This is a genomic window from Bryocella sp., assembly GCF_058498515.1.
Window position 1 is genome coordinate 1 of sequence record NZ_JBMHYI010000019.1, and the last position, 115,343, is coordinate 115,343.

Sequence of the window (115,343 nt, forward strand, 5' to 3'; positions counted from 1 at the left end):
CGACAACTCCCTCTCGAATATCCGGGCCGAAGGTGACAACGCCAAGATCGCGCAATAAAACAGGTGTCCCATTCTTGCTGCCAACGGCAACACTCTGGAGGTCTTTCAGCGAGTGAAGGTATCCAAGTCCCCGAATCATGTATTGCGCGCCGCTCAGATCCAGCACTCGGCCGCCAACCTCGTTGGTGCTTGCCTTTACCCTGTCAATCACCATGGAGAGCGGAATGTTGTAGGCCAGCAGCTTCGCCGGATCAAGCTGGATCTGGTACTGGCGAACGTAGCCGCCGATACTCGCAACCTCCGATACCCCGGGCACGGTCTCCAGCGCGTAGCGGAGGTGCCAGTCTTGCAAAGTCCGCAGATCCGCGAGGCTGTGCTTTCCGCTCTTATCGACGATGGCATACTCAAAGACCCAGCCCGCGCCGGTCGCATCGGGCCCAATGGCCGGATGTACGGCAGCGGGCAGCCGTCCGCTAATTTGCTGGAGATATTCAAGAACACGCGAGCGTGCCCAGTACATATCCGTTCCGTCTTCAAAGATGACGTAGACGTACGAATCCCCGAACATGGTTTGCGCCCGCACGGCTTTGACGTGAGGGGCAGCCAGAAGACTGGTGACAATCGGATAGCTGACCTGGTCTTCGATCACTTCCGGCGGCTCGCCCTCCCAGCTTGTATGGACAATCACCTGGACATCGGAGATGTCCGGTAACGCATCCAGCGGGACATGCTGGAGCGACCAGATACCCGCAAGGGTGAGGAGCAGAACGCCAGTGAAGACAAGGAACCGGTTGCGTGCGCAAAGGTCAATAATCTTGGAGAGCATTTACATCCCTCCTTGGGCAGTTACCCGCAAACGCTTTGTGGCTATCGACTGGCCGTGTTGCTTGGCAACAATCGTCACGTTATAGGTTCCGCCCGATTCGAGACTTCCCTGGCCCTCATACTGACCACCGCCCTTAGCCGCAAGAGGAAACGTCTTGTTGACGGCAGCCATACCCATTGCGGGCATGGCAGGCATGGAGAACGTCACACTCACGTCGGCCCCGTCTGTTGGATGGCCGCTTGTAGCGAGGGTGACATGCAAATCATTCGGCCCTCGGTGCGGAGGGTCAGGAGCAATCTTGAAGTCCAACCCGACATTTGAGTTGTTTGAGGGAGAAATCGACGTCATGACCGTGCCCGTGCTTGGTTGTGCGCTGGCCGGTCCCGCCGCTGCCTGCAACTGACTCTCCGAATCAAGAAGGAAGCTCGCCGAAGTGACAATCTGCTGATGGACTTCAAGCCCCTTCAGGACGACATAAGAATCGCCCTCCTGCGGTCCCAAGACAACATCTCTCGGCTCAAGACTTCCATTGCCGTGATCGAGAAAAACTACCTGCCGTATACCCGTTTGGAATACCGCAGAAACCGGAACTACGAGTTGTCGTCCGAGGCCTGATTTGAGGTCAACATTGACGAACATCCCCGGCTTTAGTTTGAGCCCGGCATTGCTCACAGCAAGACGCACCGCAACCGTGCGCGTCGTCATATCCACCTGCGGGAGTATCGCTTCAATCCTGGCGGAAAACGTATGGTCCGGATACGCATCGACGGTAATGGCCGCGCTGTCTCCCGGCTTTACTCGCCCAACATCATTCTGAAAAACCTGAGCGTTCACCCACACGCGCGATAGATCGGCAATCGTGTACAAGTGACTGCTCGAATCAACTGACATATTTGGAAGTGCGATGCGCTCGGTGATGTACCCCGAAACGGGTGAATTGATCGTGATATCCGAGATCGCCTTGCCCGTTTCCTTGAGCTTCGCCATCTCGCTGGCTGGCACCTCCCATTGTTGCAACCGCTGTTCCGCCGCTTCAGATAGCGAAGCCGCTCCGGTGGCAACACCATCCACCGGGCTGGAACTCATGGTCTTCTGATTCTGCCGAGCCAGCAGATATTCCCTCTGCGTGGCGACGAGATCCGGGCTATAAATCGTGAAGAGCGGCTCCCCCTTCCTCACGTATTGATACGTGGCATTCGCAAACACCTGCCGGATATAGCCCGGGAACCGTACCTGCACGTAGGAAACGAGACGCTCATCGGTGGTGACGGTGCCGGTTGCCCGTACGTCGTCAGCGAGTTGTTTATATTCCACGGTTCCCGACTTCACGCCGATCGTTTGCATCTGGTCGGCGGTCAACTGAACTGGCACGAGCGGCGCTTCTATCCCTGGCTGCGGCGCTGTCGGAGTTTCATCAGTCTTCGAAGAGGGTCCCGATGCAAGCGGCTCAACGACAGATTCGTGCGGCGCGGGCCGTTGCCGTACACGCAGCCGATAGAATGCTCCTCCTCCGACCGCAGCCATCACGAAAAGCCAAAAGAGCGAAGTGCGGACAATATATTTGTTCATCGGATTGATGCTCCCGTCAGTGTTTCCAGTCGTACAAGGGCCATTTCATGGTCCAGAAGGACTTGTTCGTAGTCACGTTGCACAGCGAGGGCGTCCATCAGGGATAACAGGATAGGCTCGAACTGTTGCTTGCTTGACTGGTAGGCCGTTTCTTGGGAATGGAATACAGCGTCGACCTGGGGAAGCAATCCCTGCTGAAACTCGGTGATCTGTTTCTCTGCACTGGTCGCCGCCACATACTGCTTCTGCACTTCGGCCAATTCCTGCTGTACCTGCGAGTCGAGTGTCTGCTTTGCCCCGTTCAGCATTTCGGTTGCTTCCGCAATCTGGCTCTCAACGCGCTTGCGCCGCGGGAGTCTCATGTTCAGCGTGAGCACGTAATAATCGCGGTAGCCTGCGCCGGTCTGCTGAAACATATATCCGACGTTGAAGTCCGGTTTCCCCTCTCTCTCTGCTGACTTCACTGCTGCAGCCTGCTTCTGAACTTCAGCCGTCTCCGTATGGACGGCCGGGTCATGGCTCTGGACAAGTTCCGCCAACTCGCTCGCGGTATAGCGCAACGGCATAGCCGTAAGCTTGTCCGGCATGATGTCCACAGATTGTTGGGGGCGATGCAGAAGCTGTTTAAGGACAGCCTGTAGCTGGCCCATGTCCTGGTGGTGCATGGTCTTTTCTCGCAGGAGTTTGGTCAGCTCCAGTTGAGCCTTGAGGACATCTGCCTGGCTTCCTTGTCCCACGCTGTAACGGGAAAGACCCGATTCAATCAGTGGCCTAAGGATGGCCTCGCTCTTGTTCAGGATCGCGAGCGTCGCCTCGTGATAGGCCAACTGCACATAAGCCAGTTTGACCTGCTCGGCTATGGATGCCCTCAACTGGTCGGCCTGAGCGAGACTCGTGTCGGCTTCCCGGTTGGCTACCTCTGATTTGAGCTTCAGCTTTCCGGGATAAGGGAGGTCTTGGGATGCACCGAATCCAATGTAGGCAAAATCGCTATTGCTGAACCCGGCAAAGGGCTTCGGGCTCCCAACGCTGAAGTCCTGCACCGTCAGTTGCGGATCGGGCAGAACCGCGAGCTGTTGGCCAACATGGGTTGCGGCTTTCCAGGCGTGGTCAGCCGCAGAGATCTGCGAATTGTTCGCCTCAGCTTCGGCGATCAGTGAAGCCAGGGTGCTCGGTTGCATCGGCATATCCTGCGCCGTGGCGAGGATGCCGGTTCCAAGCACCAATATGGCGGACCAATAAAAGGTCACCTTCATGGAGCGTTCTCCTGTCTCTACGACATTTCAGAAACGAGCACGCAAATGCGTCACTCGAACGAAGTGCGAGATAGGAGTGATTCAGATTCGGAGATTGGCAGTTCGGGCGATTTGAAGCCCCGGCGGATCATGCTCGGCTGGGATTCTCGGCAAGGCAATGGGAACGACCGGAAGTTCGGCGGGCACAATCGCGTCCCAAAAGACGGCGGTCCAAACCAAAACGAGAGACGGCCCCGAAGTTACGATCTGCGGCGGCTCATCCATCTTGCCGTCGTTTCGGCAGCAAGTCATGCTCTTCATACCGCCGCACTTCACGTGCATCGCCGCGCAGCAAGCCTTCGCCGCATGCGAATCCCCATTCCCTGCGACGCAGGCAAAGATCGGCGCTGCGGCAGACAGGAGGAGAATCAGGATGGCGAAGACCGAGAATCGGCGCATCTTCATTGAAGTATACGATTTGTTTGCTGACAGACGTTTTGCCTCACGCCTACCTAGCTTGTCCTGAAGGAGACATTGCTGGCCATGCGTGATCGCGAGGTTTGGTAGAACTCTCACATCGATACGCTACCCTGAGCGGGGCGGAGCCAACGTGATTGCAATCACGCATTGGCGAAAATCCCGCTCAAGCACTCCGCCTGGCCGAGTTCCCAAGATCACGGTCGGCTCCAATGGTTAGCAAGGCGTGGCGCATAACCCCACCTTGGAAAGTTGCTTTCCTCTCACTCGCAGTCTTGCTTTCGGAATTCAAGCCCCGGCCTCCGTGAGCCTCAGAGATCGAAGCGTGCGGCTGCTAGAGAACTTGTAGTCTGTCGAAAGGGTTCGTCACGGCACAGCTTATTACGAGCTTTGCCCCAGCACCGGGCGAATGGCCCGCCTGGTCGACAAATAGCGGAAGTTCAGCGATGCCTAGCGCCGTCACCTGGTGCTAAATCGCCGAGTCACTCATCGATGCAAGATCAGCACCCATTAATCTGCGCGCCGCGATCTTAGTTCATCTAGGGTAATGCTGGTGGCAGCTAAATCCCGAGACCGAGTCCCTGCTCAAGCTCGATTGCAGGCTCAGGCAGGTTCACAGACGGTCTTGACTTGATGCCGCTGTCGATGGCAGGTTCGGTCGATACACGTTGAAGCGAGACATGTTCGAGTTCGATTGCGGAGGGGCGCGCCATCGATATTCCCAGGGATTCCCCCAACCGACCTATGTCCGATGTGACGATGGCGATCCCCTCCCGACCGCGCGAAGCTGCAACATAAAAGAGTTCCTGCTGCATGGCGTCGGCGGAGATGATCACCTCATCAACCGTCTTACCCTGACTGCGATGCGCTGTGACGGCGTAGCCGTGCGTGAACTCTCGATAGTTTTCCGGGATGCTTCGACCGTCTTCCAGGTGAATGATTCCTTGCTCCACGCCTCGCACGGTCGCCAGTTCCCCATTCGTCGCGCGAAACTCGGGGTCTTTCCGATTGCCCCTCAGTAGCAACTTGTCTCCTGCCGCGACCTCGATCTCTCGGCGCTCATGGGCGGAGAATGATCGCGCTTGGGTCAGCCTGACAAGCCTCTCTTCACCATGGTCGTTCACCGCCCGGATCACGGAATCAGATACACCAGAGACGGTGAGCGCTTCATGCTTCTCGATACCACGCGATGCCCGATGGAAGACAAGCACCTGGCCAGGTTGGTAGTTGGAAAGGTCTTTCTTCTGCGCTTCAGTCCACTGCAGGGGGACATGCTGCACCAGTGTCTCACTGCGGCCCAGGATTGATCGCGTCTTCAGGTCCTCCCGGATTGCCGCGGTGACCCGTCCGATCTCTTCATGGGTAGGCGCGACGACAAGCACCGTGCGACCCGACCTCGCTGTCATCTCCCGATATACGTCTGCGACGGTCTGTGCACGCTCAAGGTATGGCACCTCGCGCACGGCCCCCATATCCTTAAGTCTCGCGAAGCCTTCCTCGGGAGAGCTTCTGAGAGATTCGATGGCGGCCCTATACTCGCGATTCGATTGGCGCTGGATGCCGGTCAAGGAGACGCTCGTCATCCTCGATTCGCGCTCCAGGATGCGCAAGGCGTCCGACGACTCCACACTCTGTATCTGCCGCGTGTCACCCGAGAACAGGATGCGCGCGTGTTCGCGGCGAGCCAGGTCGAGGAGCCCTTCCATCTGACGGCCTGAAACCATCCCCGCCGCATCAGCAATCAGCACGTTGCCCCGCAGAGTTCGCTGTGCAGTCTGGTCTTCCAGCAGGCGCGCGATCGTCATCGAACTCTTGAAGCCGACCTTTTGAAGCTCCCCGACGGCACTCCGCGTTGGCGCGACGGCCAGAACATTATGCCCGGCCTCACGCAGGCCGCGATCGATCTCCTGTAAGGTCGCAGTCTTCCCTGTTCCAGCGGCTCCGCGGACATTGATGGCGAAGTCCTGAGACGCAAGGATCGTCTCGACCGCATGGCGCTGTTCCGCCGGGAGAGTTGATTTCGGTTCAAACGGTTCGTTGCGACCAAGGGCAAAGTAGCGGCCCACCCCCTGGTCGATGGCAGCGACCATGCTTCGCTCGCGCTCCAAGCTCAGCTGCGTCGTAACGTTGCCGTTGACTTGAAGGAACTGGCCCTGTGATACGGCCAGTTCATAGCTTCCGCGCAGTTCTCCCAGGTCGATGCGACCTCGGCCATGGCGGAGGGCCTCAGCCAGCAACTCATGATCCTTCGCGACGGTCTTGCGCTCGAATAGATGTTCTTGTGCGTGGCTCAGGGATTCGGTGGCTGGAGCTTTCTGGATTCCCCGCTCTTGCGAGCGATCGCGTAGATCGACCAGGGTCGAGTGTTCTTGGGCGGAGATCCGTCCGAGTTGCAGATGGCGAACTTCGGCAGTGCTGATCGCGTGCAGCTTATCCGGCCGGGACTCGCGGACGAGAACGGCGACTTCGTTGTCGGTTGGAGATCGTCCATGCTCGGCTTTGAACTGGTTGATTGCCTGATCTCGCTGTTCGCTTCTCTGCGAGTAGCGCTCCATGAGATCTCGCGAAACCCCCTTGATCTCGAAACGGGCGTCGCCGCCCTTGGCGTTCCTCTGGTTCTCGATCTCGTAGCCTAGCCCTCGCACTTCCCTGGCGAGGGCATTGCGGTAGACCTCGGTGAGGTACGCCCGGCGCTCGTAGACGCCTGAGGCCTGGAGTGCCTTCCAGCGCCCTTCGACTCCGTCATAGGTGAGGTTCGCCGCAACCGCGTGCGTGTGAATCTGCGGATCGAGCTGCCGGCTACTGTCATGCGTGTATGCCGCAACGATGAGATTGCCGGTCTGACGGTCATGGTTGGCCCCATCCAACCGGACGCGGGCGCCCGCTTTGCGCTCTGTCTCTTGCATGGCTTCTCTGACCGCGGTGCGGTGTGCTTCGATCAATCGCTCATCGCCACCCACCAGCGCCTGCACAGAAACCGACTTGGGCGCGGAGAACGTGAAGTCGTAAAGGGACCTGGCCTTGGCCTCCGTCTCGCCGTTGCTTGCGGGACGGTCTGCGCTATGGCGTGGCCGAAGGAACTCTCCATTCGCAGGATGCAGACCTTCGCGGATCGCCTCAAACTGTTCTGGCGTCACCTCGCCTCGCAGCCCAAGCAGTTCCGCGCCGCGACCATGCCACTCGCCCCGGATCGTCCGGTTCTGGTCGTAGTAGTCGTTATGCTCCAGGTGCCGTTGCGCGTAGCCTTGGCCGCCCGTCATGGCCCGAATCGTCAGCATCTCCAAACGCTAGAGCTGTTCGAAATCGCAATGCAAATCCGGGGAATCGCAGCGGGCTAACTTCCGTCGTTTCCGCAGGTGCGCCACGAGTCATAACGTGCCGTCGGTGTCAAAGCAGGCACCGTTCCGAGTACCTGAGGCCTATTGTGAACCAGCTCAAGAGGCCAATCCATGACGGATCTGTCTTTATCCGGGAACACCCAGCCGAATACTCATAGCTTGCTCCGAAACATCGAAGCGTCGCGCCAAAATAGCTATGCTGTCTGCACCAGATTTGATCTCTCTTTCGATCAAATGCATGGGCATCAAAATGTCTGCAGCCTTCTTGTTAGCCTGGACTTCAGCCAGCGTGCTGAGACCACTCCTATACATCGAACTATCGACTAGCCCGTCCCCAATCCTGTCGCGATGAAGCAAGAAGTGGGCGATTTCGTGCGCCACAGTAAAACGCTTCCGTGTGCGGGAATCGCGGTTGTTGACGAGAATACTGTACCCAGACGGTCCGCCATGTCTTGCGTCTCGGCGAATCTCACCCGATATTCCCTCTGGGAGATCCTGCTCCCAAACATTCACCCCCAACCGTTCCGCATAGGCCACAACATCCACGGGGACGGTAGCCTCGGCCGTCACATTCGGGGACTGCACCGATTTCTTATTTGTCAGGGCTATCATTCATATCCTCCGGATATTCCAGAGCAATTTGGCTCTCGCCAGATTCTGATCCGCGGTTGTTTGACGCGGCAGAGACGGCGTTCGATTCCTGGGTTGGGACCCGTAGGACAATCACCCGTTCTGGGACAACACTCTCGAGAAGGACGGCAGCTGTCGCATCGGTAAGTTCGCCTCTCGTTTGCATCGCCCTTATCAACTTGACAAGATGATCCTCAGTTTTTCGCATCGTCGCAGTACGAAGCTCAGCATACCCAAACAGGGCCCCGACACCAACGCCAATCGCCGCCACGCCCACGATGCCACCTAAGATTGTGATGTTTGTCGAAAGGGCGGCAAGTACTTGATGTGTTGTTAAGTTGCTCTTGCTTCCAATTCGCGCAACCTTCGCATAGTGAAGGCTTCCGAAAAATGCTGCCACACTCAATGCTGACGCAGCCGTAATGACCGCGAGCATAATCTTCACGCCCTCCGGGTTCCGAACGATTCTGTAGACTCGCACTCCGAACCAAAGCGTCAACAGACAACCAAGTGCCGCGAGAAACCAATGCTGGATGATCTCGAAGAGAAGCTCGGAAAGCATGCGATCAAATTAGCACTTTTCGCAAATCGCAGTGGCCGGGAGGCCCAGAGTCCGACATGATGATATCCGAGAAATTCAGCGGGTTCACGAAGTTGCTGGACAACCTGCAACTTTGCTACTTCGAGGCCTTCTTGATGCTCTTCTTCTTCGCGGACTTCTTGGGCGGGCGACCGGTCCTGGGTAATGCCTCGAACGACTCGACTTCGGATCGGTGAACGAAGGTTCGCACTCCGTCTTCCGCTTCGCTGGTCGGCTTCGAATAGTCGCTTCCCTCCCTCCCCGGGGATGGTGCCCGTTCAACCCGCCTCACATACAGCAGCAAGAACGTCGTGGTAGACTCCGCAAAACGCACGCAAGTGTAGCAGGCCGCACGGTGAGTACAACCTCCGCCACGTCTCTGCGAAAACTCCTGGGATTGTTGTAGGCGGTTGCCCGAGGCGGCCGTCTGGGGTGGTGTTCGTCCATGAATTTGCGCCGCAGAGCACTTTGGGATGATTCTTCGCCCCGTCGTTCCATCGCCTCCACCGCCGCGCCGCGCCGCGCGGCGTTTTCGCTCCTGATCTTCGCTATCGGAGTCCTGTTTGGCCCTGCCGCGCGGGCGCAGCAACAACCCATGCGCGTGCCTTCTTCGCACGTGCGGCCTCAGGTGCTCGATCACACCGCGGCCTACGTAGCGCCGATGGCCGACGACGAGCAGCTGCATCTCTCCATCGTGCTCCCATTACGCAACCAGGCGGCGCTCAGCGCCCTGCTCCAGCGTTTGTACGATCCCACGAGCCCGGATTACCGGCACTTCCTCTCTGTTGCGCAGTTCACGCAACAGTTTGGCCCCTCTGAGGATGACTACAACGCCGTCGCAGCCTACGCTCAGACGCAAGGGCTCACGGTGGGTACAGCGCCCGGGAACCGGCTTGTAGTGCCCGTCAGCGGTTCCGTCGCAGCGGTGAACGCGGCTTTCAACGTGCAGATGACGGTGTACCAGCACCCGACGGAAAACCGCAGGTTCTTCTCTCCGGATCGTGAGCCTTCCCTTCGTCTCAGCGTGCCCGTCTCCCATATCTCGGGCATGGATAACTATTCGATCCCGAAGCCTTTCTCGCTCCGTGCGATGGCGGTCCAGCAGGCCGCCGTCGCCGTCAATGGCTCCGGCCCCGGAGGATCCTATCTCGGCAGCGACATGCGAGCCGCTTATTACGGCGGCACAGTTCTGGACGGCACCGGGCAGGCCGTCGGGTTGCTGGAGTTCGGTGGCTACGATCCCTCCGACGTCGCTCTCACATTCACCAACTCCGGACAGACCAACAACGTCCCCATCAATAACGTGGCCCTCGATGGCGCCAGTGTGGGGACAGACCAGTACGGAGACGGCGAGCAGGTCCTGGATATCGTCCAGGCCATCGGCATGGCGCCCAACCTCAGCCAGGTGCGGGTCTACATTGGGAACGCAACCTCCGGTCTGGACGACGCGAGCGTCCTCAACGCGATGGTCTCAGAGAACGTCGCGAAGCAGCTGAGCTGCTCCTGGGGATGGCGGCCGGCAGACCCCACCGCTGCCGATGTCTTCTTTCAGGAGATGGCGGCCCAGGGACAAAGCTTCTTCGCCTCCTCCGGCGACTCCGGCGCATTCGACGCCGCGATCAACCCATTCTTCTTCCCCGCGGAGGATGACTACGTCACGACCGTGGGCGGTACACACCTCGCGACTGCCGGCCCCGGCAGTTCGTGGGTCTCGGAGACGGTGTGGAACTCCGGCGGAGCAGGCAGCGGCGGCGGCATCAGCCCGGATAGCATTCCGTTGCCTTCTTGGCAGACAGGCCTCGCGAACTCTGCCAATGGCGGCTCCACCACCCTCCGCAACGAACCTGACGTCGCCATGGAAGGCGACTTCGATAACTATTCCTGTGAGGGTGGCGTATGTGCCGGGGATTGGGCGGGCACCAGCTTCGCTGCCCCGCGGTGGGCGGCCTTCATGGCGCTTGTCAATCAACAGGCCGTTGAAAATGGCTCCGCAACAACGGGTGGCATAGGCTTCCTCAACCTGCCGCTTTACCAGATCGCGCAGGGAGCGAACGCCGCGAACGATCTGCACGATATCACCAGCGGAAACAACCAGACGTCGAATCAACCCACCTGGTTCAGCGCCGTCGCCGGGTATGACCTCACCACGGGCTGGGGCAGCGCGAACGGACAGAGCCTCATCAACGATCTCGCAGGTCCGCAGGTCCCCGGGTTCTGGCTCGTGAGCTCCCAATCGGCCGCTGCCGCCAACCCCGGCGGAACCGGATCCACCACCATCAAGATCGTCGATGCCGGCGGTTTCAACGGCAACGTCAGCCTCGCCGTCACCTCCACACTTCCCACTGGCGTCACGGCGGCCTTCGCAACCAATCCGGCCACCGGCTCCGACGTTCTCACGTTTTCGGTCGGTAGCTCCGTCTCGCAGCAGACAGTCCCCGTCGTTGTGACAGGCACCTCCGGGGCTCTCACTCAGTCCGTCAACTTCACACTTGTCATCCACTCGGCGAGCTTTGGTCTGGGAGCTTCGCCTGCCACGGTGTCTCTGCAGCCCGGTCACTCAGGAACCACCACCGTCGCCGTGCAGCCGCTGTACGGCTTCACCGGAACCGTAGCGCTCTCCATCTCGGGTCTGCCCACGGGAGTGACCGCTTCGTTCTCCCCTTCGTCTACCAGCGGGACAAGCACGTTGACCTTGACGGCGGCCTCGAACGCCACGGGTGGCAACAGCGTTCTGACCATCACCGGTACCTCTGGATCGCTTTCCGCCACCACCACCATGGGAGTCATCGTTCAGGCGCCCAGCTTCAATATCGATCCCCTGGAAACCGCAGTCACCGCGGGACAGGGTAGCTCAGGCTCGGCGTACGTCGAGGTCCTTTCGCAGTACGGGTTCACCGGCAACGTCACGTTGTCCGCGTCGAACCTCCCGGCCGGTGTCACGGCTAACTTCTCTCCCAATCCCGCTCCGACCGGGTCCTTTGTCACCGCGACCTTCAACGTCAGCAGCACAGCCTTGGTCGGCGCCACCCCCATTACGATCACCGGGGTTTCGGGCACCCTCACGTCCTCTGCGAACATCACGCTCAACGTCGTTCAACCGACCTTTACTCTCTACACGTACTCCCCCCTCAATCTTGGTCAGGGCACTTCGGGCACGCTCTCTGTCACTGTGGAGGGGCAGTACGGCTTTCAAGGATCGGTTGCGTTTTCCGTCTCGGGGCTGCCCCGCGGAGTCACCGCCGTATGGGCACCCAATCCATCCACGTCCTCAACGACGCTCTACCTCAGCGCCAGCAAAACCGTAGCTGCAGGACAATATCCGCTGACCATCACCGGCACGTCGGGTGGTCAAACCGTCACCACCACGGCCACCCTCAATATCCTGGTGCCGACGTTCACCCTCAGCAACTACTACGTCTCTGCCATTCCGCCGGGCACCAGCGGCACAGCGTACATCTATGTGAACGACGAGTACGGCTTCAACGGGAATGTGAACTTCTCTGTCTCCGGACTGCCCAGCGGTGTCACCGGATCGTTCTCGCCGGCAACCTCAACTTCCTCCACGGCACTCAATCTCACGGTCGGCAGCACGACCACGCCCGGCCAATACAACCTCACGGTCACCGGAACCTCCGGCAGCCAGACGCAGACCGTCACCGTCCCCCTCACGGTGCCCGCGCCCACCTTCAGCATCTCCGATAACTACTCCTTGACCCTGAATCCCGGGACTTCGCAGACCACGCCGGTTGCGATCTATCCGCAGTACGGCTTCAGCGGCAGCGTCGCCCTTTCGGTCTCTGGCCTGCCGGCAGGCGTCACTGCGTCGTTCTCGCCAAATCCAACGACAGGCAGCACTGTCCTGACACTGACGGCGACCCCGACAGCCGTCAGCGGGTACTACGGGCTTACCATCACCGGCACCTCGGGCGCGCTATCGCAGACCGCAACGCTCCAGTTCACGGTTGCCCCGCCATCGTTCACTCTGAGCACTGGGTACCCCAGCCTCGGGCCCGGCACATCCACCTCGACGAATGTCTACGTTTACGGGCAGAACGGCTTCAGTGGTGTCGTAAATCTCTCGGTTTCGGGACTTCCCTCCGGTCTCACGGCTTCGTTTGTGCCCAACCCGACAACTTTCTCCAGCCAGCTGAACCTCACTGCCAGCAGCTCGCTTGCGCCCGGAGTCTATCCGGTCACGATCACCGGAACCTCTGGTTCGCTCAGCGCTAGCACCACGGCTTCTGTCACCGTAGGCGCTGCAGGCTTTACGCTCAATGGACCCTATTACCCCACCATTGGCCAGGGCTCCACGCTGACCTCGTCCGCTTACGTCAACGACTTATTTGGTTTCACCGGACCGGTAACGCTCTCCATGGCTGGCCTCCCGGCCGGAGTCACGGCAACATTCGGGACCAATCCCACTACCTATTACAGCCCGATTGTCTTCACCGTCGCGGCCGGGGTGGCGCCGGGGCCGTACGCCTTCACCTTGACCGGGACCTCAGGGTCCCTGACCGCGACCTACCCCATCACTCTCGATGTCGTCGCGCCTACGTTCAGCCTCTATGGGAGCTACAGCGCTTCCGTGAATCAAGGCAGCTCTGCGACCACGACTGTCTCCGTGTCCCCGCAGAACGGCTTCACCGGCAGCGTCGCGATGAGCGTCTCCGGACTTCCTTCGGGAGTGACCGGAACCTTCTCTCCTGCTTCGACGACCACGAGCAGCGTGCTCACCTTTGCCGCCAGCGCCTCTGCAGCTCCCGGCACGTACCCGCTGACGATCACGGGTACGTCAGGCAACATCACCCAGACATTGTCATTCCAGCTTGTGGTCAATGGAGGCAGCTTCACGCTCACAGCCGCGCCCGGAGAAGTGGAACTCCCTGCGGGCTCCTCCAGCAGGACGGCAGTTGTGGTCGCACCCATTAACGGCTTCTCCGGAAACGTCAGCCTCACCGCGACAGGTGTTCCCGCAGGCGTCACCGCTTCGTTCGCTCCTGCTACCGCAACCACGTCGAGCGTCCTGACCTTTACGGCCGGTAGCGCGGCAGCACCTGGATCCGCGACGGTCACCATCACGGGAACCTCCGGTACGCTTACCGCCAGCTCTACGGTGCAGGTCAATGTACTCTCAGCCCAGGCCGGCAGCGCCACCACACTGTCGCTCTCCTCAGCAGGCAATCCCGTCTCGACCGTAGCGGCAGGATCGAAAATCACCGCTGCTATCAACGTCTCGTCGGGCTCGAATGCGTTGTCCGCCGGCCAGGCGTACCTGTGTGACGCCGCCGCTTCCTTCTGCGATGCCGCCCACAATCGCGCCGTGGTGCAGATCGCCAGCAACGGCTCCGGAGCCATTGCCTTCGTACCGGGGATTGGCGTGCATTCTTATGTCGCCAGCTTTGCCGGCATCTCCGGCATCGCAGCCAGCACCTCTGCAGCTGCTCCACTTACCGTGTCAGCTACCCTGCCCAGCACCACGACCATCGCGCAGAGCGGCCCTGCCGGCAACTACACCCTGACCGCAACTGTCACCGGGCAGGGCGACGTCGCTCCCACGGGCAACATCTCCTTTGTGGACACAACGAACGCCAACGGCGTCCTCGCGGCGTCCCCGCTCAAGGCCGGCTCTTCCGCCTTGACGCAAACCGTGGGCCAGACTCCCTCCGGCGACAGCTATACCTATGGTGTCGTCGGAGCGGACCTGAACGGCGATGGCATTTCCGACCTCGTTGCGCTCGGTTCGCAAACCAACTCGTTGCTCATCCTCCTCGCCAGGGGAGACGGTACCTTTGCCGCACCGCAGACGATAGCGATTGGTACCACTCCCGGCAGCATCGCGCTGGGCGACTTCAATCGCGACGGCCACATCGACATTGCCGTGTCTGCTCCGAACCTGAACCAGGTGCTGATCTACCTCGGCAATGGCGACGGCACCTTCACGGCCTCCAGCAGCATCGCTCCTACGGCGGGAGGGCCAGGAGCGATGACCGTCGCGGATTTCAACGGGGATGGCCTGCTCGATATCGCTGTGCTGAATACAAACAGCGGGGTCATCACTCTTCTGCTCGGCAACGGAGACGGCACATTCACGCCGGGCCAATACAGCCCTTCGGTCTCGGGAGTGTCCTCCTTGATGCAGGCAGATTTCAACGGCGACGGCATTCCGGACCTGTTGACAGCCGGCACCAACTATTCCACCTCCCAGGCCACGGTCCTGCTCGGGAACGGAGATGGTTCCTTCACGGCAGTTCCCTCGCAGGCCTTGGGCACGGCCTATCCTACCTCGCTCGCGGTCGGCGACTTCAACCGCGATGGAAAGCCGGATGTCGTTGTGTTCCTCTCCTATGGGTCGCCGGCTGTGCTGCTTGGCAACGGAGATGGGACCTTCACCCTGGGCGCCGCGCCGTCGTTCACCGGCAGCCCCACGTCAGCGGTCGTCACCGACATCAACCTCGACGGCAAGCCGGACATCATCTCCAACACCAGCACCCTGCTGGGCAATGGCGATGGCACCTTCACGGCGTTTGGGCTTACGCTCGCAAACATCGGCGGAGGTCCCATCGCCATTGGCGATTGGAACGGGGACGGCATCCCGGATGTCGCCGCTTCCGTCAACTACTCCGCCTATCTCAATATCGGTATCTCGAAGTTGTCGCAGACCGCCACGGCGACCGCCTCCAACGTCTCCCCGGATGGCATGGGCCAGCACGCGGTGAAGGCCAGCTATCCAGGCGACACCAGCTTCGTGGCGAGTTCCTCCGCGACCACCAACCTCACGGCCGAGCCTGGTGCGCCAACGGTCACCGTCATGCCGGCCACCTCGAGCGTCAATGTCACCCAGTCCCTCTCGGTAACCATCGCCGTCAGCGCTGGACCCTACAATCCCACACCTACCGGAACCGTGACACTAACCGGCGGCTCCTTTACCTCGGCGACCGTCGCCCTCAGCGCCGGCGCCGCCACACTCACCATTCCGAAGGGATCGTTCTCCAGCGGCTCGGCCCCGCTCTCAGCCAGCTATCAGCCTGACGTTGCGAGCTCCCAGTTCTATACCGCAGCCACAGGCAGCGCCACCATCACCGTCACCCTCGTCACGCCGGTCGTCACTGTCGGGATCGCGGCCTCCTCCATCACTACCACTACGCCCGTGACCGCGAACATCTCCGTCACGGACCCCACCAGCGCCGGCGTGCCTACCGGAACCGTCACACTGACTGCAGGAAGCTTCACCTCCGCGTCTGTCGCCCTGAGCTCCGGAGCCGCCACCATCTCCATCCCGTCCGGCTCGCTGGCTTTGGGCTCTGACCCTCTCTCCGTCACGTACACTCCCGACACCACCGGGGCCTCCACGTACACCTCGGCCACGGGTACGGCGCAGGTCGGAGTCGTCAAGGCGACACCGGTGATCTCCTGGGCGAAGCCCGCTGGGATCACCTACGGCACCCCGCTCAGCTCAACGCAGCTCAACGCGACCTCGTCAGTCCCGGGCACCTTCACCTACACCCCGGCCGCCGGAACTATCCTTGGTGCTGGCCCGCAGACGCTGTCGGTCTCTTTCACGCCGACCGATGGCGTTAACTACGCGACCACCACGGCCACCGTTGCGCTCTCGATTGCGCAGGCCGCCAGCAGCACAGCGTTGGCACTCTCGAATCAGAACCTGACCTTCACCGCGACGGTCGCGTCCGCGACGAGTGGTACACCCAGCGGCACGGTCAGCTTCTACGCTGGCCAGACCCTGCTCGGTCCAGGAACTCTCAACAACGGTGTGGCCTCCTACACCGTCAGCTCGTTCCCGACCGGCAGCGTCAGCTTGAGCGCGCAGTACGGTGGGGACGGGAACTTTCTTCCGTCGTCCTCCACCGCCACGCCCGCGCTCGCGATGACGTCAGCAAGCAACGCGCTCGTCGTCTCTACTGCCGGTACCGTGACTGATAACCTCACGCTCGGTGTTCCGACCGGCTATACCGGAACCGTGCAACTCGCGTGCGCCGGGCTTCCGCAGCAGGCCACCTGCACCTTTCAACCAGCCTCGCTGTCCTTCTCCGGCACTTCCGGCAGCGGCGCCACCACGCTCACCATCGGTACAGGTGGCCTCGCGAGTCTTCGGATTCCTGGTCTGCCTGGCGCGCAGCCGAGCGCGATCAGATGGGCCGCAGTTCTCGGGCTGCCCGGATTCCTACTGCTTGGCCTCTCGGGTCGCAACCGGCGGCTGCGCGGCGCGCTGCGTTCGCTTTCCACGCTCCTGCTGATGTGCGGTGTAGCGTCCCTGTTCACCGGCTGTGCCGGTTCGGGCTCCGGGTCCTCGGGTTCAGGCTCGGCGAAATCGCCCGCCGGAACCTATGCAGTTCAAGTGACGGCGACCACACCCTCTGGCGCCAGCCAGTCCGTCAACATTGCACTTACCGTGCAGTAGCGGGATAGTCCTCTGCAAAGCAATACGCCAGCACGAGGACTGGCATTTGCTTTCAGAGAAACTGGGGAGATCAACCTCTTGAAGACGAACACGTCAGGTCGGGCTGATTCGCCAGGGCAGCACTTCGCCCACTGCAGACGTTGGTAGCATTCGGCGGCAAGTGCCGCCAAAAGTTCCGGTCCTGACCCTGCGGTCCTATCGAGGATGGGGCTGCGTTCCCAGTCCGTTGTCCGGGGAGCGTGTGCGTCCGCGATTGATCTGGAACGCTTGGTGGATCGTTTCAAACGAGGCCGCCGCGTCGGTGCGACTGTTGTGGAAACAAGATTCAATCCATAGCGGAGGTGGCCTGAACGACACCGTAAAACATAATCGGAAGCTGTCGATCCCGAGGGCCCTCGTATCACCGCAGCTATGATTTTCGCCCGCAAGCGCGGTTGACTTCCGGTGGACTACTTCGTACAGTCAAGCCTTCACGACAGCGCAGTCAATCCACCTCAACCAGCCCTAGGGGGTTAGACCATGAAGCAGATGAAGTCTTCGGCGGAGTGTACCCATTTGGCAGTAGCCGCTACCGGCACAAAACTCCATAAAGCATTTCTTTTTCTTATGCTCTCCCTCATCGCGATGATGAGCTCTTCATCGGCCTATGGCCAGGCTGCTGGAAGCTTCTCCGGGAATGTCCTCGACAAATCCGGATCGAGCCTCCCCGGGGCTGACGTCACCGTGGTCTCCGAGGCTACGGGCCTCACGCGCGCGACCAAGACGGACAGCGCAGGACATTACCTGATCCCACTTCTGCCGGCCGCGACCTATACCGTACGCGTGGATGCGCCGGGGTTCCGAAGCGCTGCCTCGAAGGACCTGGTGCTCCAGGTGCAGGAAGCTCGGGAGCTCGATTTTTCGCTCGTGCCCGCGACCGTTGACACGACAGTGATCGTCACCGGGGACGCAGTCGCCGTCGAGACGAGCACTTCTTCTCTTGGCCAGGTCGTCACGGCGCAGCAGGTATCGCAACTGCCGTTGAATGGCCGCGATTTTGTTCAGCTGGCGACGCTCACCGCAGGCGCTACGGCAGAGACGAACCCGAATAGCTTCTTCACCTCCGGCGCGGACAGCGAAGTGGCGGCACGTGGTTCTTTCTCGCTTTCTGTCGGCGGGTCACGCCCCAACAGCACGGACTGGCTGCTGGACGGCGTGGACAATAACGAACTCACCGGAGGCGGAATCGGCATCTTCTCCTCGATCGACGACATCCAGGAGTTCAAGGTTCTGACGTACACCTACTCGGCTGAGTACGGTACACGAGCGGGTCCGACCGTGCTGGTCACCACGAAATCCGGTACGAACGATTTTCATGGCTCGCTCTTCGAGTTTGTGCGCAACACCAAGCTGGATGCGCGGAATTACTTTTCCCAGACGCCGACTAAGTTCAACCTGAACCAGTTCGGCGGTGCGATCGGCGGCCCCATCGTCAAAGACAAGACCTTCTTTTTCGTCGACGCCGAACAGAAATATCAGCGCCAGGGCCAGACCTTTACAGGCCTGGTACCTTCGCTGGCGATGCGCAACGGCGATTTCACGGATGACCCATTCGGTACGCCCCTTCCCTCAGGCCGCGCCATCATTAACCCCAACACAGGTACTGCGTTCCAATGCAACGCCGCTGGGACCCCCCTCCCAGCAGGTCCTGGCGGTGTCCAGGGCGCCGGGATACCTTGCGATAAAATTCCATCCAACCTGTTCAACAGCATTGGGCAGGCAATGATCAACCTGTATCCGACGCCGAACGCGAACAATCCCGGCGGAAACTATAACTTCGTGAACTCGCCCGTGCGTAGCCTGAACGAAACCAAGTTCGACGCGCGCGTGGATCAGACGTTCTCCAGCAAAGACACAGCCTTCGCCCGCTTCAGCTACGATCAGGCGACTTCGTATGTCCCCGGTGGTGGTGGAATTGGATCGTTTGCGGAAGCCGGTGCGTTCGGCAGCAATCAGCGGATTGCGAACCATGCACGGAACGTCGCGCTAAGCGAAACGCATGTGTTCTCGCCGAAGATGCTGAACCAGGCCAGCTTTGGCTACAACCGCATCTTCGACTACATCCTGTCGCAGGGCACGGGAACTTGCGCCTCGGCGAAACTCGGCATTCCCGGCGCCAATCTTGGGTGCGGCGGCGGCGCCGGAACCACCTGCGCTACCGGCGCTTATAGCTGCGGCTTGGTCTCAACAGATTTCGAGAACGGGGGGTATTGGGCTCTGGGTGATCGCGGTTACTCACCCTTTCAAGGTGGAACCGATATCTTCTCCTTCAAGGACGTGTTCGATCTCATCCTGCGTAAGCATGAGTTGAGAATGGGCCTCGATCTTCGAGCCAATCAGATGAATGTGGGCTCGGAAGCCTTCGCGGACGGTTTCTGGCTTGAGGGCCTTTTCGGCAACTCTACTGCAGGCAGCGGCGCCTGTACTCCTCCGGCCCCCGGGAATTGTACGGCAGCTGGCAATGTGGAGGCCGACTTCCTGCTCGGCCTTACGAGCGGCGGAGCCATTCACGACCAGACGTATGACGGTGCTGTCACAGGCCGCCGTTGGAAGATTTGGCGTCCTTTTATCTCGGATGATTGGAGAGTCTCTCCCTCCCTCACGCTGAACCTAAGCCTCGCCTATGACATGACGACTCCGATCACAGAAGCGCATGGCAAGATGGCCGACTATGTTCCTTCGTCCACCGGTGGCTCGCTGCTCATCGCCAATCAAAATGGTGTAGGCGCGTCGGCCGGCATCAACATGGACTGGACAGCGCTCGAACCTCGCGTGGGCGCCGCCTGGAAGGTGTTTGGCAGCGACAAGACCGTGCTTCGCGGAGGCTACGCGCTGTATCACGATTCCGCATGGAGCCAAGGCGCCCAAGGCCTATGGCAGAACCCGCCGTTCCTGGGCGAGTCCGACAACTTCAGCGCTCCCAGCCTCTCCGCCGGCTTTGCGCTCCTTCCTACACCGTCCACGCTTGCGAACTACCAGGGCGCGTTTACCTATGAGCCCACGGATCTCAAGTTAGGCCGCGTCCAGCAGTACAGCGTAGACATCGAGCGCCAATTGTTCGGCAGCCTGGTGCTGACGGGAGGCTATGCCGGTGCCCATGGAACCCACATCCTGATGCTGGGTAATGACATCAACACCGCGGGTCCTTCGGGATGCGCCTCGGCCACCTCAAACCACATTGGCTGTGTCGGCGCTGCTCCGTATACGCCGAACTACGGGACCGGCAGCACGATTTTGGAGGCCGGCGATCTCGGCACGACCAGCTATAACTCGCTGCAGATCAAGGCGGAGACCAAGACGCCGAAGCATGGCCTGTACGCCCTGATCGCCTATACCTACTCGAAGACCTATGACGACGGTCTGAGCGACGGCCTAGGTTCCGAGCTTAGCGCGCCATACTTTCCTCTTCCGAACTGGCAGAGCCTGGACCGTTCGTTATCGCAGATCAATCTCGACAACAGCTTTGTCGCCAGTGTGATCTACGACCTTCCCTTTGGCCATGGCAAGCAGTTCGGCGCCGACTGGAATGGCGTCACCAATAGCCTAGTGGGCGGTTGGCAGGTGACGCTGATCGAAAGAGCCTCATCGGGATTCCCTGTTCCCCTGATCGATAGCAACAATCAATCCGGCGTCTCCTTCAATACCGGCGGTAACAGCTATAACTGGAACCGTCCAGACCAGGTCGCTGGTTGCAACGTGTACGCCGCAAACCACGGCGCTCACCAGTGGCTCAACCCAGCCTGCTTTGAGGCTCCCGCCGAGGGGCAGCTGGGGAACGCCTCACGCGTTCCGGTTGTCGGTCCGGACTTCTGGAACACCGACTTCTCGCTGATCAAACAGTTCACTCTTCCAAGGCACATCGGCCTGAATTTCCGCGCAGAGTTCTTCAACCTCTTCAATCACCCGCAGTATGGTATGCCAGTCAACGACATTAACGCAGGTGCTGGAGTCGCGGCTAGTAGCACAACGTCTGACGCTAAGATCCCTACGAACTCTCCCTTCGGCGCGGTCAACTCCACGGTGAACAACCCTCGCCTCGTGCAGCTTGCACTCAAGCTAACGTTCTAGGAAACAAAGCGTTTTGCGAGGGAGAGCATCAAACACGCCCCGTCTCCAGGACGGGGCGTGTCCGTACTACGCAATAGTGAGGTCACGTTCCTTCGTCACCGGGCGCGGTGTTCTGAGGCCGCGGGGCGATCCCTCTCGCGCAAATGCGAGAGCCCGAGTAGCTCCTCCGCCTGAAGCAGCGCCTGGCAATTTACCGCCGGTCCAAGTGATGACGGACGCGCGTCCTACGGGCGATGTATGATCACCGTGCGTTTCTCGACGTGACGCTTGCCTCCACTGCACCATCGCGATATACCGCCATGTTCGCGACCTTCGATAAGTCGCCTCCCTCGACGATGATCCCCGCATTTGCAGGCCCCTCCAGTGCAAGGAAAGCGTTTGCCGGCATGAGCACCCGGACCGCACTGAGCAGGATCTGGCGGGATGCAGTGCAGCGCACTACGGCTTCTGCCTGCGCATTGGCGTGCATGCTCAGTGCATTGGCAGCGACATCCTCCACGCCATCAAGAACAATGGCCGGTCGAAGATCAGTGTGCTCCACCTGGAAGCGAACGTTCTGCAGCGTGAGGCCGTGCACGTTTCGTGCATACAGCGCATAGGCAGGCAGTGTTCCGAGCTTGAAGTATTCGCCGGAGACGAGAGGAACGTTGCGGATCGCGGCATCCTCCGCCGTGCCTCCTCCGCTGAAAATAAGGTGCACGTTATCGAAGCAGATGTCCTCGATTACGGCCCCACGAACCGCATTCAGCACGATGCAGGAGTTACGCTCGCCAGCACGCGCGCCTACGCCAAGATCAGACTCGGGTAGTTTCTCTGGGGGGCGCGCGATGATCGTTCCCTGCAGATTGCTGAACGAGATCCTTCGAGCTACAGGAGGCTGCCCCTTCGCTGCGTCGTCATTCGCGCCGATACTGATGCTGATGGGTCCGGTGACACGGTCCAGCAGAAGGTCTGAGAAGGAGATGTTCTCGAAGTGGTCCCCGGGATTGCCCTGGAACTTGATGGGGCAACCATCGACCTCGTAAAGCAGGCAGTTGGAGATCGCAATGTTACGCACGTCGCCACCACCAAAGCGGAACACCGACCACCGCGTACTGAACGAGCAGTTGGTAATGGTGATGTACTGGCAGGAGCCAAACATCGCACAGGCATCGTCCTGTGATTTTACGGTGCAGTTGCTCAAAGCAACATGCTGAGCGCTGATGAAATGAAAGCCGTCGTTATTGCCGTTGACCCGGTTATGTATGTAGACGTGGTCGATCGAGATGCGGCTGCTCTGGATGATGCGAACGCTGTGATACGCCGAATCGAGCAGCGAGATATTGCGGAGAGAGACGCCTTCGCACTGATGGAGAAGGATGTGATACGGGCGGTTGTTGCCGTCGAGGCTGCTGGGCGCGGGTCTTCCGTGCTCGCTGCGAAACGATGCGCCCTGACCGTCGATCGTGCCGGGGCCCTCGATAGCAATGTTCTTCGCGCCGACAGCGAAGAGCAGCGCCCAGTTTCCGTCTTCGAGCGTGGTGTCGCCGTGCAGGGGAATCCGGTCGACCGCGCGATAGTGTTTCCCTTCCGCACTGCCAAGCAGCTCACCCGCAGCTGCGATGTGCAGAGTCACGTTGCTCTTCAGCTCTATCGTCCCGATGACAAACTTACCTGCGGGGATCAGCACTATGCCGCCGCCGTCCGCGTAGCAGGTATCGATCGCGCCTTGCACTGCGGCGGTATCCAGTGTTCTCCCGTCGCCCTTGGCTCCGTTCGCACGCACGTTGTAGATGCCCGCGCCGCTGCTACTCGCATCCGACGCCGGCGTCTGCGCAAGGAGACCCGGTGTAGTTGCGCCCGCAAGGACCGCACTGCTTACGGGAACCAGCAGCTTGCCGAAACTTCGTCTGGTCAGGTTGTCTTCCACTCTCGTTAGGCCCTTCCCGATGGTTAGTAGTTGATCCGAAGCGCAAGCTGAAGATAGCGCGGCTGCGCGGTACTATCCATCTGGCCAAAACCTGCGGAGGTCTCCGGCGTGGTGGAGGAGCTGGCGTTGGCGAAGACAGCCGCGCTATCCACGCCGTTGAACTCCGAATGATTGAACGTGTTATAGCTTTCCAGCCGGAACTGGATCATGGAACGTCCCTTGAGAGGAAAGTTCTTGAACAGCGCCGTATTGAAGTTGCCATAGCCGGGGTTATAGAAGTTCACCTTCGGAGCATTGCCGCGCTGCCCTTGCACCGCTGGAGTGGTGGCCGTGGCAGCCTGCCCAGCGAGCGGAACCTGGACGACACTGGTATTGAACCATTGGTCGAACTTGTGAGGTGCGTTCTGCATTGGGTTCCCAGTAACCATAACGCGAGCGCCATCGCCGCCGCCCGTGATATTTGCCCCGTTGCTAACCGAGAGGCTGAAGGAGCCGGGATTGCCGCTGATATAGGAATCGATTCCAGAGATCTGCCAGTTGTCCAGCACGCCGCGAGTTACCCTGTTACTCCATATGCGGCTGCCTTTCGGCAGGCTCCAGATGTAGTTCACCGTCAGGTTATTGCGGCGGTCCCAGCCGGCAGGGCCATAGTTCCACTGGCGGAGGTTCTGGTAGACCGCGACCGTCCCGTTCAATGCGTCGGAGTAATCCATGGCCTTGGACCATGTGTATGCGAGACCGAAGCCGAGGTTGTGGGAGAAGCGGCGTGTCACCTTCACCTGCATCGCGTTGTAGTTTGACGTGAGATCGAAGCTCTGCAGGTTGATGGTGGCGTAGCCAGGATAGGGGCGGAAGAAGTTATCGGGGAGCACGCCGCCCGCAGGGTTCTGGTTCTGCAGTGCGAACTCGGCGCCGTACGGAACCTCGTTGATGTTGCGGAAGTCCGAGACATGACGGCCCAGAGTGCCCACATACGCGGCGTCGAGCACGACACCATGCGCCATCATCTGCTGGAGGCCGACGCTCAGGTTCTCCGTCGAGACTTCGGCTGGATGCAGGGGCAGAGCCCAGCCGACACTCGAGGGGCCGAGTAGGCCAGTAGCGTCCTTGAAGGTATTCAGACTGCCATAGTATTGCTGCGGCTTGAACGTGGCGGGAGGGTTCGCATACATGCCGCCGGCCTGCGCCGTGCGCGGTCGCACGTTATAGAAGATGCCATAGCCTCCGCGAATCACGGTGCGCTGTTGGCCATAAGGGTCCCATGCGAAGCCCACGCGCGGTGCGAGCAGCAGGCCATTGCCGTAGTACGTTCCTTCCGGATAGCCCGGTGTGTTGACGCTGAGAGCACCATTGCTCAGGCTGCCGGTGTTGGGCACATAGAGTCCGGAGTAGGCTGCGGGGTATGTGGCGATGCCGGTGGTCGGATCGATGGCCGACTTGGCGGCTGTTGGGCGATATAGGATCGGCGCCTGACCAGGTTGATACAACGAGGGGATAAAGTTTGCGCCAAAGGCCAGATGCTGCGCCATGTCGTAGGAGTAGCGGATGCCATAGTCGAGCGTGAGGCGCTTGGTGATCTGCCACTGATCCTGCGTGTACCACTCGAGCGTGATGGTCCGCGGCTTGAAGTCATGCAGCACCATCACCTCGGCATAGCTATCGAAGTTGCCGAGCGCGGCGTTGGCATAGGCGTAGTTACTATCGTACGGATTACTGGTATCTCGCGAGAAGGCCAGTGCACCGATGCCGGTCTTCTCCTTCTGAAGATACGAATCGGTTTGTGCGTCGATGCCACCCTTGAGCAGATGCCTACCGACGGTCCAGGTGAGGTTGTCCGTCGCGCTATAGTCGCGTACCTGATCCTCAATGGGGAAGCGTGTGTTCCACGAGACGCTGGCGGCACCGGAGATGCCACCGAAGCTCATGCTGGGCACAAGGTTCAGCGGATTGTTGTTGGGATATAGCGAGCCGAGGTTGTAGCCGTTCTGGCTCTGCTGCAGCGGCGTCAAAGCGTTCTTGTCGTAGAGCTGCGCTTCGCCCCAACCCGACGTGCCGAGGTTAAGCTCATTGAGCAGCGATGGGCTGAAGGCGTAGGTAGTGTTGAAGACGAAGTTCGGATTCGATGTGCGGTAGTTGACACGCAGTCCCCAGGTCGCGGGGTCTGTCGGCGAGTTATAGCCGTTGTCGTTCACCTTCTCCAGATCGCCACGGAAGAACATATGCAGCTTCTGCGTGGGGAAGTAATCGATGCGGAAGATCTCCTGGTTCACCGGCGTGTCCGCGGTGGTGTTGGTCACGTAGTTATAGCGCCCTGCGGATACCGCGAGGTTGGTCATGTTGGGCAGAGGGAAGATGTTCAGCAGTGCGAGGCCGGCCTGGTTGATACTGCCCGTAGGAATCTGGTTGTTCGCAAAGCAGCCTGGCCCAGGCGTGGCGGAGTTGATGGCGCAGGCCTGCGAGGACGAAGGGTCCTTGATGCGGATCAGCGTGCTGATGCTGGGCGTTGCGGTCTGGTTGTAACTCTGCGAGAAGTCGCCCTTGCGCTCCAACGCCGTAGGAACGACATAGTACTTGATGCCTTCCGGTGTCTGGTTGGGGTCATACTCCGCGGAGACGAAGAAGAAAAGCTTGTCCTTGGCAGAGTTGAAGTGCTTCGGCCAGAAGACCGGGCCGCCAATCGTGACACCTGAGGTGTTGTAGCGATACCGTGCGCGTGGAAGTCCATTGCGATTATTGAAGTAGGTGTTCGCGTTGAAGGCTTCGTTGCGGTTGTAGTAATACAACGAGCCGTGGAACTGGCGCGTCCCGTTCTTTGTCACGAGGTTGATGCTGGAGCCGGCAGTCTTGCCATACTGTGCTTGGTAGTTAGCCGCCATCACGGTAACTTCCTTGATGGCGTCGAGATTCAGCGGGGTATCGAGCACCGCGTAGCCGCGGGTATTGCCGGAGACTCCGTCCACGGTGGCCATGTTGTATTCATTGTTCACGCCATTGATGTAGGGCGTCGTGCTCACGCTGAGGGTGTTGGCTTCGCCTGCACTCACTACGCCAGGCATGGTGGTCAGCAGAGCCATCACGTCACGCCCCTGGGTGAGCAGGTTGCCGATCTGCTCCTCGTCGAGCACGTCGGATCGCTCGGAGCTTCCGAGCTGGATGGGCGTGACTTCGGCGGAGACCGTGACCGCCTGGCTCTGCTCGCCAACATCCAGCGTGAGCATGCCGGCAGAGAGCACCTGGGTCGCGTCCAGCGTCAGGTTTACCTTGCGAAGCTGCTTGTAGCTCGGGGCATCGACGACCACCGTGAAGATTCCCGGCTGCAGGTCCGGGAAGACGAATTCGCCATGTTCGCGCGACTTGGTCTGCACGATGACGCCAGTCTGCTGGTTGATCAGCTGCACGGCCGCACCGGGGACCGCGCCGCCGCTGCGATCGACGACGGTTCCATTGATCGTGCCGCTCGTGGTTTGCGCCAGGTTGGCGTGGGGCAGCAGCATGAGAAAAAACATCCACACTGCGAGCTTGACGAGACGTCTCATTGCGAATCCTGTCGGGCCCGCATTGTCGAGAGCATGACGCCCTGCGCTGCGATGGCCTGGGTGGTTGAAGCATGGACAGAACTAACACCCGTACTGCTGGCCTCCAATGCAATTCGCGGCGACTTCTCCGATACACGCACTAAGCTATCCAAAATCAGGTAGATAACAGCACAGAGCAATGCCGATACAGTAAATAGAACGTTGCAGGATTGGACGGAGCTTGGCGCTGCTCCAACATGATTGAGAGCTTCGGGTGCGTTCCATTGCAATATCTGAAGGAAGGATGATCCACGCCTGTCGCCGCGTGGCGACTTGCCCCGTGCCGATGCAACTACGGCAGGGAGGCTTAAGGTGCGGGGGATCCTTCGAGGAAGATTCGGCTTGGAATTGCCTGGCACGTCTTCGACTTATTCCTGCATCTCGATGTGCGGAGGCTTCCGGCCTTTAGAGGAAAGGCCGCCTTCAGTCCATCACACGCCAGGCCAGGATCTGGCTGTGGACAGAGCTCCCGGTCACGCCCTGGGTCCCGAGCACCACCTGGAAGTGCGGCAGCCGCCCATCGGGACGTTGGATACGCTTGAGAAAGGTGAGGAGTTGGGTGTCGTCGGAGATGAAGTCTAGTGCGGACTCTGTACCTGTCATCGACGTACCGCCGATAAGCAGCGCATTGCCGTGGTCCGTGAGACCCGGCAGGAAGTCCACCAAAGCATAGGCGCGGCCATCGGAGAGATCCCAGCGAGAGGGCTCGCCGTTCCGGGGGGCGCGGTTTTCGATGGACGATCGATTGGTGGCGGGATTCTTGGAGAAGACGAACGTCATCTCCGGCTCGTAGAGCTCCACCCAGGGGTTGGCCTCGTTGGCCCCGATCAGGATCACATTGCCTTCCTTGAGGTCATTGGGCCGAAGGTCGCGGGCGTAGCGCAGCTGCAGCCTGCTGCGGTCGGACTTCGCGATGCGGGAGAGGAAATCGAGGACCTCGAGGTCTACGACGGTGGTGTAGCGGCGGTTGCTGAGGTCATCGGCGATGAGCTGCACCGACTGCGGGCCGGTGGCGGGCTCCTTGTGATAATCGCCCTTGAGGAACTCGTTGAGGCTGAGCCGACGGCCGGTGAGGCCCTCCCAGATCACCAGCCCGCTGTCGCCGGGAACGACCAAAGTGCGCTGGCCTTCGACGAACATCTGGCTCCAGAGCGGGCCCGCACTTGTGGCGGCCTGGGCGATATACCGGCGATGGCGCAGATACAGCACAAGCCCCAGCCCGAGAACAACGATAAGCAGTGCCCATAGGGCCAGGGGAGAATACGCGGAAGAGACAGGCAGAGCTGCAGCGGGGGCGACCGGGGCCTGCGCGGCGGCCTCGGGTTCGATGGGCGAGGGGGCCGCGACCGAGGGCTTTTCGGGAGCGAAGCGCGGCTCGAAGATCGGCACATAGCCACCGCGAGGAATCAGGATACGGATGGGCTCCGCGGCTCCCTCTTCGCTGAAGTAGCGATCGAGTCGCTGACGCAGGCGGCTGCCCTGCGTGCGCACAATGCCGTCGATGGAGGAGTTGTAGTCGCGCGTCCGCCCGAAGACTTCTTCGCCGATCCTCTGCTCATTCACCTCGTCGAGGCGACCGTTCAGGGTCTGCTCACAGATGTAATACAGGAAGCTCGAGAGCCGTTTGCTCTTGGCGAACGTGGCGGAAGAGACGACACGATGAACCAGCTCCCGATGCCGTCCGTTCGCGCTGGAACGAACTGTCTCGAGATCTTTACCTGTGAAATCCATGGGAAGCAACTCTGCCCAGTTAAGCATGAGTTTGTAAAGAGACCATGAACCGGGGCTTTGTATCGGTCCCGAATGGCGCTTGGAAGATCTTTGCTATCAGAGCGATGCGGGCTGTATCTGTGTCGTCGCCGTGAATTGCGTTGGAGCAGGCTTGCTGGCCCGGTAGGGTAGCTGGACTGGTCCGAAACCGGCCTGTGAGGAGGCATCGGCATGTTCAGGCTTGTGATCCACGCGAGGCCAGCTCTGTTGACCACGCTGCTGCTGGCTGCAGCAGGCACTGTCACAGATCCATCTTCAGCGCAGCAGGTGAGTGCGCCTGCCGCTCCACCGCAGGCCACGGATTCCCCTCGCTTCACCTTGAAGACGAGCGCCAGGTTGGTGCTGGTGGATGTGACGGTGGAGGACAGCCAGGGCAGACCGGTGCATGGGCTCAAGGCCAGCGACTTCCGGCTTGAGGAGAACCACCAGCCGGAGACACTCAAGAGCTTCGAGGAACACACGACGAATGCAGGGAGCGCTGCGGCGCCGCCCATGCCAGCGCTGCCACCGGGTTCGTTCACCAACTACACTCCTGTCGCCGAAGACGGCACACTGAACGTCGTGCTGCTGGATACGCTGAATACGCCCACGAATAACCAGGCCTCTGTGCGCCTGCAGTTGCAGGAGTATGTGAAGCACGCGAATCCACAAAACCGCATCGCGATCATCGGCCTGGCTACGCACCTCATCCTCCTACAGGGGTTCACGACTGATCCGGCCATTCTGAAGGATGCGATCGAGCACCGTCTCACGCCGCGCGGTTCCGCGCTACTGGACGATCCTGCGGGCTCGAATATGGACCAGGCCTCCGCAGCCGACACCCTCAGCGCGATGGGCACGATCGCCTCCAGCGTGACCGCCGTACAGCAATTCGAGTCCGAGCAGGCCAGCTTTCGGACGCAGATCCGCATCCAGTACACGCTGGACGCCTTCAGCCAGATCGCGCGTTACCTCGCGAACTTTCCTGGCCGCAAGAACCTCATCTGGTTTTCCGGCTCGTTCCCCATCACCCTCTTTGGGGACATGACCGGCGTGAACACCTTCGCCACGCAGGCGGACTTCAGTCAGCAGGTTCGCGAGACCACCAGCCTGCTGGATCGAGCGCGCGTGGCTGTCTACCCGATCGACGCGCGCGGCTTGCAGACCACGCCGCTCTTCGAGGCCTCGCGTGGCGGTGCGGGCTTTGCCACGAATCCCGGCCGGCCAGCGGCGGAGATCAGCCGCTTCAGCGAGAACAATGCTGCCGAGCACATGACGATGGACAAGCTCGCGGAGGATACCGGTGGCCGCGCCTTCTTCAACACCAACGGCCTGGCCGACGCCGTGGCCAAGGCTGTGGAGAGCGGAGCGAACTACTACACGCTCTCATATGCGCCAGCGAATGCCGTGCAGGATGGCCGCTACCGGAATATCGCAGTGGTCCTTACGGGAGCGCTCGCTGCGCGTGGCATGAAGCTGACCTATCGGCATGGCTACTTCGCCGATGACGCGGGCAGCCACCACAGCTCTGCCTCGCTGCTGGCGCTGCCCTCACCCACCACCACGGGCAGCCCGGGCTATGAACAACTGGCGATGGAGCACGGTGCTCCGGCTCCGATGGAGATCGTCTTCAAGGCCAGCGTGCTGCCGGCTGCTTCCGCAACAGAGGATGCCATCGCGCCGCGGAACACGCCCGACCCCGCGCATCCGATGAAGGGTCCGTTCCGGCGATACCGCATTGCGTGCACGGCTCTGAGCGGGGACTTCGCACTGCCTGTGGGTAGCGATGGCCTGCGCCACGGCGCCATCGAGTTCGTCACCTATGTATATGACGCGCAGGGCAGGCTGATCAACATCGCGGGGCAGAGTTTCCAGCTCGATCTGAGTTCAGCCACCTACGCGCGGTTGATGAAGACCGGCGTCTCCGCGGAGCTCGAGGTGAGTGCGCCGGCTGCAGGTGAGTCCTTCTTCCGCATCGCTGTACATGACCGGACTTCTGGCCGCTTCGGAGTGATCGAGGTGCCGGACACTGTGGTGCGCCGGCTGCAGCTCCGCACTGAGAAGTGAGAACACGCAACATCCATCCCGAAAAAATGCGGCGCTCGAAAGCGCCGCTAAGGGGGTGCACCGGGAATTGCTTACCGTGGAGTCTCTCCGTAGAAGAGCTTCAGGTCGATGGCCTCGCCCATCACCTTGTAGCCGCTATCGCTGGGATGGACGTGGTCGTCGGTGACGTAGGGCGTCAGCATCTGGATAGGGCTGGCCGGATCGCGCACGGCCTGGTCGAAGTCGATGACTCCGTCGACCACACCTGCGGTGCGGATCCACGAATTGAAGGCCTGGCGTACTGCTTCTCCCTGCGGTGTGTTGGAGTGTGCGCCGCCGGTGGGCGTAATCGTCGCGCCGAAGACCTTCAGTCCGTGCTGGTGCGCGCGGATCACAAGCTGCGCGTAGCCAAAGATCAGCTGCTGCGCGGTCAGGCGCTCCTCGGGCGAGTCCGGCCGGCTCATCTGGCCGATGTCGTTGATGCCTTCGAGCAGGATGACGTACTTCGCTCCCGGCTGCGCGAGCACATCGCGATCGAAGCGCGCCAGAGCGCTGGGCCCGGATCCGTCATAAAGGATGCGGTTGCCGCCGAAGCCCTGGTTGATCACGGCGAGATGCGCGGTTCGCTTGTCTGCCTGCAGCCGCGCGGCGAGGACGTCAGGCCAGCGGCGGTTGGCGTCCAGCGTGGAGCGCGCGCCGTCGGTAATGGAGTCGCCGAAGGCTACGATCGTCGCCGCATCGTCGGCTGCGACCACATCCACGCTCTTCACGAAACAGTTGGACGTATAGGTAAGCGCGCTGCTGAGTTCCGGCTGCGCCGTCACATCGCCAGTGGCGATGAAGTTGTTTGCAATCGCCATGGGATGGCAGGTCGGTACAGCGATGACCTGCTCCGGCAGATAGACGCTGATGGCAAGGTCAGCCATCGAAGCGACGGGCATAGCGATGGGATCGCTGAGGATGTACGAGCCGGAGGGGATCATCACGCCGGGCTGACCGGCAAAGGTCAACGCATGGTCTGAGCCTGGCTGCACCTTGCCCGTCCCCGCGCTCAGAGCTACATGGGCGGCTCCAACGACGAGTGGCGTGCGGCCCCACTCGTTGGTCAGCGCAATGCGAATTGTGCTGCCGCCAAGGCTGATGTGTACGATGTTGCGGAACGTGGAGTTGCCCGCCGGGCGGTCAAGCTTCGTCGTCCAGGGCGAGGATGCCCAACTAGCGACCCAACGGGAACCGCTCTTATCCGCGGCCTGCGCAAGCGCCGGGAGAAGCAGTGTGCCGGCGAGAACAGCCACACGGCCGAAGGTAGCTGCAAGACGCATCGTTCGTTCCTTATCCCTTTCCGTTTTCCCATGGCCTCCATGCAACGGGCCTGTTGCATGCTGATGTGAAGGCCACAGAGTGTGATCATGATTGCCCCGCTTCACTATTGGATCTTCATTGAATGGTCGTGGTGAGGGTAACCATGTTGGTGGTGGTAGCGGGGTTCGCCGTATCGATGCCGATGATATTGAAGGTATACGTTCCTGCAGTTACAGCTCCGCCGGATGGCAGATAGGGAGCATTGACGCCGCTCCCACAACCAACGGTTGCGGCCAGGCCGAGCGTCATCGTCAGCAGCAACATCAGCGTAGGAACGCGGCGGCGCTTGCCCGGCGCCAGCAGCAGAGTGAGTGCCGCGAGCATAGAGCCGTAAGCCAACGTCCAGCGACTTGGCGCGACCGCCTTCGCCTGCGAGACGAGAGATGGTACATTCGCGTTCACCGTGATCGTAACGCTTCCTGTGGACCCCGGCGTAAGCGGCACCGCGGCAGGGGTGACGGTGCAGGTGGGCACCACTGTCGCTGACTGCGGCGAGTGCGTAAGGACACAGGTGAGATCCATGGTGCCCTTGTAGGAGCTGCCCGCGATCAACGTAGCCGTCACTGATCCGCTACTGCCGTGAGTGATGGCAGCCATCTGCGGTACGTTGAGCACCACAGGATATTCGGTGATGGTCGTCTGGCTGCTGCCCGCGGCGTAGGTGGCATCGCCGGAGTAGTACACGGTCAGGGTGTTCAAGCCTGCGGTCAACATGCTTGAGGGCACTGTGAAGCTGGCCACACCACCTACGAGCGGCTGCTGCACAAAGGTCGATCCCGCAACGAGGGTGACGATGCCAGTGGGCGTGGCCCCGCTGCCGCTGACCGCGACGGCGAGTGTTGGTGCCTGCTGGTCCGTGATAGTTGCGGACGAAGGCGTCACTGTGATCTTCGCATTGGTATTGCCCGCCTGGATTACCGCCAAGGTGAAGCTTGCAGCAGCTGTCGCGCCGTTCTGGTCGGTGACAGTCACGGTATAGGCCGTGCTCACGCTGGCGGCTGAGGGCGTTCCACTGAGCACACCTGTGGCAGGCGAGAGGCTGAGTCCAGCGGGCAGAGCTGGCGCGACGCTGTACGTCAGTGTGCCGATCCCTCCTGAACCCGCGACCGGAGTGAAAGGTGGAAGGCTCTGGCCCTGTGTGAGCGAAACCGAGGCTAGAACCTGCGTCGCCACCAACGGCGCGACGATGGTCTCGGCCAGACTTCCTGTGCTTGGGCCGAAGCCCGAATCGCCCTCGTAGACGGCAGTAATCCCATGGCTGCCGGCGTTGGCGAAGCTGGTCTGCAGCTCCGCGATATCGCTGCCGGAGACCACGTTCAGTTTCCCCGTTCCCAGGAGCACAGGTGTGCCGGAGATGGCGTCGTAGAAAAACACCGTGCCGGCCGGCGTGCCAGTTCCCCGGGCTGGGGCTACCGTGGCAGTCAGCGTCACATTCAGGTTGACGTCCTGCGGGTTCGTATCCACCTTCAGAGAAGTAGTGGTATCGAGCCGCGACACCATATATGGGACCACCGTGATACCGCTTAGCTCCGGCGAGTTCCCGCTGCCGCTGGACATGCCGGAGGGAACGCCTTCGTTGCCGTAGGCCGCGTAGAGATACAACGAGTGCATCCCCGCGCTTTGAGCGGCAAGAGGCAAGGTAAATGCCGCCGGGCTGCTGCCAGCCGCCGGCGTGGCCTGACTCCATGCGCCGAGGCCATTGTCGATGCTGTAGTACAGCGCACTGATCGGAGGATTGGCAGGGCTCTGCGCGGTGTCGTTCGCGTAGGCAGCCGATGCCGGATAGGCGGGCGTCACCGTCGCGGTGAATGTGGGTGCGGTGTTCTCAGTAATGTACGGCGTGCCCTGCGTGGCGCTCGCAGCCGCAACAAGCAATGGATCGTTGGACGGACCGGTAGCGCTGATCGCGATAGGCACGACCTGCTGGCCCTTCGAGCCGGTGGGATCAATGACCGTGACCGTGTTGACGGCACTGTTGCCGACGTATACCAGATTGGTCACGGGGTCGACGACGACCGAGGCGGGCGAGGTCTTGGTGCCGGTCGAGAGTGTCGCCGTCACGGTGTTGCTGTTGCCGTCGATCACCGATACAGAGGCGCCGCCCTTGTTGGCCACGTAGATCTGGTTGGTGACCGGATTGATGGCCAGTGCCGCAGGCTCGCTGCCTACAGTGATGGTTGTGGTGACGGTGTTCGTAGCGCCGTTGATCACCGAAACACCTGCGCTGCCATAGTCGGCGACATAGATGGTGTTGGAGATGGGGCTAACCGCCAGTGCCCAGGGATCGGTGCCGACGGTGATCGTCGCGGTCACGGTCTCCGTGGCCTCGTTGATGACCGAGACGGACTTGCCTCCTTCATTGGCGACGTACACCGTTCCGGTCTGCTGGTTGATGGCGAACGCCCACGGCGAGGCGCCAACGGTGATCGTTCCTATCACTGCGTTGGTTGAGCCATCCACCACGGTTACGCTCGCGCTGCCGAAGTTCGCGACGTAGATCCGGTTCGTCAACGTGTCCACGGCGACAGCGGCCGGCTCCGTGCCTGCCTTGACGGTGGCTGCGACGGTATTCGTCGCGCCGTTAATCACCGTGAGGTTACTGCTGCCGTAGTTAGCGACGTAGACCATGTTGGTCGTCGGATTGACCACCATCCCATAGGGTGTGGTGCCTGCAGGAATGGTGGTCGTAACGGTGTTGGTGCTGCCGTCGATGACCGCGATACCGCCGCCCGAACCTTTATTGCCCACATAGATTGTGTTGGTCACGGGGTTCACCGTTGCCAGCCACGGCGCATTGCCGGTGTAGTTACCACTCCCAAGGCTCACCGTGCTCAACGCCTGCGTTGTCCCGTTGATAGCGCTTACCGTGTTCGCGCCCTCGTTGGCCACATAGATGGTGCCGGTCACTGGGTTCTGAGCTATGGCGGTCGGATCGGCAGTGGCGGTGGAAGGTACGGTAACGATCGTCGACAGCGCATTCACCGCAGGGTCGATCACCGAAACCGTGCCGCCAGTCTTATTGGTCACGTAGGCGAGATTCGTCACCGGGTTGACTGCAACGGCAGCAGGGGCACTGCCGACCGCAAGCGTCTTTGTGGTGTTTGCCCCTCCCGCGATCACCGTGACGGTGTTCCCCGTGGCATTCACCACGAAGATCTGGTTGGTTACCGAATTCACCGCAACTGCCGCGGGAGCGCTGCCTGCAGTGACGGTGGCCGTCACGGTGCGGCTCGCGCCATCCAGAACCGAGACGGAAGCGCCACCGCGATTCGCCACATAGACCTGATTCGTGACGGGGTTCACCGCAAGGGCATACGGAGAGGAGCCGACCGTCACTGTCGTAGCCTGGTGGGTCGCGCCATCGATGACCGCAACGGTGCTGTCGCCGTAATCGGCAACGTACATCTGGTTGGTGATGGAGTTCACTGCAAGCGCCCAGGGCGACTTGCCCACCGGAACCGTCGCCGTCACCGCGCCTGAGACGCCATCGATCACCGAGACGGTGTTGCCCGCGAAGTTTGCGACATAAATCTGGTCCGTCACCGGATTCACGGCGATGGCAGCGGGGGTGCTGCCGACGGTGATGCTCTTCGCCATGTTCGACGCACCGTCGATGACCGAGACCGAAGCGCTGCCGTAATTTGCGACGTATACCTTGTTGGTAAGGCTATCGACCGCGATGGCCGATGGCTCGGTGCCTACGGTAACCGTCGCGCTCACGGTATTGGTTGCGCTGTTGATCACCGAGACCGATCCGGCGCCGCGGTTGGCGACGTACACGCTGCCGGTGGTGGGGTTCACCGCGACGGCATAGGGAGTGCTGCCCACGGTGACCGTCGACAGCACGGTGCCGGTTGCGCCCCCAAGCACGGAGACCGATCCCGCTCCGCTGTTGGCGACATAGATCGCATTCGTCACCGGATTGACGGCCACCGCGTACGGACTGGCCCCGGTCGGAACCGTGCTGGCGACGACCTGGCAACGCGCGGACGATGCCAGCAGCCCATAGGCGAGCAGCATCACTGACGTGAGGCTGGCCTGAGACGCCACCCTCGCAGAGACGCGGAGTAGCGACCGATAGAAGCGGTATGGAGAACACATAGGCATCAACCCCTTTTGGCAACGGATCGTCTCAAAAAGCTCATCGTCAAAGCGCTGGTTCAACACAGCGCGCTCATACGCAAACTGATCCGATGGAACGGGCTCAGAAGTAACAGGCTGTTGGGACGTATTCAAAGCAATTCACGGCGACTTCTCCGATACATACCCTAATGTGCAGCAATTCAAAGACTTGCGGGCATATGGGAGGCTGACACAGGTGAATGGGAGGTTTCAGCTGAAGAGAGAGTTCGGCGTTGGTCTGTACCAGAACCTGCAAAAGCAGGGATGATTCCCCGCCGTCGCCACCGAGCGCGATTCACATCCTTATCCCACGTCGTCAGGCCGGGATCACCGGACGCCACTGGCGATCTCTCGACCTCCCGTCGCGGTTGTGTCCGATTCATTCCTTCCTGCCACGCCCAACATCATGAAAGGGATGCGGGGTGTATCGGTTGAGTTTCCGTGAATTACTTTGGAGGAGACGCCGGAAGCTGGTACTTCTCACGGGGTGTCCCCCGCCACGGGCTGGCGCCAGGAGAGACTACGTCATGCGCAAGTATTCCCGCCGTCGTTTCATCGCAACAGCCTCCGCAACCGTTGGAGCAGCATCGTTGGCCAGCGCCCGGGAGCCGTCGGAAGGCGTGGCGAGCGATCTCGTCCTCTGGTACGACAAGCCGGCGGAACGATGGATTGACGCGCTGCCCCTGGGCAACGGTGTACTGGGGGCCATGGTCTTTGGCGGAGGAGAAGATGCATCCCCTGCCAAAGAACTTCTTCAGCTGAATGCGGACACGCTGTGGTCTGGCGCTCCACAGGACGGCAACAACCCCGATGCGAAGAACCACCTTGCCGAGGTGCGGCAGGCGGTGCTCGTCCAACGGGATTATGTGCTCGCTGACAAGATCTGCCACAAGATGCAAGGCAAGTTCGCAGAGGCGTATCAGCCTCTCGGCAACCTGCGTGTGGAGATGGAGCATGACGGAGTGATCAACGGCTATCGCAGGTCGTTGGATCTTCGCGCGGCCATAGCGGTCACGGAGTATGTGGCGGACGGCGTTCGCTTTCGGCGCGAGGTGTTTGTCTCCGCTCCAGATCGCGTTGTGGTGCTGCACCTTTCGGCGAGCCGGCCAAATCAGCTCAACTGTTCGTTCACGCTGGACAGTCCTCTGCAGGTTGCCGTCACGCCTTTGCACGGCGATCGTTTGGTGCTGCGTGGTAAGGCTGCGGCGCATATCGCCGGGGCGGGCCACCCAAAGAGCGAGAAACCTGTCGTGCTTTCCGACGTGCCCGGTCAGGGAATGTACTTTGCGGCAGTCATGCAGGTCGACCAGGAGGGCGGCCACTCTATAGAAGAGGGCAATCGCATTGTTGTGCGCAACGCAACGACGATCATCGTGCGGCTGTGTGCTGCCACGGGCTTCCGTGACTTCAGGACCACGCCCGATACGCCCGTTGAGGGCGTGCAGCAGAAGACGCTCGAGGACCTGTCCGCAGCAGCGGCCATTGCTCTGCCAGATCTTCGTGATCGGCACCGTGCGGACTATCGCCGGCTCTTCAGCCGCGTCTCGCTCGACCTTGGTCCACAGGATCTTTCGCGGCCTACGGATCAGCGGCTCGCGCAGTTTGCCTCCACACCGGATCCTGCGCTGCTGGCGCTGTACTTCCAGTACGGGCGCTACCTGTTGATCAGCAGCTCACGCCCGGGATCGCAGCCGGCGAATCTCCAGGGCATCTGGAATCGCCAGGTCACCCCGCCCTGGAGCTCGAACTGGACGACCAACATCAACCTCCAGATGAATTACTGGCCTGCCGAGAGCTGCAACCTGGGTGAGTGCGCGTTACCGCTGTTCGATCTCATCGACCGTGTGCGGGTGAATGGAACGCGCACGGCCAGCGAGCATTACGGCCTCCCGGGCTGGGTGTCGCATCACAACATCGACCTATGGTGCGCCACGAATCCCGTGGGCGAAGGCGTTGGGGCGCCAACGTGGGCGAACTGGGCGATGAGCGGCCCCTGGCTCTGCGCACATTTGTATGAGCACTATGCTTTCACCGGCGACCGGGAGTTCCTGCGCGCCCGCGCGTATCCGGTGATGAAGGAGTGCGCGGAGTTCTGCCTCGCATGGCTCATCGAGGACGGCCAGAACCGCCTCACCACCTGCCCGTCCGTATCCACGGAGAACCACTTCGAGACGCCTGACGGTCACGATGCGATGACAAGCGCAGGCTGCACGATGGACATCGCATTGATCCGCGAGCTGTTCCTCAACTGCATTCATAGCGCGCGCGAACTTAAGGTGGACGCCGAGTTTGCGGCGCAGCTGGAAGCCGCACGGGCGAGACTCGTTCCCTACCAGGTAGGCTCCTTTGGGCAGTTGCAGGAGTGGTCCATCGACTTCAAAGAGAACATGCCCGGTCAGCGGCACATGTCGCATCTTTACCCACTCTATCCGGGCGCGGAGATTACGCCTTCGGCCAGTCCTGCGCTGGCGAAGGCGGCGCGTATCTCCTTGGAACGGCGGCTTGCCAACGGAGGAGCCTACACCGGCTGGAGCCGAGCGTGGGCCATCGGCCTTTGGGCGCGGCTGCGCGACAGCGAGAAAGCGGGCGAATCGCTGAATATGCTAATGAAGGTGAGCACCGGCCCGAACCTGATGGACATCTACTCCGCCGGGGCCAACCCGATCTTCCAGATCGACGGCAACTTCGGAGCCACGGCCGCGATTGCGGAGATACTGCTGCAGAGCCACGAAGGTGTGCTCGATCTGTTGCCTGCTCTGCCGACGGGCTGGCGGAGTGGGAGTGTGCGCGGATTGCGTGGGCGTGGCGGCATTGAGGTTGATGTCTCCTGGAGCGATGGCCGGCTGACGAACTGCGTCCTTCGTCCGGATCGCGATGTCGAGTGTCGCGTTCGCATCCCGGCACCGCAGTCGCTGCAGCGGGTGATCGCAGGAGGTATGTCCAACGTACCCCTTCGCAGGGACGAGGGACTATATGTGCTCACGCTCAAGGGCCGGCGATCGTACCGCCTTAGCTTCGCGTGATTTTCTCTGCACGGCCAGGGACATCAACGCGCTACACGCCGCTTGTATCGGATACGTCGCCGTGAATTAGCGCCTTTCACGATTCTTCGCGTGCTACTGTGCCCTGAGCAAGGAGTCTTACGTACCAATGAAGAAGCTCGTCGTGATGGGCCTGCTGTTACTCGCCGCAAGAAGTACTCGCACTTTCGCTCAGCACGCACCTGACCGGCGGCTCGAGGAGATGTTCGATCGGTCGAGCCGCAATGTGTACGTTGTCGCTCACCGTGGCGACTGGAGAGATGATCCTGAGAACTCCCTCCGTGCCTTGCTCGATGCCGAGCGGATGGGCGTCGATGTCGTGGAACTCGACGTGAAGAAGACCAGCGATGGGCAACTCGTCGTCATGCACGATAAGACGCTCGACCGCACCACGACCGGCGCTGGAGCGGTTGCCGATCACACGCTGGCGGAGATCACCGGGCTGAAGCTGCGCTCTGGTACGGGGCATCCCACGGCGTATTCCGTGCCGACGTTCGCCGAGGAGCTTGCCGCCGCGAAGGGGCACATCATTCTCGATGTGGACCAGGGGTGGGATTACTTCCCGGAGGTCCTGCATGCGGTGCAGGCGATGGGAATGACGGACCAGGTGATCCTGAACGCACTACCCAACACGCCCTACGAAGAGTTTGTGCGCCGCAATGGCCCTGTGCCTGCAGGTGTCACGCTGATGATCGTCGTCAATATGTCTCGCCCGGATGCCGAAGGCATCATCCGCAGCTATCGCAAGCACCCGCGAACGATCATCCAGTGCCTCTTCGCCGATGAGCAGCCAGCTTCCGTGGGGCACCTGGCTGACTATCGGAGGGAGTTCCCGGTCTGGGTGAATAGCCTGTGGCCGGAACAGAACGCTGGCCACGACGATGATCGCGCGGTGGACCAGGAAGAGCCGGACCAGACCTGGGGCTGGCTCATCTCGCATAGCGCAAACATTCTGCAAACGGATCGTCCGAGGGAACTGCTCACATACCTTCGTCGAAGGAAGGTACAAGACCGTTGGTGATGTCCTTGCTCAGGACGACCTCGAGTTGCTCCTCACCGCGATCGTCTCCTCTTCCGTATACGGGCTCGCGCAGGCGCGAAGACCGGATGTCCTGGCGAAGGACTAGTTCTCGGATGGGCGGTTGAAGTCCGGTCGCGCGGGCGTGCACGCGGACTCAAGCCAGCGGCTGATGTACACACTGGCGTGGGCCTCTCCGCAATAATGGCGAGCGCCCGGAGCCGCTGCCGCTTCCTGGTTCCACTTGAGCACCTTCAACTCGTCGCTGTTGCACTGAATCATGAACCAGTGGATCGGGTTGGAGCTTTCGGTCCCGCAAATCTCGCATCGATAGTGCATTACTGCTGCCATGGGAATCCTTCTTGCGGTGGTCGTTGTCCAGCCGAACCAAGGATAACTGAAACGGATTTATGCGAGAACAGCGCTCAGCTCTTGAAGAAGTTCCTGGCCAGGAAGATCACATTCGCGGGGCGCTCGGCGAGGCGGCGCATGAAGTAGGGGTACCACTCCGGGCCGAAGGGGACGTAGACGCGGACGCCGTAGCCTTCCTTGGCGAGCTTGCGCTGCAGGTCGCGGCGCACGCCGTAGAGCATCTGGAACTCGAAGGCGCGCTTGGCGAGGCCGCTCTGCGCGACGAAATCGCGCATCTGGTCGATGATGGCTTCGTCGTGGGTGGCCACCCCGCAGTACACGCCGGAGCTGGCGCAGCGCTTCATCAGGGCCACATAGTTGGCATCCACGTCGGCCTTGGAGGGGAAGGCGATCCCGGCGGGCTCCTTGTAGGCTCCCTTGCACAGGCGGATGCGGATGCCCTGCTCGAGCAGGCGGACGATATCGGCTTCGGTGCGATAGAGGTAGGCCTGCATGACCGTGCCGACGGCATCGGGAAAGCGGGCGTGCAGGCGCTCGGTCATGGCGATGGTGCGCTCGGTGTAAGGTGAGCCTTCCATGTCGATGCGGACGAAGCTGTGGATCTGCGCGGCGTGGTCGACCATGCCGCCGACGATGCGCTCGGCCAGGTCGTCCCCGATGTCCATGCCGACCTGCGTGAGCTTCACGCTCACGTTGGCGTTGAGGTCTTTGGCGGAGATTTCGTCGAGGAGGCGGTGGTAGATGGCGGCGGAGGCCTCGGCCTGGGCGACCTCGGTGACGCTCTCGCCGAGGGAATCGAGGGTGACGGCGATGCCTTCGGCGTTGATGCGCTCGGTGGCGGCGATGGCCTCTTCCACGGTCATGCCGGCGACAAACCGCTGCGAGACCTGACGGCCGATGGAGGATCGCTCGGAGAACGACCGGAAGCTTTTATTGGTGGAGAGTGCGATGAAGAGGGATCGAAGCATGTCGTTCCTCAGGGTACGGCATCGACGCCTGGGCGGCTGTGATGCGGGGTACCCCCTCCCCCCCTTTTTGTCAAAGTCTTCCATCGGGAGACTTTAGCTCCGGACCTTGGATTTTTGGGTTTCGGTGTTGGGTGTTCCTCTTTGGGTGTTGGGTGGGGCTCCTTCCATTGTAGCGAGTTGGGGTGGGAAGTCTGCCAAACCGGAGCGGTGTGCTTGCGGGGCCGGTTCGTCAGCGGGGTGAAGCCGGATTGTGGGCGGGCCGGTTGAACTCCATTCAGGTGCGGTCGGGACACCTTCCGAGTCGTTTCTGCCCGGATCGGATGCGGGTTGCCGGTGGGAGTACCCACCTCTCAGAAGCGAGAGGTGGGGCACCCGGCTTCCGGCCTGTGGGAAGGTACGCGGAGCATGGGCCTTCAGGCCCGGGGTTGAAGCCCGTTTCTTTGCGATGGGATTCGTGGGCCTGAAGGCCCACGCTACTCCGCAAGACGGCGGGGTCGGGTGCCGCGTCCGTATGCAGCGTCATCGCGGACCGGTGGGAACCGCTAACGCTCGTGGCTCCACGGTTCAGGCCCTAACACCCTCGGTTCCCACTCATCGGAGGACGACCCGACGGGGAACCGGGGCGTGAAGAAGCGCAAGTCCGGGCGTAACTTGTCATGACCCTCTAGGGGTGCTTCACATTCTTGACCTAAAAATTCAGCGGGAACGCGGTTATTCTGGTGACCACTTGTAATCGGCCCGAACTCAACAGAGCGTGAAAGGGTGCGACTGATGTTTTTGATGTATGTGGACGAGAGCGGCGATACCGGAATGGTGAACTCGCCGACGCGATATTTCATCCTCAGCGGTTTGGTAATGCACGAGTTGAGGTGGAAAGTTTGTTTGGACCAGCTCACCGATTACCGCCGCATGATGCGCTCCTATTACGGTCTGAAGATGCGAGATGAAGTCCACGCAGTACGGTTTATAAGCCGTAGACCGGGTGAGCTATCGCGGATCCCGAAGAATCAACGATTGATGATATTGCGGCATTTGATAGATGAGCTTTCTCGAATGCCGGACGTTAATATCATCAACGTGGTTATTGATAAGCAAGGGAAGCCTGCGAACTATGACGTTTTTGATATGGCATGGAGAGCACTGATCCAGCGCTTTGAAAACACCATACAGCGTCGTAATTTCCCGGGACCGGCCAACCCTGACGAGCGCGGAATGATTTTCCCCGACCACACAGACGACAAGAAGTTAACTGTGCTTTGTCGGCGCATGAGAAGGTATAACCCCGTGCCAAACATGCGCGGTGTCGTGAATCCCGGCTACCGACAACTGGCTCTGCAGACTCTAGTGGGAGACCCAGTCTTTGTCGATTCCTCGCAGTCCTACTTGGTACAAGCCGTCGATGTAGTCGCTTATTTTTTACACCAACAGCTTGCGCCAAATAAGTACGTGAAGAAGACAGGAGCTAGGAATTTATTCTCGAAGCTCCATCCGGTTTTGTGCCGGGTCGCGTCTACGACAGACTCTCAGGGCGTCGTACGGATCTAAAAATTTAAAGGGGGCTTTCGCCCCCAGGGGAATCCTACTACCCGGACGAACCGAGGTTCAGATTCACTTCAAGTATGCGCCAATCGGGAGCTCGCTAGAATTCTTTGTCGCACTTGCTAGTGCAAAAACCGGTACGAAATTAGTTTCCTGGCCTTAGCTTCGGGCTCAGTCATCATGCTTCTTCGACCGTCCATGTAAAAAATGTTTGACACGCCCATCGCCCCGCGCTACAGTCCTCCATGTCAAACATTTTTGACATGGAGATTCGGCGATGTCCAGCCTCTCGTACCAGGAAAAATCCCTCTACGGCTCGCTTGTGGCGGAGCTGATGGTCTACGTTCCTTACTTCCTCTTTCACCGCAACAACACGATCAACTATGTGGCCGAGATGATCCTGGCGATCATCGTGCTGCAGATCATCCTGCAGTCGTTGATTGCGGCGTTTACGCGCAACCGCGCCAGAGATGAGCGCGACAAGCTGATTGAGCTGCGCGGCTATCGGGCGGGGTACATCACGGTGGTGTCGCTGATGGTGGTGGGGCTGGGAGCGTTGTGGCTGCACACCGTGACGGGCACGTTCCCGCTGCATGGGCAGCCGCTGGCGATGCACTTCCTCTCCGTGTTCTTCGGGGTGCTGGTGATTGGCGACATTACGAAGACGCTGGCGCAGATTCTTGCTTACCGGAGAGCGCTGTGAGCGTGGCGCAGGATCAAGGGAGACCGGATGCAGAGAGGCGGGAAGAACGCTCCGCGCTGACCTTCCGCCAGAAGCAACTGTGGTGGGAGTTTGGCGCGGCGGCGGCGGTGCTGGTGGTGTTTGCGCTTTCGAGCTGGCTGCATCCCGTCTCCGGCGGCTGGGCGAACACGCTGCTGGTGTGGCTGTGGCTGCTGCCGCAGCTCTACTGGTTCTCCAAGATGCACACCGAAGCGCTGGAGAGGAGCGACGAGCGCGACCGGGAGATCGACGCCAAGGGAGACCTTTCGGGACTGCGGCTGCTGGCCTTTGGGGTGGTGGGATTGATTGTGGGGGTTCCGTTTGTCTTCGATGCCGAGCATGCGTCGGTGGGCGGGGTGCTGAATGCGCTGCTGGTGCTGTTGTGCGTGGCGCAGATGGTGCGCGCGGCTCGCAAGCTGCGGCTCTACGCCGGGCACGAGCACCTGTTTTTCAATCGCTGGCTCGCTCTCAGGAAGGCGAAGCGGTGGCGGCGGATGGCGGCGGGTGTGGAATCCACCGAGGCCGGCCAGCGCTGGCTCGCCATGGCTGAGGAGTGGGAGAAGCAGGCCCGGCGATGAGCACATGGATCAAGAACCAGATCCGCGAGTTGCGCGCGGAGCGTGGGCTCACGCAGCAGGACCTCGCGGATGCGATCAGCGTGACGCGGCAGACGGTGATTGCAATTGAGCAGGACAAGTACTCGCCTTCGCTGGAGACGGCGTTCAAGATTGCGCTGGTGTTTGGGGTGCCGCTGGAGAGGGTGTTTCAGTATGTGCCGCCGGTGATGAAGAAGGCACGGTAGGTGTGTCCACACTTCTCTGCAGCGTAACGGCTTTTGTAGCGAAACGGGTAGAGACTTCTGCGTGTGCCCTGGGTCGCGAGTTCTGGAGATCGTGCGGGGGTTCTACCCCACCCTTCACGATGAAGCTGTGAAGGATGGGCCACCCAGCAGTGGGTTGGGCTCGGACTACAGCGTTTGCTTCCCCCCAAGGAGGGATAGCGGCCGGCAGGAGGCGCAAGCGATACTTACGACAGAGTATTTGCAAGCCCCGCTGGGCCGGGGCATCCTCAGACCGAGTACTTCTCCGGGTCGGTGCGGGCGCCCAGATGAACCATAGGGGCGTCCATGGGAGCCGATCGGCACCGGGAGCGCGGCCAGGCGACAGCATTGATGGCGTTATTCTTCGCGCTGGTGCTGCTCGGATTCCTGGGATTCGCGCTCGATGTTGGAATTTTTTTTCGAGAAAAGCGCATGGCGCAGGCGGCGGCTGACGCTGCGGCCCTGGCGGCGGCGGAAGAGCAGACCTACGGCAACTCGACGGCGCAGATGCAGGCCGCGGCCAACGCGGCAGCCACGCTGAACGGCTTCAACACGAGCCTCACGACAAATCCTGCGACGGTCACGCTGAGCACCCCGAGCTCGGGGCTTTATTCGTCCACTGCCTCCAGCAGCGCTCCCGCGCAATATATGCAGGTCACCGTCGCGCAGCCCATCCACACGTGGTTCTTCGGCGCGTTCACGGGTGGCGGGACTACGGTGAATGTGTCTGCGACGGCGATGGCCGGGGCAGGCAGCGGGTCGACCCAGTCGTGCGTTTGCCTGGAGGGGGGCAGCGGCGAGACGCTCAACATCAGCAACGGCGCGAAGCTGACCGCTGCGAGCTGTGGCGTGACGGTGGATTCCACCAGCAGCAACGCGGTAGGCGTGGTGGGAGGATCGACGTTGACGGCGGTAGAGCTGGGCATTGCGTCCACCAGCTGGACTGCCGGGAGCAACGTGAACAACGGCGGCAGCATTGCCTCCAGCACCAAGGTGGTGACCAGCTACTCCCCTTCCTGCACGCCGGCGATGCCGGCTGTACCGGCGTACTCCAGCTGCACGGCGGACCCGTTCAACTCCATCGGCGGCGGCGGCGTGACGTATACGGTGGGTCCGGGATCTACATATGGCACCACCAGCAATAACACGGTCTGCTACAACGGCCTGACGGTGGGAGCGAACGGCGACACGGTAACCCTCAACGCAGGTATTTACGTCATCAGTGGAGGGACGTTGCACTTCGAGAGTGGAGGCAACAAGGGCGGGTCGGGAGTGGTCTTCTACCTGACGAACAACGCCAGCCTGGTGATCGACAATGGCGCCAACATCAATCTGACCGCTCCGACGAGCGGGACCTACAACGGCATCCTGGTGTATCAGGATGCAAGCGATGCGACGACGCTCTCCGTGCAGGGAGGCTCCAGCACGGTGATGAACGGGGCGCTGCTTGCGCCGGGCGCGGCCATTACGCTGGGCAACGGCAGCGGATCGGCGGTGAACGCCGCGATCGTCGCGAAGTCGCTGACGATGAACGGTGGTGGAACGCTGACGGCGGCTTCGACGACCAACATCGGCGGCATGGGAGAGGGTACGGCGCGGCTTACACAATGATGAAGATTCTGTCCAATCCGGCTGAGCCTGCGGGCGTGATGTGCGACCCCAGAGTCCGTGGGGGCAGGCATGGCGAGCGCGGCAGCGCGGTGATCGAGCTGGCCATCTTCCTGGTGTTTCTTGGTCCCTTGCTGATCTTCGGAACGGCGGAGCTGGCCTCGCTGGCATATGCCTCTATCGAGATCAGCAATGCAGCGCACGCCGGCGCGATGTACGGGATGCAGAGCTCCACCTACGCCTCCAATACCAGCGTGATCCAGACCGCCGCACAGGCGGAAGCCGCGGACTTTGGCAGCAGCCTCACGGTAACGCCGACGATCTACTACGCCTGCGCGCTCGCCCAGGGAGGCACGCAGTACAGCACCCAAGCGGCAGCCACCAGCGCCTGCGCGGGATCCGGGAACCACGTGCTGGAGTTTCTGCAGGTGAAGACGAGCGCGACGGTCACGCCTCCGTTCCATGTTCCGCCGCTGCTGGCGAGCTACGCCGTTTCCGGAATCTCGGTGATGGAGGTGCAGCAGTGAGACCGAAGACCGTGCCGAGGTTGCTGTCGCAGGAGCACGGAGAGGCGCTGATCTCCTTCGCGCTTACGTTTCCGATTCTCGTAGGGGTGATGTTCGGCCTGATCCAGATGTGCCTGGCGTACTACAACTATGAGCGCATCTCGGAGCTGGCTCGCGAGGCTACACGGTACGCCATCTTTCGCGGCTCCGCGTGCACCCTTTCGACGGGGGGATCGTGCACGACGACGGCCGCTGCCATCGAGGCGAGCGTGGCTTCGTCCGGCATGCCGGCGCTGGGCGGTGGAACGACCAAGGTAGCCGCGTCCTTTCCGGACGGTGTCCAGGACCCGGGCCACCCCGTGAAGGTGGTGGTGACCTGCACGTATCCGTACCGGATTCCGTTCCTTGCGACCAACGGCATTACGATGTCGTCGACGTCGCAGATGTACATCGTGCAGTAGGCCACCACGATGCAGGAGGGGTTCGCCGCTACTCGCAACGCTGTAGACTTGCGGCATGTCCGAGACGCTGCCGCCCCAACCCCCGCCGCCGCCGCCCTATGCCGCACCGTACGCCACGCCTTATGCGGGACCTTACGCGGGTGGGCCAGCTCCCGCGGGCTATCCGTATGCTCCGGGCTATCCTCCACCTCCCGCGCCGCGGCGTTCGGGATGGATGTGGGCTTGCCTGTTTGCGGTGATCGTGGGCGTTGGCCTGCTGAGCCTCATCGGCGTGGTGGCCTACGCGGTGAAGAATGCGACGGGGTCGGAGTCGAGCGCGAGCTTCGGGTCGGACTCGATTGCGGTGATCGACGTGAGCGGCGTGATCACGGACGCGGACAAGATCGATAAGCAGCTGGAGAAGTATGGCGCCGACGACAATGTGAAGGCGATCATCCTGCACATCAACTCGCCGGGCGGCGGAGCAGCGGCGTCGCAGGAGATCTTCCACGAGGTGGTGCGGGTTCGGCAGGAGCACAAGAAAAAGATCATTGCGTCGGTGGAGAGCGTGGGCGCTTCGGGCGCGTACTACATTGCGAGTGGCTGCGACGAGATCTATGCGAACCCGGCGTCGGTGGTGGGGTCGATTGGCGTGATTATGGAGTGGACCAACTACGGCGAGCTGCTGAAGTGGGCCAAGCTGAAGAATGTGACGATCAGCCGCGGCGACCTGAAGGATGCCGGTGACCCGACCCGCGACCTGACTCCGGAAGAGCAGGTCTACTTCCAGGGCCTGGTGGACAACATGTACGGCCAGTTCATCCATGATGTGGCGACCGGACGGCATACCAGCGATGACAAGATCAAGCCGCTGGCGACGGGCCAGGTGTGGACCGGCGAGCAGGCGCAGCCGCTGGGGCTGATCGACCGGCAGGGTGGCTTCCGAGTGGCGCTGATGGACACGGCGCGGTCGGTGGGGATCAAGGGCGAGCCGAGCATTGTGCGGCCGGGCAAGGAGCGAAAGGGACTGCTGGGGGCGCTCTCGGGGGATACAGACGATCTGTTTCCGAATCCGTCCAAGCTGCTGGATCGTTCTCCCGGGTTTTATTTCCTCTGGAAGTAGGGGGTCTGGGAGTCTCCCACGCGATCGATGGGAAGGCGCGCTGGGGCAAATTGGGGCGGGGGGATTTTTCCTCGGTTTCCACCGCAACTGCAACCAACCGAAGGGCTGATGCGTCGCATCTATAGACGGAACCCGTCCGGTGGATTGCGACGATTACGAGCAGCCCTCCGGCGGCGTGCGATACGAAAGGTGGGCAATCGCGCACATCTCTCTCTGGGCCCCTTTGCATGCATTCATCCCCGCACGATAGATTAAAGTCGCTGGCCGATATACACAGCGACCACCACCGGAGGAACCATGACCAAGGCAGACCTGGTCAACGATGTGACCGCGCTTGGTGACCTCACCCGCCGTGATGGCGAGGTGATTGTTGAAACCCTGTTCGAGTCCATTATTGGCGCGCTCAAGGCGGGCGACAAGATTGAGGTGCGCGGCTTCGGAAGCTTCCGAACCCGGCAGCGGAGCTCCCGCACAGGACGAAATCCGAAGACCGGGGCTGCGGTGGCTGTTCCGGCGAAGCGCGTTCCGTATTTCAAGCCGAGCAAGGAGCTCCGCGATCTCGTCAATCCTGACGAAGCTGAAGGCGGGGCTCAATCCGCCGATGGGGCCGTCCACGTCGATCCACATCATCCTCCCGCTATGTAATTCCGCGATCACACCCTCTGTAGGAGCGCCCGTGTTCGAGTTGCGGGCGCTTTCTGCCGTATAACTGAGAGCAATGACGACTTACGCGATCGAGGCCCAGTCCCTCAGCCGTCGCTTCAACGCGTTCACGGCGGTCGACTCCATCGATCTTGCCGTGGAATCGGGCCAGTTTTTTGGCTTCCTCGGGCCCAATGGTGCGGGCAAATCCACGACCATCAAGATGCTGACGGGACTGCTGGCACCGACCTCCGGGGCGATCCGCATTCTCGGGCAGGACCTGATCTCTAATCCCGTAGAGGTGAAGCGGAGCATTGGCGTGGTGCCCGAGGGGATGGCGCTCTTCGGCAAACTCACCGCGACGGAGTACCTACACTTCGTGGGCCGGATGTACGGTCTGGATAAGGCGACCACCGCCCAGCGGACGGATGAGCTGCTGGAGTTCATGAGCCTGGCCGATCAGCCGAAGAAGCTGATTGCGGACTACTCGCACGGCATGGGCAAAAAGCTGGCGCTGGCCGCTGCGGTGATCCACGGGCCAAAGGTGCTCTTCCTCGACGAGCCGTTCGAGGGCGTCGATGCGATCGCAGCCGGCACGCTGAAGAACATGCTGCAGGGCATGATCGCGCGCGGGGCGACGATCTTCCTCACGTCGCATGTGCTCGAGATCGTCGAGCGGCTGTGTACGCATATCGCGATCATCGACCGCGGGCACATCGTCGCCAACGGTTCACTGGATGAGCTGCGCGCCGGCGTGCGGACGCGGTTGCGCGCATCCGACGAGGAGCAGGCGGCCGGACCCGCAACCCGACTCACGCTGGAGGAGATCTTCCTCTCCGTGGTGGGCACCGAGCGTGGGCCGAGCGAACCCGAGCAGGAGCTCGCCTGGCTGAGCTGAGGCGCGGCGAGTAAGGACCGAGCGATGAACCGCACGATGAACGACGCCTCCACCGAGCACCATCCTGTGTCTGCCATCCCCCGATGGACCATCAGCCAGACCCGCGCCCAGTTTGCCGCGGTGGCATGGCTGCGGTGGCGTATCTTCGCCAATAGCTTCCGCCGCAAGGGCAGCACCGCGGATCTGGTGGCAATCCTCATCGCGGCGCCGATCTTCGGGCTGATCGCGCTGGCTGTTGCGGGAGTCGCCGGGTACGCGGCGTACATGTTCACCTCGGACTATGAGATGAACCGCATCTCCTGGCTGCTGTGGGGCACGTTCCTCCTGTGCCAGCTGCTGAACATCAACATCGGGCAGCCGGGGACTTCGTTCGATCCCACGCATCTGATCCGCTTTCCGCTGCGCTCGCGGAACTACATCATCCTGCGGCTGTTCTTCGGCATTCTGAGCCCGGCGAACGTGATGGTGGCGATTCTCTCGCTATCGATTGCGATTGGCATCACTGTTGCCGAGCCGTGGCTGTGGGCCTACGCGTTCGTCTCGATGGCGGTCTTCGCCATCACGAATGCGATCTTCACGCGCATGGTCTTCGCGTGGATCGACCGCTGGCTGGCGACACGGCGCGCGCGCGAGGTCTTCACCGCGCTGATCTTTACGCTGTCGCTGGTGGGCCAGTGGGTCAACGTGCGCTTCAACCCGGCTTACAACCACCACCACGCCCAGCATGGCCGCTTCCTTACCCAGCACAGGTTCGATGTCCTCGCGCATATGTACCGGCAGGTAAAGCCGCTGGTGAACTTCCTACCGCCGGGCCTCACCGGGGATGCGATGATCGCCGCAGCCCGCCACCATACGCTGTGGTTCGCGGGGTACGTACTCGGGTGTGGCATCTTCGGATTCTTCTTCTTCGCGGTCTTTGCCATGCGCACGCGTACGGAGTTTCGCGGCGAGGTCTTCTCGGATGTGGCCAACGGGGTGACGGTGCCCAGGAAGTCCCTGAGCGTACCTCACGCGAGCGCGGTCACTCCCTCCCAGGAGGTTGCGATACGGTCGAAGTTCTCCGACCATGGACAGGGGGCGCTGCGTTTATCGCCGGTGGTGGCAGCGGTCTTCAGCAAGGAGCTGCTGGCGATCCGCCGCAACACGGGCGTCTTCTATGCGCTCATCGCGCCGATCGTGATGGTCTTCCTGTTCGCCGGACGACTGGCCACTCGCGGCTCGGCGAACTCGCTCTATATCTTTCCGGCGTCGCTGGCGTATGCGCTGGTGGGGATCGTGCCATTGGCCTTCAATTCCTTCGGGCTGGAAGGTCCGGGGGCGCAGTTCTACTTCCTTGCGCCGGTCCGGCTGCGCGACGTCTTTGTCGCCAAGAACCTGGTGAACTTCCTGCTGGCGTACGCGGAGACTGCAGCGGTGCTGGCGATCGTCACCTACCTGACGGGACTGCCGACGCTGAACATCCTGGTCACCAGCCTGCTGTGGGCCGCAGGCACGCTGATGCTGACGACGACGCTGGGCAACCGCCGCTCCATCACAGCGCCGAAGAAGATCGATCCCGGGCGGACCTCCAGCAAACAGGCCTCACCCGCCAGCGCCTTCCTCGGTATGGGGATCCTGCTGGTGCTGGCAGCCTTCGGCCTGGGGATTCTCAAGCTGGCGCGCCACTTCGACATGCTGGCGGTGATGCCGCTGGCGATGCTGGTCTTCATGCTCGCCAGCGCGAGCATCTACCTCACCAGCCTGCGTACCATCGGGAGCTTCACGCTTGCTCACCGCGACGAGCTGTTCGAGGAGCTGTGTAAGGAATCGTCGAGCTCGGTGAGGAGATGAGTGGATAGTGAATAGTGAGTAGTGAATAGTGAGTAATGAAAAGGCAGCATCCGCGCCGCGTGGCTCGCTCTACTTCACTTTTCACTTCCTCACTATTCACTGACTCCGATCACACTCATCATCCTGCCGGTAAATCCCTTCTCCGCACGGTGGGAGAAGTACTTTCTTGCGCCGGAGGGCAGGCGCGTGCAGGCGGTGCATTCGCCCGAGACGGTGATGTGGCGCTTCTTCAGGCCGGCGTCGAGGAGCTGGCGGCGGTTGGCTTCGAAGAGATCCATGTGCAGCTGCGGGCCGAGATTGGAGTGCCCCGGAGCGCGCTGAGTGAGGAAGAGCATGGGGTACTTGCGGCGGATGGGGTCGGAGTCTGAGACCTCGTAGAAGAGCTCCGAGCCGTAGGAGAACTGGCTTTCGAACTCCTGCCGAACATCTTCACCGACCTCGAAGCAGCAGGCTCCGATGGCGGGGCCGATCGCCGCTAGGAGGTTTTTGGGCTTGGAGCCATAGCGCAGCTGCATGGCTCCGACGCCGCGCTCCACGATGCGGGCGACCGTGCCGCGCCAGCCGGCGTGGAAGACGGCAACGGCATGCTTCCTAGGGTCGACGATCATCACGGGGACGCAGTCGGCGGTCTGGACGCCGAGCAGGAGGCCGGGGACGTCCGTCATCAGGGCGTCGGCTCGTACGACGGCCCTGCCGTCGGCGGTGACCAGCGGGCGGTGGTCGCGCTCGATCACACGCACCATGCCGGAGTGAAACTGGCGCATGGTGACGAGCTGCATCTCCGCGCCGTCCGCGACCCAGCCGGTGAGGCGCACGCGGTTGGCGGCGACGTTCTCCTCGGGGTCGTGGGTGGTCCAGCCTAAGTTCAGCTCGCGGCGCGAATTCGGTTCGCCCGGGGCTTCGGGGCTCTCCGCGTAGACGGTCGAGACGCCGTTTTCGCGGGTGCTGAAGCCGGCGCGAAGCCAGGGAAGCTCGGCGAAGGCGGGGACGCGCAGCACGCCAGGCGTGAAGTCATCGAGGGTTGTCGAACTTGGTTCGGGCAGGGTTTTTGCCGGGTGTCCGGCACGCTTGCCTGGAGGTGGAGTGGCAGCTCGCGCGGTACGGCCCGGGGTCAGCCCTGCCGCAGACAATCGTTCATCCAGGGCACGAAGCGCGTTCTTCGAGCTGGACGACTTCGTGGCGATGCGGGAGGCCATAGCTCTTCCATCTTAGCGAGGTTGGCGAGGTTGGCGAGGCCGCAGGATGGGGCTGGAAAGGCCGGTGTTTCCGGGCTTAAAGAGAGTGGGCCCGCTTTCCAGCGGGCCCATGAGAGGCTTCTTGGGGAGGGGATAATAGGGGGAGTTGCTCTGAGGAGCCCGTTAGGGCAAAAGGGATTGTTGCAAAAGGTGGGATTACTTTAGGAGTTAAGCCTCTCAGTTACAAGTTTAGATGAACCAGCACACAAACGGTTGCCTTGATCGGCGGGTTTTCTGCGGAAAAGTCTCAGGCGAGCCAAAGTGGGCTGTTTCCTCGTCAGATACCAGAGTTCTGTTAGTTTTGCGACATTTCCCACCCCAGACGAGTCCAAACTGGGGTAGCCGTATCCGAGCGAACTTTTATCCTAATTTTGAGCGCGCCTTAATGCGACGAGAGTCGCCTCAAGACCGCGTTGGGAGTACCCGGCGAACGCCGTGAACTCCTTGCATCCTCGGGACTTCGGCGTTACTATACCGCGACTGCATTCCGAATGACCAATACCCTACAAATCGCTTCCCACCTCCTCCGGTCCCGCGTCGGAAAGATCTGCGCGGCCATTCAAGGCTCAAGCGCAGACGAGATGCTTGCCCGAGCCTCGGAAGTCCTTCAAGACACGAGCTTTGTCGAGTTTCGGCTGGACTATCTCCCCAAGCCCGCGGCCGCCCTGCCTACTTTGAAGGGGTTCCTCGACTCCAACCGTGCGATCACGGCGATCGCCACGTGCCGCCCCAAAGAGTTCGGCGGCCACTTCGACGGCTCCAGCAAGGCAGCGCTCGAGGTGCTTCTCGCGGCGGCCGAGGCTGGCTTCCATATCGTCGATATCGACATCGATTCGCTGGAGAAGCTGCCGGGCGATACGATGAGCCGACTGCGCGCCACCGGCGCCGGGGTCATCATCAGCTGGCACAACTTCAAAGAGACGAAGGACCTGGACGCTGTTGCCAAGCGCGTTCTGCCCTTCGAGCCTGACTTTATGAAGGTGGTTCCGACGGCCCGTACCCTGGCCGACAACCTCACCCTGATGGAATTCATCCGCCGCTGGGAGGACCAGACCAGCGCGGAGATCGTCGGCGTCTGCATGGGCGAGGCGGGCACAATCTCGCGCATCCTCAGCCTGCGCGCCGGGTCCGCCTTTACCTTCGCCGCCGCGACCAAGGGCGAGGAGACCGCGGCCGGCCAGATCACCGCCCGCACGCTGGTGGAGACCTACCGGATCGACGCGGTGGATGCGGCCACGAAGGTTTTTGGCGTGGCCGGGAGTCCAATTGGCAGCTCCCTGTCGCCGCTGATGCTCAACACAGCCTTCCGCCGCGAGACGGTGAATGCCGTCTACCTGGCGCTGCAGACTACGAGCGCGGAAGACCTCTTCAAGCTGGTGAAGGAGATTCCGCTGCAAGGCCTGAGCGTGACGATGCCGCTGAAGCAGGACGTGATTCCCTTCCTGGAGCGCACGGACACGCTTTCGAGCAAGATCGGCGCGGTGAACACGATCTCCCGCATGGCCGATGGCAAGTGGTACGGCTTCAATACGGACGTGCAGGGTATTGTGGGGCCTCTGGAAAAGCGCATGTCGCTGAAGGGCGCGAAGGTGCTGGTGCTGGGCGCCGGCGGCGCGGCCCGTGCAGCGGTGTTTGGTTGTCGCGACAAGGGAGCGGAGGTCTGGATCCTGAACCGCACGCCGGAGACGGCGCAGAAGCTCGCGCGCCAGGCAGGGGCGAAGATTATCAAGCGGGAAGCCGTGGCCAAGATGGGCTTCGACGTGATCATCAACGCGACGCCGGTGGGGATGAACGGCAACAAGTCCCCGCAGCTGCTGGGTCCGGAAGATCTGACGGCGCGGCTGGTCTTCGACACGGTCTATAACCCGCTGGAGACGCCGCTGCTGCGCATGGCCCGCCAGAAGGGTATTCCCATCATTACGGGCATCGAGATGTTCGTACAGCAGGGCGCGCGGCAGTTCGAGATCTGGACCGGCAAGCCTGCGCCTGAGGACGAGATGCTGCGCGTGGTGCTGCATGCTCTGCGCCAGGCAGCGGAAGCCGCTGGCGAGGCAGCCGCACCTGCGCTGACTCCTGCCCACCGCATCCATACCGCGGCCACTCAGCCAGCGCCCGTGGCTACTCCAGAGCCTGCAGAGGCCGCTCCGAAGCCGACCGTCGAGTCGGCCGCGAAGGTGGCGACGAAAGCCGCACCGGCGAAGACCCTCCCGGCCAAGCCTCAGGTGACGGTCGCGACGAAGCCAGCGGCGAAGGTTGTGGCCAAGCCTGTCGCAGTCAAGGCCGCGGTTCCGACCAAGGTGACGACGAAGGTCACGGCGACGGTCACTTCGAAAGCGGCACAGGCGAAGAAGCCTGCTCCGCCCATGAAGAAGGCTTCGCCAGCCAAGCCTGTGGCGAAGGCGATTGCGAAGCCTGCGGCGAAAGGTAAACCGGCCATCAAGGCCAAAGCCAAGGCCCGCTGAATCAGCGGGCCTTGTGCTTTCTATCGCCCTTCCCGACTCAACAGTCAAGGCTACGCGGCGAACTCCTTGCCGATCCAGCCGCGCAGGGCTTCCATGCTGGTTTCGCGGCCGAGGAAGGCCTGGACCAGTTCGCGTGCGGGTTTGGAGCCGCCGGGCTCGAGGACCTCGCGGCGGTAGCGCAGGGCTACGGGGCTGGTGAGGAGTTCGGTTGCGTGCTTTGCGCCTTCGCCCTTGGCGTCTTCCACTGCAGCGTTCGCTTCTACCGACTCGAATTGCGCGAAGAATTCCAGCGCCATCACCTTGTCGTAGAGGTAGGTGTAGTAGTTCGAGGTGTAGCCGATGAGGTGGGTGAAGGCGGCGTACATGGTGTTGCCTTCGACGAACTCGTAGAGCGAGAAGCGGTCGTAGCCCTCGCGGAGCAGGACGTCTAGGTCGAGATCGGCGGCGCGCCGATCGTGCGTCTCCATCGAATACGTGGCGTACATGACCTGCGTCAGTGTCGAGAGGGCGCGGCCATGCGCGGCGGCCCTGGTCATGCGTTCGATGACGTCGTAGGGCAGCAGCTCGCCGGTCTGATAGTGCTTCGCGAAGGTGCGCAGGAGGTCGGCATCCTCGAAGAACTCTTCGAGCATCTGCGAGGGGACCTCAACAAAGTCGCCTTCTGTGGCGATGCCGGACTGCCCTGCCCAGCGCTGGCGCCCGCCGAGGACCTCGTGCATGAGGTGGCCGAACTCGTGGAAGTAGGTGACGACGTCGGAGTACTGCATGAGGCCCGCGTCTGTCTCGCTAGGTTGCGGGAAGTTGCAGACGAGTGAGGCTTCGGGGAGGTTCTTGCCGAGAACTCCGCCGACGAGCGAGCACTCGGAGAACCATTTGCTCTTGCCTTCGCGCGGGTGCATGTCGAGGTAGATGCGGCCCAGGGGCGAGGGTTTAGGGTCAAGGGCCAAGGGTCCAGAGGGCGCGTTCGTGGCGGTGTCTTCAGCAGTGTCGTAGACGAGGAAGGCTTTGACGCTGGGGTCCCAGACGGGGGCGTCGTTGTCGCGCTCGAAGCGTACGCGGAAGAGCTTGCCGGCGGTGGCGAGGATGCCTGCCTCCACTGGTTCGTAGGGGAAGTAGGGGCGCACGCTTTGCGAGTCGAAGTTGTAGCGGGTGCGGCGGAACTGCTCTTCCCAGTAGCGGGCGTCGCTGAGGGTGAGGGGCAGGGCCTGGGGATCGCGCTCGCGGACGAAGGCTTCGAGTTCGGCGTATTCGCGCGAGGCGAACTCGCGGGCGGCAGCTTCCACCTCGTCGAGGAACTTGCGCATGTTCGCGGCGGAGCCCATCATCTGATCCACCGTGGCGAGGTCTGCCCAGCTGCGGAAGCCGAGCAGGGTGGCCATCTCTTCGCGGCCGGCGAGCAGGTCGAGGAGCACCTGCTTGTTGGCGGGATAGCCGCGGCCGTTGTAGGCGAGGTACAGCTTGCGGCGCAGCGTGCGCGAGGCTGCGTAGCTCATCACCGGCGTGAGATCGGGAGGATCGGTGGTGATGGTCACGGGGCCGTCGGCGACGAGCTTGACCGTGCCGTCCGGAGCCTTTTCCTCACGCACGCCGTGGCGCGTGAGGTAGTCGGCGGGAAGGCCTGCGAGCTCGTTCGGGTCGGTCACTTCGACCTTGCGGACATCGTCCTGCACGGTGCGGCTGAAGGTCATGCTGAGGCCGATCATCTTGTCGGCGAGCGAGCGGATCTTCTCGCGGGTCTCGTCGTCGCGGTCCACGCCGGACATGCGGTAGCCCAGCAGGACGCGCTCCAGGTAATACCGCGTGGCGGCATCTTCGCCGGTCATCGCTTCGCCTTCGAGCGTGGCCAGCGCCTGGTAGACCTCGCGGTTCAGCGACAGCGCGACGGACTCCGCGCTGACAGCCTGCGAGAGCTCCTGGGCTGCATCGCGCACGCCCGCGACGGGGTGGACCATGAACATGACATGCGCCTGACTGCCGGCCATGCGCAGATGCCAGGAGGCGCGGTCGTAGGGCTCCAGGGTGTTGGGCACAGTGCGCACGCTGGCGGAATCGACTGCGAGCAGCTGCGCAAGCGCCGCACGCGAGGCGGCAAGATGCGACTCGACCCAGGCCTTCGCACCTTCGGCAGAGTCGAGCCCCGACCAGAGGTGGAGCAGATCGTTTTGAGTTGCGGCGGCGGTAGCTTCGGCGACAGGCTGCATCGAGGTATCTCCCTCATTTCACTCTAGTCGAAACGGGACTCCTCACGGTGCGTCCCCGAAAGGTGCTATGGTGGCGTCACTTTGCGGAAGCGCACACTTGAAGGCTGGAGTCTGCATGCATACGTTGTTGGTAATAGGGGTTTTTGCAGCCATGGTGCTCGCGCCGTGCCTCGTTGCAAGTTATTCGAATCTCTTCGCGGTCCGGGTACCCGACGCCACGGAGAATCCGGAGCCAGAGGTGATCGTCCGGCCGGTGAGGGTTCCTCCCGCCCATGAATCTCAATCTCCGCTGAGCGATCCCACCGTTACCCGCACACGTTAGCCAGCAGTCCTGCCGACGCGCTTACAATGAACGCGTGCGCTATCTGATTGCCCTGCTCGCCCTCGCCGGTCTCATCGACTCCTGGCTTGCCCTCCGCATCCACAATCAGGACCCGAATGCGGCTCCGCCGTGCGCGGTGACGGAGAAGTTCGACTGCGGCACGGTCAACCACTCGAAGTACGCTGTGCTGCCTCCGGTCAGCTTCGACGAAGATCCCGCGACCACCACGAAGACACACGTCCCCGTCGCTCTGCTGGGCCTGATCGGCTATGCGCTGATCGGCGTGATCGCGCTGCTGCCGAGGGTGCCGTACCGTTCGTTCGTGCTGCTGCAGCTGGCGGAGGCGGGCTTCGCCTTCGCGGCGTTCCTCAGCTTCCTGGAGGACTATGTCCTGCAGAAGTGGTGCATCTACTGCGTGTGGTCCGCGGGATTCATTACGGCGATTATGGTGCTGTCGTTTGTGTCGCTGGTGATGGATGTGCGGAAGCGCCGGGCAGCGTAGGTTGTACCGGCAAATTCGACGCATCCCGAGCCGAGCATAGGGAAGTCGAGGGAGCTGCTGTCGGCCGGTGCTGGCAAACAGCAGGTTTCTCCACTACGCGTGACGATGAAGCTGTCCCGCTCCGGTCGAAATGACACACTCCTGGTAGTCCAAATTGCGTCGGGACTACTGGACGTCCGCCTTGCAGGTTGGTGTGATGTCGTACTGCGGTTCGCAGGCGCCCATCAGGAAACGATCCATCCAGTTCATGATGTTCTCCAGACGCTCCACGCGATGCCACGGCTCGCCGGAGCGGGAGAGCTCGTGGCTCTCGCGCGGGAAGCGCACCATGACGGTGGGGATCTTTTTGTACTTGAGCGCGCGGAAGAACTCCTCGCCGCCGGAACCGGTTGGCGTGCGGAAGTCCGCGTCGCCCAGGATGAACAGCATCGGCGTCTTGAGATTGTTCACGTAGGTGATGGGCGAGTGGGCGCGGAAGGCGTCGATGTGCTCCCACGGAGGGCTGGTGGGATAGAACGACTGGTGGAAGCCGGCCATGTCCGCCGTGTACCACCAGTTGGCCCAGTCGGTGATGTCGCGTTGCGCGACGGCAGCTTTGAAGCGATCGGTCTGCGTGACGACCCAGTCGGTGAGCAGGCCGCCGCCGGAACCGCCGGTGACGCCGAGGCGCGCGGGATCGGCATAGCCGAGCTTGATGGCTTCGTCGACGGTATCCATGAGGTCATGGAAGTCGTCGCCGGGGTAGTTGTTGAGGATGATGTTGGCGAAGTTCTCGCCGTAGGTGGTTGAGCCGCGCGGATTCGGATAGTCGACCACGTAGCCCTTGGCGGCCATCCACAGCATCTCGTGATCGAAGACCCAGCCGTAGGCCGAGTGCGGGCCGCCGTGGATGTTGAGGATGAGCGGGAGCGGCTTGGCTGGCTTGCCGGTGACGCCGGGAGGCAGCATGAGGAAGGTGTCGATGGTCTCGCCCTTGATGTCCTCAGCGTGATGCGTGGGCTTGACCTGGATGTCGAGGGGCATCGCGATATCGAGCTGCGAGAAGAGCGCATCGTTGACCTTGGTGAGCTGGGTCTGGGATTTGCCGTCGCCGGGATGAAGGACGAAGAGGTCGCCGATGAGGATGGGATTGGAGATCTGCGCGATGACGGTCTTGGCATCGGCCGTGGCGTTGAAGCCGAGAACAGCTTGCTTCGGCTGGCTGAGCTCGGTCACCTTGCCGGAGGCGGTGTCAACGCTGACCAGCAGCGCGCTGCCGCGGTAGCCGGCGATGTCGAGGATGGCGGAGCTGTCGGGGGTCCAAGCCACGCCGCCGCGGCCACCGCCGCGTGGCGCGGTGTTGTCTCCACCGACGCTGCCGCCCATCTCGTAGGCTTCCTTCGCGGTGAGGTCGCGGGGTTCGCTGGCGGAGGGAACGCCATCGGCAGTCCAGGTGAGGTCCGTGATCCACAGGTCGTCCTGCTTGTGGGTTGCAGGCTTGAGCTCTGGCGCGGAGGCGTGGAAGGCGAAGTGCTTGCCGTCCGGTGAGAGCGACAGGCCGCGGGCGTTGACCTTGAGGGCGTCGGTGAAGGAGTCCGTGGGGATGTCCTTGGCGTGGTCCGGGCCAGTCGTGACCTTGATGCCATAGAGGGTGTTGTGGGGTTTCGCTTCGTAGATGGGCTCGTCGACGCGGGACTGGGCGTAGAAGATCCACTTCGAGTCGGGAGACCAGACGGCGTCCTGCACACCGAAGCGGCCTCCGGTGAGCTGCCACACGGGCGCCTGCGAGCCATCCGGCTTGGGCAGCCAGACCATGTAGACCTGCGGGACGGACTCGGGCTCGAGGTAGCCTTCTCCGTTCATGCGCCAGGTAGCACGATTGATGACCTTGATATCGGAGACGTGCGCGTCGTCGCCGGTAAGGTGGGAGCGCTTCTGGGCCTCGGCTTTGGCTGCGGCGGGATCCTGCGGTGTGCCTGAGGTCACGGTCAGGGCCTGGCCATTCGGGGCCCATTGGGGTGACCCGGCCCCTTTGGGCAGGTCGGTCACCTTGGTGATCGTGCCGCCAACGTTCGCGGGCATGACGTAGAGCTGCGGGGTGGGCTTGCCGTCGCGGAGGGTGGCGCGGAGGAAGGCGATCTGCGTACCATCGGGGGACCAGCGGGGTGAAGAGTCCCGCGGGCCGGCGGTGAGGCGCTGCGGCGTGGCTCCGGGTGTGCTGGTGTCGAGCAGGTAGAGCGCGGTGTCGTAGCCGGAGCGGTCGGCGGAGACGGTGGTCTGGACGAAGACGACTTTTCCATCCCTGGGCGAGAGCTGGGTGTCGCCGATCCAGACGAAGTCGAAGATGTCCTTCTCGGTGATGGGGCGCTTGGCGGTTTGAGCCGGCGCGGCGGGCATCGCAGCGACGAGGGCGAACAGCAGCAGGGACGGGGCCAGCAGACGACGCATCATGCTCGTGGAACCTCGGGGAAAGACTTCTGTAGGTATGACGAAAACATATCACCGCGGGCGGGTTGCCGGTCCAGGGAGCTCCCTCCGCTCTACAATCTCCCCATGTGGCCTCGGGTCCTCGCACAGATCGTTGAACTCTTACCGCACCTCTCGCGGCTGGTGCCGCTGGCCGATCGTTTCCTGCTCTCTCGGCAAGCCGGTGATGAGGCCAACCGCGAGGCGCTGGCGCAGGTCTCCGTGGAGATGCAGGCCATCGCCGACGGCCTGAAGGCGGATCTCGGGCAGGTCACGGCGTCGCATGCGGGGCTGTATCGCCAGATGAACGAGATTGCGGCGAAGGCGGACGATGCGGCGCGGGATGCGCGTGCGGCGAGAGATGCGGCGGCTTCGCTCGAAGCCAAGCTGGCCGGGGTTGCGGCTACGCAAGCGCGGCTGCAGATGCTGCTTACGGTTGCGGTGGTGCTGCTGGCGATCGTGGTGCTGCTGCTTCCCTTCCTCTTTCATGCGGCGGCGCATTGATGTTGTTCGCTCAGGGCTATCTCGGCTAGTCGCGATGATTCCCCTCAGCGGCTAAAGCCGCGTTGCAATCGCCGCACTTATGGCGGGACTAAAGTCCCGCCCTGACAAAGCAGAAGCTTCCTCACGCCCACGCAAGACAGAGGCTTGAGCTCGGCCCTGGCAAAACAAAGACTCGTTCAGAGATCGCTTAGACTTCTCCCAGCCATGCCTCGCCTGCGACCGAAACACACCTCTACCTCTCCTGCTCCCATGCAGCGCCTCGCGGGGCGCGTCGGCGCACGAATCGCCGAACGCCGTGCCAAGGTTCGCGCCACGGTGCAGGAACGTCCGTGGCTCTGGGCGGGCATTTGCGTCCTGGCCTTCGCGGTCGCCAGCGCCGTTGCCGCGCCGTTCGTAAAGGCGCATCTGCAGGCCATTGCGGTGCTGGACCTGGTGGCGAACAAGCCGGTGCCGTGGGCGCTGCGGGAGACCATCGCGCATCCGGTGAGGACGGAGGAGCTGACGCTGCCGACGAGCAATGGGCCGGTGCCGGCACGGCTGTATATCCCAACCGACAAGCCGGATGCTCCCGCACTGATCGTGCTGCATGGCGTGCACCACCTGGGGATGAATGAGCCACGGCTGATTGCGTTCGCTACGTCGATGGCGTCGTGCGGGATCCGGGTGCTGACGCCGGAGCTGCCGGACATCAAGGACTACCACGTGGGGTCGAACTCGATTGCCACGATTGGGGATGCGACGAAGTGGATGGCGGAGCGCAATGGCGGTAAGCCCGTCGGCGTGATGGGGCTGAGCTTCTCCGGTGGGCTGTCGCTGCTGGCGGCGGCTAGCCCGCAGTACCGGCCTTACTTCCGGTTTGTGTTTGCGATCGGGTCGCAGGATGAGATGTCGCGGGTAGCGCAGTACTACCGGACGGGCGAGGATGCGGAGCCGAGCGGCGGCGAGGAGCTGCTGGCTCCGCATGAGTACGGCGCGCTGGTGCTGGAGTACGAGAACCTCGAGGACTTTGTGCCGAAGGAAGACCTGGCTCCGCTGCGGGCGGTGCTGCGGGCTCACCTGTACGAGGAGCCGGCGAACGAGAAGGCTGCGATGGCGCTGCTGACTCCGCGGCAGACGGCGGAGGCGAAGCAGCTGATGGATACGACCTCGGCTGCGACGCGGGAGATGCTCGCCAAAGACGAGGTGAAGCATGTGCAGGACATGGCTGGAGTGAGTCCGCATGGGCACCTGGCCACGCTGACCACGCCGGTGTACCTGCTGCATGGCGAGGGCGACAACATCATCCCGGCTGCGGAGACGCAGTGGATGGCGGCGGAGCTGCCTCACGAGACGCTGAAGGCGGAGCTGATCTCGCCGGTGCTATCGCATCTGGACCTGGATGGGCATGGGCCGGGTGAGTGGGATCAGCTGAAGCTGGTGCACTTCTTCGCGCTGATTCTGCATGCGGCGGAGGGGCGGTAAGGTCCCCCGGCTTTTGGAAAAGTCTTCGATCGAGAGACTTTAGGGGTGGACTTCGGTAGTGTCCTAGTTTGGATTGCTGTCGTAGTTGTCCTGCTCATCCCCATGCTGTTTCCATTCTCCATAGAGCGAATGACTCAGGGCGTCTTTGCTGATGAGCTTTCGCAGTTGAACTCCGTGCATGTTTGGAGTCCACAAATATCTAAAGCGAATTACGCGTGGAGCCTCGAAAACATCGGTATAGCTGACCATTCCATAGAGGTGAGCAAACAACTCACCCGTATTCAAGGATCTGATTATGTCGTGTCCAGTGTCACAAAAGAACGGAAACTTTTTCTCCAGTGGATTTTCCGTGGCGTGAATCACGGGCTCGCTCGTCAGAGGCTCTGGAAATTTAGTCGCATGGGGTTTATCGGAACGAGTAATGGAAAAATCGCCGCAACTGTTGGCAATGAAAGCTTTTGTTTCTCCGAAATTGAAAAGCTCTACCTTCACAACGGCAAAGTACGAGTCGTTCGTCGTCTCCACCTTTACGACCTCCAATTTCCCAATGCGAACTTTGACTCTTGCCTTTTCCTTTCTCTTGATTACTTCAACGCTATCCATGGCTGCCTTCGCAGCGTCTTCAGTTGCAATGGCGGCTCGTTTCGTCTGGGCCGTTTGATCAGCGATCACCAAGAGGGTCAGAAGGATCGCCCATGTTGTAATCCCCTCGGGCCAACCAAATACTCTATACCAACGTGGCAGGTGCCTTGCGGCGTCCTCTGCGCCTTTGTCGCAGTCTTCCTGATGGGTCCCTTGGGAAACCGTGACGGCTTTAATCTGATTGCATTTTGTCTCATACTCGTCGCGGGTTTTTTGATCCTGACGGGATACGTAGATCGAGCACCCCAGTATCAGGACGACGGCGATTCCGTACTTCCAAGACACCAGTCTTTTCAGCATGATGGGAGAATTGTAGGGCAAATTGGTCCGCTACCTGGACTGCGTTGTGCGTTCTACGTTGCACGAGTCGCGGGTTCTGTTGGCTGGAGAATGCCCTGTTCTGATTGGGGAGAGCTGGGGTGGTAAGTACGCCAAACGGCGCGGCTGCGGGTTTGAGTGATTCCTAACCACATCATTGCAACGCCAGCCCGGGTCCGAGAGTCCGGACCCGGGGCACCCGGTATTTTCTCAGCGACTTGCTGTGCTGACTGCCTTCCAGATCAGAAGCGCGGCGAAGATCACGATGACGAGAGCGGTCCAGAGGTGTGCACGGCTGGCGGCCACGGTGTATTCATTGCGGTTGGGGTCGGCTGGATCGTACTGGACGGAGATCGCGTCATCTTTCTTGTATTCGCCGGTGCTCGAATAGAAGCCGCCGTACCAGTGCTCGCCGACCTTGTAGTTGAAGGAGACGGTGTAGATGGGGCCGCCACGGCCTTGTACCACCTCGACGTCGGTCACGGTGCCGTCGGCGGATTGCCAGTCTGTCTTTCTCTGCCAGCGCATGGGGATCACTATAGCGCGGGTTTGGGGTGGGTATGCCGGGGATATTGAGGCTCCCGTCCACATCGTCGCTACGCTAGCCCGGGTCCGAGAGTCCGGACCCGGGGCACCCGGTTTCGTGGCGGCGTGAGAAGCAGATCTCTCCACTGCGCGGGACGATGAGGCCGTCCTGCTCCGGTCGAGATGACACAGCTTGGGTGATTCGCGGGCGGGGGTGGGGTTGAGGGAGAACAATGCGCGAATGAGCTGGGAGTCTTGAGCTGGGAGTTTCGAGTTGCCAGATGCCAGATTGCCAGATGCCAGTACTGCGCAGGTTGGCTCCGCCGTGGTGTGGGTCACTATACTTTCTCCATGCCTGCCTATCTGGAACTCTCCGACATTCTTGCGGCGAAAGACCGTATTGCTGGAACTGCTGTTCGTACACCGCTGGTGCGGCTGGACCTGGCGCGGCTGGGTGCGGCCGGCTTTGCTGTGTCGGCGGACTTTCCGGAGATCTGGTTGAAGGATGAGAGCAAGCAGCCGATTGGGAGCTTCAAGCTGCGGGGGGCGTTCAACACCGTTGCCCAACTGCCTCCAGCCGCGCTGCAGCGCGGGGTGATTACGTACTCGAGCGGGAACCATGCGCAGGGAGTGGCGTATGCGGCGCGGGCGCTGGGGTCCAAGGCGGTGATCGTGATGCCGGACAATGCGCCGAAGGTGAAGATTGCGGCGACCGAGGCGCTGGGAGCGGAGATTGTGTTCGTCGGGCCGGCTTCGAGCGACCGGAAGATCAAGGCGGAGGAGCTGGAGGCGGCGCATGGGTACTCGATGATTCCGCCGTACGATCACCCGTCGATCATTGCGGGGCAGGCTACTTGCGGGTTGGAGATCCTCGAACAACTCGCCGAGCTTACCGGCGAGGCGCCGGATGATGCCACGCTGGTGCTGAGCCCCGTGTCTGGTGGAGGGCTGCTTTCGGGGATTGCTACGGGGATCAAGCTGGCTAGCGAAGCTGCGGGGCATGCTGCTCCGGTCGTGTATGGCATTGAGCCTGAGCTCGCCGGTGATTCCCAGGAGAGCTTTCGGACGAAGACGCTGGTGGAGTGGCCGGCGGCGAAGACGACGCGGACGCTGTGCGATGGGCTGCGGACGCAGTCGCTGGGGGTGCTGAACTTCGAGCACATCCTGAAGTTTGTGGACAACATCATCACGGTGAATGAGGCGGATATCCGGAGTGCGCTGAAGCTTTATCTAACGGCTACCGACATTGTGGCGGAGCCGAGCGGAGCGGTGACGCTGGCGGCGGCGCTGTATCGGCAGGATGCGTTGCCGAAGGCGAAGCGGATTGTGGTGGTGGTGTCGGGTGGGAATTTGGAGCCGAGTCTGCGGGAGACGCTGGAGAACGAGAGTGCGGCGGCACACGTCTAAGAGGGCGGTGCGTTGTGCGTTCTCCGGTGTCCGTTGTCAGTTCTCGGCGGTTCGGAGCTGGGAGCTCTTTCAGTTTCCAGTTAGCCAGCTTCCAGTAGCCAGAGCTTCACGCGTTGCTCCGGAGCTTCGCACAGCGTTAGCCCGGCAGGGCGGAGAGGCAAGAATGCGCGTTCGAGTTAAGAGCTTTGAGCTGGGAGCTACGAGTGCTTCGCGTGTGGTTGCGCTGGCGATGGTTGGCGCGATGGTTCTTTGTGCCTCGGCGCAGAAGAAGCCGAAGCGGGACGATCAGCTTTCGGGGTATGACCGGTCGGCGCGGGCTACGGTGCTGCATACGGCGAACCTGTACACGATGGCCGATGCCACGACGCCTCCGATCTCGACGGTGACGGCAGGGCATGAGGTGGTGGTGATGGCTCATAACGGGCCTTGGGTGAGCGTGCTGGCGAACACCGATGCGAAGGAGGACTCGGATGAGGACTCGAAGCCGGAGTTTACGGAGCCGGGGGAGAATCCTGATCCGAGCTCGGGGTGGATTCGCGATAAGGGGATTGTGGGGCCTACGACGCCGAATGGCGATGCGCTGATCTTCGGGTATGCGGCGCAGCTGGAGGCGGAGGCGGCGGAGCCGCATCCTCCGAAAGATGCGGCGAGCGCGGCGCACCTGTTGTATCGGCGCGTGGCGGACTACTTTCCGAACTCTCCGCTGGCGGCGGAGGCGGCGTATCGGTCGGCGGACATTCGGTGGCAGATCGACAAGGCGGATATTTCCACGCTGCCGAGCGCGCGGGAGCAGGATGCGTTTTTGCGTCCGCGGCTGTATGACGGCGAGCTTAAGAAAGTGATGAAATACTTTCCGCAGACGCCGCAGGCGGCCAAGGCGGCGTATGACCTGATCGACGACAAGCTGTGCGGCGACTGGCAGGGGCTGCCGAAGTGTCCGGAGATGGAAACGAACCTGTACCTGAAGTACGCGAGCCAGTATGCGGGCGGGCCGAAGTCGGCCGAAGCGATGTACCAGGCGGCGTATCGGCAGGGTGCGCTGGTGACGCTGTACCTCGTCGACGACAATACGAAGCGCAGCCAGGATGCGGCGAAGAACTGCCAGTCGATTGCGGATGACATGAAGCGGAAGTATCCGGATTCGGACTGGACGGCGCGGGCGATGTCGGTTGCGTTTCGGGTGGGCCAGGGGATTCCGATTTATGGGAATGACCGGAGCTAGGTAGCGGCGATACCGTTAGCGGGCCTGCGGCTTCGCCTTTAGCGAGTCAGCGGCTGCGCCGTTGGCTCTTCGCGTTAGGGCTGCTTGGAATCACCCGACATCCTGCGAACCCACTTCTCAAAAGCGAGAAGTGGGGCACCCGGATCGTTGGCGTCACCGAACAGTCATCGCGGGAACCAAGAGATTCATGCTTCGCTAAGGCTCCTCCGCTAGAATCCCGGTATGTCTCTTCTCAAAATCCTGATCCTGGCGATTGTCCAGGGACTTGCCGAACTGTTGCCTATCTCGAGCTCGGCTCACGTGGTTACTGCCGAAAAGCTGATGGGGCTCGACCCGAGCTCGCCGGAGATGACGCTGCTGCTGGTGATGCTGCATACGGGCACGATGTTTGCGGTGATCGTTTACTTCTGGAAGCAGTGGATGCGGACGTATTTTTCGAGTGCGAATGCGTTTTCGCGGTTCGCGGTGCGGGCGGTGTGGGCGACGGCGCTGACGGGGATCATCGGGTATCCGCTGCAGAAGGTGATCGCGCACCTGGCGTTTCCGAACGCACCGAAGGCGGAGATCGAGGAGCTGTTCGGGCGGCTGGACCTGGTGGGATATGCGCTGTTCGCGGTGGGACTGCTGATCCTGTGGGCGGGTCTGCGGGAACGTACCGCCGAGAAGGCAGTGAAGGCGGACTACGAGCGGCTTTCGCGCACGGGCGAGAATGTGACGTTTGCGCAGGCGGGATGGATTGGCGCGGTGCAGGGGCTATCGCTTCCCTTCCGCGGGTTCTCGCGGTCGGGCTCGACGATTTCGGCGGGCATGCTGGTGGGCGCGGCGCGGGAGCGGGCGGAGCGGTTCTCGTTTGCGCTGGCGGTGATTCTTACTCCGGCGGTGGTTGCTCGCGAGGCGCTGCGGCTACTGAAGGCTTCGCATGAAGCTGCGGCGGCGGGGACGCCGATCGACCTGCACGCGAGCCTGATGGGTGCGCTGATAGGGATGGTGCTGGCGTTCCTGGCGGGGCTGGCCGGGCTGAAGTGGTTGAGCTCCTGGCTGGAGAGCGGTAAGTGGTATCTGTTTGGGATCTACTGCCTGCTGGCTAGCTGCGTGGTGCTGTATCTGCACCATATGGGGTACTAGTGGGGTTAGGCGGGAGGCGTTGTTAATCCCACCTTGCAACTCTGTGGAGTGCCTGAAACGATAGTCGGGTGAAAAGAGCCCTTCTCATCTTTCGGTCGCTGATAGAGGCCACGTTCGGTTTGATCTGCATGGCGGCCGGACTCCTTCTACTCCCTGTCTGGAGAGGGACGCTCGCACAGCCATTTCTTCTTGGCTACCTTGGTATGCCGCGCGCCGGGGATCCAGCAGAATTGCACAGACTGGAGGCTGCGATAGCTCTCGGAGGCTTGATCAGCGCGACAATCGTCCTGCTGGTTGGGGTTCTCTGCTTCAGAGATGTCTTCAAAATGATCCGGACGCTGAGAGTGAAGAATCAGGGATCGTAGACAGGAAGCCTACGTAGATTTGAAGGGGCTGATGTGCGGCCCGAATCTTCCCTCGGCGGCAAAAGCGGGATCGCAAGCAAGGCACTTGCGACGGAACTGTAGTCCCGCCCTGACAAAACAGGGACTTGTTCAGGGGTTCCTTATGCGGCGGTCGATGTGGCGCGGCAGGCGTAGCGGAAGGCCCAGGCGAGGAGAACGGCTTGCAACGGGAGCCGGAGCCCGAGCGCCCAGGGCGGGATGTTGGGGAAGCGCTCGGGGTGCTGGACCATCCAGAGGTTGGCGGGAAAGACGGCGATCAGCAGAAGGATGATGCCCCAGGCGGCGGTGCGGTTCAGCTTGGCGTGGGGGAGAAGGATGCCGAGGCCGCCGGCGATCTCCGCGGCTCCGCTGAAGAGGACGAGCGCGTGGTGGGCCGGGAGGTAGTCCGGCATGATGGCTTCGTAGGTGCGCGTGAAGATGAAATGCGCGATGCCAGCGGCGAGGTAGAGAGCGCCCATCGCGAGCCGGCCGAGACGCATCAGGACACCTAAGCGAACCTGCAGCGCGGTTGCTTGCGTGTGCGCTGTCTGCCGATGCTGGCAAAGAAGCAGGTTTCTCCACTACGCGGGGACGATGAAACTGTCCCCGCTACGGTCGAAATGACACTTCCTGGGTGATGCGGAATATCTCGATACCTAGACCTGGGTGTGGTGGTCGGCCCAGGCGGCTTCGAGGCGATGCGCCAATTCTTCTACGGGCTGCCGGCGGCGTCCGCCGAGGACCAGGAACCCTGCTGCTGCTGCACACAAACCGCCGACCGCCCATACCATCTTCTTCATCGCCCATCCCTCTTCGCAGCCCGAAGTCTTCGTCACAAAACTAATCTAGAGCACTTCTCCTGTTACTGGGTCTCCCGAAGGTGGCGTGCCGCGGCGTTTTCGTTGGAGAAAACGCTCATCGCAATCGAATCCCGCGTAACGCCTACAGGAGAAGTGCTCTAGCCGGTCTGATGCAAACTGCGGCCATCGCGTTTCGCGAATGTACTATCGTCGGTACCCGGATGTCTTGAGAGGCCTGGTCTTCCCTGGGAATCGGTTGACGCGGTGGGGCGCGGGCGAACTTTTGAAAAACCAAGAACTGAAGATTCGCATGCCGACGGTTGCGGCAGTCCCCGGGCCCCCGACCGGTACGGAAAGTTCCCTCAGCAGCGGAAGCCTCTTCGCGATTCGTTTCTCGATGGCGGGACCGAAGTCCCGCCCTGACAAGGCGGGGACTTGTGCAGCCCCGACAAAACGGGGCGTGGGTGGAGGCATCGTTGGGTTCTGCCGTGCCGGTACACTGAAGGGGCGATGGATAGGGTTCGATTTGGCCGGGCACTAGGGTATGGCGCGCGTCATGCGGCGAAGTCGCTGGCGGCGGCGGTGGATGCGGCGACTACACCGAGTCCTGGTGCGGCGGCTGCTAGGCCGGCTTCGGGTTCGCCGGCTTCGTCTCAGCCGGCTCCGTCGCAACAGACTCAGTCTGCACCGCGAGCTGCGCAGCCGTTTGCGGCGCCTCGGGCGGTCAATCCGCAGCGTGTGGGGCAAGTTCTTCAGGCAGGAAAGTACGCCAGCCGGTCGGTGATGGGGCCGGTGAAGAAGGCGACCGGCGTAGTGATGCTGCAGGTAACGGGGAGCTTCTTCGGGCTGCTGGCGTTTGGCATGGGGCGCGGGTTGTGGGCGCTGCGGGCGAACTTTCGCGCGCCGGTGTTGTCGAGCGCGTGGGCGGGTGCCTGGATGATTGCGGTGATGGTGGTGGTGCTGAGCTATTTCTGCTTGTCGAACTTTGTTCGGGCTAGCCGGAGAGAGCGGAGCTAGGACGGCGTCGCCGACAGCCGTCACCAGTAAAGAAGCAGGTCTCTCCACTTCCGCTTCAACTCGCTGCGCTCGCTCAGCGTCCGGTCGAGATGACACAGTATGGGTGGGTGCGGTCCGGCTGCGCCGGCAGGAGTTCGGGGACACGAAAAACAAGAAGGCGCGTTCGGGTTTTGAGTTCTGGGCTGCGAGTTTCGAGTGCTTCGTGGACTCGTTGCCTCGAGAGCAGGGTTTGAGAATCCGGACCGCGGGGCACCCGAATCCTGCCGGGGGTGACCGGGGACCGTGGGTATCCGGAGTGATTGCCGGTCGGGGGGTGCTGTTGAGCTTTGAGCGATGAGGTCTCGAGCGTTGAGGAAAAGCGGAGGAGCTTTCGTGACGAGTGGTGCTGCTGCACGATAGGCTGGCGCTTCGCGAATATCGTTCTGTCCTGGCGGACTCCCTTCCGTTCCGGCGGTTCCCTCAGGCATGCTAGAAGGAGCGCGTTCGCACCGCCCTGCATTTACGCAAGCTCACAAGCAAGAAGGAATCCCGATGGCTGAAGTGACTACCTACGCTCCCTCGCTGCGCCGTACGGCGCTGAATGCCACGCACCGCGCTCATAAGGCCAAGATGGTCGATTTTGGCGGATGGGATATGCCCGTGCAGTACTCCGGGCTGATTGCCGAGCACATGGCGGTGAGGACGGGCGTGGGCGTGTTCGACGTGTCGCACATGGGGGACATTCAGCTGCGCGGGCCGAACTCGCTGGCGGCGGTGCAGAAGCTGCTGATGAACGATGCGAGCAAGCTGCAGGTGGGCCAGGCGCACTACTCGGCGATGCTGACGCCGGAGGGTACGTTTGTCGACGACGTGGTGCTGCACAAGCTGGGCGAGAACGACTTCCTGATCGTGATCAACGCGGGCACGCGGGAGAAGGACATCAGCTGGGTGCGCAAGGTGATCGGCGGGATGAGCGGCGTGCACATCATGGATGTGAGCGACTACTACACGCAGCTGGCGATCCAGGGGCCGAAGGCGAAGGAGACGCTGCAGAAGCTGACGGGCGCGGACCTTACGCCGATCAAGAACTACTGGTTTACGTGGGGGACGGTGTGCGGCTGCCACAACACGCTGATCGCACGGACGGGCTACACGGGCGAGGATGGGTTCGAGATTTACATCCCCAGCGATGAGCCGACGAGCAGCCGCGTGTGGGGCGAGGTGCTGGAAGCGGGCGCGGAGTTTGGGATCATCCCATGCGGGCTGGGCGCGCGGAACACACTGCGGCTGGAGGCTGCGATGGCGCTGTATGGGCATGAGATCTCGGACACGATCAATGTGTTTGAGGCCAATCTCGGCCGGTACTGCAAGCTCGATAAGGGGACGGACTTCGTCGGCAAGGACGCGCTGGAGAAGGTGCAGGCGGCGGGTGGTCCTGCGCGCAAGCTGGTGGGCCTGGAGATGGTGGACCGTGGCATTGGGCGCGACGGCTATCCCGTGCTGACGCTGGATGGGCAGAAGATTGGCGAGGTGACGTCGGGCTCGCCTTCGCCGTTCCTAAAGAAGAATATTGCGCTGGCGTATGTCCCGGTGGCGTACACGGCGGTGGGGACTGAGGTCGCGGTGGAGATTCGTGGAGCGCTGAACAAGGCGGTGGTGGTGCCTACGCCGTTTTATAAGCGGGCGAAGGCTACTCCGGCGGTGACGGCTCCGTTGTCGGGTTCGTAAAAGAGAACACGAAGGCACGAAGGACGCCAAGGTACACAAGGGGTTTCCACGGCGCTTTCGTAACGGCTCGGAGCAACGGCAGATCCTCTTCGAGGATGACAACGAGAAAAGCAGCAACAAAAGCAGCGACAGCAAAGGCAACACCTCTGGGAGGATTGACTTCCAGCATCCAGAGCCTCGGCTCTACTACAATTTCCTTGGAGACCTATCAGTCCATGAGCTATCCCGAGAACTACAAGTACGCGAAGTCGCACGAGTGGCTGCTGCTCGAAGGCGAGAACGCCACCATTGGCATTACCGATTACGCGCAGAGCTCGCTGGGCGACATCGTGTTCATCGAGCTGCCGAAGGTGGGGCAGGAGCTTGAGGCCGGATCGACGTTTGGTTCGGTGGAGAGCGTGAAGGCGGTCAGCGACCTGTACTCGCCGGTGACGGGCGTGGTGACGGAGATCAATGAAGCGCTGAACAAGACTCCGGAGACGCTGAACGCGGATGCGAACACGACGTGGATCATCAAGGTCGCGGTGAAGAGCGCGGATGAAGCCAGCGCGATGTTGTCTGCTGCGGACTATGAGAAGTTCGTTGCGGAAGAGACCGGACACTAAAGACGTTGTCCGTTCTTCGTTGTCCGTTCTCCGGTGATGAGGGCGGCTCATCGGACAACGGCGAACTGAGAACGGAGAACCACTCGCATCATGCGTTACCTACCGAAGTCCCCTGCCGACCGTGAAGCGATGCTTGCTGAGATCGGTGTCGACAACATCGATGCCCTGTTTACCTCGATTCCTGAGGAGTACCGGCTTACTCGCGACCTGAATATTCCGCGGCAACATGCGGAGAGCGAGGTGCTCGATCGCTTCCGTGCGTTCGCGGCGAACATTGCCGATGGCGACATTGCGAAGGCGCAGCCGGCGACGCCGTATGCGAGCTTCCTGGGTGCGGGTGCGTATCGGCACTATCGGCCGGTGGTGATTGATTCGCTGGTGCAGCGTGGCGAGTTTTTGACCAGCTACACGCCATACCAGCCGGAGATTGCGCAGGGCACGCTGCAGGCTACGTTCGAGTTCCAGACGATGATCTGCGAGCTGACGGGCATGGAGATTGCGAACGCGTCGATGTATGACGGGTCGACCGGATGCGCGGAGGCCGTGATGATGGCGGTGCGCGTGACCGGGCGCAACAACGCGGTGGTCGCGAGGAGTGTGCATCCGGAGTTTCGCGAGGTGCTGAAGACGACCGTGCAGCACCAGGAGATCGGTGTCACGGAGGCCGCATTCGACAAGGCCACGGGGCGCGTCGACATGGCTGCGCTGGAGGCTGCGATCACTCCGGATACGGCTTGCGTGGTGATTGGCTCGCCGAACTTCTTTGGCGTGATCGAGGACGTGGCGGCGATTGCGGAGCTGGTGCACTCGAAGGGTGCGCTGCTGGTGGTGTCGATCAATGAGGCGCTTAGCCTTGGCATTGTGAAGGCTCCGAGCGAAGCGGACATCGTCGTGCTGGAGGCCCAGAGCTTTGGCGTGGCCGTGGGCTATGGCGGGCCGTACTGCGGGGTGCTGGCGTGCAAGGAGAAGTTCCTGCGGCAGATGCCGGGACGCCTGTGCGGCGAGACCAAGGACATGGATGGCAAGCGCGGGTTCGTGCTGACGCTGAGCACTCGCGAGCAGCACATCCGGCGCGAGAAGGCGACCAGCAACATCTGCACGAACCAGGCGCTGGTGTCGCTGATGGTGACCATCTACATGACGGTGATGGGCAAGCAGGGATTGAAGGAACTGGCGGAGCAGAACCTGGCGAAGGCGGCTTATTTGAAGAGCTCGCTGGAGAAGGCTGGAGCGAAGAAGATCTTCTCGGGGCCTAGCTTCAATGAGTTTGCGGTTGCATTGCCTGCAGCTGCCGACGCGGTGAATGCCAAGCTGCTGGGCAAGAAGATCATTGGCGGCTTGTCGCTGGCGAAGTGGTATCCGGAGTTGGGTGAGGGCGCGAGCTTGTGGTGCGCTACGGAGTTAACGACGAAGGTGCAGATGGACGCGGTGAGCGCAGCGTTGTAGCTGTCACGTAGAACCTTTCGCGTTGTACGTTGTACGTTCTGCGTTGTACGAGAGAGACGGGCATGGACATCAGCGAGATTGAAGGCACGGAGTTATCTGCGGTCGAGTTTGTGACGGACCACGTGCGGCTGCGGTTTGGCGATGCGGGACAGGGGCCGATGTTCACGCTGTATGTGTGGCCGCATGTGCTGTTCCCGGATTTTTCGATTGCGTATGGCGAGCCGGAGTATCGGAACGCATTGTGCTCGCAGATTGGGCAGACGGTGGAGAAGGCCGCGCTCGAGGAGCTGGACTCGCTGACGATTGAGTTTGTCTCCGGGGTGGTGCTTGCGGTGAGTCTGCGCGAAGAAGATCTTGACGGGCCGGAGACTGGCAGTTATTCAGAAGATGGCAGTGGCACTGACGAAGAAGAGTTTTAGCTCAGGAGAAAGTCATGTCCCAAAGGGGCCGGGGATCCGGCCCCTTTTGCATTTGGTTCCTCGGGGCTAAGGCACAATGTTTCGCGGCGTTTGATGGCGGCTGAAGCCCTGCCCTGCCGTCGTCTTGCGGGTTCTGTTTTCTGTAGAGCGATGAGGGGACGAGGGCGCCCGCGATGCGGGCTGGAGGTTTGAGGTGTGCGGCGTCGGGTCCTCCGGGTCCGTTGAGGGATCCGGGGCAACCGGATTGCCACCCCATCTTAGCGGCGGTAGTTTCTGGCGAAGGTGTCGCGGGGGAGACCTTCGTGGCGAGCGGTGCGGACGAGCTGCTGCGCTTCGCGTTCGGACAGGGTTCCTCCGAGGCTGACTAGATACGGTGATCCGCCTGTCGGGCTGTAGACCTGGGGGTGAAGGCTAGGGTGTTTTGCGGCAATGGCGTTGGCGCGGGACTGGGCCTGGTCCTGGCGGTGGAAGGTGTAGGCGATGACGTGCCAGCCGGGAGCTGACGGCACCAGGGTTGCGGGCGCGGATGCGGCGTTGGCGGCTTCCACCATCGCGGAGGTGGGCTGTGGCGTCTCGGGCTGAGCGGCCTGATTGACGTGGTGGACGACTACCTGCACGGGCTGGGCGGGGACAGTCGTCGGCGAAGTTGCGGCTGTTGTTGCGGGCGCGGCGGCAGGACTCGCGGGCTTCTTGCTTCCTGCGAAGTGCCAGACGATGAAGAGCAGCACGAGGGCTGCAGCGGTGTAGATGGCCCAGTTCCTGGGGAGACGGGAGAGCAGAGAGTTCTCCTCGTCGGAGTCGGGGTCCAGCTCTTCCATTTCGTCTTCACGATGGAGGGGCATGGTGGGGGTGAGTGGGAGGGCTTGCTGGAGCGGCGCTGAGGGAGCGCTGGCTGCGGCGGCTGAGGTCACTGCGGCGGCGACGGCACTGGGCGGAGGTGCCGGGGGCAGCGTAGCTGGCGGAGGGGCGATGATGGCGACGATCTTCTCGAAGGTCGTGGAGCCTTCGAGGGCGGCGGGGATGATGCGGGGGAAAGGCTCGGGCAGGCGGGTGCCGGGCTTGAGCTCGGACTCGAGCGTGAGGCAGCGGAGGAGCAGCGTGCCGAGGTCGTGGAGGTCCTTCTGGCGGGTGGCGGCGACCTGCTCGGCGGAGACGAACTCGCCATCTTCGACGCACTCGCGGACGCAGTCGCTGCGGAGCTTGACGGTTTCGCCAACGGCGAGGACGTTGTCGGCGTTGACGTGCTCGTGGACGAGGTTGCGGGCGTGGAGCGCGGCGAGCGCGGAGCTGACGGAGAGCGCGACCTGCAAGGTTTCCGGTGCGGTGAGGGGACGCTCGGCGAGGACCTCGGAGAGGACGGCGTCGTCGGCCTCCATGAGGGCGTAGGTGAGGGCGACGCCTTCGAGCTCGGTGCGGCCGACTTTTTCGATGCCGATGAGGAACTGCTGGCGGGTCTCTGCGACGCGACGCCAGCGATTGAGCTGGGCTTCTTCGTCGTAGTGGGCCTCGGTGAGGCGGATGACGGCGGCGTGGCCTTGGGCGTCGGCGGTGGAGAAGAAGCCGTTGCGGCCTTCGGAGCGGCGGAGCTTCTCGAGTTTGTATTCGCCGGCAACGGTGCGGCCTTCGTAATCGGTCCAGAGTTCCATGGGTGTGTCTCCGTGGGGCTGTGAGCGGTGAGGCTGTGAGCGGAGGTTCCCGGGGAGGCAAGCGAGGTGCGGGACACTCGCGCAGTGAATCACCCGGCGGAGAGGCAGAGAGCTGCCACGACTGGCATAACGGCGTGCATGGCTACTGCATGCGTTGCTTCGATTAGACGCTCGCACTGCGACTCGCGAGAGGCGGGGGAACCTTGTCGTTCACCCCTTATGCGGTGGAAAAACCGGTGCACTTGCGCACCGCTACACGAACGTGCGGCGAGATGAAATTGCGGAGATGTGAGACCCTTAAGGGGTTGGCCCACAGCGCATCTGTAAACGCTTCCGAGGCCCGGCAAGGCAGGATGACCATGTCAGATAAGTTCATTGGAACGCCGAAGAAGGCGACGACGCATGTCAATCAGAACGAAGATTTGATCTTCGAGAAGTCGTCACCGGGCAAGAAGGGGTATCGGCTGGCGGAGCTGGATGTTCCGGCGGTGGATGCTTCGTCGCTGCTGGGCGAGGCGACGCGTACAGATGGGCTGGGCGTGATGCCGGAGCTCTCCGAGATTGAGATTGTGCGGCACTTCACGCGGCTTTCGACGTGGAACTATGCGATCGACCTGGGCATGTATCCGCTGGGGTCGTGCACGATGAAGTACAACGGGCGCATCAACGAGTTGGTGGCTCGGCTTGAGGGCCTTGCGGAGGCTCATCCGTATCAGCCGGAGTCGTTGTCGCAGGGCGCGCTGGGCATCATGAAGATGCTGTCCGATTGCCTGATCGAGATCACGGGGATGGACACGATCACGCTGCAGCCGGCGGCGGGCGCGCATGGTGAGTTCACGGGGATTCTGCTGGCGCGGGCGTATCACGAGGCGCAGGGCAATGCTCGGAAGAAGATTTTGATTCCGGACTCGGCGCATGGGACGAACCCGGCGACGGCGGCGGTGTGCGGCTACCAGATTGCGAATCTGAAGTCGAACGAGAAGGGCATGGTCGACCTGGCTGAGCTCGAGAAGATGGTGAACGAGGACATCGCGGCGCTGATGCTGACGAACCCTTCGACCATCGGCGTGTTCGAGTCGGACATCCACAAGATTGCGGACATCCTGCATGCGAAGGGTGCGCTGCTGTACATGGACGGCGCGAACATGAATGCGCTGTGCGGCAAGACGCGGCCGGGCGATTTCGGCGTCGACGTGATGCACCTGAACCTGCACAAGACGTTCTCGACGCCGCATGGTGGTGGTGGTCCGGGTTCGGGACCGGTGGCTTGCAAGAAGATCCTGGAGCCGTTCCTGCCGACGCCGGTTGTCGTCGAGCGCGAGAACGGTTTGTTGGGCCTGGACTTCAACCGGCCTCAGTCTGTGGGTCGCGTGAAGGCCTGGTACGGCAACTTCGGGATGTTCGTTCGCGCGCTGGCTTACATTTTGGCCAATGGGCCAGACGGGCTGCGCCAGACCACCGAGGATGCGGTGCTCAACGCAAACTACATTCGCAAGGGCCTGGAGGGGACGTTCGACCTGCCGTATAAGTCGGCATCGCTGCATGAGGTGGTGTTCAGCGACAAGCTGCAGGCGAAGAACGGCGTGAAGACGGGCGACATGGGCAAGCGGTTGATCGACTACGGCTTCCATGCGTACACGGTGAGCTTCCCTCTCGTAGTGAGCGGGGCGATGATGATCGAGCCGACGGAGTCGGAGTCGAAGGAAGAGCTGGATTTGCTGATCGATGCGCTGAAGCAGATTGCGCGCGAGGCGGAGGAGAATCCGGAGTTCGTGAAGACGGCGCCGCATACGACGCGGCTGCGGCGGCTGGACGAGACAGCGGCGGCGCGGAAGCCGATCCTGCGCTGGAAGGCTCCGGCGGCGGGAGTGAAGCTGACACCGGAGAGTGCTGCGAAGGAGTGGTAGCGGTCAGTTAGAACTGAAAAGAGATTCCGCGTGGACGAAGCAGAGTTGAACCGTCTCGGAACCATCGCGCTCGACTGCGCATTCAAGGTGCATTCCGCGCTCGGCCCAGGTTTGCTGGAAAGTTCCTACAAAGCATGCCTTGCATTTGAGCTCTTGCAGGCTGGGCTTGAGACGCAACTGGAAGTTCCGGTGCCACTTGTGTATGCCGGTCACAAGCTGGCCGACGTTGGGTACCGCCTGGATATCCTGATTGCGAGCCAGCTGATCCTCGAGATCAAGTCCGTAGAGGCAATCGCACCCGTGCATCGGGCTCAGTTGCTCTCGTACCTGCGGCTCTCGAACCGACGGCTCGGTTACGTGCTGAACTTCAACGTTGTGTCACTGCGAGACGGCATCGCGCGGGTCGTCAATCGCCTGTAGCTCAGCGGATGAGTTGTGCTATCAACGGGAACTGCGAACGCGGTGTTCGCAGCGTTCGCGGAGTTACGCGGCGCGGTGACTAGACCATCTCATTTGCGAGACACCGCGCACACGGCGAACCCCGCGTTTGCAGTTTTCAGTTGTATTTGCCAGCCATCTTACTTCGCTTCGATCTTGACCCACTCGTCGGCTTTGTCCCACTTGATGTGGAGCTCGGTGGAGTGCTTGCCGGTCTTCTCGAAGCTGAGGGTCATGACTTCCTGGGGTGTGTGGAGTTCGTCATGCCTGAGCGGCGTGCGGCCGAGGTCCATCTCCTGCTTGTAGACGGTTCCCCACTGGCCAGTCTGCTTGTTGATGATGAGCTGCCAGGGCGTTCCTGCCGTCGCGGGCAGGGTGTAGAGGGTGTAGCTGCCGGCGGGGACGGAGAGGTCGCCGATCTTCAGCGGCCCTTCGGTGACGAGGCTGGTGGCTTCGTTGGCGCCGGTGCGCCACACCTGGCCGTAGGGGACAAGGCCGCCCATGATGACGCGTCCGCGGATCGACGGAGCACTGTATTTGAGGGTGATGCTCTTGCCGTCCAGCGTGACTTCGGCCTTCGCGGGAGGAGAAAGCGGTGGCTTGCCATTGCCCTGGGCGGGCATCTGCATCTGGGCGCCGGCTGTGGCCGCCATGAGAACCGTAACAGCAACAGCACGAGAGAGGACCGCAGCGAAACGAGTGGGGAGGGTGGAGCGATTCATCATGCGACCTATGCTACATCCGTCTGCGCAGCACGGGCATTATGCTACGCTTTAACCTGCGCGCCCGTAGCTCAGCTGGATAGAGCAACAGCCTCCGAAGCTGTAGGTCACACGTTCGAATCGTGTCGGGCGCACCACTCCCTTCCCAAGACAATCGAGACAATCCAAAACGCGTGGGCAGGCCGAAAGGCGCGCTGCAGCGTCTTATCCCCACGCGTCCACGGTGACTAAGCTGCGGCCTTCGGCGGAGAAGCGCTGGAGGAGGCGCGCGGTGGCAGTGACGGAGTCGGAGCGGTCGAAGCCCATGTCGATGTCAGAACCGTCGTGGAGGAGTATGTTGGCTCCGCGGCCCCAGGAGCGGGCGCGGCGGAGGCCGCCTTCGATGTTCTTGAGGATGCCTTCGACGCCGATGGGCTCCCAGTCCCAGCCCATGACATTCCACTGGACGACCTTGAGGCCGAGGTCTCGCGCGATGCGGATGACGGCAGGGCGGCGCGCGCCGTGGGGCGGGCGCATGTAGTGCACCGGAGCTCCGAGGGCGTCTTCGAGCGCGTGGTTACAGTCGGCGAGCTCTTGGCGGATGCGGGCTGTGCTCTGCCAGGCGAGCCAGGGGTGGGACATGGTGTGGTTGCCGATGAGGTGTCCGGCGTTGTGCACGGCTCGGACCATGTCGGGACGCTGGCGCACGTACTTGCCGATCATGAAGAAGGTGGCGCGGGTGTTGTGCTGGGCGAGGAGCTCGAGCAGGTCGTAGGTGACGGCGTCGTTGGGGCCGTCGTCGTAGGTGAGCGCGGCCTGCAGGGGATCCTTGCCGGCGACGATGGTTCGGCCGAAGATCTGGGACTCGGGGCGCAGGCAGCCATTGACCAGCGTGGCGCTGAGTCCTGCGAGCGCGCCGGTGAGCAGGAGGTCATTGGTGAGGTGCGAGGTGAGCATCGTTGCGCGGCGTGCTGTCTCCTACTTTTCTTTAGGGAAGGTCTGATCGAGTCTCAGCCGTTCCCTCGGCGGCTAAAGCCGCGCTCCAGTCATTGCCGTCTACGGCGGGACTAAAGTCCCGCCCTGACAAAACTGGGACTTGTGCAGAGGCTTAGGCTTATTCCTTCAAGAGGGCGAGTACTTCTTCGGCGTGGCCTTCGGGCTTGACGTTCTCGAAGATGTGAACGAGCTTGCCGTCGGGGCCAATGATGAAGGTGGTGCGGGCGACGCCGGTGACGGGCTTACCGTACATGGTCTTGTTCACTAGCAGGCCCCAGCCCTTGATGAGGGTCATCTCATCATCGGCGAGGAGCGGGTACTGGATGTCGTACTTCTGGGCAAACTTCTTCTGCTTCTTCACGGTGTCACGGGAGATGCCGAGCACGACGACGCCGGCCTTCTTGAGCTTGGCGAAGGAGTCGCGGAAACCGCAGGCCTCGATGGTGCAGCCAGGGGTGTCGGCGCGGGGATAGAAGAAGAGGACCACGGGCGAGCCCTTGAACTGCGAGAGCGAGATGCTGTCGCCGTCCTGATCGGGAAGGGTGAAGTCTGCTACGAGTTCGCCAACTTTGGGCTGCATCTTGTGTCCTCGAAGACAAGGATAGCGCGGAGGTGGGGTGGAGCAGCCTGCGATTCATGCGGAGAGGTGGGGTAGAGATGAGCTGTAGAGGCGTGAGGTCTTCAGGCACCCAGGAGCGAGGTTTGTTGCTCGCAGAGCAGGGTCGCTGGCGAGACGAGAAGAAGGCCGCCACTGCTGGCGGCCTTCGCATGATTCCGTTGGAAGGTCCGGGAGACTCTGGATAAGAGCTCTCACTCAAGCATCCGGGACCTCAGGGGCTAAAGCCCCCACCGTTTCCGAGCCGTTGGCGGCGGGGCTGAAGCCCCGCCCTGACAAGGCAAAACCCTATGCGCTGACGGCGACCTTTTCTTCGTCGGGGATCTCCTGATCGGTGGACGCTACGGACGAGGAGAGTGGGAAGTAGGCGTTGGAGACGTACTGGCCGAGCATGCGGTGGGTGTTGAAGAAGGTGCCATTGACCGCGATGGAGTGCTGGCGGATGCGGGCCCAGACCTTGGGGCTCTGCCAGGAAGGAACGATGGCTTTTTCGAGCTTGGCGTAGAGGTTGCCGGCTTCCTGCGCTTCGTCGTCGGCGTCCTCGATGGCCCAGCCGGTGATGCCTTCGGCGCAGCCTTCGATCCACCAACCATCGAGCACGGAGAGCGAGGGCACACCGTTGAGGGCGGCCTTCATGCCGGAGGTGCCGGAGGCTTCATAGGGGCGCAGCGGGGTGTTGAGCCAGACATCGACGCCGTTGGTGAGCTGCTCGCCGAGTTCCCAGTCGTAGTTCTCGAGATAGACGATGTGGAGCTTGGAGGAGTTGATGCGGGCGGCAGCGGAGAAGACGTCGCGGATGAGGGCCTTGCCGGCGTTGTCGGCGGGATGGGCCTTGCCGGCGTAGAGGACCTGCAGACCGCCGAGGGATTCGGCGATGGCTTCGAGGCGGGCGGGATCCTTGAAGAGCAGCGAGGCGCGTTTGTAGGTGGCGACGCGGCGCGCGAAGCCGATGGTGAGGATCTTCGGGTCGAGCTGGGTGCCGGTGCGGGCCTTGATTGTCTGCAGGAGGCGGAGCTTGGCGGCGGTGTGGGCTTCGACGATCTTCCAGGGCTCGATGCCGTAAACGGAGCGGAAGTACTGGTTGTCGTGCCGCCACTCGGGGATCTCGCGGTCGAAGAGATCCTGCATGGGCTTGGAGACCCAGGTGGCCGCGTGGACCCCGTTGGTGATGGAGTGGACCTTGTACTCGGGGAACATGTGCTGCGAGACCTTGCCGTGCTGCATGGCGACGCCATTGACGTAGCGCGAGAAGCGCAGGGCGAGGTAGGTCATGTTCATGAGGCCATTGTGGAGTGCGCCGAAACGATCGATGGTGGAGGCGCGCTCGTGGCCGAGGACGGCGGCCATCTGGTCGAGGCCGAACTGGTCGTGCCCGGCGGGGACGGGCGTGTGCGTGGTGAAGACGCACTGCTGCTGAATGGCCTTGGCGTCGTCCTCGGTAGCGTTGCGGAGAGGAGCACCGTTGAGGCGCTCTTCGAGCAAGCCGATGGTGAGCAGCGCGGCGTGGCCCTCGTTCATGTGGTGGACTTCCGGCTTGCAGCCGAGGGACTCGAGGAGCTTGATGCCACCGAGGCCGAGCAGGCCTTCCTGGCAGAGGCGATAGTAGTTGTCGCCGCCATAGAGGTGGTCGGTAAGGGTGCGGTCGTAGGGCGTGTTGCCCTCGATGTCCGTATCGAGCAGGAAGACCGGGATGATGTGGCCGGTGACGCCAACGACATCGAAGCGCCAGGCGCGGAACTTGAGCTCGCGACCCTGGAGCGTGACGGTGAGGATCTCGGAGGCGGCGGGCAAAATCTGCTCGGGATGCCAGACGACGTCGGACTCGGTCTGCTGGCCCTGGGCGTCGAGGTGCTGCTCAAAGTAGCCGCGCCGGTGCGCCAGGGAGACGGCGAGCATGGGCGCGCCGGTGTCGGCAGCGGAGCGCAGGGTGTCGCCGGCGAGCACGCCGAGGCCGCCGGAGTACGTGGGCAGAGATTTCGAGAGCGCGATCTCCATGGAGAAGTACGCGACACGGCGCTCGCTGAGATCCAGCACCACGGCAGAGGGATTGGCGTTCGGGGACGAGGGCATGAGGGTCGAGGATTCCTGTTCTGCTTCGGGCGTCGACGATGCCGACCCGAAGCTGAGGTTCGAAAAACACCGTTCGGAGGGAAGATCCTGCAGCCGAAGAGAGCCAGCTCGCAACGGTCCGAAGTTGTTGGTTGGGGCCGGTGACGTTAAACCAGTCTAACAAGTGGGCAAACGCTTGCGCGTGCCTCTTCCGGGGCAGAGGATCCCACCCGTTGTTGGTTTGACACACAAAAATTCACGGAGACGCTGTGAATGCACAGCGGTGCACAGCTGGCAGAGGGCTTATCAGCTGGCCGGGGTGACGAGGATGAAGCCGCTATGGAACGCCAGGCTGAGCAGGAAGGCGGCGACGAATGCCGCGAAGGTGAACAACGTCGGCTTGCCCAGACGCCTGCGCAGCGCCTGCACCAGCAGCAGGATGACCAGCAGCACGGCGGCAAATACTAGACCGTTCAGCACATAGTCCAGGGTGGGGTTTACGTGCATCTTCCAGAGAGGAATCAGCGGGGGGGCGGAGTCGCCCTTTTCCATGGCGCGCATCTCCAGCGTGAGCCGCACCCAGGCCCAGTAGCCGCCGACGAACATCAACGCACAGAACGCCATAAACTGGCCGAGGAAGGAGAGAAGACGCTTGATCATAGGAAAGAGAGGGAGGGCGCTGAGCCCATCCGGATGCCAGTGTAGCAGCGGAGGACGGCCACACATGACACCCATGTGCAGGTGTTTGGCGCATTCGGGCGGGCTTGCTATACTGGGTTTCGACGTTCTCGATGGCGTGCGACCCCGAAGGGTGGCGTGTCGGTTCCCTCCCGGTAGCGGCCAGATTCCGCAATCTCCAGTGGCAGGCGAAGGTCGAAACGAAGGTTCTGCCAGCCTCTTGGCGGCCCGTACGGGCTCGGCTTGCAGACAACTCCAAATGCCAAGGCCAGGTAGCTCAGTGGTAGAGCGCGGCCCTGAAAAGGCCGGCGTCGGCGGTTCGATCCCGTCCCTGGCCACCACTTTCTAACCGATACAGCAGATGGTTTGTGGGTGGTACACGCGGGCTGTACCCCAAATTGCATCGCCACTCGCGTCAGCCTTCCTGCTCGCCGATGCTTTGCGCGTACACCCGTCACGCCGCCGACTGCGATCATGACGACAACACAGCGGGAGCGCTGCCGCTGCCCGAAGTGGATCCGTGGCGTTCTCCCGGGGGAAGTATTGTCCGCGGGGATCCGGCGCATCGCGGAGCCAGGCCGAGCGATTCCGCGAACCTGCGAGAGATGGACGCAGAACTGACATAGGCTGAGGACAAGGTACGCCGATCTGCCTGTGCGGCGTGGCGGGCAGGAGTTATGCCTGCCTGTATCACCTACTTGTGGTCAGGAACCCACCATTCCGGCAGCAGTTTGGGAATACGGAATTTTCTCGCCCAAGGGCCCCACGTCGGTTCAAATTCGGTAAGGATGTTCGATATTGCGCGCCCACTGATCCCTGTAGCCATACGTTGTTCAGCATGAGCCGCGTCATTGTATCCGGCAGGAAGGTAGGCCATCCCGACGAAGCCCCCCGCCGCTGCGCTGGCGAACGTGCTCACAGCCAATGTGCGATGACCAAAGTCGTTCTTGTCAAAGAACGTCCAGCCCACAGCATGACCGACGCGCAAGATGGGGTTCGTGCTATCGGAACGTTCATATCGTGGGTCTTCGTGGAGCAGAACCTGGGCGCCAAACTCGGCGGTCGTCTTGGCGGTCCGCTCCGCGACGGTATTCCCATAGTTGCGTCCGAATGCGCCCATGCCGTCTTGCCAGTCTTCGGGATAGTCTTTGTTCGGCTTCGCCATCTTGATACCGGCTCCGAAGAGCGGATAGATCACAGCCGCGGGTGAATACGCCTTATGAATATAGATTTGAACTTTGTCATGAGGTGTTAGAGGCGTTCCAGACATAAGTCTCGGGGACAGGAGCGAAATGGGATTAATTGGGGTTTCGTCCTTTTGCTTTGCAGCAGATGCCCCTGCTTGCTGAGGAGTTTCGATCTCAGCACTCGGCGCGTCCGGCAGCGGTTCCGCGGTAACGGATGTCGATGCCACCCCGGCACCGAGGGGATAAGTCGCAGCCGCCGCTGCTAAGTCGCGATTGGCAAGGTCCTCCTGGGGAGCGGTCTGCGCATTGACCACGACTCCAGCCCAAACAACCGAGGTAGTTATTCCGAGAATGACGAATCGGTACAGCTTGGAACACGTGCAGTCGTTCATGAATCTCCTGACGTAAAGGTGAAACTGGATTGCGATCCTTATTCATTGCAAACATGCTCGCGTTCAAGGGAGAGAAACGATAACTCGTCCGTGTCGGTCGCAATGATTGCAGAACATCGACAGCAGGTGGAATCGAGCCCGTAGCCCTGTCATGCCGCTCAGGAGTGCTTGAACTGCGGAGATACCGCCTCTGCGGCGGAGCTGGCTCCAACGAACTACTGAGTAACTCCGCAACGATTTTCAGGACAGTCTCCAGTGGCATGCCAACGTCACCGCCGCGGAAGCGGAGCAAACTCTTTCTCGAGAGCGGCCTCGTCCTCTCTCACAGAGGCTCCGCTCACCATGGGTTCCTGCATGCCGGCTATCTGAGGCATGCTCTTCTGTCGATTGACCGATTCTTCCTGCTGACCGGCCTATAGAGCGGAAATGGCTTCCCGCATCAGCTAGCTACTAGCCGATGCGCAACAGGCGGTGCCCGGAGCGACGCTGACGGACGATCAGAAGACAAGGCGGCTGTTCCCCAGACATAAGTCGATCGCGATAATTCTTAAGTTCGTTTCCATATCGTCCCTTTTCGTGGCCAGCAAATGTGAATTGGGACCTACTCAATTAGAAGGACGAGAGTGGATTTCGTTTTGTCGATAAATCACCTCTCGACACTTCACGACAAATCCCCTGCGGCGCTAAGGACTGACGGTTAGCGCCGAGCGCGAGCGGGCTTGGCTCGCAATGTCGAGAAGAGTCGGGCACTGCATCTTCGGTGAGGGGGCAGCGTCTAAAGGGCCAGGAGTGAACATGCATTTCTATTCTTTGATCGTTGTCGCCATCGGTCTGCAGAAGGTGTCCTCTGCTGATTGGCGCCAACCTTCTGGGGCGTGTAACCCGCTTCATACGGCACCCGCTGTCGCAGCCCTGCACATCGCCTTCATTTACACCTCTGCGGCACTTGAAACGATTGTTCCCACCGTCTCAGCGATGATGCCGGACAAAGCGCCGCTGGTTATCGGAGCGTGGACAGGATGCAATGCGTTGGCGCTTCGCGTCTCGTATAGCCGCAGCACATTGGTTCCAGGGGAGCAGGTTAGTTCGTGACAAGGTTCGTGAATGTGGTGTGGGACGCCGTTCGTGCTTCTGGGGCTTTACGATCAACCAGCAAAGCTATGGGACGATGCTTTGGGATCTGCCTTATCGTCCTCTGTGTAGTTCCTATCAAAATGTCCGCGCAGATGATCTCAGCGCCGTCGCCGCAAACCGGAACGATCAACGGAACTGTCGAGGACCTCAATGGTGGCCTCATTCCCGGTGCTACGGTCACGATTGAGCAAACAGGTCCAGACGGCCATCACACCGCAACGGATGGAGAGGGGTTTTTCTCTCTCAGCGACGTACCCTCGGCAATCGCCGTTCACCTTGTGGTGCATGCGGATGGATTTCAGGATTGGAACTCCGCGGCCATCACTCTCGCGCCGGGCCAGATGTACGACCTCACTGGCATCAAGCTCTCGCTTCGTGCTGTGGAAACTTCGGTGAACGCCATCACGCAGGAGCAGCTTGCGGTGGAGCAGGTGAAGTCCGAGGAGAAGCAGCGCATCCTCGGAATCGTTCCGAACTTCTACGTGGTCTACGACAAAAACCCGATGCCACTAACTACGAAGCTGAAGTTCGACCTCGCAATCAGAGCGGGGACCGACGCTGCGACGATTGGGGGCGCCGCGTTCCTTGCCGGCATCTATCAGGCGGCGGACACGCCGGCCTATCAGGAAGGGTGGAAGGGTTACGGACAGAGATTCGGTGCAACCTATGCGAATGGCTTTTCAGACATTCTGATCGGAGGCGCCATCCTGCCGTCTCTCCTCCATCAAGATCCTCGTTACTTCTATCAGGGAACCGGCTCCACAAAGTCCCGCATATTCCATGCGATGTCGGCTCCGTTCATCGCAAGAGGGGATAACGGCCACTCTCAATTCAACTATTCCAGTGTCGGCGGCGACCTTGCGTCAGGAGCTTTGTCGAATCTCTATTATCCTGCGTCGGACAGGGGAGCCAGCCTAGTCTTCACAGGAGCTCTCATCACCACCGGTGGCCGCATCGCGAACGCTCTTGCTCAGGAGTTTTTCTTCAAGCGGTTCACGAGCAAGCCGAAGAGTCAGGAGTAGGCGGCGTGATGTGGTGACGGTCGCTTCACTCTTCGGTGGCAATGCTGCCCGGCGTTGTGCCATTGGCCTGGTGTGCGCGTTCTGCACCTCCGCGGTTGTCTATGTATTTGTTGAGACGCGCCATTCGACGGCGACGCCTCATGCATCGAGACGGACCATTTCTGCGCAAAGCGTTGAAGATCCCACCCCGTTCGTAGGCGGCTCCTGGGATCTCGTGTGGAAGGACTCAACCAAGCGACGCCAGCAGGTAAGGCTATGCGTACATCAAGAAGGAACGCGGCTCATCATTCGTTCCGATGGAAATAAGAGCATACGGATGAAGAAGAATGGTTTGGGAACTGGGCTTGTGACACCTGTTCAGATCTCGTTCAGCCTGACGCTGAAGGGCGCCGCCGCGATGATCTTTACAGGGAAGCTCCAGAATGGAATTCTCTGCGGGACGACGAACACAGGCTTTTCGTGGATAGCCCTTCGCCACCTCAATTGACTCATTGCCATGCAATGTACGCGATGAGGAGCAATGCACGTCGAAGCCTTCTTTACGAGGTTTCGCTGCATTTCATCGCAACAACACGAGGCAAAGGCATTCGATGAACCATGACGACAGTTCTCGACAATCGTCGCTCTGCCAAAAGAGCGACAATAGTACCGTGATGCATCATGCACATACCGGGGCTGGTCAGCTATCGCCACTCCTGCTCATCGACGATGATCGCTCCTTGGCGTCTCTCGTTACAGAATACTGTGCCGCCGGGGGCTTTTCGATCACCTCTGCCCTCAACGGCGAGGAGGGTATTCGCCTGGCCCGGCAGCAATATTTTCAGCTCATCATCCTCGATGTCATGATGCCGGGGATTGATGGATTCGAGGTATTAAAGCGACTCCGCAGCTCTTCTAATATTCCTATTCTCATGCTGACAACGCGGGGAGCTGCGATGGATCGAGTCCAAGGTCTGGAGGGCGGCGCGGACGATTACCTGGCCAAGCCTTTTCAGGCTGAGGAGTTAGTGGCGAGAATCAAGGCGATCTTACGGCGGGTGTATCCAGAGGAAGTTACCACAAGGCTTTCGATAGGGGACCTGACGGTTGACGAGGCGGAGCGCTCCGTCGAAGTTTCCGGTGAGCGAATCGAACTGACAGGTGCGGAATTCAGTCTGCTCAAGTTGCTCATGACGAATCCAGGTGACCCGTTGCCTCGACAGGAGTTGATCCCCCGTCTATTCGGACGTGAACCGTCAACCTTCGATCGGAGCATCGACAATCTGGTCAATAATCTTCGGAAGAAGCTTGGATCACATTCCGATGGGAGCGACCGGATTAGAAGTGTTCGTAATATCGGCTATTGCTATGTGGCTGGTTCTAAGAGCGAGAGTTCCTCATGAGAATCTTCATCCGCATGTTGCTCATCTGCTGGGCGCTCATGTTGCTGCTCACTTCCATCGTGCTTCTAGCGCCTTCCGCAACGTCCCCCTTCCACGATGACCGGCAAAGGACACTGCCGCTCAATCTCGTAATGAACTGCGCGCAAAATGCGGCACAGCACCAAGGGGACGTGCAATTTGCTCCAGCGAACGGCAAATGTCCACCTTCTCATCTGGTTGCCGCCGGCGCCGCGGCCAGGATGGACCTCAATGGAAATCCGCTGTCAATCGACGAATCCCGTCTCGCGCACCGCGCTGAGCGGGGGGATGGCATCTCGATTCGCTACCTGCCCGAAACGAGCCTGATAGCCTTTCGATCTGACCCGAGGTCTTCAGCCTCTCCGATTTATCTCGTCAGTATTCCCGTGACGCAGCGTGACCACGTGATAACTCGTCTCGGTCGCGCCGGACGCCTCGTGATTATCGCTGGGCTCTTCTCTCTCTTGGTCGCGGCATTTTTCGTGCGGCCTATAACTCGCCTGAGTGGTGTCGCGCAAAGATTCGGAGACGGCGATCTGAAGGCACGTGTTGCTCCGTCTCTTGCTCGGAGAAAAGATGAGTTAGGTGACCTGGGACGCTCCTTCAATGGAATGGCCGAACAGATCGAAACTCTTGTGAATGACTATAAGAGTTTCCTCGCACATGCCTCGCATGAGCTCGGTTCACCTCTGACCCGATTGAACATAGCGCTCTCTCTCGCGAAACGGAAGGCCGGAGGCGAGCTGGAACAGGAGCACGAACGGATCGGCCAGGAAGCGGAGCGACTGAATAGCCTCGTGCAAGAAATGCTTCTGTTGGCTCGTTTGGAGAGCGGGAACGAATTGAGTAAGAAGCCGGTTGTGTTCGACGCGGCGCAGATCGCTCAAGAGGCGTACGAAAATGCGTCTTTTGAAGCGCAGCAAAGTCAGAAAGAGACCATCCTTACAAAACTGGAAGGTTTTGAAATGCGTGGCTATCCCGACTTGCTTGCAAGGGCCATCGATAACGTACTTAGAAATGCGCTTCGTTTCGCCCACCATCAGGTTCGGATGCAAGTGTCCTCTAACCCCGGGGCCACAAATTCTCTCGGGGTGATCGTGATTGAGGATGACGGTCCGGGCGTTCCCGAAGGACACGAGAAAGAGATCTTCGCGCCATTCTTCACACTTCCCGAAGAGAGCTCCAATGATGTCTCACGAGGCTCGGGTTTAGGCCTGGCGATTGCGCAGCAGGCCGTTCTGGCCAATGGCGGAAGGATCTATGCGAAACGCTCTGCAGCAGGTGGGCTTATGGTTGTGATCGAGCTTCCGATATCGTGTGCGCCGGTCACCGCTGCCAGAATCTAACGACGTGTTGACTCGCTTGGCGATCTGCGATGCAGTGTCGGAACGTTACTTGCACCTCACCATCAAGCAGGATGGAGGGCTTCTTCGAACGCGTGGCGATGTGGATGGCCCGCCTGCTGGCGGCAGATGCATGTCGATCCCACAGAATCCACCGTTGATGTCTTTCCCGCGAAGGCTATGGATGAAGGTGGCTCCGGCCAGATCGATATGGGAGCCGTTCGGACGTCTACCTGGAAGGTGAGTCCAGGGCGAAGGCGCCGAGGCCCACGAAGGCTGAAGCGAGAAAACCGCGGCGATCAAAGCTCAAGGACCACCTTGCCTTTGCTGCCTTTGGCGACAAGGTCATAGGCGGAAGCGATGTCGTCGTGTGCGAATTGCTGGTCGGCTAACAGCGGCTTGAGTTGGCCTTGTTCTGCGAGCTCTGCTGCCAGTTGAAGAATGTGTCCATGGTTGGCGCGTCCGATGCTTGTCAACAGCGGAAGCAGTGTGAAGACTCCGGAGTATGTGCCTGCGCGAAAGGACAACGGAGCGAGCGAGTGTGAGCCCCAGCCGAGGCAACTGACGACGTGGCCGGTGTAGCGTTTGACGGCCTCGAACGAGGCATCGAGCACAGCGCCGCCGAGGGTGTCGTAGACGATATCGAAGCCCTCACCGCCGGTGTGCGCGGCGACGTAGTCCGTAGTTGGCGTATCCCTGTCGATGGCGATGACGCCGAGCGCTTCGACGATCGAACGCTTGTCGGCTGAGATGGTGGTGAAGACCTTGGCGCCGCGGGCGAGGGCGATCTGCACGGCCGCGTAGCCAACGCCACCTGCGCCGGCGTGCACCAGCACGGTGTTGCCGGGCTGGACGTTAGCCCGATCCACTAGGCCTTCCCACGCCGTAATGGTGACGAGTGGCAGCGCGGCTGCCTGGCGCATGGTGAGGGTCTTCGGCTTGTGTGCAAGCAAGGCTGCATCGGCGACGATGAACTCCGCCAGCGTGCCCTGCAGGCCTCCGACTCCGCCAACCATTCCGAAGACTTCGTCGCCGGGCTGAAACGATGTGACGCCTGCACCCACTGCGGCCACTACGCCTGCCATATCCAGGCCGAGCACGGCCGGCAACGGCTGCTTTGCATGGCCACCCTGGCCGGCGCGAATCTTGGTGTCGAGCGGATTGATGCCGCTGGCGGAGATCTTGACGAGCACCTGATCATGCGCGGGCTGCGGCGTGGGAAGCTCCACTTCGCGGAACGGGCCGCCGGCGGTTTCGACGAGATAGACCTTCATGGGTGATCCTTTGCGATGCGCCTTACATTACGCTGCGTCATCATCTCCCGGGAAAGAGATGCCTCGGGGGAGGCATGGCGATGTTTTTTGTGCTTTCGGTATATCGCTACGGATCGCTCATTGCAAGAAAATCCCCGACCCTTTGTGGGCCGGGGATTCGGATGGTGCATTGTTTTTTGTCGCTCCCCTTCACCGCTTCGTTTCGCAGTGAGAGGCGTTGTGTTGCCTACTTCTTCTCCGGCGCTTCCTTCTTGGCCTTCGCCGGCTGACGCTGGAGGTGATCGAAGTTCATGATGGCGTTGAAGACCAGCGGATAGGAGCCGATGGTCTCACCGCGATAGACGGGATTGTTGGCGAAGAGCAGGACGTTGCCGTTGCCGAGGTGCGCGTCGACCACGATGGGCTTCTCGGCGATGGAGGCACCCTTGTCGAGCAGGCCGGAGCGCAGGAGGTCCTTGGCTTCGGTGAAGCGCAGGACGACTTCGGGACGGTACTGCTCGGGGATGACACTGGGGTTGTTGCGGAGCTGCTCTTCATTGAGCGGACGGGCCTCCCAGGCCTTGGGCTGCGGAAGAGCTTCGGGCTCGGTGTTCTTGCGGCCCTGCGGGACGTCAGCGTCGCCGACCAGGCCACGGCCGGTGGGGCGCTGCTGGTAGGGATCCATGAGCATGCGGCCACCGCGACCGCCCACGGTGTTGCTGACGCTGAAGGTCATGCCGTCGGCGCTCATGACGGAGAGGTTGGTTCCGTAGCCCCAGGCTGATGGGTGCTCCGGTGTGACGAAGGTTGAGTTGAGCACGGTGCCGACGACGCGCGCATCGCCGCGCTGGACGGCGACGCCAGGCGCGAGGCCCATGTCGATGGCGAACTGCGCGGTGTCCTCGCAGGTGATGAGCAGGCCGCCCTTCTCGACGAACTCGCGGAGGTGCTTGAGGCCGTCATAGCCCATGCCGGGACGCATGTCGGCGGTGTGGTCGAGGATGCCGATGTTGGGGGTGAGGTCGGTCTTCTCCCACGGCACGGCGTTGCCGTACATGGGCGTGCCATTGAGGATCGAGTCCGAGCTCGCGCGGCCCACCGGCGCGAAGACGATGACGTCGTACTTGGCGCGCAGGTCCGGCTCGCCGCCGATGGTCTGCGTGCTCATGTAGGTGAAGGGGATGCCTGCCTTGTCGAAGGCGTAGCGCCACCAGCCTTCGGTCTGCGTGGCCTGCCAGGTGTGCATGAAGGCGATGCGCGGAGCGGCTGCTGGGTGAGTCGCGACGGACGGCATCGCGGTCATGCGGGCGCTGTCGAGCGAGGCGTCCTTGAGGGCGGCGCTGACGTCGGCCTCGGGAGCATCGTGGATCAGCAGGGTGCCTGCGGTGTAGTGCTTGCCATCAGCATCGAAGGCCTTCTCGGCGACGGCGACGTGCTCGGCCTTGAGCTTGTAGATGAGGCCGAGTAGCGAGGTCTGGCCGGTGTTGTTGACGGCGAAGATGCTGCCGGCTCCGTCGAGATGGCCGACGACGGTGGAGGAATCCTTGAGCGGGGAGATCTTCTTCTTGAGGAAGTCGGGCTCAGTGACGCGGACGACCTTGACGTTGAAGAGCTCCGGGAACGACCAGCCGGTGTCGTCGTAGGGATGTTTCTGCGGATCGTCGGGGGCCCAGTACTGCTTGTCGAGCAGAGCGTCGGCGATACGGGAGTAGGGCTGATCCATGCGCACGACGTAGCTGCCGGCGGGGACGTTGACGGTGGTGGGCTTGTCGCCACGCTTGGCCGCAGGGATAGTTACGGTCGCGGCTTCGTCCAGTTCGCTGAGCTCGACGTGCTGGAGTTCGAGGGTCTTGAGGAGATGAACCTGACGGTTGGCTTCAGCGTCGTTCTTGGGAAGCACGTAGGCTACGGGGCCCTCGGTGGCGGGCTTCTCGATGCTGCGCTTGCTCTTGCGGTAGTAGTTCTCGAGGAAGTGGTGCGTGTTCTTCGAGAAGTAGCTGAGGGTGGTGAGGAGAGCGCTCTGCTCGTAGTTGTTGTTATCGCGCTGCGACCACATGAGCGAGGGCGGCGGCGGGTTCTGGCGGTACCAGGTGCGCGAGTATTCCTCGGGTGTGAGGATGCGCTTCTCGGTGTCGGCGCCACCGTTGCCGAAGGTCTCATAGAGGCGGCTGATGCCGTTGTGCAGGCCGGCTAGAAACATGAGGTAGCCGGGGCTCCAGGTGTCGAAGTCGCCATGCGTGAAGACTCCGGGCATGCCGAAGCTCTGCATCTGCGCGGTGTTGTTCCAGCCGAGTTCCTGCCACTCATCTGCGAGGAGAGGATCGATCCAGGCGTTGTAGGGGCCGTCGCCGACGGTGTTGTCGTAGAGCAGCGGTACGGACTCGTGGAGATCGTGCAGCACCTGGGCGTGCCAGCCGAGGAAGGTGGAGAGCACGTTGTTCGTGAGGTTGAGGGTCATGCCCATGGCGTCGCGGTTGTTATCGTGCGCGACGTAATGGCCCCAGTAGACGAGGCGGGGATACTGCAGGTCCGGGTGTGCGCGATGCCACTTGTAGATGTCGACCTGGCGATCACGACCGTCGACTTCGACCACCGGGGTGATGAGCGTGATCATGTGCGAGCGGATGTTTTTGATGTAAGGCGAGTCATCGACCGCGAGGCGGTAGGCGAGCTCCATCAACGCGGTGGGCGCGCCGGTCTCAGGCGAGTGGATGGTGCCGGTGATGTAGTAGATGGGAAACGAAGCATCGACCAGAGCGCGGGCCTTGGTGTCGTCCATGCCGATGGAGCGCGGGTCGGCGAGCTTGGCGAGGCGGGCGTCGTTCTCCTTCTGCTTGTCGAGGAGTTCCTTATCCGCGATGGCGACGGCGATCATCTCGCGGCCTTCTTCGGTGTGGCCGATGGTGATGACCTTCACGCGCGGGCTGCTGGCGGCGAGCATACGGAAGTACTTGTAGGTGTCCTCGGCGTAGGGCAGCATGTTGGGCGCACCGGCGACATCGCCGAGAACCTTGGCCGGAGTGGGGACAGTGCTTGAGGCGGGAAGATAGTCCACCAGCGGCGAGGTGTAGGCCGGGTCGGTAGTGTACTCCTTGATTTTCTTTGTGTAGTCCTTATCGATGGCCTGGTGTGGATCGCGATCGAAGGTGGGGTTCAGGCCAGCCTGGCCAAGCACTGGCGCAGCTGAAGAGACGGCCAGCACGGAGAGAAGAGCAGTGAAACGAAGAGGGTAAAGACGCATCGAAACCTTCCTGTGAAAGAGCGCTACGGAGGATATGCGGGCGAGCGGGACTACCTGCCCTTGAGCTTGGCGGCCGGCGAACCGGAAGCGGCGGTGTGCTTGAGGATCCACTCTTCCTGCTGACGGTGGACGGGTGTAGAGAGGACCATGCTGGTGGTCGGCATGCCATAGGGCAGCAGCCGTTCGATCAACGGCTCCAGGAGATCGATGGAGGGGAGCACCACCTTGATCAGGAAGGCATCGCCGCCGGTGATGTGGTGGCACTCCTGGATGGCATCGAGGGTGGGAAGAAACTTGAGGAAGGGGCGGTAGTGATTGTTGTCGCAGGTGAGGCGGATGAAGGCGACGACGGCGAAGCCGAAGGCCTTCTCATCGAGCAGCGCGCGGTAGCCGAGGATGATCTTGTCGTTTTCGAGCTGGTGGACGCGCTCCGCCACGGCCGAGGGCGAAAGGCCGACTTTGCGGCCCAGCTCGGCGTAGGAGAGGCGGGCATCCGTAGCCAGCATCCGCACAATATTGGAGTCGATGGAGTCGAGCTCCCGACCGTGAGCCACCGGCATGCTCCTGAGATATTTTTGCTGTGTCCTTAGAACAATAAAACATGAATGCCCGGTTGGGATGAGGTGACCCGCGAAAGTTTTGCTTGCGGGCATGGCCTTCCACCGCTTTCGGACTTCAATACCAACGTTTCGCCTGCTCGGGAGGTCATATTGCCGTGGATGGCTCTGCCCTGAAGATCGTTGGGGCTCGTAGGCTCGATGGAATGATCCGGCTCCGTGGTAGTTCTCTCAATCTCGCTGATGTGATTCGCGTAGCACGCGAAGGCGAGCAGGTTTCGATTTTCGATGCGGCATTACAAGGCATGCAGGACTCACGCAGCGAGGTGGAGGCTGCGCTCCAGGGCGAGACCGCGGTCTATGCGCTGAACACAGGCGTGGGGCTGCTGGCCAATGTGCGGCTGGAGGTTGAAGAAATCGACCAGATGCAGTTGAACCTGGTGCGGTCGCACTGCTGCGGCGTGGGCGAGCCGCTGGCGATCGACGTGGTGCGCGCGATGATGTTGATCCGCGCCAACGTGCTGGCGAAGGGACTCTCGGGCATACGGCCTGTGGTGGCGGTGCGGCTATGCGAGCTGCTGAATGCGGGCGTGACGCCGATTGTGCCGATGCGCGGCAGCGTGGGAGCGAGCGGCGATCTTGCACCGCTGGCACACATGGCGCTGGCGCTGATCGGCGAGGGCGAGGTGTTCTGGCAAGGGCGGCGCGTGCCGGCGGTCGAATGCCTGAAGGAGCTGGGACTGGAGCCGTTGCAGCTGCACGGCAAGGAAGGTATCTCGCTGCTGAATGGAACGCAGGCGATGCTGGCCATCGGCTGTCTGTTGTTGCATGACGTAGACAGCTTGTTCCAGTCGGCGCAGATCTCCGCGGCACTGACGCTGCTGGCGCTGCATGGAACGCCGGCAGCGTACGATGCGCGGCTGCACGAGGCTCGGCCGCATCCGGGGCAGGTGCACAGCGCGGCGAATTTGCGCGAGCTGCTGGAGGGGTCGACGCGGCACAAGGCGAGCACGAAGGTACAGGATGCGTATTGCCTGCGCTGCGTGCCGCAGGTACACGGCGCGGTATGGGATTGCCTGCGCGAGGCCGAGCGTGTGTTCTCGATTGAGCTGAACAGCGCGACGGACAATCCCCTGTTGTTCGAGCATGATTTTGTTTCGGGCGGGAACTTTCATGGAGCTCCGCTGGCGCTGGCGCTGGACCAGATGGCGATTGCGCTGTGCCAGATTGCGGGCATCTCTGAGCGGCGCACGGAGCGGCTGATGAACCCGAGCCTGAATGAAGGGCTTCCGGCGTTTCTCGCGTCGAAGCCGGGGATCGAGTCGGGGCTGATGATGGCGCAGGTGACGGCAGCGGCGCTGATCGCGGAGATGCGTGTGCTGGCGACGCCGGCTTCGGCGTGCTCGATCCCGACGAGCGGCAACCAGGAAGACTTTGTGAGCATGGGCATGACGTCCGCGCTGAAGCTGCAGCAGTCCGCAGGTTTCGCGCGGATGGTGGTGGCGATTGAGTGGATGACGGCGATGCGCGCACTGGATCTTCGTGGCGATGGCAACTTGTCTCCGCTGCTCAACATTGCGCGGGATGCGTTCCGCGTGGATTGCCCGGCGTGGAAGGGCGACTGCATTCTCTCGACACGCATGGCTGAGGCCGATGGCTTTCTAGCCTCGGTGAGGTGGCCCGCGCTGCTTGCTGCACGGGAGGCTTTGCCCGCATGAGCACCTACGTTCCGATACACGCACCCCGCGGCAACACGCGCACGGCCCAGGGCTGGATCCAGGAAGCGGCCAAGCGGATGTTGATGAACAACCTCGATCCAGCGGTGGCCGAGAAGCCGGAAGAACTCATCGTCTATGGAGGCCGCGGCAAGGCCGCGCGTAACTGGGAGGCGTATCACACGATCATCGCGACGCTGGACCGGCTGAAGAACGATGAGACGCTGCTGGTGCAGTCCGGCAAGGCAGTGGCAGTGTTGCAGACGCAGCCGATGGCCCCGCGCGTGCTGATTGCGAACTCCAACCTGGTGCCGCACTGGGCGACGTGGGATGAGTTCGACCGGCTGGATCGCGCAGGCCTGATGATGTATGGGCAGATGACTGCGGGATCATGGATCTACATTGGCACGCAAGGCATCCTGCAGGGAACGTACGAGACGTTTCGCGGCGCGGCGCAGAAGCACTTTGGCGGATCGCTGAAGGGCACGATTACGCTGACCGCAGGCCTTGGCGGCATGGGCGGAGCGCAGCCGCTGGCGGTGAAGCTTGCAGGCGGCGTGAGCCTCTGCATCGAGATCGATCCGACGCGCATTCAACGCAGGCTGGAGACGCGGTACCTCGACGAGGTGGCGACATCGCTGGAGGATGCGATCGCGCGTGCGCAGAGGGCGAAGGCTGAGGGTCGCGCCGTGTCGATTGGCCTGCTGGGAAATGCTGCAGTCCTTGTCCCCGCGATTGCGCGTAGTGGCTTTGTGCCTGATGTGGTTACAGACCAGACGAGCTCACACGATCCGATGTATGGCTACTGGCCGATTGCACTCGCGGATGAAGATCTCGCGGCGGAGCGGCAGCGCAATCCGGAGAAGTATCTCGAGCGAGTGCGCGCGGACATTGCACATCATGTGGAGGCGATCCTCGAACTGCAACGGCGCGGTGCGGTGTGCTTCGACTATGGCAACAACCTACGCGCGCAGGCGCGGATCGCGGGTGTGGCGAATGCGTTCGACTATCCGGGGTTTGTGCCGGCGTTCATTCGCGACTCGTTCTGCGAGGGGCGTGGGCCGTTCCGCTGGGTTGCACTGTCGGGCGATCCTGCGGACATCGCGGCAACGGATAGGGCGCTGATGGAGCTCTTTCCCGACGACACGCGGCTGAACGAGTGGCTGCCGTGGGCTGGAGAGCATGTAGCGTATCAGGGGCTACCGGCGCGCATCTGCTGGCTGGGCTATCGCGAGCGTGACAAGGCGGGGCTGCTGTTCAACCAGATGGTGCGCGATGGAAGACTGAAGGCTCCGATCGTCATTGGCCGCGATCATCTCGATGCGGGCTCGGTAGCGAGTCCGTATCGCGAGACCGAAGCGATGCTGGATGGATCGGATGCGGTGTCGGACTGGGCGCTGCTGAACTTCGCGACCGGCATTGCGAGTGGCGCGGGATGGATGAGCTTCCATCATGGCGGCGGCGTGGGCATGGGGTACAGTCAGCACTCGGGGCTGGTGGCAGTGGCCGATGGCAGCGATGAGGCGGAGCAGCGGCTTACGCTGTGCCTGCGAAACGATCCTGCGCTGGGCGTGGTGCGGCATGCGGATGCGGGCTATGATCTCGCGAAGGATGTGGCGGCGAAGCGTGGGCTGGATATGCCGAGCCTGAACACAGCTGCGAAGGGCGAGTGATGGACGTGCTGCTGACCGGGATCTCTCAACTCGTGACACCGCCGGGTGCGGGGCGAAGGCATGGGCACGCGATGTCAGAGCTGCTGGTGCTGGAGAACGCGGCGATGCATATCGTCGATGGCCGCGTGCGTTGGATGGGCGCGGACTGCGAGTGGCGCGGCGAGAATATTGAGACGGTTGACCTCGGTGGGCGTGCAGTGATTCCGGGCCTCGTCGATCCGCACACGCATGCGATGTGGGGCGGCGATCGGTTGCGGGATTTCGAGGCGCGATGCAGTGGGGCGACGTATGAAGAGATCCTCGCGCGTGGCGGAGGCATCCGGCATACGATCCGCGAGACGCAGGAGCGCAGCTGCGAGGAGCTGGTCGAGCTGGCGCTGCCGAATGTGCAGGCGTTGTTACGCTCGGGCGCGACGACGATTGAGGTCAAGTCCGGGTATGGGTATACGCCTGCGGCGGAGCTGCGCATGCTGGAGGCGGTGCGGGAGTTGCGGAAGCGTACGCTTGCGCAGCTGGTGCCTACGCTGCTGATCCATGTGTGTCCGGCGGATGCAGATAAGCGCGCGAAGTATCGCGATGAGCTGTGCGCCGAGCTGATCCCAGAGGTTGCGCGGCGAGGGCTGGCTGTAGCGGTGGACATCTTCGTCGAGGAGCATGCGTGGCCGGCAAGCGATGCGCGCGTGCTGCTGCAATGCGCGCAGCAGCATGGGCTGGGAGTGAAGCTGCATACGGAGCAGTTCACGCGCGTTGGAGGTTTAGAGCTTGGGATTGAGTTGAAGGCGCTGAGCGTGGATCATCTGGAGGCTTGCAGGCCGGAGCAGTACGCTGCGATTGCCGCGTCGGAGACGATTGCGACGATCCTTCCTGGGGTCACGTTGCATCTGGGTTTGGCCGCGGCTCCAGCGCGCGCCCTGATTGATGCGGGTGCGGCGGTGGCGGTGGGTACGGATCTCAATCCTGGCTCGAGCCCGGTGTTCTCCACGACGCTGGCGATGTCCCTGACGACACGTTTGAATGGGCTGACGCCTGCAGAGGCGTTGACGGCTGCGACGGTGAATGCCGCGGCAGCACTGGGGCTGACGGATGTGGGCTGGCTCGGCGAGGGCTCGCGCGCGGACCTGCTGGTACTGGAGAGCAGCGACTGGCGCGACGCGGTGTACGCGATGGGGCGTTCGCCTGTTCGTGAAGTATGGGCCGCGGGTGAAAGGATGGAGCAGTGACGACGTCGTATCAACCGGATCTTCTGTTTGTTGAGAGCGCCTTTCGTTCGGGCTATGCGCTTGATGTCTCCGACGAAGGAACGATCGTTGCTGTCCATGCTGTCAGCGAAGTGCGTGAGGATGCTAAGGTTGTGCCTCTCCGCGGGCGGGCGATGCTGCCTGGGATGATCGATGTGCATTCGCATGCGTTTCAGCGCGCGTTGCGCGGCAAGGCGGAGTCGCGACGCCGCAGCGGACCGGACTTCTGGTCGTGGCGCAACATCATGTATCGTTGCGCGCTAGCACTGACGCCGGAAGAGATCTATGACGTGGCGCGCATGGCATTCCTGGAGATGGCGCTGGCGGGTATCACCGCGGTGGGCGAGTTTCACTATCTGCATCGGGACGCGCACGGCCACGCTTACCGTGATCCCAACTTGCTGGCGAAGCAGGTGATCGCAGCTGCGGAGAGTGTGGGCATTCGCATTGCGCTGCTGCAGTGCGCTTATGTGCGCGCGGGCTTCGAGCTGCCGGCCGATCCGGGACAGGTGCGCTTTCTTGAGCCGGATGTGGATGCGTTCCTGGACAAGTCTGAGGCGTTGCTTGAGAAGATCGCCACCATGGCTCCGACGGTGAGCTTTGGTCTTGCGCCGCACAGCGTTCGCGCGGTGCCAAAGGAGTATCTCAAGAAGATCGGCGCGTGGGCTGCGGAGCGGCGGCTGCCGCTGCATATGCATGTCGCGGAACAGCCTGCAGAGATCGAGGCTTGCGTTGAGGAATATCGTGCGACACCGTATATGTTTCTCGATGATCTCGGTTTGCTCACGAAAGACTTCACGGGCATTCACTCGATCCATTTGCAGGATGGGGAGATCGAGCGCATGGCGAATGCGGGCATCACGGTGGGTGCGTGCCCGACAACCGAACGCAACCTCGGCGATGGCATTCTCTGCGCGGACAAGCTGATCGATGCTGGTATATCGATTGCGTTCGGGACGGACAGCCACACGCAGACGGATGCGCTGGAGAATGCGCGTGAGCTGGAGTCGAACCTGAGGCTGCAGCACCTGCAGCGGGCGGTGCTGGATGGGCGACGCGGTGAATCGCTGCCCAAGCTGTTGTTTGACTTCGCTACGCAGAGCGGGGCGCGATCCCTGCATCTCGATGGAGGCGTGCTGGAGGTGGGACGACCGGCGGACTTCTTCACCGTCGATCTGTCAGAGGCTTCTATCGCGGGCACGCTGCCGGAAGAGCTGCTGACGAACATCGTCTTCAGCATGTCCCCGCGCGCGGTGCGCGATGTCGCGGTGGCGGGCAAACTGGTGATTGAAGATCAGCGGCATGCGAAGCAGCAGGAGATCGTGACAGCGTTTGAGCACGTGCAGCGCCGTCTTGGAGCGGAGCTGTGAAGGATGTCACTACGTTGCTTCGTGAGCTGGTGGCGATCCCCAGCGTGTCTCGCATGCGCAATGCGCCGGTGATTGAGTATCTGCAGCGGTTCTTTGCCGATGTTGGCTGGCACCAGAGGACGCTCTCGTATGTGGATGCTGCGGAAGTGGAGAAGTACAACCTGCTGGTGTCACCGCAGCCGATCTCTGCGGAGACGTTGCTTTTGGAGCTGGCTGTGGTCTGCCACACCGACACGGTGCCGTTCGATGAGAACTGGGCGGAGGCGACTTCGCTGACGGAACGCGATGGCATGCTGCATGGGTGCGGCGCTTGTGATGTGAAGGGATTTCTCGCGTGCATGCTGGCTTGCGCTGCGGCGTTGCGCGCGGACGAGGTCCGCAAGCCGTTGTGTTTTGTCTTCACTGCGGATGAAGAGGTTGGCTGCAAGGGAGCTAGGTTCCTGCAGGAGCAGCGTGCGCTAGAGGCCAAGTATGCGATCGTGGGTGAGCCCACTTCCCTGCGGCCGGCGCGGGCGGGCAAAGGTTATGCGCTCGCTGCAGTTACGGTGCATGGGCAGGCTGCGCACAGTGCGTATCCAGAGGCGGGACGGTCGGCGATTCTTGCTGCGGCGCGGATGATCGCGGAGATTGAAGCGCTGCAGGAGGAGTTGAAGGTTGATCGCAACGATGCGTTTTCGCCTGCGTGGACGACGCTGAATGTGGGGACGATCCAGGGTGGGTCGGCGAAGAACATCGTGCCCGCGGAGTGCAGTTTCCTGGTGGAGTGGCGGCCGATTCCTTCGCAGGATCCAATGCGCGTGGGGCGCAGGCTGCAGGAGATAGCGGACGCATCCTCGCGCGATGGGATTCGCGTGGAGGTCGAGATCCAGCGCAACGATGTGGGCTTTGAGACGCCGCTGGAGAGTGCGTTGCTTGCGGCGCTGCACAGGCCGGAGCAGCAGGTGATCACGGTGGCGTTTGGGACGGAAGCGCCATGGCTGGCGCGCATGGGTGCGCAAGCTGTGGTGCTTGGTGCAGGGTCGATGCTGACCGCGCACAGCTCGCGCGAGTGTGTTCCGGTGCAAGAACTGGATGGCTGCGTGGAGATGCTCCACGCAGCCATTCTCACTCTGTGCTGCTAATGGATCATTACGGCTTGTTGGGTTCGACCTTACCGTCGAAACCATCCGCAATGAATTTGAGCATGTGCTCGCGAGCAATGATGCCATGCCAGGGTTCGGTGCTGGGACGGCCGGCGAAGTTGCCGCCGAGCGCGCCGTGATCCTCACGCGGGAAGGTCAGCATCTGCACGGGCACACCTTCCTGCCGAAGAGCGCGATACATCTCTTTGGACTGGCCTTCGGGGTCGGTGGTGTCGGACTGACCCTGCAAGAGGAGGAACGGCGTCTTGGCGTTCTTCGCGTAGGCCAGCGGGCTCTGCCGCCATGCGCTTTCGAAGTTGCGCCAGGGCATGCCGGTGTACCAGCGATCGCCGAAGGAGCCGGACTCGGTGCCATACTCGCTGAACTGATCGATGACGGGCGCGCCGGAGACGATGGCCTTGAAGCGCGCGGTCTTGCCTTCGACGAAGCCCGCCATCTCACCGCCATAGCTGTAGCCGATGAGCGCCATCTTGCTGGAGTCGATGGGAGCAGTGCGGATCGTCTCGTCGACACCCATCATGATGTCTTCGTAGTCGCCGTTGCCCATGTCGTCCTTATTGGCGGCTTCAAAGGGAACACCATAGCCGGTGCTGCCGCGCGGGTTGGTGATGAGCACGGCCCATCCTTGACCGAGCAGCAGGTTGGTGAGCGGAGAGTAGGCATCGGTGAACTGACCGCGTGGACCGCCGTGGACGTTGACGACCAGCGGGACCTTGCCGGTTGCGGCCTGCGGCGGAAGATAGAGCAGGCCTTCAACCGTAAAACCGGCGCGCTTCCACGAGATTGGCTTCGAGGCGACGGAGGTCCAGCTTGCGGGCACGAGCTCGGGCTGCTCGAGACGCTTGCCAGGCGAATTGAGTGAGGTGGTCATGTGGGTGGAGGGCGGCAAGGTGCTGGAACTGGCGATGTAGACCCAGGCCTGCTTCTTCGCGTCTGCGCGCACGCCGCTGATGACGGGCTGGCCGAGATCGTAGAGCTTGGACTGGCCGCTTGCGAGGTCGACGTGCGCGATGGTCTCGTGCATGCCGTGGCTGAGGCTGACAACGACTCCCTTGTCATCGCCATCGACGTAGAGCGTGCCGGGCGAAAGCGTGCTGTCCTTGAGGCCACCGGTGAGGTTGTGCAGTTTGCCGGCGGCGAGGTCGAAGGTGAAGAGGTCGGCGCAGCCTTCGGGCGCATCCTTCTCGCACTTGGCGAAGAGCACAAGGCTCTTACCGTCGTGCGTAAACGCTACGCGGCGCGTGGAGATGGGAAGGCCCGTGACGGGCTTCTGCTCGGAGGGATTGGCTGCGGTGACGATGGTGCCGATGGCGCTGGGACCGAGGTCGCGCAAATGCGCATGCGTGAGGACGAGGAGCTTCGCGGAGTCCTCGCTCCAGGTGACGCCGTCGGTGTCGGTGAGCTTGGGGATCTCGGTGGACTTCCATGTGGTTGTGTCCATCACGTAGAGGCGATGGACGGGCTCTTCGTGCTCAACCCAGACAGCGTCTTTTTGATCGCGATGATCTTTGGTGCGCGCGGGACTCTCGGGGTCGGTGCCGACGAGCACGATGGTCTTGCCGTCGGGCGAGATGGTGAAGTTGGAGACATCGACTGCTGCGGCCGTGCCGCCTTCGGCGGGTGCGTGCTCGAGCTTCATGGGCGCGGCCTCGCCGCCCGTGAGCGGAAGGCGGAAGAGCTGGGTCTTCTCGCCACGATGCGCGAGGAAGAGGATGGCGCTGCCATCGGGAAGATACTCGGCGGAGCGCTCGCCTGCGCCACCACCACGCGCCCCGCCGCCGGCTGCAGGCGCGGCGTCCCCTGCGGAGAAGGTGAGCTGGCGCGGTGCGGAGCCATCGACGTTGAGCATCCACACATGGGTCTTGCCGCCCTCGGCCGTGCTGTCCTGCACGAGGGCGATGACGTGCTTGAGGTCGGGCGAGAGCTGAGGGCTGGAGATGACGCGGAGGTGGCGGAGATCTTCGTTGGTGGGAAAGTGCTGCTGCTGTGCGATGGCGGAGCTTGTGAGCGTCGCGGCCAGGGCCAGCATGGAGGTGAGTTGAGGCTTCATCACAGAGTTCCCTTCGCCGGACCAGGGGGTCCGGGGTGCAAGCTGATGGGCAGATAGCAGAAAACCCCTGCCCCGGCGGGTTATGCCGTGACAGGGGTATCTGCTGGTTCGTGGTTAGAACGTGTAGCGGAGCGAGAACTCCTGGCGACGCGGGGTCGTCAGTGTGGTGCTGTAGTTGCCGAAGGAGTTGCTGGTCGGCGTGGTTGTCATGCCGCGCGTATTGAAGCGCACGGAGTTGGTGATATTGAAGGACTCCCAGGTGAAGCGGAGGACCTGGTGCTCGGTGATGTTGAAGGGCTTGGAGAGGCTGGCGTCGGTATCGAAGAAACCATCGCCACGGTAGGCATTGCGCATGCCGGCCTCGCCAGGATACGGGAGCCGGATGTAGGGACCGCCCGTCGCAGTACTGCCCACGATGGCGCTGTGCGCGGCAAAGGCGTTGGGCACCGAGCCGGGGACCTTGTAGGTATGGCTCTGCAGGGTGGGATCGACCTTGACGGAGAAGCTGCCAATCTCCCAGTCGGTGGTGTAACCACCTTCACCGATGGAGAAGGGGAAGCCGCTGGTCCAGCGCGAGATACCGGCCAGGCGCCAGCCGCCGATCAGGAGGTCTTCGACTTTGCCAGCATGCGAAGCGTATTGCTGGCCGTGACCGAAGGGCAGGGTGTAGGAACCGTTGAAGGTGACGAGGTGACGGGTGTCGAAGTCGGAGACGGCGCGCGACTGCGAGGGGATCCAGGAGTTGGTCAGGTAGCTGCCCGAGCCACCCAGGGTTTCGTTGGCGCGCTCGGCGTCGGAGCCCATGTCAATGGAGTTGCCCAGCGTGTAGCTGAGGTCCATCTGGAAGCCGTGCGAGGTGGGGTGGCGCAGGATGAACTGGCCGGCGTTGTAGGAGGAGGACCCATTGGAGGTCCAGGCGTAGAGGCTGGAGAACTGGTTCTGCCAGAAGCGCGACCCGGAGGCCGTGCAACCGTAGGCGACGGAACCCGAGCAGTAGAAGTCGATGTCGGCAAGAGCCGTGGTCTCACCGAGCACGCTGCGATAGGTGGTGTACTCGTTGCAATAGATGGCCTGCGTGGCCGACTTGTTTGGGTTGGGGCACTTGCTGGTCGAGACGTTGGCCATGTATGGGAAGACATTCTCGAAGTAAGGGATGTTCGCGACCGTGGCTGTCTTATTGCCGGCGTTGGCGTCGACGACCGCAGCGAGTTGCGCACCGGCCTGGAAGTAGGAGGTGCCGGACTTGGTGTCGACGAAGTTCACGGGCGTAGTGAGGTCCGACTGCTGGAGCAGCTTGCGGCCGAGTCGGCCAACGTAGTCAGCCTCCACGGTGAAGCCGCCGGGGAGGGAGCGCTGCACGGAGAAAGAATAGACCTCGGCGTAGGGCGTCTTCAGCTTGTTATCGACGCCCCAGCTGATGGAGAAGTTATTTGCCGGAGGAGCATAGGGGAAGATCTGTGTGGAGGCTCCCTGCGCGACGTTGAGCGCGGGGAGGCTGGTGCGGCTGGTGAAGCGCGGCGCCTGTTCCGGTCCGAGGGTGCCCAGCGGGCTGGTGATCTTCGACGCGAGGCCGAAGGAACCCGAGGTGTTGAAGGCATTGATAATGCCCTGACCGAAGTGATCGTAGTAGATACCGTAGGACCCGCGGACGGAGGTCTTGCTATCGACGGCATAGGCGAAGGCAACGCGAGGAGCGACGTTGCCCTTCTCCTTGGCCCAGTACCCAGGACGGCCGTACACAGGACCGTTGGGTGCGAAGGAGAGCGTGGGCTCATACACGACACCCTGCGAGGCAGCGATCTCGCGCTGCTTGAAGAAGGCGTCGGTGTCGATGGTGGGCGCGGCCGACTGGCCGGTGGTGTCGTAGGGAACCTGCAGGATGGTGTGGTGGAGACCGCCGGTCAACGTGAGCTTGGGGGTCACACGCCAGGAGTCCTGGATGTAGTACTCAAGCTCCTGCGAACGGAAGTGGCGATTCACGAATGCACCTTGCGCGAGCAGGCTGCCGGTGTTGCCACCGGGGTTGACGAAGTAGTTGATGTTACGGGTGAGCGACGATTCCGCACCAACGAGATTGCCGTAGGCGTTGAGGTAGCTGGAGGCGAAGCTGGAACCAACAGCCGGGTAAGCGGTGCCGAGTTGCGAAGGAGAGGGCAAACTTCCGCTCGATAGGCCCTGCGGATTCGTGGTGCCCGCATCCCACGAGTTGAGATCGGTACTGGAGTTGTTGTGGATGAGACGCCAGGTTCCTCCGACCTGCATCGTGTGCTTGCCCTTGGTGTAGCTGAGGGTATCGACGATCTCATTTACCGGAACGGTGCGGATGGTGTTGCGCGTCTCAGCTGTGGGCGACGCGATGAAACGGACGTCGGTGTAGGAGCCCTTGCCGAGACCGGCAGTTCCGAAGCCCTGGCGGATGTAGCCGTAGCGAAGATCGTTGACGAGGCTCGAGGTGATGGTCCAGGTGTCACCGGCGGCGATGCCCTTGGTGTTGTCCTCCGTCTTGCTGGAGGCCGGCAGCCCAGGAAACTGGGCCGTGCCGTTACTCAGGTCCTTCTGTAGGTTGCCGCGGACGAAGACGCGATGCTTCGAGCCCGGCGTCCAGTCGAGCTTGAAGATGCTGGTGTTGTGGGTGTAGGGCGTGGGCGAGGAGAAGGTGTAGGAGCCTTCGTTCAGGCCGTCGCCGATGGTTGTGCCGTTGGCCACGGGAACCTGCGAGAAGTACTGCAGGATCGCCGCGTCGGGGCCGGGGGTGGAACATACGCCGTTGCCCAAGCAGGGAGCATCGAGCTGCGCGACCTGCGCAGAAGTGAGTGTATAGGTGTTCTTATTCGTGTCCTGGTACTTGAGATTGCCTGCGGCGTAGGAAGCAGTAGGAACCTCCTGCGTCACGGTCTGGGCCTCACGCGTACGTTGTCCCTCGTAGTTGAAAAAGAAGAAGAGCTTGTCCCGGAGGATGGGACCACCAACGGTGCCACCGAAGGTGTTGCGGGTGAGCTCCGGCCTCTTGTTCGGATGTCCGTTGGCGAGCTCCGTATTCTTGTTGAACCAGTCGTTGGCATCGAAGGCAGCGTTGCGGAAGAACTCATAGGCGCTGCCGTGGAAACGGTTGGTACCGGACTTGGTGATCAGCGTGACCTGCGCGCCGGAGGAACGGCCGGCGTCGGAGGTCGCAGCAGTGGTGGTGACGCGGAACTCTTCGGTGGAGTCCATCGTGGACCGGAGCACGCCGGTGAAAGCGTAGCCGAAGGTCTGATCGTTGTCGTCGAGGCCGTCGAGCGTGACGTTCCCCTGATCGGAACGGGCACCAGCGACAGCGCCGATGCGACTGTCCGTCACCGCATTCGGATTGCTGGCGTTGTCGTTGTTGTTGAAGTACAGCACGCCGGGCTGAAGGGCGAGCAGATCCGGCACGTTGCGCGAGTTGATGGGCGTGGCCTGGATCTCATCGTTCGAGAAGGCATTGCCGATGGAGGCATCGCTGAAGTTCAGCGAGGACGCGGCTGAGGTGACCTCGACGGTCTCGTTCTTGCCGGTAACAGGGAGCGCGAAGTTGACCGTTGAAGGCTGGCTTACGAGCAGCTCCGTGTCCTTGGTGATCTCGCCAAAGCCGTCGGCAGTCGCGGTAATGGAGTACTTCGCTGGTGCGAGCTGCTCGAAGATGTACTCGCCGCTCTTGCCCACCTTGATCGTCTGCGCCTGCTTGGTGACGACGTTCGTGAGCGTGACGGTTGCGGTCGGTACAAGAGCGCCCGTGGGATCTGTGACGGAGCCACGCACGGACGTCGTGCCATTCTGCGCCGAAGCACAGAGGGCGAAGACACATGCAAGGAGTAAAGCAAGAAACTTACGCATCATGGATCTCCAAGGTGATAAGTAAAGTGGTCGATCGTTTTTGTTTTGTGGTGCTGGTTCGGCCCTGTACTGTCGATCTCTGGTTATTGCGCTGGGGCTAACGTTGTCCGCCTTGCCCGGTGCGGCGGGCGCGGTTCCCTGCCGCCTCCGCTGCAGGAGCAGCGGGTTCAGCGGCAGGGTTCTCCGTTGCAGCTCTGGCGGGAGCAGCGGGTGCGGGAGACTCCGCCGGCATCGGCGGATCCTCGAACTGGTAGAGCGCGTTGAAGAGGTACCGGTAGGTACCATGCGCCTGTCCGCGGTGCTGCGGCTTGAAGCCATAGAGGAAGACGCGGCCCCGGCCGTAGCTGACTTCGAGCGCTGCGATCTTATCGTGCAGCAGCTCCTGGTGGATGATCATGCCGCTCTCGAGCAGCTCACCCTGCTTGGCATACTTGGCCAGTACCGCGCCCTTGAAGCCAGGCTGGATCTCGAAGGCGGGACCACGCTCGAACATGACGACGGGCGAGGACGGCACGCCGTAGTTGATGGGAAGCTCGAGGTGCTGGGTCTCAATGCGCAGCAGAGCGCCGGAGCAGTAGAACTTATCGTTGCCGAGGCCCTGCAGGACGTTTTTCACGGGCAGCGACATGACGGGGATGAGCGCCGAGGCCGCCTGGTTGAAGGCGATGAGCGTGCCACCGCTGCGCACGAACTCGCGCAGGTTCTCGGCGCCGGCTTCTTCGATGCCGCCAGCGTATTGGCCCGGGACCATGCCTTCGCGGAAGCCATGCATGAGCTGGTTACCGTTCATGTCCGGCAGGATGATGACGTCGTAGCGGTCGCGCAGGTTGGCGGAACGGATGTCCGCGTTGTAGAGGCTCTTTGCGCCGTAGTTGTAGTTTTCGAGGATCCAGCGCGTCCAGCCTTCATCGATGGCGCCGGTCCATGGACGGTAGAGTCCGACGCGTGCTTTCTTGAGAGCGACGGTCTTCTCCGGTGCTGACGCCAGGGCCACGGCGCTGACGCCGAACTTCGAGGTGAGGCTGCCGAGGTCTTCGTGACCGATGCCCTTCACGAGGAAGGCTCCGCGCTCATTGCCCTCGGCGGTCTTCATCGGGTCGCTGGCCATGGAGACGCTGCCGCCCTTGGCGAGCACGGCGTTCACGATCTGGAAGGCGTTGTTGGGCTTATGGCTGATGGCGAAGGTCTCGCCAGCGCCGCTGACGCCGGCCTCAGGCAGCTTGACGGCCTCGACCCTGGTCATCTTCGCGCGCTGTGCAGACTCGAGCGGATCGGTGACCGTATCCACGGCGACACCCATCTGCAGCGGGAGCGTCCAGCCGGTGATGTCATAGGGCAGGTGCGCGCCGGAGGCCGTCTCGCCAGTGGCTGCGGCGGGATACTGCTGGCGCTCCATCAGCTCCTTCGCCATGGGCGAGAAGGCCTGGTCCATGGGTACAACCCACGAGCCGGAGGGATACGAGATGCCGTTGGCCTCAAAGCCGGCGCTGGTCTGGTAGACGTTGAGGCCGTTGTCGATCATCTTCTGCGCAAGAAGGCCGGCCTCAGGCACATCGGCCTGCTTCGAGCTGATGACGTAGGCGAAGGGAGGCTCGGTGCGCCGAATGTTGTCGCGCGCGGTCTGATAGCGGTTGTATTGCAGGGCCTCGTGGTTCTTGGCGGCGAGATCGAGCACGGACATGGAGCCACCGACCATGTAGTCCACGGCATCCTTGAGATGCCACCAGCCACCGACCCAGGGCGTGCTGTACATGCTGAGAGCGCGGAGGTCGTTGTACTCCGAGGGGAACTCGTCGATGGTGTAGAGGCGCGGCGTGGCGTAGCGATAGAGCGCGGTCTCGGTGAAGAAGGAGATCTCGCCGCGGTAGACGCCGGCCCAGTCGGTGAAGCCGGCATACCAGTTGTCGAAGCGAGACTCGGAGATGGCTCCGGGCATGTTGTGCTGGTCGAGGTATGCCGTCATGTTGGTGCCGATGACGTTGAGCCAGCTGCGAACATAGGGGCTGACGTTGCCGGAGATGGGATCGGCGAACGGCGGGATCCAGATGCGTGCGGGGAACGGCGCGGTCTGATGCTGGCAGTAGAAGATGTCGGGGGCGTACTCCATCTCTGTCTTCGCGACGACCTGCTCTTCCTTCATATTGAGCATGAAGCCGTCGCGGTTGTTATCGTGGCCGACATACTCCTGGTAGAGCCAGGGCAGCGGGGCGACCTCATACTTGGTGCCGACGTTCTTGCGGTACCAGGAGACGATCATGTCCTGGCCGTCGGGGTTGAGCGTGGGCCAGAGGACGAGGATGACGTTGTGCAGGATAGCGTCGATCTCGGGATCGTTCTGCGCGGCGACCAGCTTGTAGGCCAGCGCGATGGAGTGCTGTCCACCCGCGACTTCGGAGGAGTGCAGGCCGCCATCGATGTGCACGATGACCTTGGACTCCCGCGCCAACGCGAGAGCGGTGGAATCGTCGAGGCCATCGGCCGTGGCGAGCTTGCGGGCGTTCTTCTTGTACTCGTCGAGCTTGGCCAGGTTCTCCGGTGATGAGATAACGGCGACTTCGATGTCGCGTCCCTGGGTGGTCTTGCCGACGGTGAACATCTTCATGCGGTCGGTGCTGGCAGCGAGGGTGTGGAAGTACTTGACCGCATCCTCGTAGTTGGCGAGGTAGAAGTCATCACCCGGCGTGTGGCCCAGAACCGAGACGGGAGTGGGAACCTGCGCGTGTGACGCTACCTGCGCAGCCATCAACACGGGGAGAAGACACAGCGGACGGAGACACTTGAGAAAACCCATACATTCCCTTTCAAACACCGGCGAGCACATACACATCGAGCCTCCCGTCCGCACGACGCAGGACAGGTAGGGTAGACCGATGCAACCGCCAAACGAGCGACGGAGGCATATGCAGAGGAGCGCGCGCACAGCAGCGCAGAGCCCCGGAGTTCTTAGGAAGGCTTCAATACAGAGCCGTTCCACTTTGAGGTGATTGATATGAATTTACCGGGAAACTTTGGGGTTGGAAACAGGGATTGATTGGTTTTGGCGACGGAGAGCCCTCTGATCCGCTGTCCATTCCCGCGCAGAGCGGCGAAAGACGGGCAAATGCGGCGGAAGGGCCGTTGTTCGGAAATCGGCCGCCGCAGTCGGAGCGGGGGCTGCAGCCCGCCGCGAGGGACGTGGAGCGGTTGCAAAGAGGACAGCTCCCTGCCGCAGCGCGTCAGGGAGCCTGTTGTTGCCACTGCCGGATTGCGACTAGATGCCTACGCCCGGGCGCACGCGGTTCTTGCGCACGAAGTCCGTGTCCTGCCTTGGCTCGCCGTCGCACTGGATTGCAATGGTCGTTACGGGAGTGTCGGGGGCATCGAAGGGGAGACCCGTGAGGTGCAGGCGGAACTCGTCCTGCGTGAAGGTGACGGGCTGGCCGGTCTTGAGGAGCTTCGCAGACCGAGCTTTCACCGTGAGGCCGGAGATGGAGACGTCCGAGCCGGGCCAGAAGTGCACATGCATGAAGAGCATGTTGCCCGTGCGCGTGAAGCTGGCGTAGTTGGAGCGGCGCGGGAGGCAGATGTCGCTCTCGTAGATGGTGTGGCCGTTGGTCTGCATCCACTGGCCTACCTCGGTGAGCACGCGAACGCTTTCGGGAGGGATGCCGCCGTCAGGCTGCGGCCCGATGTTGAGCAGGTAGTTGCCGCCGTCGCGAGCGCAGGTGACGAGGTTGCGCACGATGGTCTTCGAGGATTTCCAATTGTCGTCGGCACGCTGGAAACCCCAGCTGTCGTTGAGGGTCATGCAGCTCTCCCACGCGCGGCCGCCCTTCTCCGCGGTGATGTGCTGCTCGGGCGTGGAGAAGTCTCCGGGAAGGCCATTGCGGTTGTTGACGATGATGTCGGGCTGCAGCGAGAAGACCATCTGGTTCATCTTGTCGCTCTCCCACTGCTCGGCGTTAAGGGGCCAGTCGACGTCGTACCAGAGCACATCGATCTTGCCGTAGTTGGTGAGCAGCTCGCGGATGAGGCCGTGGGTGTAGTCGACGAAGCGGCGGCGCGCGGCTTCATCGGTGGCGCACTTGGCGCCGTCGGGATGATGCCAGTCCATCAGGGAGTAGTAGAAGCCTACGCGGAGGCCTTCGGCGCGCGCGGCCTCGACGTACTCGCGCACGAGGTCGCGTTTGGGTCCCTGCTGTACGGCGTTGTAGTTGGTGAGCTTGGTATCGAAGTTGCAGAAGCCTTCATGGTGCTTGGTCGTCATCACCATGTACTTCATGCCGGCAGCCTTCGCGAGCTTCGCCCACTGGCGCTGCGAGCCCGGCGCGGGATGGAAGATGGGCGCGAGCTTCTGATACTCGGGGATGGGGATGGCCTCGTCTTCCATCGCCCACTCGTGCCGCGCGTTCTGGCTGTAGAGGCCGAAGTGGATGAACATGCCGAACTTGGCCTGGTGCCACCACTGCATGCGACGCAGCTGGTCTGGCGTGGGTGCTGGCGAAGTGTCGGGTTTGGGGTCTGGCGTCTGCGCGACGGTGGCTCCTGTAACTCCAAGCGAGGCCATCGCGGCGCTTCCTCCAAGTAGAACCTCACGGCGGCTGAACATCTTCGATTCCATCGGGATCTTTCCTTTGACGAGGTGATATTGAGTTGACCACTCTCGACCAACGAGTGAACGCTGGCGAGTGGACGGCCGAGGCAGGACAGCGCCCAGCCAGGGACACGCGACGCGTACCAAAGCTCGCGCCGAACTGTTTTATCAGCAAAAGTATGTTTTTTAGATAGAGACGATGCCGCGAGAATCCACCCGCAACGCCTAGCAGATCCGCGGAAGCTGCTCGCCGATCTGCAGCGGGAGGATGCGCGTGGCACCAAAGCGTGTTCGCGCGACGAGCGTACCACGATGCTCGGCGACAACCTCGCCGATGCGTGCGGCGTTGCGGCCGAGGTAATGGGCGCGCATTACCTTGAGGACGCGATCGGCATCTTCCGCGCCGACGATGGCGACGAGCTTGCCCTCATTGGCGACATACATGGGGTCCATGCCGAGGATCTCACAGGCGGAGGCTACCGCGGGAAGCACAGGCAGAGCAGTCTCTTCGAGGCGGATGCCGACGCTCGAGGACTGTGCAATCTCATTGAGCGAGGTGGCGAGGCCGCCACGGGTGGGATCGCGCAGAACGTGGATCTGATTGGAGGCCGCGAGCATGGCTTCTACCATCGGGTGCAGCGCAGCGGAGTCGCTCTCGAGGGTCGTCTCGAAGGAGAGCCCTTCCCGCACGCTCATCACAGTCATGCCGTGGTCGCCGAGAGTTCCGCTCACGAGCACGACATCGCCAACTTTCGCTTGCGAGGGTGCAGGAGCGTCCTCGGTCATCAGGATGCCGATGCCTGCGGTCGTGATGTAGCAGCCGTCGGCATGACCCCGCTCGACGACCTTGGTGTCGCCAGTAACGATCTGAACGCCCGCCTCACGTGCGGCACGGCCCATGCGATCGACGATGGCGGCGAGCGTCTTCATCTCGAGGCCTTCTTCGAGGATGAACGAGGCGCTGAGATAGAGAGGCTTCGCTCCGCTCATGGAGAGGTCGTTGCACGTGCCGTGCACGGCGAGCTCGCCGATGCTGCCGCCGGGAAAGAAGAGGGGATGGACGACGTAGGCGTCCGTGGAGAAGGCGATGCGGCCTGCGGGCAGCGTGAGGACGGTGGAATCGGCCATGCCTTCGAGGTCGGCGTTGCGGAAGGCGGGGACAAAGATGTTGTCGATGAGCTCTGCCGAGAGGCTGCCGCCGCCGCCGTGGCCCATGACGATGCGGGGATAGTCACGCAGGGGCAGAGGGCAGGTCCAGGCTTCGATATCGAACTCTGCAGGCTCGAGTGCTGCGTGATCCAACGCTACTTCGCTGCGCATGCGAGCTCCTCCGCGGCGATGAGGCGGCCGTAGTTGTAGTAGGCCGCGCAGGCTCCTTCGTTCGAGACCATGGTCGCTCCGAGCGGTGTACGCGGAGTGCATTGTTTGCCGAAAGCCGGACACTGGTTGGGCTTCAGGAGGCCCTGCAAGACCTCGCCGCTGTGGCAGAGTGGCGACTCGTTCGCGACGATGCCGCCGACGTCGAAGCGAAGCTCGGCGTCGAACTCGCGATAGGCTTCGCTGAGCTTCCAACCGCTGTTGGGAATGACGCCGATGCCGCGCCAGGCGCGATCGATGGTGGTGAAGACGCGCGAGAGGAGTTCCTGCGCGGGGAGATTGCCCTCAGCATTGACGGCGCGGGCGTAGGCGTTCTCAACGCGGAACTCGCCGCGCTCAAGCTGGCGCACGCAGGCGAGGATGCCGAGGAGAAGATCGTAGGGCTCGAAGCCTGTGACCACGATGGGGACTTTGTATTTTTCGGCCAGCGCGGGGTATTGCCATGTGCCCATGACGCTGCATACATGACCCGCGGCGAGAAACGCATTGACGCGTGTGCGAGGCGAGGACAGGATGGCCTCGATGGCTGGAGGCACGAGGACATGCGAGACCAGCGCGGAGAAGTTGCGAATGCCCTGCTGGCGTGCGACCTCAATGGCCATGGCGTTGGCGGGTGCGGTGGTCTCGAAGCCGATGGCGAAAAAGACCACCTCTCGATCGGGGTTCTCGCGCGCGATCTTCACGGCGTCCAGCGGAGAGTAGACGATGCGGACGTCGCCGCCTTCGCTCTTGATGCGGAAGAGATCTTTATCCGAGCCGGGAACGCGGAGCATGTCGCCGAAGGAGCAGAAGATGACGCCGGGGCGCGCGGCGATGGCCAGGGCGCGATCGATGGCCACGAGAGGCGTGACACAGACCGGGCAGCCCGGTCCGTGGATGAGACGGATCTCCTGCGGAAGCAGCTGGTCGAGGCCATTGCGCAGGATGGAGTGCGTCTGTCCGCCGCAGACCTCCATGAGGCTCCAAGGACGGGTGACCGTCGCGCGGATCTCCGCGAGCAGCTTCTGCACGGCCCCCGAGTTACGAAACTCTTCCTGGTACTTCATACGATCTGATCTCCGGTTGGATCATCGCCTTACAGCACGACGCGAGCTCTACGAGCTCTCCATCGCGCTGAGCTCGCCGAACTCTTCTTCGAAGAGTCCCATCTCCTTGAAGGTGCGGATGCTCTCCATCGCGGCGGCTTCATCGAGCTTGTTGATGGCAAAGCCTACGTGGACAACAACGTATTCGCCGACGGCGATGTCCGGCAGGTACGCCAGGCAGACTTCCTTGACGATGCCGCCGAAGTTGACGCGGCCCATCTGCGTGCCGTGCTCTCCATAGATTTCCTTGACCTGCCCTGGCACTGCCAAGCACATACGCGGCTCCTTCTGGGTTGCCCACATGACACGAGATCATGCGGGCTGTTGCGGCGTCAGCGACGCTGGTCACACGGCTACAGGAGCCTGCTTGCGCAGGCCCTGCACAAACTCCAGCCAGGCTTCCATGCCGACTCCGCGCTTGGCCGAGATGGCGAAGATCTTCATGCCGGGACGGACCTCATGGATGTTGGCTTCTGCTAGAGGCTGGTCG

78 protein-coding genes and 2 tRNA genes (1 of these 80 running past the window's edge) are annotated in these 115,343 nt (G+C 61.8%); 42 read left to right on the forward strand and 38 right to left on the reverse strand.

Going from position 1 to position 115,343, the window contains the following annotated elements; all coding sequences use genetic code 11:
* The 6 genes from AC5E6W_RS04885 to AC5E6W_RS04910 all read right to left on the reverse strand — a co-directional run.
* Positions 1 to 826 (reverse strand): efflux RND transporter permease subunit (locus tag AC5E6W_RS04885; RefSeq protein ID WP_491751142.1); only part of this gene is annotated, 826 nt, incomplete at its 3' end.
* A complete protein-coding gene (locus AC5E6W_RS04890; RefSeq protein ID WP_491751143.1) occupies positions 827 to 2,395 on the reverse strand; it encodes an efflux RND transporter periplasmic adaptor subunit in 1,569 nt (522 codons plus the stop codon).
* Entirely contained in the window at positions 2,392 to 3,651 is a 1,260-nt protein-coding gene (locus tag AC5E6W_RS04895) for a TolC family protein (protein ID WP_491751144.1), read from the reverse strand. The genes AC5E6W_RS04890 and AC5E6W_RS04895 overlap by 4 nt, the downstream gene beginning before the upstream one ends.
* Positions 3,652 to 4,667: 1,016 nt before the next feature.
* Positions 4,668 to 7,385, reverse strand: coding sequence for a MobF family relaxase (mobF, locus tag AC5E6W_RS04900; protein ID WP_491751145.1), 2,718 nt, complete (start codon positions 7,383 to 7,385; stop codon positions 4,668 to 4,670).
* Positions 7,386 to 7,571: 186 nt separating this feature from the next.
* Complete coding sequence (locus AC5E6W_RS04905) at positions 7,572 to 8,057, reverse strand: ImmA/IrrE family metallo-endopeptidase (RefSeq protein ID WP_491751146.1); 486 nt, start codon at positions 8,055 to 8,057, stop codon at positions 7,572 to 7,574.
* Positions 8,038 to 8,520, reverse strand: coding sequence for a hypothetical protein (locus tag AC5E6W_RS04910; protein WP_491751147.1), 483 nt, complete (start codon positions 8,518 to 8,520; stop codon positions 8,038 to 8,040). Before AC5E6W_RS04910 ends, AC5E6W_RS04905 begins: the two co-directional genes overlap by 20 nt.
* A gap of 580 nt (positions 8,521 to 9,100) precedes the next feature.
* Between AC5E6W_RS04910 and AC5E6W_RS04915 the strand changes: the two genes are divergently transcribed.
* On the forward strand, positions 9,101 to 17,071 hold the full coding sequence (locus AC5E6W_RS04915) for an FG-GAP-like repeat-containing protein (protein ID WP_491751148.1): 7,971 nt from the start codon (positions 9,101 to 9,103) through the stop codon (positions 17,069 to 17,071).
* Positions 17,072 to 17,626: 555 nt separating this feature from the next.
* Complete coding sequence (locus AC5E6W_RS04920) at positions 17,627 to 21,178, forward strand: carboxypeptidase-like regulatory domain-containing protein (RefSeq protein ID WP_491751149.1); 3,552 nt, start codon at positions 17,627 to 17,629, stop codon at positions 21,176 to 21,178.
* A gap of 241 nt (positions 21,179 to 21,419) precedes the next feature.
* Here AC5E6W_RS04920 and AC5E6W_RS04925 read toward each other — a convergent pair whose 3' ends face one another.
* The 3 genes from AC5E6W_RS04925 to AC5E6W_RS04935 form a co-directional block, all read right to left on the reverse strand.
* Positions 21,420 to 23,087, reverse strand: coding sequence for a glycoside hydrolase family 28 protein (locus tag AC5E6W_RS04925; protein WP_491751150.1), 1,668 nt, complete (start codon positions 23,085 to 23,087; stop codon positions 21,420 to 21,422).
* Between the two features lie 23 nt (positions 23,088 to 23,110).
* Positions 23,111 to 26,623 (reverse strand): TonB-dependent receptor, encoded by a 3,513-nt coding sequence (locus tag AC5E6W_RS04930; protein ID WP_491751151.1) that lies wholly within the window; start codon positions 26,621 to 26,623, stop codon positions 23,111 to 23,113.
* 462 nt (positions 26,624 to 27,085) lie between these two features.
* Complete coding sequence (locus tag AC5E6W_RS04935; RefSeq protein ID WP_491751152.1) at positions 27,086 to 28,393, reverse strand: hypothetical protein; 1,308 nt, start codon at positions 28,391 to 28,393, stop codon at positions 27,086 to 27,088.
* A gap of 210 nt (positions 28,394 to 28,603) precedes the next feature.
* Here AC5E6W_RS04935 and AC5E6W_RS04940 point away from each other — a divergent pair, with 210 nt between their 5' ends.
* Positions 28,604 to 30,478 carry a VWA domain-containing protein gene (locus tag AC5E6W_RS04940; protein WP_491751153.1) on the forward strand — a complete coding sequence of 625 codons (1,875 nt, stop codon included), beginning with the start codon at positions 28,604 to 28,606 and terminating at the stop codon, positions 30,476 to 30,478.
* Positions 30,479 to 30,549: 71 nt separating this feature from the next.
* On the opposite strand, the gene AC5E6W_RS04945 is transcribed toward AC5E6W_RS04940, so the two are convergent.
* Both AC5E6W_RS04945 and AC5E6W_RS04950 read right to left on the reverse strand, forming a co-directional pair.
* A complete protein-coding gene (locus AC5E6W_RS04945) occupies positions 30,550 to 31,779 on the reverse strand; it encodes an SGNH/GDSL hydrolase family protein (protein ID WP_491751154.1) in 1,230 nt (409 codons plus the stop codon).
* A 115-nt stretch (positions 31,780 to 31,894) separates the two neighbouring features.
* Complete coding sequence (locus AC5E6W_RS04950) at positions 31,895 to 35,920, reverse strand: Ig-like domain repeat protein (RefSeq protein WP_491751155.1); 4,026 nt, start codon at positions 35,918 to 35,920, stop codon at positions 31,895 to 31,897.
* 548 nt (positions 35,921 to 36,468) lie between these two features.
* On the opposite strand from AC5E6W_RS04950, the gene AC5E6W_RS04955 reads away from it, so the two are divergent.
* Both AC5E6W_RS04955 and AC5E6W_RS04960 read left to right on the forward strand, forming a co-directional pair.
* Positions 36,469 to 38,964 (forward strand): glycoside hydrolase family 95 protein, encoded by a 2,496-nt coding sequence (locus tag AC5E6W_RS04955; RefSeq protein WP_491751156.1) that lies wholly within the window; start codon positions 36,469 to 36,471, stop codon positions 38,962 to 38,964.
* Between the two features lie 127 nt (positions 38,965 to 39,091).
* Positions 39,092 to 40,003, forward strand: a complete 912-nt coding sequence (locus tag AC5E6W_RS04960) for a glycerophosphodiester phosphodiesterase family protein (RefSeq protein WP_491751157.1) — start codon at positions 39,092 to 39,094, stop codon at positions 40,001 to 40,003.
* 102 nt (positions 40,004 to 40,105) lie between these two features.
* Here AC5E6W_RS04960 and AC5E6W_RS04965 read toward each other — a convergent pair whose 3' ends face one another.
* Both AC5E6W_RS04965 and AC5E6W_RS04970 read right to left on the reverse strand, forming a co-directional pair.
* On the reverse strand, positions 40,106 to 40,351 hold the full coding sequence (locus AC5E6W_RS04965) for a hypothetical protein (RefSeq protein WP_491751158.1): 246 nt from the start codon (positions 40,349 to 40,351) through the stop codon (positions 40,106 to 40,108).
* A gap of 74 nt (positions 40,352 to 40,425) precedes the next feature.
* Complete coding sequence (locus tag AC5E6W_RS04970) at positions 40,426 to 41,340, reverse strand: proline dehydrogenase family protein (protein ID WP_491751159.1); 915 nt, start codon at positions 41,338 to 41,340, stop codon at positions 40,426 to 40,428.
* Between the two features lie 771 nt (positions 41,341 to 42,111).
* On the opposite strand from AC5E6W_RS04970, the gene AC5E6W_RS04975 reads away from it, so the two are divergent.
* The 11 genes from AC5E6W_RS04975 to AC5E6W_RS05025 all read left to right on the forward strand — a co-directional run bounded on the left by AC5E6W_RS04975 (position 42,112) and on the right by AC5E6W_RS05025 (position 51,467).
* Entirely contained in the window at positions 42,112 to 42,885 is a 774-nt protein-coding gene (locus AC5E6W_RS04975; protein WP_491751160.1) for a DUF3800 domain-containing protein, read from the forward strand.
* 271 nt (positions 42,886 to 43,156) lie between these two features.
* Complete coding sequence (locus tag AC5E6W_RS04980; RefSeq protein ID WP_491751161.1) at positions 43,157 to 43,582, forward strand: hypothetical protein; 426 nt, start codon at positions 43,157 to 43,159, stop codon at positions 43,580 to 43,582.
* Positions 43,579 to 44,178, forward strand: coding sequence for a hypothetical protein (locus AC5E6W_RS04985; RefSeq protein WP_491751162.1), 600 nt, complete (start codon positions 43,579 to 43,581; stop codon positions 44,176 to 44,178). The genes AC5E6W_RS04980 and AC5E6W_RS04985 overlap by 4 nt, the downstream gene beginning before the upstream one ends.
* Positions 44,175 to 44,402 (forward strand): helix-turn-helix transcriptional regulator, encoded by a 228-nt coding sequence (locus AC5E6W_RS04990; RefSeq protein ID WP_491751163.1) that lies wholly within the window; start codon positions 44,175 to 44,177, stop codon positions 44,400 to 44,402. Before AC5E6W_RS04985 ends, AC5E6W_RS04990 begins: the two co-directional genes overlap by 4 nt.
* 324 nt (positions 44,403 to 44,726) lie before the next feature.
* Positions 44,727 to 46,031: a pilus assembly protein TadG-related protein gene (locus AC5E6W_RS04995; protein WP_491751164.1), complete on the forward strand. Its 1,305-nt coding sequence runs from the start codon at positions 44,727 to 44,729 to the stop codon at positions 46,029 to 46,031.
* Complete coding sequence (locus AC5E6W_RS05000; RefSeq protein WP_491751165.1) at positions 46,028 to 46,555, forward strand: TadE/TadG family type IV pilus assembly protein; 528 nt, start codon at positions 46,028 to 46,030, stop codon at positions 46,553 to 46,555. The genes AC5E6W_RS04995 and AC5E6W_RS05000 overlap by 4 nt, the downstream gene beginning before the upstream one ends.
* Positions 46,552 to 46,995 (forward strand): TadE/TadG family type IV pilus assembly protein, encoded by a 444-nt coding sequence (locus AC5E6W_RS05005; RefSeq protein WP_491751166.1) that lies wholly within the window; start codon positions 46,552 to 46,554, stop codon positions 46,993 to 46,995. Before AC5E6W_RS05000 ends, AC5E6W_RS05005 begins: the two co-directional genes overlap by 4 nt.
* A gap of 55 nt (positions 46,996 to 47,050) precedes the next feature.
* Positions 47,051 to 48,097 (forward strand): signal peptide peptidase SppA, encoded by a 1,047-nt coding sequence (gene sppA, locus AC5E6W_RS05010; RefSeq protein WP_491751167.1) that lies wholly within the window; start codon positions 47,051 to 47,053, stop codon positions 48,095 to 48,097.
* A 267-nt stretch (positions 48,098 to 48,364) separates the two neighbouring features.
* Positions 48,365 to 48,742, forward strand: a complete 378-nt coding sequence (locus tag AC5E6W_RS05015; protein ID WP_491751252.1) for an HU family DNA-binding protein — start codon at positions 48,365 to 48,367, stop codon at positions 48,740 to 48,742.
* A 73-nt stretch (positions 48,743 to 48,815) separates the two neighbouring features.
* Positions 48,816 to 49,637 carry an ABC transporter ATP-binding protein gene (locus AC5E6W_RS05020; protein WP_491751168.1) on the forward strand — a complete coding sequence of 274 codons (822 nt, stop codon included), beginning with the start codon at positions 48,816 to 48,818 and terminating at the stop codon, positions 49,635 to 49,637.
* Between the two features lie 24 nt (positions 49,638 to 49,661).
* A complete protein-coding gene (locus AC5E6W_RS05025) occupies positions 49,662 to 51,467 on the forward strand; it encodes a permease-like membrane multi-spanning protein (RefSeq protein WP_491751169.1) in 1,806 nt (601 codons plus the stop codon).
* Positions 51,468 to 51,559: 92 nt separating this feature from the next.
* On the opposite strand, the gene pgeF is transcribed toward AC5E6W_RS05025, so the two are convergent.
* Complete coding sequence (gene pgeF, locus AC5E6W_RS05030; protein ID WP_491751170.1) at positions 51,560 to 52,663, reverse strand: peptidoglycan editing factor PgeF; 1,104 nt, start codon at positions 52,661 to 52,663, stop codon at positions 51,560 to 51,562.
* Positions 52,664 to 53,193: 530 nt separating this feature from the next.
* Between pgeF and aroE the strand changes: the two genes are divergently transcribed.
* The gene (gene aroE / locus AC5E6W_RS05035) at positions 53,194 to 55,164 is read left to right on the forward strand and encodes a shikimate dehydrogenase (RefSeq protein ID WP_491751171.1); all 1,971 of its coding nucleotides are present in this window, start codon (positions 53,194 to 53,196) and stop codon (positions 55,162 to 55,164) included.
* A gap of 50 nt (positions 55,165 to 55,214) precedes the next feature.
* Here aroE and AC5E6W_RS05040 read toward each other — a convergent pair whose 3' ends face one another.
* The gene (locus tag AC5E6W_RS05040; protein ID WP_491751172.1) at positions 55,215 to 57,365 is read right to left on the reverse strand and encodes a M3 family metallopeptidase; all 2,151 of its coding nucleotides are present in this window, start codon (positions 57,363 to 57,365) and stop codon (positions 55,215 to 55,217) included.
* Between the two features lie 356 nt (positions 57,366 to 57,721).
* Between AC5E6W_RS05040 and AC5E6W_RS05045 the strand changes: the two genes are divergently transcribed.
* Positions 57,722 to 58,189, forward strand: coding sequence for a vitamin K epoxide reductase family protein (locus tag AC5E6W_RS05045; protein WP_491751173.1), 468 nt, complete (start codon positions 57,722 to 57,724; stop codon positions 58,187 to 58,189).
* Between the two features lie 165 nt (positions 58,190 to 58,354).
* Here AC5E6W_RS05045 and AC5E6W_RS05050 read toward each other — a convergent pair whose 3' ends face one another.
* Positions 58,355 to 60,619 (reverse strand): S9 family peptidase, encoded by a 2,265-nt coding sequence (locus AC5E6W_RS05050; RefSeq protein WP_491751174.1) that lies wholly within the window; start codon positions 60,617 to 60,619, stop codon positions 58,355 to 58,357.
* A 102-nt stretch (positions 60,620 to 60,721) separates the two neighbouring features.
* Here AC5E6W_RS05050 and AC5E6W_RS05055 point away from each other — a divergent pair, with 102 nt between their 5' ends.
* Positions 60,722 to 61,138, forward strand: a complete 417-nt coding sequence (locus tag AC5E6W_RS05055; RefSeq protein WP_491751175.1) for a hypothetical protein — start codon at positions 60,722 to 60,724, stop codon at positions 61,136 to 61,138.
* Between the two features lie 204 nt (positions 61,139 to 61,342).
* Positions 61,343 to 62,599, forward strand: coding sequence for an alpha/beta hydrolase family protein (locus tag AC5E6W_RS05060; protein ID WP_491751176.1), 1,257 nt, complete (start codon positions 61,343 to 61,345; stop codon positions 62,597 to 62,599).
* 63 nt (positions 62,600 to 62,662) lie between these two features.
* On the opposite strand, the gene AC5E6W_RS05065 is transcribed toward AC5E6W_RS05060, so the two are convergent.
* Entirely contained in the window at positions 62,663 to 63,541 is an 879-nt protein-coding gene (locus AC5E6W_RS05065) for a hypothetical protein (RefSeq protein ID WP_491751177.1), read from the reverse strand.
* A gap of 228 nt (positions 63,542 to 63,769) precedes the next feature.
* On the reverse strand, positions 63,770 to 64,087 hold the full coding sequence (locus tag AC5E6W_RS05070) for a DUF3592 domain-containing protein (protein ID WP_491751178.1): 318 nt from the start codon (positions 64,085 to 64,087) through the stop codon (positions 63,770 to 63,772).
* Between the two features lie 348 nt (positions 64,088 to 64,435).
* Between AC5E6W_RS05070 and AC5E6W_RS05075 the strand changes: the two genes are divergently transcribed.
* From AC5E6W_RS05075 to AC5E6W_RS05085, 3 genes are all read left to right on the forward strand, one after another.
* On the forward strand, positions 64,436 to 65,491 hold the full coding sequence (locus AC5E6W_RS05075; protein ID WP_491751179.1) for a threonine ammonia-lyase: 1,056 nt from the start codon (positions 64,436 to 64,438) through the stop codon (positions 65,489 to 65,491).
* Positions 65,492 to 65,654: 163 nt separating this feature from the next.
* Positions 65,655 to 66,713 (forward strand): outer membrane protein assembly factor BamD, encoded by a 1,059-nt coding sequence (locus AC5E6W_RS05080; RefSeq protein WP_491751180.1) that lies wholly within the window; start codon positions 65,655 to 65,657, stop codon positions 66,711 to 66,713.
* Positions 66,714 to 66,935: 222 nt separating this feature from the next.
* A complete protein-coding gene (locus AC5E6W_RS05085; RefSeq protein ID WP_491751181.1) occupies positions 66,936 to 67,838 on the forward strand; it encodes an undecaprenyl-diphosphate phosphatase in 903 nt (300 codons plus the stop codon).
* Positions 67,839 to 68,343: 505 nt separating this feature from the next.
* Here the strand turns inward: AC5E6W_RS05085 and AC5E6W_RS05090 are convergent.
* The gene (locus tag AC5E6W_RS05090) at positions 68,344 to 68,721 is read right to left on the reverse strand and encodes a DoxX family protein (protein ID WP_491751182.1); all 378 of its coding nucleotides are present in this window, start codon (positions 68,719 to 68,721) and stop codon (positions 68,344 to 68,346) included.
* Positions 68,722 to 68,877: 156 nt separating this feature from the next.
* Complete coding sequence (locus AC5E6W_RS05095; RefSeq protein WP_491751183.1) at positions 68,878 to 69,021, reverse strand: hypothetical protein; 144 nt, start codon at positions 69,019 to 69,021, stop codon at positions 68,878 to 68,880.
* 510 nt (positions 69,022 to 69,531) lie between these two features.
* Here AC5E6W_RS05095 and AC5E6W_RS05100 point away from each other — a divergent pair.
* The 5 genes from AC5E6W_RS05100 to AC5E6W_RS05120 all read left to right on the forward strand — a co-directional run bounded on the left by AC5E6W_RS05100 (position 69,532) and on the right by AC5E6W_RS05120 (position 74,215).
* A complete protein-coding gene (locus tag AC5E6W_RS05100; RefSeq protein ID WP_491751184.1) occupies positions 69,532 to 70,038 on the forward strand; it encodes a hypothetical protein in 507 nt (168 codons plus the stop codon).
* 531 nt (positions 70,039 to 70,569) lie between these two features.
* Positions 70,570 to 71,745, forward strand: a complete 1,176-nt coding sequence (gene gcvT, locus AC5E6W_RS05105; RefSeq protein WP_491751185.1) for a glycine cleavage system aminomethyltransferase GcvT — start codon at positions 70,570 to 70,572, stop codon at positions 71,743 to 71,745.
* Between the two features lie 215 nt (positions 71,746 to 71,960).
* On the forward strand, positions 71,961 to 72,350 hold the full coding sequence (gene gcvH, locus AC5E6W_RS05110) for a glycine cleavage system protein GcvH (RefSeq protein ID WP_491751186.1): 390 nt from the start codon (positions 71,961 to 71,963) through the stop codon (positions 72,348 to 72,350).
* Positions 72,351 to 72,440: 90 nt separating this feature from the next.
* Positions 72,441 to 73,796, forward strand: coding sequence for an aminomethyl-transferring glycine dehydrogenase subunit GcvPA (gene gcvPA, locus AC5E6W_RS05115; RefSeq protein ID WP_491751187.1), 1,356 nt, complete (start codon positions 72,441 to 72,443; stop codon positions 73,794 to 73,796).
* A 62-nt stretch (positions 73,797 to 73,858) separates the two neighbouring features.
* Complete coding sequence (locus AC5E6W_RS05120) at positions 73,859 to 74,215, forward strand: hypothetical protein (RefSeq protein ID WP_491751188.1); 357 nt, start codon at positions 73,859 to 73,861, stop codon at positions 74,213 to 74,215.
* A 257-nt stretch (positions 74,216 to 74,472) separates the two neighbouring features.
* Here AC5E6W_RS05120 and AC5E6W_RS05125 read toward each other — a convergent pair whose 3' ends face one another.
* Positions 74,473 to 75,861 carry an SPOR domain-containing protein gene (locus tag AC5E6W_RS05125; protein ID WP_491751189.1) on the reverse strand — a complete coding sequence of 463 codons (1,389 nt, stop codon included), beginning with the start codon at positions 75,859 to 75,861 and terminating at the stop codon, positions 74,473 to 74,475.
* 359 nt (positions 75,862 to 76,220) lie between these two features.
* On the opposite strand from AC5E6W_RS05125, the gene gcvPB reads away from it, so the two are divergent.
* Both gcvPB and AC5E6W_RS05135 read left to right on the forward strand, forming a co-directional pair.
* A complete protein-coding gene (gene gcvPB, locus AC5E6W_RS05130; RefSeq protein ID WP_491751190.1) occupies positions 76,221 to 77,768 on the forward strand; it encodes an aminomethyl-transferring glycine dehydrogenase subunit GcvPB in 1,548 nt (515 codons plus the stop codon).
* A gap of 30 nt (positions 77,769 to 77,798) precedes the next feature.
* On the forward strand, positions 77,799 to 78,188 hold the full coding sequence (locus AC5E6W_RS05135; RefSeq protein ID WP_491751191.1) for a GxxExxY protein: 390 nt from the start codon (positions 77,799 to 77,801) through the stop codon (positions 78,186 to 78,188).
* Between the two features lie 158 nt (positions 78,189 to 78,346).
* Here AC5E6W_RS05135 and AC5E6W_RS05140 read toward each other — a convergent pair whose 3' ends face one another.
* Positions 78,347 to 78,931: a DUF2911 domain-containing protein gene (locus tag AC5E6W_RS05140; RefSeq protein WP_491751192.1), complete on the reverse strand. Its 585-nt coding sequence runs from the start codon at positions 78,929 to 78,931 to the stop codon at positions 78,347 to 78,349.
* A 57-nt stretch (positions 78,932 to 78,988) separates the two neighbouring features.
* Here AC5E6W_RS05140 and AC5E6W_RS05145 point away from each other — a divergent pair.
* Positions 78,989 to 79,065, forward strand: a tRNA-Arg gene (locus AC5E6W_RS05145).
* A 67-nt stretch (positions 79,066 to 79,132) separates the two neighbouring features.
* On the opposite strand, the gene AC5E6W_RS05150 is transcribed toward AC5E6W_RS05145, so the two are convergent.
* The 4 genes from AC5E6W_RS05150 to AC5E6W_RS05165 all read right to left on the reverse strand — a co-directional run bounded on the left by AC5E6W_RS05150 (position 79,133) and on the right by AC5E6W_RS05165 (position 83,228).
* Positions 79,133 to 79,864 carry a polysaccharide deacetylase family protein gene (locus tag AC5E6W_RS05150; protein WP_491751193.1) on the reverse strand — a complete coding sequence of 244 codons (732 nt, stop codon included), beginning with the start codon at positions 79,862 to 79,864 and terminating at the stop codon, positions 79,133 to 79,135.
* Between the two features lie 157 nt (positions 79,865 to 80,021).
* A complete protein-coding gene (gene bcp / locus AC5E6W_RS05155; RefSeq protein ID WP_491751194.1) occupies positions 80,022 to 80,483 on the reverse strand; it encodes a thioredoxin-dependent thiol peroxidase in 462 nt (153 codons plus the stop codon).
* Between the two features lie 324 nt (positions 80,484 to 80,807).
* Positions 80,808 to 82,589, reverse strand: coding sequence for an alpha-glucan family phosphorylase (gene glgP / locus AC5E6W_RS05160; RefSeq protein WP_491751195.1), 1,782 nt, complete (start codon positions 82,587 to 82,589; stop codon positions 80,808 to 80,810).
* Between the two features lie 285 nt (positions 82,590 to 82,874).
* Positions 82,875 to 83,228 carry a hypothetical protein gene (locus AC5E6W_RS05165; RefSeq protein WP_491751196.1) on the reverse strand — a complete coding sequence of 118 codons (354 nt, stop codon included), beginning with the start codon at positions 83,226 to 83,228 and terminating at the stop codon, positions 82,875 to 82,877.
* A gap of 284 nt (positions 83,229 to 83,512) precedes the next feature.
* Here AC5E6W_RS05165 and AC5E6W_RS05170 point away from each other — a divergent pair.
* A tRNA-Phe gene (locus AC5E6W_RS05170) sits at positions 83,513 to 83,587 on the forward strand.
* Between the two features lie 353 nt (positions 83,588 to 83,940).
* On the opposite strand, the gene AC5E6W_RS05175 is transcribed toward AC5E6W_RS05170, so the two are convergent.
* On the reverse strand, positions 83,941 to 84,825 hold the full coding sequence (locus tag AC5E6W_RS05175; protein ID WP_491751197.1) for a hypothetical protein: 885 nt from the start codon (positions 84,823 to 84,825) through the stop codon (positions 83,941 to 83,943).
* A gap of 795 nt (positions 84,826 to 85,620) precedes the next feature.
* Here AC5E6W_RS05175 and AC5E6W_RS05180 point away from each other — a divergent pair.
* The 5 genes from AC5E6W_RS05180 to AC5E6W_RS05200 all read left to right on the forward strand — a co-directional run bounded on the left by AC5E6W_RS05180 (position 85,621) and on the right by AC5E6W_RS05200 (position 89,727).
* Positions 85,621 to 85,917 (forward strand): hypothetical protein, encoded by a 297-nt coding sequence (locus tag AC5E6W_RS05180; protein ID WP_491751198.1) that lies wholly within the window; start codon positions 85,621 to 85,623, stop codon positions 85,915 to 85,917.
* 122 nt (positions 85,918 to 86,039) lie between these two features.
* Positions 86,040 to 86,981, forward strand: a complete 942-nt coding sequence (locus tag AC5E6W_RS05185; protein WP_491751199.1) for a carboxypeptidase-like regulatory domain-containing protein — start codon at positions 86,040 to 86,042, stop codon at positions 86,979 to 86,981.
* A gap of 10 nt (positions 86,982 to 86,991) precedes the next feature.
* Positions 86,992 to 87,468, forward strand: coding sequence for a hypothetical protein (locus AC5E6W_RS05190; RefSeq protein WP_491751200.1), 477 nt, complete (start codon positions 86,992 to 86,994; stop codon positions 87,466 to 87,468).
* 103 nt (positions 87,469 to 87,571) lie between these two features.
* Entirely contained in the window at positions 87,572 to 88,363 is a 792-nt protein-coding gene (locus AC5E6W_RS05195; RefSeq protein WP_491751201.1) for a response regulator transcription factor, read from the forward strand.
* Positions 88,360 to 89,727, forward strand: coding sequence for an ATP-binding protein (locus tag AC5E6W_RS05200; protein WP_491751202.1), 1,368 nt, complete (start codon positions 88,360 to 88,362; stop codon positions 89,725 to 89,727). Before AC5E6W_RS05195 ends, AC5E6W_RS05200 begins: the two co-directional genes overlap by 4 nt.
* A 296-nt stretch (positions 89,728 to 90,023) precedes the next feature.
* Here the strand turns inward: AC5E6W_RS05200 and AC5E6W_RS05205 are convergent, their stop codons facing one another.
* The 3 genes from AC5E6W_RS05205 to AC5E6W_RS05215 all read right to left on the reverse strand — a co-directional run bounded on the left by AC5E6W_RS05205 (position 90,024) and on the right by AC5E6W_RS05215 (position 94,772).
* Complete coding sequence (locus tag AC5E6W_RS05205) at positions 90,024 to 90,998, reverse strand: alcohol dehydrogenase catalytic domain-containing protein (protein ID WP_491751203.1); 975 nt, start codon at positions 90,996 to 90,998, stop codon at positions 90,024 to 90,026.
* A gap of 226 nt (positions 90,999 to 91,224) precedes the next feature.
* Positions 91,225 to 94,218: a M14 family zinc carboxypeptidase gene (locus tag AC5E6W_RS05210; protein WP_491751204.1), complete on the reverse strand. Its 2,994-nt coding sequence runs from the start codon at positions 94,216 to 94,218 to the stop codon at positions 91,225 to 91,227.
* Positions 94,219 to 94,268: 50 nt separating this feature from the next.
* A complete protein-coding gene (locus tag AC5E6W_RS05215; protein ID WP_491751205.1) occupies positions 94,269 to 94,772 on the reverse strand; it encodes an Lrp/AsnC family transcriptional regulator in 504 nt (167 codons plus the stop codon).
* A 209-nt stretch (positions 94,773 to 94,981) separates the two neighbouring features.
* Here AC5E6W_RS05215 and hutH point away from each other — a divergent pair, with 209 nt between their 5' ends.
* Genes hutH through argE form a run of 5 tightly spaced genes read left to right on the forward strand, consistent with a single transcriptional unit; the run spans position 94,982 to position 101,892 of the window.
* Positions 94,982 to 96,493 carry a histidine ammonia-lyase gene (gene hutH / locus AC5E6W_RS05220; RefSeq protein ID WP_491751206.1) on the forward strand — a complete coding sequence of 504 codons (1,512 nt, stop codon included), beginning with the start codon at positions 94,982 to 94,984 and terminating at the stop codon, positions 96,491 to 96,493.
* Entirely contained in the window at positions 96,490 to 98,163 is a 1,674-nt protein-coding gene (gene hutU / locus AC5E6W_RS05225; protein ID WP_491751207.1) for a urocanate hydratase, read from the forward strand. Before hutH ends, hutU begins: the two co-directional genes overlap by 4 nt.
* Entirely contained in the window at positions 98,163 to 99,383 is a 1,221-nt protein-coding gene (gene hutI, locus AC5E6W_RS05230) for an imidazolonepropionase (RefSeq protein ID WP_491751208.1), read from the forward strand. The genes hutU and hutI overlap by 1 nt, the downstream gene beginning before the upstream one ends.
* Complete coding sequence (locus tag AC5E6W_RS05235) at positions 99,380 to 100,771, forward strand: formimidoylglutamate deiminase (protein WP_491751209.1); 1,392 nt, start codon at positions 99,380 to 99,382, stop codon at positions 100,769 to 100,771. Before hutI ends, AC5E6W_RS05235 begins: the two co-directional genes overlap by 4 nt.
* Positions 100,768 to 101,892, forward strand: coding sequence for an acetylornithine deacetylase (gene argE, locus AC5E6W_RS05240; RefSeq protein ID WP_491751210.1), 1,125 nt, complete (start codon positions 100,768 to 100,770; stop codon positions 101,890 to 101,892). Before AC5E6W_RS05235 ends, argE begins: the two co-directional genes overlap by 4 nt.
* 7 nt (positions 101,893 to 101,899) lie before the next feature.
* On the opposite strand, the gene AC5E6W_RS05245 is transcribed toward argE, so the two are convergent.
* The 8 genes from AC5E6W_RS05245 to hypB form a co-directional block, all read right to left on the reverse strand.
* Positions 101,900 to 103,963, reverse strand: a complete 2,064-nt coding sequence (locus AC5E6W_RS05245; RefSeq protein ID WP_491751211.1) for a S9 family peptidase — start codon at positions 103,961 to 103,963, stop codon at positions 101,900 to 101,902.
* A 114-nt stretch (positions 103,964 to 104,077) separates the two neighbouring features.
* A complete protein-coding gene (locus AC5E6W_RS05250) occupies positions 104,078 to 107,821 on the reverse strand; it encodes an outer membrane beta-barrel protein (RefSeq protein ID WP_491751212.1) in 3,744 nt (1,247 codons plus the stop codon).
* A gap of 94 nt (positions 107,822 to 107,915) precedes the next feature.
* Positions 107,916 to 110,609 (reverse strand): M14 family metallopeptidase, encoded by a 2,694-nt coding sequence (locus tag AC5E6W_RS05255; protein ID WP_491751213.1) that lies wholly within the window; start codon positions 110,607 to 110,609, stop codon positions 107,916 to 107,918.
* A 459-nt stretch (positions 110,610 to 111,068) separates the two neighbouring features.
* Positions 111,069 to 112,418, reverse strand: coding sequence for an alpha-L-fucosidase (locus AC5E6W_RS05260; protein ID WP_491751214.1), 1,350 nt, complete (start codon positions 112,416 to 112,418; stop codon positions 111,069 to 111,071).
* Between the two features lie 198 nt (positions 112,419 to 112,616).
* Positions 112,617 to 113,711 carry a hydrogenase expression/formation protein HypE gene (gene hypE, locus AC5E6W_RS05265; RefSeq protein WP_491751215.1) on the reverse strand — a complete coding sequence of 365 codons (1,095 nt, stop codon included), beginning with the start codon at positions 113,709 to 113,711 and terminating at the stop codon, positions 112,617 to 112,619.
* Positions 113,696 to 114,814, reverse strand: a complete 1,119-nt coding sequence (hypD, locus tag AC5E6W_RS05270) for a hydrogenase formation protein HypD (RefSeq protein WP_491751216.1) — start codon at positions 114,812 to 114,814, stop codon at positions 113,696 to 113,698. Before hypD ends, hypE begins: the two co-directional genes overlap by 16 nt.
* 48 nt (positions 114,815 to 114,862) lie before the next feature.
* Positions 114,863 to 115,117: a HypC/HybG/HupF family hydrogenase formation chaperone gene (locus tag AC5E6W_RS05275; RefSeq protein WP_491751253.1), complete on the reverse strand. Its 255-nt coding sequence runs from the start codon at positions 115,115 to 115,117 to the stop codon at positions 114,863 to 114,865.
* An 81-nt stretch (positions 115,118 to 115,198) separates the two neighbouring features.
* Positions 115,199 to 115,343 carry the final stretch of a hydrogenase nickel incorporation protein HypB gene (gene hypB, locus AC5E6W_RS05280; RefSeq protein ID WP_491751217.1) on the reverse strand. It continues 530 nt past the right edge of the window, so the window shows 145 of its 675 coding nt (coding positions 531–675); its start codon lies off the right edge, out of view; the stop codon is at positions 115,199 to 115,201.

What these genes read in the sequence shown, in the direction of transcription:
- AC5E6W_RS05120 (WP_491751188.1), top strand. Translation starts at nt 73,859, where the DNA reads ATGGACATCAGCGAGATTGAAGGCACGGAGTTATCTGCGGTCGAGTTT.
- AC5E6W_RS05255 (WP_491751213.1), bottom strand. Translation starts at nt 110,609, where the DNA reads ATGGGTTTTCTCAAGTGTCTCCGTCCGCTGTGTCTTCTCCCCGTGTTG.
- AC5E6W_RS04970 (WP_491751159.1), bottom strand. Translation starts at nt 41,340, where the DNA reads ATGCTTCGATCCCTCTTCATCGCACTCTCCACCAATAAAAGCTTCCGG.
- AC5E6W_RS05250 (WP_491751212.1), bottom strand. Translation starts at nt 107,821, where the DNA reads ATGATGCGTAAGTTTCTTGCTTTACTCCTTGCATGTGTCTTCGCCCTC.
- AC5E6W_RS05055 (WP_491751175.1), top strand. Translation starts at nt 60,722, where the DNA reads ATGTGGCCTCGGGTCCTCGCACAGATCGTTGAACTCTTACCGCACCTC.
- AC5E6W_RS05090 (WP_491751182.1), bottom strand. Translation starts at nt 68,721, where the DNA reads ATGCGTCTCGGCCGGCTCGCGATGGGCGCTCTCTACCTCGCCGCTGGC.
- AC5E6W_RS05020 (WP_491751168.1), top strand. Translation starts at nt 48,816, where the DNA reads ATGACGACTTACGCGATCGAGGCCCAGTCCCTCAGCCGTCGCTTCAAC.
- AC5E6W_RS05205 (WP_491751203.1), bottom strand. Translation starts at nt 90,998, where the DNA reads ATGAAGGTCTATCTCGTCGAAACCGCCGGCGGCCCGTTCCGCGAAGTG.
- AC5E6W_RS05070 (WP_491751178.1), bottom strand. Translation starts at nt 64,087, where the DNA reads ATGCGCTGGCAGAGAAAGACAGACTGGCAATCCGCCGACGGCACCGTG.
- gcvPB (WP_491751190.1), top strand. Translation starts at nt 76,221, where the DNA reads ATGTCAGATAAGTTCATTGGAACGCCGAAGAAGGCGACGACGCATGTC.
- hutU (WP_491751207.1), top strand. Translation starts at nt 96,490, where the DNA reads ATGAGCACCTACGTTCCGATACACGCACCCCGCGGCAACACGCGCACG.
- AC5E6W_RS05095 (WP_491751183.1), bottom strand. Translation starts at nt 69,021, where the DNA reads ATGAAGAAGATGGTATGGGCGGTCGGCGGTTTGTGTGCAGCAGCAGCA.
- gcvPA (WP_491751187.1), top strand. Translation starts at nt 72,441, where the DNA reads ATGCGTTACCTACCGAAGTCCCCTGCCGACCGTGAAGCGATGCTTGCT.
- AC5E6W_RS05025 (WP_491751169.1), top strand. Translation starts at nt 49,662, where the DNA reads ATGAACCGCACGATGAACGACGCCTCCACCGAGCACCATCCTGTGTCT.
- AC5E6W_RS05180 (WP_491751198.1), top strand. Translation starts at nt 85,621, where the DNA reads ATGCATTTCTATTCTTTGATCGTTGTCGCCATCGGTCTGCAGAAGGTG.
- AC5E6W_RS04950 (WP_491751155.1), bottom strand. Translation starts at nt 35,920, where the DNA reads ATGTGTTCTCCATACCGCTTCTATCGGTCGCTACTCCGCGTCTCTGCG.
- AC5E6W_RS05150 (WP_491751193.1), bottom strand. Translation starts at nt 79,864, where the DNA reads ATGCTCACCTCGCACCTCACCAATGACCTCCTGCTCACCGGCGCGCTC.
- AC5E6W_RS04930 (WP_491751151.1), bottom strand. Translation starts at nt 26,623, where the DNA reads ATGAGACGTCTCGTCAAGCTCGCAGTGTGGATGTTTTTTCTCATGCTG.
- AC5E6W_RS04980 (WP_491751161.1), top strand. Translation starts at nt 43,157, where the DNA reads ATGTCCAGCCTCTCGTACCAGGAAAAATCCCTCTACGGCTCGCTTGTG.
- gcvH (WP_491751186.1), top strand. Translation starts at nt 71,961, where the DNA reads ATGAGCTATCCCGAGAACTACAAGTACGCGAAGTCGCACGAGTGGCTG.
- gcvT (WP_491751185.1), top strand. Translation starts at nt 70,570, where the DNA reads ATGGCTGAAGTGACTACCTACGCTCCCTCGCTGCGCCGTACGGCGCTG.
- AC5E6W_RS05210 (WP_491751204.1), bottom strand. Translation starts at nt 94,218, where the DNA reads ATGCGTCTTTACCCTCTTCGTTTCACTGCTCTTCTCTCCGTGCTGGCC.
- aroE (WP_491751171.1), top strand. Translation starts at nt 53,194, where the DNA reads ATGACCAATACCCTACAAATCGCTTCCCACCTCCTCCGGTCCCGCGTC.
- AC5E6W_RS05185 (WP_491751199.1), top strand. Translation starts at nt 86,040, where the DNA reads ATGTCCGCGCAGATGATCTCAGCGCCGTCGCCGCAAACCGGAACGATC.
- AC5E6W_RS04965 (WP_491751158.1), bottom strand. Translation starts at nt 40,351, where the DNA reads ATGGCAGCAGTAATGCACTATCGATGCGAGATTTGCGGGACCGAAAGC.
- AC5E6W_RS05085 (WP_491751181.1), top strand. Translation starts at nt 66,936, where the DNA reads ATGTCTCTTCTCAAAATCCTGATCCTGGCGATTGTCCAGGGACTTGCC.
- pgeF (WP_491751170.1), bottom strand. Translation starts at nt 52,663, where the DNA reads ATGGCCTCCCGCATCGCCACGAAGTCGTCCAGCTCGAAGAACGCGCTT.
- AC5E6W_RS05125 (WP_491751189.1), bottom strand. Translation starts at nt 75,861, where the DNA reads ATGGAACTCTGGACCGATTACGAAGGCCGCACCGTTGCCGGCGAATAC.
- AC5E6W_RS04990 (WP_491751163.1), top strand. Translation starts at nt 44,175, where the DNA reads ATGAGCACATGGATCAAGAACCAGATCCGCGAGTTGCGCGCGGAGCGT.
- AC5E6W_RS05080 (WP_491751180.1), top strand. Translation starts at nt 65,655, where the DNA reads ATGCGCGTTCGAGTTAAGAGCTTTGAGCTGGGAGCTACGAGTGCTTCG.
- AC5E6W_RS04935 (WP_491751152.1), bottom strand. Translation starts at nt 28,393, where the DNA reads ATGGATTTCACAGGTAAAGATCTCGAGACAGTTCGTTCCAGCGCGAAC.
- AC5E6W_RS05195 (WP_491751201.1), top strand. Translation starts at nt 87,572, where the DNA reads ATGAACCATGACGACAGTTCTCGACAATCGTCGCTCTGCCAAAAGAGC.
- AC5E6W_RS04890 (WP_491751143.1), bottom strand. Translation starts at nt 2,395, where the DNA reads ATGAACAAATATATTGTCCGCACTTCGCTCTTTTGGCTTTTCGTGATG.
- hutI (WP_491751208.1), top strand. Translation starts at nt 98,163, where the DNA reads ATGGACGTGCTGCTGACCGGGATCTCTCAACTCGTGACACCGCCGGGT.
- AC5E6W_RS05000 (WP_491751165.1), top strand. Translation starts at nt 46,028, where the DNA reads ATGATGAAGATTCTGTCCAATCCGGCTGAGCCTGCGGGCGTGATGTGC.
- AC5E6W_RS05200 (WP_491751202.1), top strand. Translation starts at nt 88,360, where the DNA reads ATGAGAATCTTCATCCGCATGTTGCTCATCTGCTGGGCGCTCATGTTG.
- hypD (WP_491751216.1), bottom strand. Translation starts at nt 114,814, where the DNA reads ATGAAGTACCAGGAAGAGTTTCGTAACTCGGGGGCCGTGCAGAAGCTG.
- AC5E6W_RS04960 (WP_491751157.1), top strand. Translation starts at nt 39,092, where the DNA reads ATGAAGAAGCTCGTCGTGATGGGCCTGCTGTTACTCGCCGCAAGAAGT.
- bcp (WP_491751194.1), bottom strand. Translation starts at nt 80,483, where the DNA reads ATGCAGCCCAAAGTTGGCGAACTCGTAGCAGACTTCACCCTTCCCGAT.
- AC5E6W_RS04975 (WP_491751160.1), top strand. Translation starts at nt 42,112, where the DNA reads ATGTTTTTGATGTATGTGGACGAGAGCGGCGATACCGGAATGGTGAAC.
- AC5E6W_RS04915 (WP_491751148.1), top strand. Translation starts at nt 9,101, where the DNA reads ATGAATTTGCGCCGCAGAGCACTTTGGGATGATTCTTCGCCCCGTCGT.
- sppA (WP_491751167.1), top strand. Translation starts at nt 47,051, where the DNA reads ATGTCCGAGACGCTGCCGCCCCAACCCCCGCCGCCGCCGCCCTATGCC.
- AC5E6W_RS05100 (WP_491751184.1), top strand. Translation starts at nt 69,532, where the DNA reads ATGGATAGGGTTCGATTTGGCCGGGCACTAGGGTATGGCGCGCGTCAT.
- AC5E6W_RS05140 (WP_491751192.1), bottom strand. Translation starts at nt 78,931, where the DNA reads ATGATGAATCGCTCCACCCTCCCCACTCGTTTCGCTGCGGTCCTCTCT.
- AC5E6W_RS04945 (WP_491751154.1), bottom strand. Translation starts at nt 31,779, where the DNA reads ATGCGTCTTGCAGCTACCTTCGGCCGTGTGGCTGTTCTCGCCGGCACA.
- AC5E6W_RS04895 (WP_491751144.1), bottom strand. Translation starts at nt 3,651, where the DNA reads ATGAAGGTGACCTTTTATTGGTCCGCCATATTGGTGCTTGGAACCGGC.
- AC5E6W_RS05075 (WP_491751179.1), top strand. Translation starts at nt 64,436, where the DNA reads ATGCCTGCCTATCTGGAACTCTCCGACATTCTTGCGGCGAAAGACCGT.
- AC5E6W_RS04940 (WP_491751153.1), top strand. Translation starts at nt 28,604, where the DNA reads ATGTTCAGGCTTGTGATCCACGCGAGGCCAGCTCTGTTGACCACGCTG.
- mobF (WP_491751145.1), bottom strand. Translation starts at nt 7,385, where the DNA reads ATGCTGACGATTCGGGCCATGACGGGCGGCCAAGGCTACGCGCAACGG.
- AC5E6W_RS05260 (WP_491751214.1), bottom strand. Translation starts at nt 112,418, where the DNA reads ATGGAATCGAAGATGTTCAGCCGCCGTGAGGTTCTACTTGGAGGAAGC.
- glgP (WP_491751195.1), bottom strand. Translation starts at nt 82,589, where the DNA reads ATGCCCTCGTCCCCGAACGCCAATCCCTCTGCCGTGGTGCTGGATCTC.
- AC5E6W_RS04995 (WP_491751164.1), top strand. Translation starts at nt 44,727, where the DNA reads ATGGGAGCCGATCGGCACCGGGAGCGCGGCCAGGCGACAGCATTGATG.
- AC5E6W_RS05245 (WP_491751211.1), bottom strand. Translation starts at nt 103,963, where the DNA reads ATGAAGCCTCAACTCACCTCCATGCTGGCCCTGGCCGCGACGCTCACA.
- AC5E6W_RS04955 (WP_491751156.1), top strand. Translation starts at nt 36,469, where the DNA reads ATGCGCAAGTATTCCCGCCGTCGTTTCATCGCAACAGCCTCCGCAACC.
- AC5E6W_RS04905 (WP_491751146.1), bottom strand. Translation starts at nt 8,057, where the DNA reads ATGATAGCCCTGACAAATAAGAAATCGGTGCAGTCCCCGAATGTGACG.
- AC5E6W_RS05040 (WP_491751172.1), bottom strand. Translation starts at nt 57,365, where the DNA reads ATGCAGCCTGTCGCCGAAGCTACCGCCGCCGCAACTCAAAACGATCTG.
- AC5E6W_RS05060 (WP_491751176.1), top strand. Translation starts at nt 61,343, where the DNA reads ATGCCTCGCCTGCGACCGAAACACACCTCTACCTCTCCTGCTCCCATG.
- AC5E6W_RS05175 (WP_491751197.1), bottom strand. Translation starts at nt 84,825, where the DNA reads ATGAACGACTGCACGTGTTCCAAGCTGTACCGATTCGTCATTCTCGGA.
- AC5E6W_RS05050 (WP_491751174.1), bottom strand. Translation starts at nt 60,619, where the DNA reads ATGATGCGTCGTCTGCTGGCCCCGTCCCTGCTGCTGTTCGCCCTCGTC.
- hutH (WP_491751206.1), top strand. Translation starts at nt 94,982, where the DNA reads ATGATCCGGCTCCGTGGTAGTTCTCTCAATCTCGCTGATGTGATTCGC.
- AC5E6W_RS05165 (WP_491751196.1), bottom strand. Translation starts at nt 83,228, where the DNA reads ATGATCAAGCGTCTTCTCTCCTTCCTCGGCCAGTTTATGGCGTTCTGT.
- AC5E6W_RS05065 (WP_491751177.1), bottom strand. Translation starts at nt 63,541, where the DNA reads ATGCTGAAAAGACTGGTGTCTTGGAAGTACGGAATCGCCGTCGTCCTG.
- hypE (WP_491751215.1), bottom strand. Translation starts at nt 113,711, where the DNA reads ATGCGCAGCGAAGTAGCGTTGGATCACGCAGCACTCGAGCCTGCAGAG.